Below are 111,164 nucleotides of genomic sequence, written 5' to 3' on the forward strand. Positions count from 1 at the left end.
TCTGACAGAGGCCGAAGAGGCAATGGTCGTCGCGTTTCGGCGCCATACGCTGCTGCCGCTGGATGACTGCCTCTATGCATTGCAACCGTCGATCCCGCACCTGACCCGTTCGGCGCTGCACCGGTGTCTGCAACGGCACGGCATCTCCCGCCTGCCTGATGTCGAGGGCGAGAAGCCGAAGCGCCAGAAGTTCAAGCGCTACCCGATCCATTGGCCGACAGGCGATGCTTGCATCGCCGAGAGGCGGGTTCTTTCACATCCGCTGCCCGGCAGTGGTTTGCCTGCAAACCACGAGAGCGGACATCGCTGAGATGCAGACCGCTGAAGGCAAGCTCTCGCTCTTCGTCGGCATCGACCGGACTGCCAAGTTCGCCGTCGCGCAACGCGTTGCAACGGCTGACAGACGCACCGTCTGGGAGTTCGTGCAACACATGCTCGAAGTCGTGCCCTATCAGGTTCATACCATTCTCCCCGATCGAGCCATTGGAAGCGCCACGGGTTCAAGCCCAATGGCGAGGGGCATCCCGTTCGCCGAGCAACCCCGGAACCGCAATACGATCTACTCCCGGCCAATGCGCTTCGACATGATCTGCGAGGCCAACGGGATTGAACACAGGCTGACGAAACCCAACCACCCATGGACGAACGGCCAAGACGAGCGAATGCTTCTCGGTGTTTGACGGCAAACAGCTGTCAGCCAACCGAACCGCACGATCAAGGACGCGACGATCAAGCGCTTCCACTACGACAGCTACGCACGCACCTTGCCGACTTCCTGGCCGCCCACAACTTCGCCCGACGGCACAAGACGCTGAACGGCCTCACGCCCTAGTCGGCCCAATCGGCTATGTTCTCGGGCGTAACGCGCTGGGCATCATCATGGCCGAGATAGGTTATCAGGGCCTCAATCTTCTGGCGAAAATCACCGACGGTCTTGATTGATTTGCCTTCGTCAAGATGGTCGCGCTCCCAAAGCTTGAACAAAGCCCGGATGGTCAGACCTTCATTGCCAGCCTTCGGGGCAACCCCACTGGACGCTTTCAAGGCAGGGAACCGGGCCGCATCGGGGTCCGGGCGATAGTCACCCTTGGCGCGTTTTTGTTGCTGTTCAGCGGCTTGCCTCAGGGCGCTATCAAGTTCCGCCAAAAGGCGCTGGCGGCTGTGATCATCGGTGACAAGCCCCTGTTCCAGAAGCAGTCTGTCGGCCTCTGAGCCATACCATTTCGCAAGGCCATCAGGCGCAGCGGCAACACGATCAAGCAAAGCCAACACCGCCCGCCAGATTGAGGGTTCGCCCGGTTCCAGTTCAAGCGAAGCCATCACGTCCCGATAGAGGATGCCCGACAGCGCAACAATCTGGGCATGGGGCAGGGGTTCAGGTTGCTTGCGGTGACGTTCCCAGACCATCGCCTGTTTCAGCATAGCTGCCGCATTTAGCACCTTGGCTTGCTCGGGGTCCTTGGTCCGAAGGGACCAACTGATAAACTTGTCGCCCAGCAAACGGCGCAAGTCTGTAGGGACGCGCTGGCCGTAATAATACACACCAGTCTTCGGATGTTTGAAGGGTCGAGCCATTTGCAAAGCCATAGTGTAGCACCTTGGTGTAGCACCGAAGGCAATCTAAACCCTTGTTAACGCCTATCTTCTTGCTTTGAAAGGAAGAATGATGGTGCTGCAAGAGAGGATTGAACTCTCGACCTCACCCTTACCAAGGGTGTGCTCTACCACTGAGCTACTGCAGCGCCGATCGTTTGCGGAACCGTTTGGAACCGCTTGCGTGGCGGCTGAATAGACGCGTTCGCCGCAGGGTGCAAGAGCAAACTGGCGGTTTTTTGCATGGCCTTGCTGGACGGTTGACGCGCGCTGTATTAGAAGGCCTGATGCGTGAAAAACCTGATGACATTGGCCCGGGCAAGCCCAAATCTCAACGCGAGACTGAGCGCGAGGTGCGCTTGAAGCTGGCGTTGAAGGCGAATATGGGCCGCAGGAAGGCGCAAGCGCGGGCTAGATCGGCAGCGGATTCGGACGGCCCAGGCGCGGGCTTGATCGACGATAACAATAAAAACGAGTGAGGCTGGCAGATGGATTCGATTTTGGTAAAGGGCAATGGGCCGCTGAACGGGGTGATCCCGATTGCGGGGGCGAAGAATGCCTGCCTGACGTTGATGCCCGCGACGTTGCTTTCCGAAGAACCGCTGACGCTGACCAACGCACCGCGGCTGTCGGATATCGCGACGATGACACAGCTTTTGCAGTCTTTGGGTGCGGAAGTGGCCTCAATGCAAAACGGGCTGGTGCTGGCGATGTCGAGCCATAAAGTTGACAACCACACCGCTGATTATGAGATTGTACGCAAATTCCGTGCCTCGATCCTTGTGCTGGGGCCGCTGCTGGCGCGGGATGGTCATGCGATTGTTTCGCTGCCGGGGGGCTGTGCGATTGGCGCGCGCCCGGTGGATTTGCACCTGAAGGCGTTTGAGGCGATGGGGGCGGAACTCGATCTGCGCGACGGTTATGTCCACGCCAAGGCGCCGGGCGGACGGTTGCGCGGGGCGGTGGTGGAGTTTCCGTTTGTCTCGGTGGGGGCCACGGAAAACGCTCTGCTGGCGGCGACTTTGGCGAAAGGCACCACGGTTTTGAAGAATGCGGCGCGCGAGCCGGAGATTGTCGATCTTGCGGTGTGTCTGCGCCGGATGGGGGCGCAGATCGACGGCGAAGGTACCAGCACGATCACCATTCAGGGCGTGGACCGTCTGGGCGGGGCGACGCATCCGGTGGTGACGGACCGGATTGAACTTGGCACCTACATGCTGCTGCCTGCGATTTGTGGCGGTGAGGTGGAGTGTTTGGGCGGCAAGATGAGCCTTGTCGGTGCGTTTGCCGAAAAGCTGGATGCAGCCGGGGTTTCGGTGGTGGAAACCGAGCGCGGGTTGAAGGTGACGCGGAAGAATGGCCGGGTGAATGCGGTCGATGTGGTCACAGAGCCGTTCCCCGGCTTTCCGACCGATTTGCAGGCGCAGATGATGGCGTTGCTTTGCACAGCCGACGGGGTTTCGGTGCTGGAGGAGAAAATCTTCGAGAACCGCTTCATGCACGCGCCGGAACTGGTGCGGATGGGCGCGAAGATTGATGTACATGGCGGCCATGCCACGGTCACCGGCGTTGAGAAATTGCGCGGCGCACGGGTGATGGCGACAGATCTGCGCGCCTCGGTGTCGTTGATCCTAGCGGGCCTGGCGGCCGAAGGCGAAACCGTCGTCAGCCGAGTTTACCACTTGGATCGGGGCTATGAGCGGGTTGAGGAAAAGCTGCGTGGCGTTGGCGCCCAGATCGAACGGATCAGCGGATGAGCGATGCGCGGTTTGAAGATGGCGGTGAAGTGCCGCTGCGGCTGGTAGCCAATGATGCTGAAGGTTTGGCGGTGATTGCGGCGCTGGTGCAGGACGCGGTGTTCCCGATCACCGAGATGTCGCTGGTGCGGCAAAAGCGGCGGTTTGCGCTGATGCTGAACCGGTTCCGCTGGGAATACCGTGAGGCCGCCGAGAAGGCGGGGCAACCGTTTGAGCGGGTGCAAAGCCTGCTGGTGTTTGAAGATGTGCTGGCAGTGCAAACACAAGGCATTGATCGTGCAGATAAAGACACCATCCTGTCGCTGCTCGATATCAGTTTCTCGCCGGGCGTGGATGGCACGGGTTTGGTGACGCTGATCTTGGCAGGGGATGGCGCGATTGGCTTGCAGATCGAGGCGCTGGACGCCACCCTGCGCGATGTCACAAGACCTTATCTGGCACCTTCGGGTAAGGTGCCAGAGCATGGAGCGTAAGGCTTAGGCCTCGGCTTGACCGCTGGGGCCTTAGTCTTTTGGCCCGTTGGTATTGATCACTACGGAATTCTTCGTGCTAGGCGTCGCCACGGCGGGCTTGGCCTTGTCTTTCTTTGGCTTTTTCACGTTCTTGCCGGGTTTGCTCATGCCCTTGGCCATCTGATTTTCCTTACAAGCAGCGGCCATCCGTTTGGCCTTGATCACCATGCGCCTTTACGGGCACAAACCCAAGCCCATTCGGCTGGGAGGGCTGCTTTGAACGCTTCATATGCCAGGCAGAAGATCGGCTTAGTTTTGGCCCAGATTTGGAGAAAATTCACATCGCTTTTAGCGGTCTGAGTGCAGTTTTGCAGTTCGGTCGCCGTAGTTTGACTATAGGGGCGCTGCAGCGTTAGTAGTGGGGTGTTTTTGGTAAATATATATAATTAACAATAAGTTGCGGAAATTTTTTGATATACTAAATGCTGCATTGCCGCAGGAAAATGCGGCGACGCAGCAACCGCAGGCTGAGAGGGTTGCAATAGATTTTCAATCCATCGAACGACCTGCATTTGAAAATTTGAAAGCGCTTTGAGCCGCGAATCGTTGACGAAATGGACAGTTTCGGGCTATTGCCGTGCAAACGCTTCGGGAGGCCGGGTCGCAAGAACCGGAAAAGGACGCGTTTTAGACAGGGCAGCGCCGATAGGGCGCGATCAAAATTATAGGGAGGAAATCCATGTCCTTTGGATTCAAGAGCCGCGCATTGCGGTCGGCTGGTGTTGTCGCGCTGATCAGCGCGCTGGGGACGCCGATGATGGCGGAAGAAATCTTCTACGTCTCCGGCTCGGTCGGTAAAGCGGTTGAGAATTTTAAAACGCTGGTGAAGCCGTGGGAAGATGCCACTGGCAACACCGTGACGATGGTGCCAATGCCGGCGTCAACCTCGGATCAGTTCGGCCAGTACCGGCTGTGGTTGGCCGCAGGTGCTACCGATATTGACGTCTACCAGACCGACGTGATCTGGGCACCGCAGCTGGCGGATCACTTTGTTGATCTGAGCGAAGCCGCCAAAGATCTGGCCCCGACGCATTTCCCCTCGATCATCGAATCGCAAACCGTTGCGGGCAAACTGGTGGCCTTGCCGATCTTCACCGATGCGCCCGCGCTGTATTACCGCAAGGATTTGCTTGAGAAATACGGCGTTGCGGTGCCGAAAACCTGGGACGAGCTGACAGCGGCTGCAACCAAAATCCAAGAGGGTGAGCGGGCAGCAGGCAAGGGTGATTTCTGGGGCTATGTCTGGCAGGGCAACGCCTATGAAGGCCTGACCTGCGATGCGCTGGAATGGGTGAAATCCTTCGGCGGCGGGCAGATCGTTGAGGCTGATGGCACGATCTCGATCAACAACGAGAAAGCCGTGAAGGCGCTGGAAACCGCAAAGGGCTGGGTTGGCACGATCTCGCCAGAGGGCGTTCTGGCTTACGGCGAGGAAGAATCGCGCGGCGTCTGGCAGACTGGCAACGCGGCGTTCATGCGCAACTGGCCCTATGCTTACACGCTGGGCAATGGCGACGACTCGGCAGTCAAGGGCCTGTTCGACGTCACCACGCTGCCGGTGGGCGCAGAGGGTGACACTTCGGCGGCGACTTTGGGCGGCTGGAACGTGGCTGTGTCGAAATACTCCAAACATCAGGATGTGGCGATCAGTCTGGCTTTGTATCTGGCGGGACCAGAGGCGCAAAAGGCACGCGCGATTTCGGAATCCGCGCTGCCGACCATCGTGGCTTTGTATGATGACGCTGACATCGCCGCCGCCCAGCCGATCATCCCGCAGTGGAAAGCCGTGTTCCTGAACGCCGTGCCACGGCCTTCGGCCCCGACGCTTGGCAAGTACAACGAGGTGTCCTCGAAGTTCTGGTCGGCAGTGCATGAAACCCTGTCGGGCAATGGCTCGGCTGCCGACAACCTTGCCGGGTTGGAAGCCGATTTGACCGACCTGAAGGGCGACGCCTGGTAATCCTCCCGTTATCGGGCACGCCTTGAGGATGGGCGGCGGCAGAGCATAACGCCAACCGCCGCCCATCTTTTACGCTCGGCCTCGGAGGGGGGCCGGTTTAAGGGGGGAAATTCATGACAGCTTCAAAGACTGCCATAGGGCGGGAAAGTGGCCTGAGCCTGCAAAAGCAGCGCCAGAAAGCCGCGTTCTGGTTCTTGGCCCCCATGCTGATCGCGCTGTTTTGCGTCGCAGCATGGCCCTTGCTGAGAACGGTTTGGTTCTCATTGACCGACACATCACTTAACAATCTGTATGGCGGCAAGTGGATCGGTTTTGACAATTACCTGCGGGTGCAAACCCTGTCGAACGGCACGGTGCGCTACAAAGGCACGCTGGTCGATCCGGCATGGTGGAACGCGGTGTGGAACACGGTGCGGTTCTCGGTGGCCTCTGTGGTCTGCGAAACCATTCTGGGGCTGATCGTGGCGCTGGTGCTGAACGCCGAGTTCAAGGGCCGCGGTTTTGTGCGCGCCGCGATCCTGATCCCATGGGCGATCCCGACGATTGTTTCGGCGAAAATGTGGGCCTGGATGCTGAACGACCAATACGGCATCCTGAACGATATGGCGCTGAATTTGGGGCTGATTTCCAGCAAGATCGCATGGACCGCCAATTCTGATACCGCGATGTATGCGGTGCTGATGGTGGATATCTGGAAAACCACGCCGTTCATGGCGTTGCTATGTCTGGCGGGGCTGCAAATGGTGCCGCGCGATATTTATGAGGCGGCGAAGATTGACGGCATCAACCCGGTGAAAGTGTTTTTCAAGATCACGTTGCCGCTGATCCGCCCGGCGCTGATGGTGGCGGTGATCTTCCGGATGCTGGATGCTTTGCGGATTTTCGATCTGATCTATGTGCTGACGCCCAATTCGGCATCGACCAAGACCATGTCGGTGATCAGCCGCGAGAACCTGATCGAGTTCGATAAATTCGCCTATGGCTCGGCGCAATCGACACTGTTGTTCGCGATTCTGGCGATCTTCGTGTCGCTGTATATCTGGCTCGGCAAGGTCGATCTGTCCGGGGAGGGCGGCAAATGACCGGTAATAAACTGTTGAAATCCGTGGCCTTCTACGCGCTGGTCGTGGTGATCGTGCTGTTCTCGATCTTCCCGTTCTACTACGCCATCGTCACCTCGTTCGCGACCGGGACGGCGCTGTTTGAGGCCAATTATTTCCCGAAAGCCTTCGACTGGGCGAACTACAAGGCGGTGCTGGGTGGGGCGACCTTCCCGCGCAATATCCTGAACTCGGTCTTTGTCGCCACCACCACAGTCGTGCTGGCGCTGTTCCTTGCGGTGACGGCCTCCTATGCCTTGGCGCGGGTGCGCTTCCGGGGCCGGGGCCTGCTGCTGATGACGATCCTTGCGGTGTCGATGTTCCCGCAGATCGCCGTCCTCGCCGGGTTGTTTGAGCTGATCACCTACTTAGGCCTGTTCAATTCGCCCTTCGCGCTGATCCTGTCTTACACGATCTTCACGCTGCCGTTCACGGTCTGGGTGCTGACCACCTTCATGCGCGACCTTCCGGTTGAGATTGAGGAAGCCGCAATCGTCGATGGCGCAACCCCCTGGATCATCATCACCAAGGTGTTCCTGCCACTCTTGTGGCCCGCCTTGGTCACCACCGGCCTGCTCGCCTTCATCGGCGCGTGGAACGAATTCCTGTTCGCGCTGACCTTCACTTCCTCCGAGGTGACGCGAACGGTTCCGGTGGCGATTGCTTTGCTTTCCGGTGCATCGCAGCAGGAAATTCCTTGGGGCCCGATCATGGCAGCAAGCGTCATCGTAACGGTGCCGCTGATCATCCTCGTTCTTATCTTCCAACGCAAAATCGTCGCGGGTTTGACCGCAGGCGGCGTGAAGGGCTGAAAAAATGGCAAAAATTGAACTGAAGAACGTCAAGAAGTCCTATGGCGCGGTGGATGTGATCAAGGGCATCGACCTGACGATTGAGAAGGGCGAATTCATGGTGTTTGTCGGGCCCTCTGGCTGCGGCAAATCCACCCTGTTGCGGCTGATCTCGGGGTTGGAGGAGATTTCCTCGGGCGACATGCTGTTTGACAATGACCGCGTCAACAACGTGCTGCCCAGCCAGCGCGGCATCGCGATGGTGTTCCAATCCTATGCGCTTTACCCGCATATGTCGGTTTATGACAACATGGCCTTCGGGATGAAGCTGGCCAAGGCCAGCCCCGAGGCGATGAAGAAGAGGGTGATGGAGGCGGCGAAGCTGCTGCAAATTGATCACCTGCTGGACCGTCTGCCGAAGCAGTTGTCCGGCGGCCAGCGCCAGCGCGTCGCCATCGGCCGCGCGATTGTGCGCGACCCACGGGTGTTCCTGTTTGACGAGCCTTTGTCGAACCTCGACGCGGCTTTGCGGGTGCAGACCCGGTTGGAAATCGCCAAGCTGCACCACTCGATGACGGACGTGACGATGATCTACGTCACGCACGATCAGGTCGAAGCGATGACCTTGGCCGACCGGATCGCCGTGCTGCGCGATGGCCGGTTGGAGCAGGTGGGCTCGCCCGCCGAGCTTTATGAACGCCCGAATTCGATCTTCGTCGCGGGCTTCATCGGCAGCCCAAAGATGAACTTCCTGACCGGCAAATTCGCTTCGGATCACGGTTGCGCCACTTTGGGCATCCGCTCGGAGCATATCGACGTGGTCGAGGGCGGCTTGTGGACGGGCGAGATCGTGCATGCCGAAGATTTGGGCAGCGACAACTATTTGTTCGTTGAAGTCGGCTCGGATGAACCAATGATCGTGCGTCGTGAAGGTAAATTGACCATGAAGGTCGGCGATACCGTCTCGCTGTCGCCGAAGGCTGGCCAATTGCACAAGTTCGATCAGAACGGCAAGCCGATCCGCTAACCATCCTAAAACCATTCGTCGCGCCCCTTGTTGGGGGCGCGGCAGCTATCAAAGGAACATGCCATGAGCATCCGCGTCACCGTTTGGGGCGAGAACGTCCACGAACAGAAAAACAAAGTTGTGTCAGAGATTTACCCGCTGACGATGCATGGCACGATTGCCGCTGCGCTGAATAAGGCCGAGGGCATTTCGGCCGCAACCGTGACCTTACAGGATCCGGAACACGGGATGACGGCAGAAAAGCTGGCCGCAACTGATGTGCTGATCTGGTGGGGGCACGCCGCACATGGCGATGTCGATGATGCGATTGTCGAGCGGGTCTGTAACGCGGTTTGGGGCGGGATGGGGATCATCTTCCTACACTCGGCCCACTTCGCCAAGCCGTTCAAACGCCTGATGGGTGCGCCGTGCAACCTGACTTGGCGGGAAGCGGGCGAACGCGAACGGCTGTGGGTGACCAGCCGCCAGCACCCGATTGCGGCAGGCTTGCCCGATCATTTTGAGTTGGAATACGAGGAAATGTATGGCGAGCCGTTTGGCGTGCCGGAACCCTTGGAAACCGTGTTCATCAGCTGGTTTGCCGGGGGCGAGGTGTTCCGCTCCGGCCTGACCTACAAGCGCGGCGCGGGGAATATTTTCTATTTCCGCCCCGGCCATGAAACCTATCCGACCTATCACGACGCCAATGTGCAGCGGGTGATCTCGAATGCGGTGAAATGGGCGCATAATCCGAATGTGCGGATCGCCAACCCGAATGACGCGCCGAATACGCCTGTCGATAAGGCACTGGAGCCGATCACGGAACGCGGCCCGCGCCTGCATCATGACGGCGAGGCGGGGTATCGGTGATGGCGAAACCAGTTCGTATTCTGATCCTCGGCACCGGGGGCATGGCGGCCAACCATGCCGACTGTTTCAAGGCGATTGAAGGCGTCACGCTGGTGGGCGGCATCGACACGCGCCCTGTGCAACTGGCGGAGTTCTGTGATCGCCACGGCATCGCCGGGCGGTTTGCCTCGATTGACGAGGCGATTGCGTGGGGGCAGTTTGACGCTGTCACCAACGTGACACCGGATGCGGCGCATTACGCCACCACCTTGCCATTTCTGGCGGCGGGCAAGCACGTACTCTGCGAAAAGCCCCTTGCTACGTCCGAAGCGCAGGCCGATGCGATGGCCGCAGCCGCCGCAAAAGCGGGTGTGGTGAACATGGTCAACCTCAGCTACCGCAACGTAGCGGCCTTACAAAAGGCGGCGGCGATGGTGCGCGAAGGTGCCATCGGTACGGTCCGGCATTTTGAGGCGAGCTATTTGCAAAGCTGGCTGACCCAACCGGCTTGGGGCCATTGGGATAAAGAAAGCCAATGGCTGTGGCGGCTGTCGACAAAGCATGGTTCCAAGGGTGTGCTGGGCGATGTCGGCATCCATATCCTTGATTTTGCAACCTTTATCGCCGGGCAACCGGCGGTCGAAGTCTCATGCCGTCTTGCCACCTTCCACAAAGCGCCGGGCGATCAGATTGGCGAATACCCGCTCGATGCCAATGACTCCGCCACCATGCAGATCGTGCTGGAGAATGGCGCACTGGGCACGGTGGCCGCGACGCGGTTTGCCTCGGGCCATCTGAACGACCTGCGCCTGCGGATTTATGGCGACAAGGGCGGGCTGGAAGTGCGCTGGGAGAAGAACGAAAGCTCTCTCCGCGCTTGCCTTGAGGCCGATCTGCAAACGGGGCAGTGGCATGACATTGACGCTCCGGTGCTGGCGACGATCTACCAGCGTTTCATCGCCGCGATCCGAGGCGAGGGCGTGGCAGAGCCGGATTTTGCGCGCGGCGCAGCATTGCAGCGGCTGCTAGACCGGGCAGAGCAATCGGCAGGTCAAGCCGGCGTCAGCCTAAAGGTCTGATCCCGGCCTGCCGGTGGAAAACCGAGGCGTCCCCAGCGCCTCGGTTTGAATTTTGCGCAAACTGATATGAATCATAGGTGACGACGGAAACCAGCTTATATAGCGTATCAAGTCAAATGTTTATGAAGGGACGTCGCATGCCTGATCTCAAAGGCTATTCCGCCAGCCAAATCTTTCTGCATTGGCTGGTGGCAGGGCTGATCTTGTTCCAACTGATCTTTGGCGAAGATATGGGCGGCGCTTGGGACGCCTTTGAGGAGGGACGAACCCCCAATATGACGCTCTGGGTTTGGGCGCATATCGTGGTGGGAATCGCAGTGTTGGTGTTTGCGCTGTGGCGGCTGGCTTTGCGGTTCAACCGTGGCGCGCCAGAGGCTCCGGCCGATTCAGCGCTGATGATGTTGGCGGCGAAATGGGGACATTGGGCGCTTTATGCCGTGATGTTGCTGGCGCCGATTACCGGACTGGTGGCTTGGTATGGTGGTGTGGCCACGGCGGCAGAGCTGCATGGATGGTTCAAGCCGGTGATTATCGTGCTGGTCGCCGGGCATGTGGTGGCAGCGCTGTATCACCATTTTATCGTGAAGGATGGCTTGCTGCTGCGGATGAAACGCCCGCTGGACTAAGGCGCGCGGCCTGCGCCGAACCGGAAAACGCGGTTTTCCGTACACGATTTTTGGGTCAAAAATCGGTTTGGCGCAAATATTTAGGAAGACTAGCCGTTCAGAAACACCTGCACGGCCTGTTCAAATTCGCGCGGGCGCTCGGCGTGCAGCCAGTGGCCCGCGCCGGGCAGCTTGGCGAAATGCGATTTCGGGAACAGGCTTCGGATGGTGTCGCGATACTCCGGCTTGACGTAATGCGACAGAGCCCCGGTGAGAAACAGCGTGTGGCCCGCAAACTGCCCCTCGGTGCCCGGCCAACCAACAATCAACGGCATCTGATCTTCCAGCACATCAAGGTTCAGCCGCCAGATCGGGGGCTGTGCCTTTAGGTCAAGCGATTGCAAGAAAAATGCCCGTAGGGCAGGGTCGGGGATGGTCGCGCTGAGCCTGCGATCAGCCTCACTGCGCGCGGTCAGGCCCGTCAAATCCAGCCCCCGCATCGCGTCAATATACTGGGTCTGGTCGTGGCTATAGGCCACCGGCGCAATATCGGCCACCACCAGCTTGCGCACCAGCGCAGGCTCGGTCAGCGCCAGTTGCATCGCAGCCTTGCCGCCCATCGAATGGCCCAGCACATCCATCGGCGTGCCCAATGCTTCAATCACTTCGGCCAGATCGCCCGCCATATCGGGATAACTTTGCGTGGCAGCCCTTGGGCTTTGGCCGTGGTTGCGCATATCGACCACATGTACCGCGCGGGTGTCGGCCAGATGCCGGGCGATCACGCTCCAGTTGCGGGCAGAGCCGAATAACCCATGCACGATCAGCAGATCGGGCAAGTTGGGGTCGGGTGCGGTGGCGGGATAGGTGGTGATCGCAAGCATGTGGCTTTGATAGCGCGGATTGAGAGTTTCGGCCAGAGCAGTTGAAGCCCTGCGGTGGCAGCGATAAGGTCCGGCGATGTCAAAAGGAAGTGCTACATGACCGGAGTGCCTATTCAGCAAATGGCCGACCGCGTGGCGGGTCTGATGGAGCAGCGCCTGCGGGTGCGGGGGCAGGGGCTTGGCGAAAAGCTGCGCAAGGGTGGACGGTTGTTGCCACGCCGGGTGCGCGCGTCGGCAGAGGTTTTGCACACCGGAGCCGTGATGGCGCAAAACCCCAAGCTCTGGGCGCAGGTCGATCAGCAGGCGGTGGCACAGGCCTATGACACCTGCGTGCGGCATCTGAACGGCGTCGATGGCGGTGATCGCCGCAAGGGCGCCGTGCTGGGGATTGCGGCCTCGGTCGCGTTCTCGGTTCTGGCTGTGGCCGCTTTGCTGTTTGCAGTGCTGCGTTGGCGCGGTTTTATTTAGCCGGACGCAGGCCAGAACAAACAGCAACCGCGCCCAATCGCCACGGCTGAGCCCCCTCGGCGCGAAGTGATGGGTGGCTGATCGGGCAGGTGAGGCACGCGGCGCATGTCGGGTGTCATAGTCTGATCACGAAATCGGATTGGCACCAAAACGGTTGCTGCCAATATCACCGGGCATAACATACAGTACAAATTCGAGAAATTGGCCGATAAACGGTAAAAACAGCGCCAGCCAGATCGCCTGCTGCACACTGATATCGTTGGCGCGCCGAATGGTTACAGCGATTTTTGAGCAGACCAACACCCCGACAATCACCGCCCCGGCTATGAGAATCAACGGCACGGGCAAAAGGCGGCAGATATGGAGGGCGAGCAAAACCGCCGTCCACTATGCCAGTTGGTACAGCAGGTAGCTTTTGCGATTGCGCCGGACCGAGAGACTAAAAAGATATTCAAAGACTGGTTGTGACATGGGCCAGGCGCAAAACTGCATTGCCGTATTAGGCCTGTGATCGCCCAAAATGACAAGAGGGTGGACAGATACCACCCTCTTGCCCGTTTTACAAAGAATCGCGTGACTTACAGTCCCGGATACATCGGGAATTTCTCGCACATGGCTTCAACGCGGGCTTTCACGGCGGCCTCAACCTTGGCGTTGCCATCCTCGCCATTGGCGGCCAGACCATCAACCACTTCGACGATCCATTTGCCGATCTGGCGGAATTCAGCCTCGCCAAACCCCCGCGTGGTGCCTGCCGGTGTGCCAAGACGCACACCCGAGGTCACGGTCGGCTTTTCCGGGTCAAACGGGATGCCGTTCTTGTTGCAGGTGATGTTGGCGCGGCCCAAGGCTTTCTCGGTGGCATTGCCTTTCACACCCTTAGGGCGCAGATCGACCAGCATGACATGGGTGTCGGTGCCGCCAGTGACGATGTCGATGCCACCTTTCATCAGCTCATCCGCCAAGGCTTGCGCGTTCTTGATCACTTGGCCGGCATAGGCTTTGAATTCGGGGCGCAGAGCCTCACCGAACGCCACGGCTTTCGCGGCGATGACGTGCATCAACGGGCCGCCTTGGATGCCGGGGAAAATCGCCGAGTTCACTTTCTTGGCGATATCTTCGTTGTTGGTCAGGATCATGCCGCCTCGCGGGCCGCGCAGGGTTTTGTGGGTCGTGGTGGTCGCAATGTCAGCATAGGGGAAGGGCGAGGGATGATGACCGCCGGCCACAAGGCCCGCAAAGTGAGCCATATCGACCATCAGGTAGGCACCCACTTTATCCGCCACTTCACGGAACTTGGCAAAGTCGATCTGGCGCGGCACGGCGGAACCGCCCGCGATGATCAGCTTCGGCTTATGCTCCAGCGCCAAGGCTTCCAGCTGGTCATAGTCGATGCGGCTGTCTTGCTGACGCACGCCGTACTGGATGGCGTTGAACCATTTGCCCGACTGGTTCGGGGCCGCGCCGTGGGTCAAATGACCACCGGACGCGAGGTTCATCCCCAGAATGGTGTCGCCGGGTTTCAGCAAAGCGTTGAACACGCCTTGGTTGGCTTGGCTTCCCGAGTTCGGCTGCACGTTGACAAAACCGCAGCCAAACAGCTGCTTGGCGCGGTCAATCGCCAGATTTTCAGCCACGTCAACGAATTCGCAGCCGCCATAATAGCGTTTGCCCGGATAACCCTCGGCATATTTGTTGGTCATCACCGAGCCCTGCGCTTCCATCACCGCGCGGCTGACGATGTTTTCCGAAGCGATCAACTCGATCTCATGGCGCTGACGCCCCAATTCGTTGGTGATCGAGCCGAAAAGTTCGGGATCGCGGCTGGACAGGCTTTCGGTGAAAAATCCGGTATCGCGGTGGGCGGTCATGGCGTCTCCTGCGGGTGATGGGCCGATTTGCAGCGGTTCTAGGCCAAGGGGGGGCTTTGGGGAAGGCAAGAAACGACGCGGAACGGGTCGGTTACGCCGTCTTGTTCACTATAGGAAACTTGTTACCGCTATCGAAAGCGCGGGCAGGGCTTGAGTTTGGCGGCAGGGCGGGCAAGGCTGCGCATCCAAGCACAAGGATTCTGCGGGTGGTGTTCAAGAAGATCGCGTTTGTGGCCAGCACGACCCCGGCGGCGCAAGAGGCGCTGGCGGAGCTGGTGGGCCTGCATGGGCAGGTGGCGGTAGAGCTTGCAGATGTTGTGGTGGCTTTGGGGGGGGACGGTTTCATGCTGCAAACCCTGCATGAGACGCAGCCGCTGGGGTTGCCGGTCTATGGGATGAACTGCGGCACAGTGGGGTTTCTGATGAACACCTTCTCGGCCGATCTGCTGCCGAAACGGCTGGCTGTGGCGGAGGAGGCGGTGATCCATCCGCTGGCGATGACGGCGGTTTCCTCGAACGGGGCGATCACGCAGGCTTTGGCGATCAATGAGGTGTCCCTGCTGCGGGCGGGGCCGCAGGCGGCGAAGGTGCGGATCTCGGTCGATGGCAAGGTTCGGCTGGAGGAGTTGGTTTGTGATGGCGTGCTGGTGGCGACGCCTGCGGGGTCCACCGCCTACAATTATTCGGCGCATGGGCCGGTGCTGCCGATCGGGTCGGAGGTGCTGGCTTTGACGCCGATGGCGGCGTTTCGGCCGCGACGCTGGCGGGGGGCTTTGCTTCCCAAGTCTGTGGTGGTGCGGTTTGATATTCTGGAGCCAGAGAAACGTCCAGTGCGGGCAGATGCGGACAGCCGGTCCGTGACGGATGTGGTTTCGTTGGAAATACGGTCGGAACCGTCCATTTGTCACCGGATTTTATTTGATCCGGGGCATGGGTTGGAGGAGCGGTTGATTGTGGAGCAGTTTGCTTGATTTTGGCTTTGTCCACGTGTGGACAGAATTTGATGTAAGGAAAATCAAGGGGTTGCAGGGGTCTGTTCAGGAAGTGTTAATACTTGCCCGCAGCGCAACCGATTTCTGGGGCAGAAATCGTTCCCGATTTTTTGCTTAAAAAATCGCCCTAGCGCTGCGTCCAAGTCTCAATCTTGCGATAGAGCGTGGAGGGCGACAGTTCCAGCACCCTTGCGGCTTTTGGCACCGAGCCGTTGTGTTGGGCCAGCGTGGCTTCGATCACCAGACGCTCGATCTCTGCCAAGGGGCGGCCCAGCAGCGTGTCAAGGCCGGTCGGTTCTGGTTGGCTCGGCGGCTCGCTTGGATGGGCGGGGCGCTGCGCGATCAGCAGATCTTGCGCCTGCTGCAGCAGGCTGGCGGGCAGCATGCCGGAAGTCAGCACACCGCCATCATGCAGCACGGCGACGTTGCGGATCACGTTCAACACTTGCCGCACATTGCCAGGCCATGGCAGGCGGCGGAACAGCGCGCGCACCTCGGGCGACAGGCCGTCAAACTGCTTGCCTTCCTCTTGCGCAAAGCGGGCAAGCGCGGTTTCGGCGATCTCGATCATATCATCGCCGCGCTCACGCAAAGGCGGCATGTGGATCGGCACCACGAACAGGCGGTAAAACAAATCCTCGCGGAACTGGCCGCGCCGCACCGCATCCATCGGATCGCGGTTGGTGGCGCAGACGATGCGGACATTGACCTTCCTTGGCCGGGTCGCCCCCACCGGCACCACGGTGGAGGTTTGCAAAAACCGCAGCAGCTTGGTTTGCAGCGCCGGGGCCATTTCGCAGACTTCATCCAAAAATAGCGTGCCGCCATCCGCAGCCGTCGCCGCCCCCGGTTTGTCGGAAATTGCCCCGGTGAAACTGCCCTTCATATGGCCGAACACTTCGGATTCCAGCAAATCCTGTGGGATCGCGCCGCAGTTCAGCGCGATGAACGGGCCGTTGGCGCGCGGGGAATTGCTATGCACAGCCAAAGCGCACAGCTCTTTGCCGGTGCCGCTTTCGCCGGTGATGAACACCGTGGCCATCGAGCGGGCGACTGAGACGATGGTGGCGTGGATGGCGGCCATCGCCTGCGACGAGCCGATGAAGCCGCTGCCGATCGGGGCTGGCACCGGACTGGCGGCGGCGGGCAACACAGTCAGCGGCGCTGCGGCTTTGGCGCGCGGCTTGGCGGACGCTGTTTTATGGGCATTGGCCACGACATTCAGCAGTCGCGCTTCGTCAAACGGTTTGACCAGAAACTCATGCGCGCCGGCCCGCATCGCTTCGACCGCCTTGTTGATCGAGCCATGCGCCGTCATCACCACGACATGCAGGCCGGGGTGCAGTTGCAGGATTTCGCGCATCAAATCAAGGCCATCGCGGTCGGGGAGCACCAGATCCAGCAAGATCACCTGCGGGGTGGCTTCGTGCAACAACTCTAGCCCTTCGGCGGCCGTGCCGGCCGTCACCACTGCGTAACCGGCTTTGGTCAGTGCTGCGCGGTACAGCAGTTGCAGCGAGGGCGTGTCCTCGATCAGCAGGATAGGGGGCAGAGATGCGGTCACTGCGGCTCCTGCGTGGTGACGGTGGGTGTCAAGTTGAGGGGGCTCACGATCTTCTGGTCGATGAAATGGATCAACATGTCTAATTGTTCAAGGGCTTGCGGCAGCAGAGTGTGGAAGGTGCCGCGATCAGGCACCGGCTGGTGCGCCAAAGTGTTGATCGCCTGCGCCAGCTGATACAGGAAAGTGGCGCCTGCCGTGCCTGCCAGCGCAATCATCACATGGGTTTGACGCCGCACCTCCAACCAGTCGGGACCATGCGCGGCAGCGAGCAGCCCGCGTTCGGCGGTGCGCAGATCTTTTTGCAGATGATCCAGCAGCTCGGCGGCCATTTTTGGCCCGGCCATTTGCAACAACTCCTGAAACTGCCCGGGTTCAACCTGCGGGCCGGCGTGATGGGGGGCTACGTTGCGGCGCAGCACTTGCCCCAGCACTTCGGCGAGGTTCTGGGCATCGAGCACCGGTTTGCACAGCAGGCTATCGGCCCCAGCGGCCAAAATTGCCGCCTTGTTGGCGCGGAGTTGATACGCGGTAATGGCAAGAATCGGTAGCCGGGCCAGCGCGCCGGATTGGCTGCGGATGTGGCGGATCACCTCTAGCCCGCTCATCTGCGGCATTTCGATATCGACCAGAAGGGCATCAAAACGGCCGCGCTTGAGGTGGTCAAGGGCTTGCAGGCCATCGCTTGCCGCCGTGACCTGCGCCCCTTGGCTGGTGAGCAGTTGGGTCAGCAGCAGCCGACCAGTTTCGCTGTCATCGGCGATCAGCAGGTGTCGGTTCAGCAAGAGTGCGGACGTGGCGATTGGAACAGCGGGCGGTACTGCCGCGGGCAGGAGGGGGTGCAGCGGCAACAGCACAACCACTTCGGCCCCGCCGCCTGCATGGTTGGCGGCGCTGATCTGGCCCCCGGCTTGGCCAACGATCTGCCAGATGATGTGCAGCCCCATGCCTGTGCCCGGTATACTGGCGCTCTCATCGCGGTTGTTGCAGGTGTAAAGCCGCGCCAGCGTGGCGGGGGCAAAGCCTTTGCCTTGGTCTTGCACGGTTATGTTCAACTGCTGCGCGGCGGTGATGTGCAATTTGCACGAGATGCAGCCTGTCTCGGCATATTTCAGCGCGTTGTTCAGCAGGTTTGACAGAATCCGCTCCAGAAAAGCCGGGTCCAGCGCCAGCTGTGCGGGCAGGTTCTTGGCCTCAAGCTGAAAGCTGAGACCTTGCTCTTGCGCCCGGGCCGTCCAGCGCAACTTCAGGCTGTGCAGCAGGTGTTCGGTGTGCAAGCGGATCGCGGCGGTTGTCTGATGCAGCGGGGCGTCCTGCAGCAGGACGAGGGCTTGCTCTAACAGCAGGGCGAGGGCTTCGCTGGCGGCACGGGTGCGAGCGATATGGCTGCGCGGTTCTGCAGGCAGCCGTTCAGGGTCGATCAGGCGCAGCCCGCCGATCACCTCGGACAAAGCCGCGCGCAGATCGTGGCCCAACAGGGCAACGGTCTGGGCATCTGGGGGGAGAGGGCTGTTGCGCATAACCCCAAGGTAAGCGCTGCGGCGGCTTTGTCTAGTGTTGGGCTTTGGGTTAGAGCTTTGGTTGGGCCTTGGCGTAGCCGATGGTTTGCAGTGCTGTGCGGATTTCATCCAAGACGGCCGGATCGTCGATTGTGGCGGGCATTTTCCACGGCGCGTTGTCGGCGATCTTGACCATAGTGCCGCGCAGGATCTTGCCGGAGCGGGTTTTCGGCAGGCGGTCGACCACCACCGCGCGTTTGAAATCGGCGACCGGGCCGATTTTGTCGCGCATCAGTTGCACACATTCCTTGACGATCTGCTGCGGGTCACGGGTGCAGCCTTTGTTCAGGCAGAGGAACCCTACCGGGCTTTGGCCTTTCAGATCATCCGCCACGCCGACCACAGCACATTCAGCAACGTCTTTGTGGTTGGCGAGAACCTCCTCCATCGCCCCTGTAGACAGCCGATGTCCTGCGACATTGATCACGTCATCGGTGCGGGCCATGATGTAGAGATAACCTTCGTCATCAACATACCCGGCATCGCCGGTCTCATAATAGCCGGGGAAATGGGTGAGGTAGCTTTTGATGAAGCGATCCTCGGCGTTCCACAGCGTCGGCAGCGTGCCGGGGGGCAGCGGCAGTTTCACCGTGATCGCGCCCAAAGTGCCTGGGGCCACCGGATGGCCACCTTCGTCAAGGATTTGCACGTCATAGCCGGGCATCGCCACGGTGGGCGAGCCGATTTTCACCGGCAAAGCCTCAATCCCCAACGGATTGGCGGCGATGGCATAGCCGGTTTCGGTCTGCCACCAGTGATCAATCACCGGAATGTTCAGATGGGTTTGCGCCCAGTGGATGGTATCAGGGTCGGCGCGTTCTCCGGCCAAGTATAATGCCTTTAGGGCGCTAAGATCATAGCCCGAGGGCAATTCGCCGTCCGGATCTTCGCGCTTGATGGCGCGCAGAGCGGTGGGGGCGGTGAAAAAGGTTTTCACCTTATGCTCGGCAATCACCCGCCAGAACGTGCCCGCATCCGGGGTGCCAACGGGCTTGCCTTCAAACACCACCGTGGTGCAGCCCGCGATCAAGGGCGCGTAGCAGATATAGCTGTGGCCGACGACCCAGCCGACATCGGAGGCCGCCCAGAACACATCGCCCACGCCGCAGTCGTAAATCGCCCGCATCGTCCAGTTCAACGCCACCAGATGGCCCGCCGTGGGGCGCACCACCCCTTTCGGTGCCCCCGTGGTGCCCGAGGTATACAGGATATAGGCCGGATGATCACCCGACACGGCCACACATTCGGCGGGTTCGGTGCCAAATTGAAAGCTGTGCCATGCTACATCGCGACCGGGGATCAGGGCCGCAACCTCTTGCTCGCGTTGCAGGATCACGCAGAAATCGGGTTTGTGGGCGGCCATGTCGATCGCGGCATCCAGCAAGGGTTTGTAGTGGATCACGCGGGACGGCTCGATACCGCAGCTTGCCGCGATGATGGCTTTCGGAGTGCAATCGTCGATCCTGACCGCCAGTTCCGTCGCCGCAAAGCCGCCGAACACCACGGAGTGTATCGCCCCCAGCCGCGCACAGGCCAGCATCGCCTCAAGGGCTTCGGGAACCATCGGCATGTAGATGATGACGCGGTCGCCTTTTTCCACCCCCTTGGCGCGCAACGCCCCGGCGAGCGAGGCGACGCGGCTTTGCAACTCGGCATAGGTGATCGCGTGTTTGGTGCGGGTGACCGGGCTGTCATGGATGATCGCCAGTTGATCGCCGCGCCCGGCCAGAACGTGACGGTCGACGGCGTTCCAGCAGGTGTTAACGGTGGCGTCGGTGAACCATTCATACAAGGGCGCGCGGCTGGCATCCAAGGCTTTGGACGGCGGTTTCACCCAATCAATCTTGGACGCGGCTTCCATCCAGAACGCTTCCGGGTTGGCCTGCCAGCCTGCATAGATTTCACGGTATACCATTGTATGCCTCCTCCAAAGCTGCGGCTGTCTTAGGCAAGCCCGCTTGAGTCGCGCAAGGATCGCGACAGGGGTGCGACACTAAGTTTGCATATATTGCGTAGAGATGGGCGCAAAGTTTTGCAAACTGCCTGCAAATATACGATGTTTGCGTGCAAACCTACGTGGTTTGCAAACCCGACGGGTCGGGTTTGCGAAGTTTGTCTGGGTGAGATATTTTACCCGTAATGCGCGACCGGCGTACCCGCGATGGCCGTCATGTTCAACAATCCCCGCGCGGTGATCGAGGGGGTGGCGATATGGGCGCGGTTTCCCATGCCCATCAGGATCGGGCCAACTTCAAGGCCCCCGGCCTTGAGTTTCAACATGTTACGCGCGGTGCTGGCAGCGTCGGAATAGGCGAAGACCAGCACGTTGGCAGGGCCTTGCATCCTTGATCCGGGGAAGATGCGGGCGCGGAGTTCGGGATCAAGCGCCGCATCGGCGTTCATCTCGCCTTCATAAATGAAGTCGACTTCGCGGGCGTCGAGGATTTCCAGGGCCGCGCGCGTCCGGCGACCGGAATCGCTGTCAAGGTTACCAAAGCTGGAATGACTGCACAGAGCCACCTTCGGCTGCACGCCAAAACGCTTGGCGTGGCGGACCGCACCGATCACGGTATCGGCGATTTGCTCAGGCGTCGGCACGGCGTTGACCTGCGTGTCGGCGATGAACAGCGGGCCGTCTTCAAGGATCATCAGCGACAACGCGCCGCGGGGGTGCAGGCCGTCACGCGCAAGGATCTGGCGGACATAGCCCAGATGCCACAGATATTGCCCGAAGGTGCCGCAGATCATGCTCTCGGCATCGCCGCGATGCACCGCGATGCCCGCGATGGCGGTGGTGTTGGTGCGCATCACGGCACGCGCAATATCTGGGGTGACGCCTTGGCGGGCCATCAACTCGTGGTAGGAACCCCAGTAGTCGCGATAGCGGTGGTCGCTTTCGGGGTTGATGATTTCAAAGTCTTTATCCGGCCGGATCGGTAACCCAGCACGTTCGCAGCGGGTGGCGATGACCTCTGGGCGGCCGATCAGAATCGGCTTGTCGGTCATTTCCTCCAGCATGGCGTTGGCGGCGCGCAGTACGCGTTCATCTTCGCCCTCGGCAAAAATGATGCGGCGGCTGACGGTGGCGGCGGCCTCAAACACCGGGCGCATGATCAGCGCCGATTTGAACACCGAGCCGTTCAGCTTCTCGCGATAGGCGTCCAGATCGTGGATCGGCCGTGTGGCGACGCCGGTTTCCATCGCGGCCTTGGCAACGGCGCTGGCGACAACGCCGATCAGGCGGGGATCGAACGGTTTCGGGATCAGGTAATCCGCACCAAAGGTCAGCTTTTCGCTGGAGTAAGCGGCGGCGGCTTCGGCAGAGGTTGTGGCGCGGGCGAGGGCTGCGATACCGTCGATACAGGCCAGTTGCATCTGGTCATTGATCACAGTGGCACCGACGTCTAATGCGCCGCGGAAGATGAAGGGAAAGCACAGTACATTATTGACTTGATTGGGGAAATCGCTGCGCCCGGTGGCCATGATCGCATCAGGCGCCACGGCGCGAACGGCATCGGGCATGATCTCGGGGTTCGGGTTGGCGAGAGCAAAGATGATCGGGCGCGGGGCCATTTTCGCCACCATTTCGGCAGTCAAAACGCCGGGACCGGAGAGACCGAGGAACAGATCGGCATCCTTAATCACATCGGCCAAAGTGGCGGCGGTGGTGCCCTGAGCGTAGGCGGCCTTCTGCTCGGTCATCTGCTCGTTGCGGTCTTTGTAGACGAGGCCCGCAAGGTCGCACAGCCAGACGTTTTCGCGTTTGACGCCGAGTTTCAGCAACATGTTCAGGCAAGCGATTCCCGCAGCGCCGCCGCCGGTGGAAACCACCTTGATATCGGCGAAAGATTTGCCCGCGACATGCAGCGCGTTGGTGGCAGCGGCCCCGACCACGATGGCGGTGCCGTGTTGATCATCGTGGAAGACCGGGATTTTCATCCGCTCGCGGCACAGTTGTTCAACGATGAAACAATCCGGGGCCTTGATGTCTTCCAGATTGATCGCACCAAAGGTCGGTTCCAGCGCACAGACGATATCGGCGAGTTTATAGGGGTCAGGCTCGTTCAACTCGATATCGAAACAGTCGATATTGGCGAATTTCTTGAACAGAACCGCCTTGCCTTCCATCACGGGCTTCGAGGCCAAAGCCCCAATGTTTCCAAGGCCCAAGACGGCGGTACCGTTGGTGACAACCGCCACCAGGTTGCCGCGCGCGGTGTAGCGGCTCGCGGTGGCGGGATCGGCTTTGATCTCAAGGCAAGCCTCTGCCACACCGGGGGAATAGGCGAGCGAGAGATCGCGGCCATTGGCCAGTGGCTTGGTCGCGCGGATTTCCAGCTTTCCCGGCTTGGGGAATTCGTGGTAATCCAGCGCCGCTTGCCGTGCGTTATCTTGCCGTGCTTCTTCCATCCGAACCTCCCGCAGATTTATAGTTTACCCTTAAACCAGTTTATATCGCGCGCCAACTGTGGCTTTTCCACACTGTGTTTTAGCGCCTTTTTGTGAACGGTGCGCATGCTTTTGGTTTGAGTATGCGCTGGTAGACTTAAAGCAAAGCAAGCCCGTCGCAAAGTCAAAGCGGTTTGGTGATAGCTCGCATCACAAGAAATCGCTTGAAATAGAAACTTTAAGTTTGAAATATAGCGCCAAATGTACGGCTAAATACGGGCCGAACAAGTTTGGGCCCAAAGGGAAAAGCTGATGTCTGATATTCGCGCCGAAATCGTGCTGCCGACCCGCGACTTGCGCAAGGATTTGCCGTTCTTTACCAAGACTTTGGGGATGCGGATGGATATGATCTATCCGGCGGACAACCCAGCCGTTGCGGTGATCTCGGGGCATGGGCTGCGGCTGCGGTTGGATGCCGAAAGCAAGTCCGCCCCCGGTTTGCTGCGGATTTTGACCGATGAGCCGATTGCCGATGGCGCGAAGGCTTTGACCTCGCCGGGCGGCACGCAGGTTGAGATTGACGAGTTGAACCCGCCGCTGGTGTTGCCGAAAACCGAACATGCGTTTGTGGTGCGCAGGCTTGCCGATCAAGCGCCTTGGGTGATCGGGCGGGCCGGGATGGAATACCGCGATCTGATCCCGACGCGGTTGGGCGGCGCGATGATCGCCAGCCACATCCGGGTGCCGGATGGGCCGGTGCCGGATATGGTGCATTTCCATAAGGTCGGGTTTCAGCTGATCTTCTGCGTCGCGGGTTGGGTCGATGTTCTCTATGAAGATCAAGGCGATATCATGCGGATCGAAGCGGGTGATTGCTTTATCCAGCCGCCGACCATCCGCCATAAAGTGCTGCATTCCGAAGGCGTTCAGGTGGTGGAAATCGGCGTTCCTGCCGAGCATGTTACCGAGATTGACCACGTTATGACCCTACCAAATGGCACCATTAACCGCGAACGGGAATGGGACGGCCAGCGCTTTGTGCATAACATCGGCAGCACTGGGGCCTTTGCGCCGTTCCGAATTCCGGGGTTTGAGGCGCGCGATACCACCATTCACGCCAACACCAAGCGGGTGGCGTCGGTGATGGTGGCGCGGCCAAATGGGGTGGCACCTTGGACCAAACATCAGGGCGATATTCTGTTCAGCTTCGTGATGACGGGCGAGATGGTGCTGGAGGGCGAGGGCAAAGACCCCTTCCGTCTGGCCCCCGGCGATGCCTTCGTGATCCCGCCGGGGATGGCGACGCGGTATTCCGAATGTTCATCGGATTTGCAGCTTTTGGAAGTCTCGCTGCCGGGAAATCCGCCGACGCAGGTTCTGTAGCGCACTTGCACTTTACCCTGAAGCGGCTCACACTTCTGGACCATATGGTCAGGAAGTGGAGCCGCTGATGTCGTTGTTGAGTGCTGCAACCGAGGTGCGGCTGCGCGCCTATGCGCCCTATTCGCGGTTCAAGGTGGGGGCGGCGATCCTGTCGGTTGAGGGCAATCTGCACGTCGGCTGCAACGTCGAAAACGTGGCCTACCCGGAAGGCACCTGCGCCGAAGCCGGGGCGATTGCGGCGATGATAGCGGGCGGTGACACAAGGATTGCCGAGATTGCAGTGATCGCCGATAGCCCCGAGCCGGTGCCCTGCTGTGGTGGCTGCCGTCAGAAAATCGCCGAGTTTGCGGGTCAAGACGTGCGGGTAACCCTTTATACCACCGATGGAAAATCGAAAGTGCTGACGGTGGCGGAACTGTTGCCGGGGGTGTTTACCTTAGCCCATATGGACGCCACACCTAAGGTTGGGGTGTGATGGACGCCCGCGCCATTATCGTCAGCCTGCGCGATGGTGTGGTGCCCTCGGCTGCCGAATTGCAATGGTTCGCGCAGGGGTTGGCGACGGGTGCCGTGACGGATGCACAGGCCGGGGCGTTTGCGATGGCGGTGCTGCTGAAAGGCCTCGGCGAGCAGGGGCGTGTGGCGCTGACACGCGCGATGCGGGACTCGGGCCATGTGCTGGAATGGGACATGCCGGGGCCGGTGTTGGACAAACACTCCACCGGCGGGATTGGCGATTGTGTGTCGCTGATGCTGGCACCTGCGCTGGCGGCCTGCGGCGCCTATGTGCCGATGATTTCGGGCAGAGGATTGGGGCATACTGGCGGCACTTTGGATAAGCTGGAGTCTATTCCGGGGTTCAAAACCGGGCTGACCGAAGACCAGTTGCGGCGGCAGTTGAAGGATATTCGCTGTGCCATCGTCTCGGCGAGCGCTGAAATTGCGCCTGCGGATCGGCGTTTGTATGCGGTGCGCGATGTGACGGGGACGGTGGAATCGGTGGACCTGATCACTGCCTCCATCTTGTCGAAAAAGCTGGCGGCGGGGCTGGAAGCGCTTGTTCTGGATGTGAAATGCGGCTCTGGCGCGTTTATGAAAACGCTGGAGGAGGCCGAGGCTTTGGCGCGGGCCTTGGTGCATACAGCACAAGGGGCGGGGTGTATGACTTCTGCGCTGATCACAGATATGAGCCAGCCTTTGGCCACCGCTGCGGGCAATGCGCTGGAGGTGATCGAGGTGATGGAGACGCTGACGGGCACCTCTGTCAATGCGGCTTTGTGGGATATCACCATGGCGCTGGGGGGGGAGGCTTTGGCTTTGGGCGGCTTGGCTGCGGACCCTGCGGATGGCGCGGGGCGGATAGAGCAGGCGTTGGAATCCGGGGCTGCGGCGGAATGGTTTGGCCGGATGGTCGCGGCGCAAGGCGGGCCTTTGGATTTTGTCGAACGCTGGCCGGACCGCCTGCCTGCGGCGACGGTGATCCGAGAGGTGCCCAGCCTGCGGCAAGGCTTTGTCACCGCGATTGACGGGCAGGGATTGGGCCTTGCGGTGGTCGGCCTTGGTGGTGGTCGGCAGCGCGAGGGTGACAAGTTGAACCTGTCGGTCGGGCTGTCGGATCTGGCCGGGATTGGCGAGGATATCGGCGCGGGCGATCCCTTGTGCATGGTGCATGCGGCGACCGAAGCGGCGGCGGAAGAAGCAATTCTGCGGGTGCAGGCGGCCTATGCGATGGGGGCGGTGGCCCCGCCAGACCCGGATTTGATCATCAAAAGGATCACTTAGATGACGCGCGCGTTTCTGATCGTGATGGATTCGGTGGGCTGCGGTGGTGCGCCGGATGCGGCGGATTTCGGCGATGCCGGGGCGAATACGCTGGGGCATATTGCGCAGGCCTGTGCTGCGGGGCGGGCAGATGTCGGGCATTTGGGGCCGTTGCGGATGCCGCATTTGGATCGGTTGGGGTTGGGGGCGGCGATTGAACTGGCTTCGGGGCTGAAGGCTCCGGGGTTAGGGTCCGCGCCTGTTGGGCGCTGGGGGGCTGCGACAGAAGTGTCGCGCGGCAAGGATACGCCCTCGGGGCATTGGGAATTGGCGGGGGTGCCGGTGCCCTGGGATTGGACGTATTTTCCCGATACGGTTCCGTCATTCCCTGCGGATTTGGTGGCGCTGGTATGTAAGTTGGCGGGAACGCAGGGGATTTTGGGCAATTGCCATGCCTCGGGCGTGCCGATCATCGAGCAGCATTGCGCCGAGCATCTGCGCACTGGTTGGCCGATTTGCTATACTTCGGCGGATTCGGTATTCCAGATCGCGGCGCATGAGGAGGCGTTTGGCTTGGAGCGGCTGTTGAAGCTGTGTCAGGATCTGGCACCGTATCTGCACGCGATGAAGGTGGGCCGGGTGATCGCGCGGCCGTTTACCGGGGTGCCGGGGGCGTTCAAACGGACTGCTAATCGGCACGATTACGCGATGGACCCGCCGGGGCCGACCCTGCTGGAATGGGTGCAAAGCGCGGGGCGGGCGACCCATGCGATTGGCAAGATTGGCGATATTTTCTCGATGAAAGGCATTGGCAAGCTGTGGAAGGGCAAGAGTGACCTTGACCTTTTTGGGTATTTGGATGGCTTGGTGGACGGTGCAGAGGACGGTTCCTTGACCTTTGCGAACTTTGTCGAATTTGACACGCTGTATGGCCATCCCCGCGATGTGGCGGGATATGCTCGCGCGCTCGAATGGTTTGACGGGCGGGTGGGGGCTTTGCTGACGCGGCTGCGCCCCGGTGATCTGGCGATATTCACCGCTGATCATGGCAATGATCCGACTTGGACGGGGACGGAACATACCCGGGAACGGGTGCCTGTGGTCTGTGCCGGGATAGGTTCGGGCAGCTTGGGGCTGCGAGCGTTTGCGGATGTGGGGGCCTCGGTGGCGGCGCATTTGGGGGTGACGGCGCAGCGGCCGGGGAGGAGTTTTCTTTGACGATCAACAGCTTGCCGAAGGTGGAATTGCATCTGCATCTGGAAGGCGCAGCGCCACCTGCGTTCATCAAGGGCCTTGCGAAAGAGAAGAACATCGACATCGCCGGGATTTTCAACGAGGACGGCAGCTATCGCTTTACCGATTTCTGGAACTTTCTGAAGGTCTATGAGGCGGCGTGTGAGCCGTTGAAGGGGCCGCAGGATTTTTATCGGTTGACCCTCGCGGTGCTTGAAGAAAGCGCAGCAAGTGGCGTAGTTTACAGCGAAACTTTTCTTTCGCCAGATTTTTGCGGCGGGCGCGATCTGGGTGCATGGAAGGAATATCTGCACGCGATCACGGAGGCTGCCGCCAAAGCCGAGAAGGATTTCGGCATTACGCTGCGCGGCATCGTCACGCCGATCAGGCATTTTGGACCGGAAAAGGCGCGGGAAACCGCCCGCTGTGCGGCGGAGACCGCGGGCCACTTCATCACCGGTTTTGGTATTGGTGGCGATGAAAAATCCGGTGAATTGAAGGATTTTCTGTGGTCGTTCGATGCGGCGCGCGAGGCGGGATTGCGGATCACCGCCCACGCCGGCGAGTGGAAAGGCCCCGATGAGGTGCGCGCGGCGATGAATGATCTGGGCGCGGAGCGCATTGGTCATGGAGTGCGCGCGATTGAGGATATGGCACTGGTTGAGGAAATCGCCGAGCGTGGCGTGGTGCTGGAGCTTTGTCCGGGCTCGAATGTTGCCCTCGCCATCTACCCCAGTTTCCGCAAGCATCCGATTGGTGAGATGTTTGATCGCGGCGTCAAGGTGACGATCAACACCGACGATCCGCCGTTTTTCCACACCACGATGGCGCGCGAATACGAGATGTTGAATCAAGCGTTTGATTGGGACGAGGGGGTTTTTGCCAAGATCGCCCGCACCGCGCTTGACGCGGCGTTTTGTGACGCCGATACCAAAACCCGCATTCTGAAAATTCTGGAGCAGGCCAATGGCTGAACATCTGACCGTCGTTTCTCACCCATTGGTGCAGCATAAGCTGACGCTTATGCGCGAAAAAGACACCTCGACCGCGTCTTTCCGCAAGCTTTTGCGCGAGATCAGCCTGCTGCTCGCCTACGAGGTGACGCGCGAATTGCCGATGACCACCAAGCACATCGAGACGCCGATTGAGCCGATGGACGCGCCGACGATTGACGGCAAGAAACTGGCGTTGATCTCGATCCTGCGGGCGGGCAATGGGCTGCTGGATGGCATCTTGGAATTGATCCCGGCGGCCCGGGTCGGGTTTATCGGATTGTACCGCGACCCGGAAACGCTGCAGCCGGTGCAATACTACTGCAAACTGCCCGATCATCTGGAGGAGCGGGTGTCGATCGTGGTTGATCCGATGCTGGCGACGGGGAATTCCTCGGTCGCGGCGATTACGCTTTTGAAACAATCGGGTGCGAAGAATATTCGGTTTTTGTGCCTGCTTGCCGCCCCCGAGGGCATTGCCCGGATGAAAGAAGCCCATCCCGATGTGCAGATCGTCACAGCAGCAGTAGACAGACAGCTGAATGACCACGGATATATTGTCCCAGGGCTAGGGGATGCGGGCGACCGGATGTTTGGCACTAAATAAAGCTTAGCCCCTTTACTCGGAAACAATCCTGACGCATTCTTTCCCCAAAACTACTTGGGGGTAGTCATGCTATTGAAGATTGTATCGGTCGCGGTGTTTGCGGCTGGGATGGGTCCGATTGTGGCCTCTGCGCAGACAGTGGCGCAGATTGGCCAACCTGCTGAACGCCCGCCGGCCAGTTTTAAGGGCGCGCAATACGTTGACAGCCGGGGCTGCGTTTTCATGAACGCAAGCTACGCGGGTGCTGCGCAATGGGTGGCGCGGGTGAACCGCAAGCACAAGGTTCTGTGTGGCTATCCGCCGACATTTGGCGCCCGCCCCGCGATTGAAGTCGCCGAAGATGTGGCCCCGGTTAAGGCGGCCCCAGTGGTGGTGGCTGCGGCCCCCGTGGTGGTGAAGCCCGCGAAAGCCAATGCGCCGATGGCGACGGTGGCCAGTGCGATGATGCCCGAAGCTGTGATGGTTGCACCCGTGCCGCAGGTGCGGGTCGAACATCCGACCGCAGGTCTGGTGGCGAGTTTGCCGACCCCGGCGCAGGCTTATGAGCGGGCGGCGAGTGTTGGCCCGGCTGCGGGCAAGATCGGCTGCTATACCTCGGCTCCGGTGGCGGAAGTGGTGCGGTTGCGCAATGGCGGCACGGCGGTGGTCTGCACGCGCGGCGACGGCACGCTGACCGGCTGGCGGTCGCCGATCTATCCACGTGGCGCGGGTGTCGGTGCGGCGCTGAGCGCGCCTGTGCAGGTGGCACGGGCGGACAATCCGGGCGTCGGACGGGTGGCGGCTGCCCCCGTATATGCCTCGGCTGCGGTGCCGAATGTGGTGGTGCCGAAGGGCTACAAAGTCGCATGGACCGATGGCCGCTTGAACCCGCTGCGCGGCGTTGGCACGGCAGAGGGGCAGGCGGCGCAGGATCAGTTGTGGACGCAGAAGGTTCCGGCGCAGCTGATCACTGATGTGCAGAAGGCCAAGACCCGCAAGCACAAGCCAGTGGCTTCGGTGACGGTGTCGTCCTCGGGTCAGGCCGAGGTTGCGCCGAAAGCCGTGCGTGGCGGGGCTTGGGTGCAGATCGGCACCTTTGGCGTGGCCGCCAATGCGGCGGGGGCTGCAGCGCAGTTGCAGGCTTTGGGTCTGCCGGTGGCAAAGTCGAAGCTGCAGCGTGGCGGCAAGGATTTGCAGATCGTAATGGCGGGGCCGTTTGGCTCGGGCGCTGATGCGCAAGCGGCGTTGCGGATTGCGCGTGGCGCCGGGTTTGGCGACGCCTATATCCGCTAATGGGATGTGTCGGCTGCTTCCCCCGTTGGGTTATCCTGAAAAGGGATCAACCGTGCAACGAGGAGAAGTGGCCGTGTGTGCAAAGAAGACAGAAAGCCTTGATGAGCTTGCCGTGGTCGGTGTCGACCTTGGGAAGGATACGTTTCACTTGGTCGGGTTTGATCGCGTCGGCCAATTGGTCATGCGTAAGCAGATCAAGCGGTTGGCATTGCAATCGACATTCGAGCAGCTCCCGCGGTGCATCGTGGGGATGGAGGCCTGCCTCAGCGCCCATTTCGTCAGCCGGACGCTGCGCGGCATGGGTTTCGAGCCGCGGATCATCCCGGCAATTTACGTGAAGCCCTTCAACAAGGGCTAGAAGAATGACTACAATGACGCCGAGGCAATCGCTGAGGCGGTGCTGCGACCTAGCCTGCGGACCGTTTCGGAGAAAGATCAGGATCAGCTCGATCTTCAGGCATTGCATCGGGTCCGGGCGCGGCTGGTTGCGCGGCGCACGGCGAGCATCAACCAAATCCGGACCTTTTTGATCGAACAGGGCATCACTGTGCGCTCGGGTCTGCGGGCGTTGAAGAATTCGTTTGAGGCGATCCTCGAACAGCGGCGGGGCGAGATCTCGCCCCGGATGCGCGGCATTCTGATCGGGCTTTACGGCGACTGGCTTTGGCTGGACAAACGGATTGAGGACGTCTCGGGCGAGATCGAGGAGATCAGCCGCACGGAAGAGAACTGCGCCAACATCATGACCATTCCCGAGATCGCTCCGATGATCTCGACGGCAATGGTCGCGGCAGTTGGCAAGGGGGAGGCTTTCGACCGAGGCCGGGACTTTGCGGCGTGGGTCGGTTTGGTGCCGACCCAATACAGCACGGGCGGGAGAACGATCCTCGGGCGGATCACCAAACGGGGCAGCCGCTATCTTCGCATGCTATTCGTCCAGGCGGCGAAGGTGATCTGTAAGCGGTGCGCCGATGACACCTTTGCGGCGTAATTCCACGGCAGCAGGTCTGCGATCTGGCTTTGTTTATGCGCATTGACGATAGCCTGAAGGGTTTGCGTGAGATACGCGTGCGGTTCGATTGCGTTGAGTTTGCAGGTCTCGACCAAGGACGCAATGGTGGCCCAGTTCTCGGCGCATAGGTGAAGGCCACACCGGGCGGGGCGGCCCCACCCCTGGGGCGATCATCGCGGGCCAATGCCCAAAAAAATCCGGTCTTGGTCTTGCCCGCCTTCGGATCGAGAACCGGAGCCCGGGTTTCATCTGTTACCCGGCAGGCGATTGTAAAACAATCAGCCGAGAGGGCATGAACAGCTTGGTGGATCGCTTCAGATCGGCGATCAATGCGGTAAACACCGGCTTCAGTTCATAGGCGGCCTTGCCGACCCATGCCGCGAGTGTGGAACGGTCCAGATCAATTCCCTGTCGGCTGTAAATCTGCGCCTGCCGGTAAAGTGGTAAATGGTCGGCGTATTTGGAGACCAGAACATCGGCAACGGTTGCCTCGGTCGGCATGCCGCGGGGGATCAGCCGCGCTGGTGCAGGTGCTTGCACCACACCGTTTGAGCAGGACCGGCAGCCATACTTCGGGCGGTGGGTGACAATGACGCGGAACTGGGCCGGGATCACGTCGCGGCGTTCCGAGACGTCTTCACCGATCTGATGCAGATCACCCCCACAGCCGCAGACCGATACCTTTGGCTCGATAAGCTCTTCGACGCGCAATAGATGCTTGGGCAAGGAACCACGATTGGCGTTCCGGGGCTTGGCTGAGCGTGTCTTGGCCGGATCAACCGCCTCATCTTCAGCATGGATAGCGGCAATCGCGGTCTCGATATCCTCCAAGGCAAGTTCGAACTGATCGGGATCGATCTTCTCGGATTTGCGCCCGAACATCGCCTGTTTGAAGGCTGCAACCAGCACTTCCAGCCGATCAATCCGTTCTTGCTTGCGCTGATCTCGGGCCTCGGCGGCGGCCAACATCGCCTTCAAGGTGTCCAGATCATTAGGGAAATCGGCGGCGTTCAACATGGCCATTCTCTCTCAAAACCCACCCCCGGCCGCCTGCCAAAACCACCCCCCGAGTCATCTTGCCGCAGCTATTCCACTGCCATCGGGGGTACGCACTTCTGCTGCCCGAACCCGTCGCCAATCCAACCCCGAGAACAGGGCCTCAAACTGCGCATGGCCAAGGCCTATCACCCCGTCCTTGATCGCTGGCCAGGTGAATGTGTGTTCCTCCAGCCGCTTGTAGGCCATCCATTGCCCAGCAGGCGACGCATGCATCGCCGAGAGGGACCAAACCCGGTGCCGTCCCAATAAAGCAGCTTCAATCGATCCGCCCTGCGGGACCGGAATACAAACCCGGTGCCCCTCTCGGTGAATGCGATGCATTCACCTGCCGGCAATGGCTGAACGGATCTTTGTGCAACGCGTTCTTCACCAAAGCTGCCAACCCGTCATGGCCTTTGCGGAAATCGATCCACTGCCCGGCAGTGCATGCGTGCATGCGCGAGAGGGGGCTTGGTCGCCACCATGATCCGCACCCGGTTCGATGGAAAGATCATCCTGCGGCATTCAATGCGCGAACAATCTCTGCGATCCGCGCCGCAGGGGTGGCGGCATCCAACCGAAGCGTCACCTCGCCCCGGATCACGTCCAAAACATCCGCAAAAGGTGCCGGTTCTGCAACGGGGTCTTGGTGCACAAAGATCGGCGCAAACCCAAAATCCTCAGCAACTGCAGGCAAGACCAATCTGCCGGTTCGTGCCATGCGCCGTCATTCCGACACATGGTTCGGCCGCATATCATACCGCCGGGCAACCGCATGGACCGTCGCACCCTCCACCAACGTCTCCGCCACAATCTGAGCCTTCAGAGCCTCCGGCCAATGCCGTTCCCTTTGGGTCCGACAATCAGATCAATCTGACTGAGAATCTCCACTGAGCGCCCCATGGAGAACCTCCAATCCAAATACACGGCACGGGCTGAATCTCAGATCACGAACAGATGCGGAAGCTGGGGTTGGAGCACCGCTTACCAAAGGTGATCATGATGCGTCAGAACAGGTGATCTGCCTTCAGCTTCGGCCCCTGGCTGGCCGAAGCGGTGAAGCGCATGCCGCGCAACAAGGCAGCCGTTGTGCTGGCCAACAAACTTGCCCGAACTGCGTGGAGCGTTCTGCGACACGGGACCCGGTTCGACGCCCCAAGAGATATGGCCATGGAAACCATCTGACGCTTTCCACGGTCAAAAGGAGTTCGCGACAGAGAGGACAGCATGGAACGGAGAAAATACGCCCCCAGAGTCTGACGGCGCTTATGGTCAGCAAAGACCTTGCCGCTAATGAGACCACGGCGCGTGCATAACCCCATCAAGGCCACGACCCGCGAGCCGATCAACAGGCCGGATACATATCAGCGATTTCCGAAGTCGTGCCAAATTCTCAATTGCGAACAGCAGCCGACACATACATATGGGCCGGGAGTGATTGCGAAGCCCCTCGGTTTGCGCCGGGGGGCTTTGCTATTTCCGGCTCAGCCGTTGCAGATCGCTTGCAGGTCTTGCCAGTGTTGGGTGGTCAGAACCTCGGGCTCGCTGCCGTTCTGGAACGGGTCGGCCTCGATCAGCGGCAGGGTGGTTTCGCCGGATTTATCCAAGGCATAGGCATAGGGTTGGGCTGTGACTTTCGCCGCAGTGAACGCGGCGAGCAGGGCCTCATCCGATAGTGTGATGGCGGGCGGGCTGAGCAGGCTTTGGCCGTAGCCAACAAGCGCATCGGACGCAATCGCGCCGCTGGCGAGCAGACGTATGGTGGCCATCAGTCCAGCCTTTTCCAGCAGTGGCTGCATTGGGTCTTTCAGCGCGGCTTGCCCGGTGGTGGCAAGGATATAGCCTGCGATGATATCCGGGCCCTCGGCGCTTTGCAGCAGCTTCAACGGCAGGATCAGCAGATCGCCGGGTAGTGCCAGCGGGGCTTGCAGCGCGTCGCGCACCACCAGCACATGCGGCGGATGGATGGGGTTCAGCCGCAGGCCCAAAGCCACTGAGGCCGCAGTGCCAGCCTTGCCGGTGCAGGGCGATCCGGTCAGTTTGGTCAGATCTTGCAGCGCCAGTTTGCCCAAATCGCTGCGGGTGGCGGGCGGCAGCATGGCGGCGGTGTAGTCAATCAGCTTGCCCGGCAGCCAGAACACCGCAAGCGATCCGATCACAGCACCAAAGCCGCCCAACAGCACACCGCGTAGGCGGCCCGGTTTGGGGCGGCGGCGCTCTAATGCAGTGCGGACGGTGTCCAGCGCTGCCATCATATCGCGGTCGTCGACCTCTAGGGTTTCGGGGTCATCCTGACCGGGGCTATACAAAGCGGGCAGTTTGCCGGGGTTCAACCGGGTCAGCGCGGGCAGAGACCACTGCGCCAAGGCCATCTCGGTCTTGGGATCTGACAGCACGATGGTAGCTTCGCGTAAACCTACGACAACCTCGCGCAGTTGCGCCGAGGGGGATTCGCGCCACAGCCCCGGGCTTTCCAGCCGCAGGTATTTGCGAAGTGCTGTCATTGCGCGGAAGTGTCTTTCCCTACTATCATTGGGTTACGATAGCCACTTGCTGCGCAGGCCACAATCACGCGTCCATCAGTTTCGCCACCGCGCGCAGCTCAAACTTCTGGATTTTTCCGGTCGAGGTCTTTGGAAGCTCGGTAAACACCACATGTTTCGGGGTTTTGAAGCCCGCCAGCCGGCCGCGGCAATGTGCGATCAACTCGGCCTCGGTGGCGCTCGCCCCCGGTTTGAGTTCGACAAAGGCGCAAGGCACCTCGCCCCATTTCGTATCCGGCTTGGCCACCACGGCGCAGAGCAACACGGCGGGGTGGTGCATCAACGCACCTTCGACCTCGACCGAGGAGACGTTTTCACCGCCCGAGATGATGATGTCCTTGGCGCGGTCGGTGATTTTCAGATAGCCATCGGGATGCTGGAAAGCGATGTCTCCGCTGCGAAACCAACCGCCCTTGAACGCCTCGGCGGTGGCCTCGGGGTTCTTGTAATAGCCCTTCATCACCATATTGCCGCGCAGGGCGATCTCGCCCAAGTGCTGGGTATCGCGGGGGACGGGATTGCCCTGGGTGTCGTGCAGTTCGGCCCCCTCCAGCATCGCCATGGCGACCCCGGTGCGGGCCTTCAGGGCAGATCGGTCATCGCCGGTGGCGGCATCCCATTCGGTCTGCCATAGGCATTCGGTGGCAGGGCCGTAGGTTTCGGTCAGCCCGTAAACCTGCGTCACATTGAAACCGAGCGGTTCAAACGCGGCGAGGGTGGCGGCGGGCGGCGGTGCGCCTGCGGTGAAGACCTCGACCGTGTGGGCAAAGCTGCGGCGGTCTTCGGGTTTGCAGTTGATCATGGTGTTCAAGACGATAGGTGCGCCGCCGAAATGCGTCACACCCTCATCCGCGATGGCGTCATAGATCGCCTTGGCGGTGACATCTCGGCAGCACACCACGGTGCCGCCCAGCATCGGGATCATCCAGGCATGGCACCAGCCGTTGCAGTGAAACAGCGGCACAATGGTCAGGTAAGTCGGAAACAACAGCATCCGCCATGCGATCGTATTGGCGGTGGTGGCAAGATACGCGCCGCGATGGTGGGTGACGACGCCCTTAGGCCGCCCGGTGGTGCCAGAGGTGTAGTTGATCGCAAGGCTTTCCCATTCATCGTCCGGCATCAGCCAGTCAAAGCCGGGATCGCCCGAGGCCAGCATATTCTCGTAGGTCTCATAGCGGCCCGAGGCGGTAAAGCCGTGGTCTACCACCTCGATGATCTGCGGCGCGGGGGTGGTCATCTGGGCGATGGCGGCCTCGGCCAAGGGCAGGAAGGCGGTGTCACACAGCAGCAGTTTCGCGCCCGCATGGCCGAAGATATAGGCGACGGTGTCAGCCTCTAGCCGCGTGTTGATGGTGTTCAGCACGGCCCCGCAGGCAGGCACGCCGAAATGGGCCTCGGCCTGCGCCGGGATGTTCGGCAGCAACGTTGCCACCACATCGCCGGGCAGGATGCCGCGCTGCGCCAGAGACGAAGCGAGTTGGCTGGTGCGGGTGGCATAGTCGGCATAGCTCAGCCGGGTGGATTTCCACACCAAAGCGGTGCGATGGGCGAAGACATTCGCCGCGCGGCGCAGGTGTGACAGCGGCGTCAGCGGCGCATAGTTGGCCCGCGTTTTGCCAAGCCCGGTTTCATCTGCCAGCCAGCCCATGTTGTTCCCTCCCCGAAACCCTGTGCGGTATGTCGCTTTCTGACGTGCAGAGTGGAAGCGTTCCGGGCAGTTGGAAAGCGGGAAACCGAAGGATCATGCCATGTCCGCGACGAAAGACCATACTTTAGCCGCAGCCGGGCTGATCCTTACCTATGCGATGATCATCGGCTTCACCGACAATTATGTGAAGGTGATCGCGTCCGAGGTCGGGCTGTGGCAGTTCCACTTCACCCGCAGTTGCATCGCGATGATCCTGCTGGGGCTGTTGGCGTTGGCGTTCGGGCTGCGCTTGCGCCCGGTGAATATGCGGGCGGTGTTGGCGCGCTCGACCCTGCATGGCTTGACGATGGTGATTTATTTTGGCGCTTTGGCGTTTCTACCGGTGGCCTTGGTGGCTGCAGGATTGTTCACTGCGCCGATTTTCGTGCTGCTGATCTCGCGCTTTGCCTATGGTCACGCCATTGGCCCGGTGCGGATTATCGGGGTGGCGTTGGGGTTTCTGGGCGTGATTCTGGTGCTAGGGCCGGAAGCGATGTCGGGTGCGTCCTTGGCGGCTTTGCTGCCGGTGATCGCCGGCGCGATGTATGCGATGGGCAATATAGCGACGCGGGAATGGTGCCCCAACGAGAGCGCTGAGACGCTGTTGGCAGGGTTTTTCCTGGCCCTGGGGGTGATTGGCGTCGTGGGATTGGCGGTACTGGCGCTGTGGCCGATTGCGGTGCCTTTGGGGACGGATGGGTTCTTGCAGCGCGGGGCAGTTTGGGCCTCGGGTGGTTTCTACTTCTGGACCGTTGTGCAGGCGGTGGGCTCACTGCTGGGGGTGGGCATGATGATCCGCGCCTATCAGCTTACCGAAGCCAGCCGGGCGTCGGTGCTGGAATATATCATCCTGCCCGCGTCGGCATTCTGGTCGTATATGCTTTGGGGCGAGACTTTGACCCCCTTGGCGGTGTTCGGCATGGTGCTGATTGTGGCGGCAGGGGCGATGATCGCGCTGCGGGCGAAGGTGCAGGAAGCTTAATCAGCGACGGCCTCGCGCCAATGGCGGCGGCAGAGCGAAACGTAGGTTTCATTGCCGCCGATCTGCACCTGCTCGCCGTCTTTCAGCGCCCGCCCATCCGGGCCGCGCCGGATCACCATCGTCGCCTTCTTGCCGCAGTGGCAAATCGTGCGGACCTCACGCATTTCATCGGCCCAAGCCAGCAGTGCTGCCGAGCCGGGGAATAAATTTCCTTGGAAATCAACGCGAAGCCCGTAACACATCACCGGCACGCCCAGATCATCCACCGCGCGGGCCAACTGCCAGACCTGTTCTTTGGTCAAAAACTGCGACTCGTCAATGAACACGCAGGCCACCCGACTTTGCGCAAAGCGGGTGGCAAGTTTTGCAAACAGATCATCCTCGGGCGCGAACGTATCCGCCGCCTCGCCAATGCCGATGCGGCTGGCAATCCGGCCCTCGCCTGCGCGATTGTCGAACTGCGCGGTGATCAGATAGGTCTGCATCCCGCCCTCGCGGTAGTTATGCGCGGCTTGCAGCAGCAGCGTCGATTTGCCTGCGTTCATGGTGGAGTAGTGGAAATAAAGCTTGGCCATGCGCCGATCTAGCGCATGGCCAAGGGCACTGGCAAGACCGTGCGAGGAAGTCACGGTGGCTTGCCGCAGCGAAACAACGGACACCAACTACAGACGGGCACACTGGCAACAGGCACATAAACAACACGGCACATACGCGGGTGGGGCCATAGCAGACCGGACTCAAATGGTTACGCGCGATCAGGCAAGCCCAAACGCAAACTCAAGTGGTAGGCTCGCCGCGCGACCGTGACACTTGCCCCAGATCACCCTGATGGGCCTATGCACGACGGAACCCCACCCACACCAACGCTGGGGGCGCTGGCCACTCACTACGCGTTCCGGTTGCCCGGAACACCTTTATGCATGACAAATCCTTAGGGCGGGATTAATGGGAAAAGATAGAATGAATTCCCCGGATTAGCCGAAATCGGAGGGTGGAGCGGATTATGAGCACCGAAAGCTATTTGAAAAAACACACCGAAGCGCTGGTGAAAGATGTCGGCATCGAGGCCGCTTGTGCGTTGACCGGCAAGTCAAAGGCGACGCTGGGGCGGTATTATTCGGATTCGGGTGAGCATGACGACCGCTTCATGCCGATTGACGTGGTGGCGCAGCTTGAATCGGCAGCGCGGTTTCCGCATGTCACCTCGGCTTTGGCCGATCTGCGCGGCATCACGCTCAGCTACGATCCCGAAAAGCGCAACGCCGACAGCAAGGGTGTGAATGCCGATGTGGTGGCGCTGGCGCAGCGCTTTGCCATGCTGATGGCTGAGTATAACACGGCGATTGGCGATGGGGTGATTTCGGTCAACGAGGCCAAGCGGATGCTGCGGGAAACCTTGGCGATTCAACAGGTTCTGCTGGATATGAAGCTGAACCTTGAGGATGAGGTCAGCTAGAGTTCACTGTCGTTAAGCTTAGAGTGATTTAGACATAGAAAAAGCGCCCGGATGATCTCCGGGCGCTTTTCATTTTAGGCTGTGTTTTAGCGCGGCGTGCGGGCGACAGCACTGCGCGGCTTGGCCGCACCATCAGCCCGACGCGGGGCAAAGCTGCCGCCAGCGGGCTTCGGTTTGCCCTGTGGCTTCGCACCGGGCTTGCCGGGGGCCGCACGTTGGATCGGTTGGCTGCCGGGCTTTTGACCACCACGACCCATGCCGGGGCGTTGGCCACGGTTCTGGCCGGGCTTCGGAGCCGCAGCCACCGCATCGGCCGCCCAAGGCGCGCCACCCAACACTGGGATCGGCTTTTTCAGCAGCTTTTCAACGGCTTGCAATTCGCCCATTTCCGCAGGTGCGCAGAAGGAAATCGAGGTGCCTTCCTTGCCCGCCCGCGCGGTGCGGCCAATACGGTGCACATAGTTTTCCGGCACGTTCGGCATGTCAAAGTTATAGACAAAGCGCACGCCGGGAATGTCGATGCCGCGCGAGGCCACATCGGTCGCCACCAGCACGTCCAACTCCGCCTTGCGGAATTCGGTCAGGGTGCGGTCGCGTTGGTTCTGGCTTTTGTTGCCGTGGATCGAGCCTGCCTTAAAGCCCCAAGCCACCAGCAGCTTCATCAGCTTTTCCGAACCGTGCTTGGTGCGGCCAAACACCAAGGCCTGCTCGCCCGGATGCTTCAGCAGATATTCTTTCAGCATCAAAGCCTTGTCGCCATTCGGCAGATAATGCACGCCTTGGTCGATCCGCTCTACCGGCTTGCCCGGAGGGGCAACTTGCACCTTGATCGGGTTTTGCAGATAGGTCGCGGCGAGTTCTTCAATATCCTTCGGCATGGTGGCCGAGAACAGCAGGGTCTGGCGTTTCAACGGGATATGCTTGGCGATTTTGCGCAACGAATGGATGAAACCCATGTCGAGCATATGGTCGGCCTCGTCCAGCACCAGGTAGCCGGTGGCGTGCAAGGACACATCGCCACGCTCCAACAAATCAATCAGACGGCCGGGGGTGGCGACAAGGATATCCGCGCCGCGTTTCAGCCGCTCAGCCTGCTTGAACAGGCTAGCGCCGCCAACAACCATGGCGACCTTCACCGAGGTGCCTTTGGTGAAAACCTCAAGGTTATCCGCGATTTGCGCGACAAGCTCGCGGGTGGGGGCCAGGATCAAAGCCCGCACGGTTTTCGGTGCAGGCGGATGGCCCAGATCAAGAATGCGGTGCAGCAGCGGCAGGCCAAACGCGGCAGTTTTGCCGGTGCCGGTCTGCGCCAGACCCATCAGATCTTTGCCCGCCATGATATGCGGGATCGCCTGCACCTGAATTGGCGACGGCATCTTGAGGGTGGTTTTTTCCAATGCTTTCAGGATGGTCTCTGAAAGCCCGAGGTCTGCGAAAGTCGTGGTCATAACAGTCTTTCCGGCAGCCAACAGCCGCCTTCCACCCCCGAAATCAGGGGCGGCAGTGGGAAGCGACACCCCCTCGCATCGGGCGCTTGCCCAATACCGTGGCCGTCGCGGAACCCCTGCGTGCGGTGGGAACCAGTCTCGGGGTCTTACACATGCTCACGCGGCACGGACGCTCCGATTGGGGGGAGATGGCGGATCGGCGGGGATTTGTCAAGGGGGGAGGGAGGCCGACTATGGCCGTTTGATTTCTATTGTTTTCGATTGTTTGTAAGAATGGGGATTGATCAGCAAGACTCGATCCCAAAATGGTGTGCCGCGAAGCTCATTCTCAATGAATTTTGCGTATGACTCAGATACGCCAACAGCGACACCCCCGCTGACCGCCAGCCACCACTCGCCAAACAGTTCCTTGGCCGACACGAGTTTCTCAGTTTTCCGTTTTATGGCATCTTGAGTTTGCTTGGAAAGCTGTTCAAGAACCCAACCTGCACTGTTGCGTGTGTTCATGCCTCCCAGAACAAAGGGCGTTTCGAAGCTATTTGACGACTTTAAGATTTCAATCTCAAGTTCGTTTGTTATCCGCTGCCGATGTGGGATAATTGCAGATGTTTGGCTGAGTTCGGACAAATAGGCTGTCAGTTTTCGTCTCGCAATGCGGAGTTCGATATCGATATCAAAGTCGAGACATACAAAATAGCTGTGCGTAAGGTTGCATCGAGGGAGATCTTTGAAGGCGGCCTCTAAGCTGCGAATAATGCTTGGTTCAATTTGATCGAGATTGTATTCCCGCCCATTTTTTTCAACGATATGAACAAGACGGGTGCATTCGACCCCGATGCGTTCACCGATAGAGAAATCGGGAAATGTATTGGGGCCGCTCGGTTCAAATATTACTTCACCGAGGCCAAGCGACTCGAGATACTCTTTGGTCGCTCGCTCAACGAAATCCATCTACTACCCTTGTAAAGTCCTTACCCCATAGCCCTCACCCCGAGCCTTCATCGCCTCGACCACTGCAATACTCGCCGCTGCGGTGGTGAAGTAGGGGATCTTGTCCATCAGCGCCACGCGGCGGATATCGCGGCTGTCGGTGACGGCTTGGGTGCCTTCGGTGGTATTCATCACCATGGCGATGTCGTTGTTTTTCAAGCGATCCACGATGTTCGGGCGGCCCTCATAAACCTTGTTCACCAGCGTGGTTTGGATGCCCTGAGCGGTCAACCAAGCAGCGGTGCCGCGGGTGGCGACGATCTCAAAACCCAAAGTCACCAGATCGCGCATCGCGGTGGCAAAGGCGGCGGTTTTGTCCATGTCTTTGATCGACACAAAGGCGCGGCCTGCGTCGGGAAGCGTCACGCCCGCGCCCATTTGCGCCTTGAGAAACGCCAGAGCGAAGGTGCGATCCCAGCCCATCACTTCGCCCGTCGAGCGCATTTCTGGCCCCAGAACCGGGTCAACACCGGGGAAGCGGGCGAAGGGCAGCACGGCTTCTTTCACGCTGAACCAAGGGGTTATCGGATCGGCGAGGGTGAAGGCATCGGCCAAGGGCAAGGGCGTATCGGGGCCAACGCCTGCGGGGTAGGGCGCGCGCATCGGGAAGTTCGACATCGGCTCGCCTGCCATGAGGCGGGCGGCGATGGCGGCAATTGCGCTGTCGGTGGCTTTGGCGACGAAAGGCACGGTGCGCGAGGCGCGCGGGTTGACTTCCAGCACGAAAATCACGCCGTCTTTGATCGCGAATTGCACGTTCATCAGGCCCACGACGTTCAGGGCAAGCGCCATCTGCACGGTTTGGTTTTTCAGTTCGGCAATGATCTCGGGCGACAGCGAATGCGGTGGCAGGCAGCAGGCCGAATCACCGGAATGCACGCCCGCTTCCTCAATATGTTCCATGATTCCAGCGACATGCACGTCTTTACCGTCGCTTAACGCATCTACGTCAACCTCGATAGCACCAGAGAGGTAGCTGTCGAGCAGAACCGGGCTGTCGCCGGACACCTGCACGGCGGTGCGGATATAGCGTTCAAGCTGGGCGTCGTCGCGGATGATTTCCATCGCGCGGCCGCCCAAAACGAAGGAGGGGCGGATGACCAAAGGATAGCCCACGTCTTTCGCCACGGCGAAAGCCTCGTCGCGCGAACGCGCGGTGCCATTGTGCGGCTGTTTCAGGTTCAGTTTGTGCAGAAGCTGTTGGAAACGCTCACGATCTTCGGCGAGGTCGATGGCGTCGGGGGTGGTGCCAAGGATCGGAATGCCTTCGGCGTGCAGCGCATTTGCCAGCTTGAGCGGGGTTTGGCCGCCGAATTGCACGATGACGCCATGCAGGGTGCCGTTTTCTTGCTCAACCCGCAGGATTTCGAGGACGTGTTCCAGCGTCAGCGGCTCAAAATACAGACGGTCCGAGGTGTCGTAGTCGGTGGAAACCGTTTCCGGGTTGCAGTTCACCATGATGGTTTCATAGCCCGCAGCGGTCAGCGCATAGCAAGCGTGGCAGCAGCAATAGTCAAACTCGATGCCTTGGCCGATGCGGTTCGGGCCGCCGCCTAGGATGACGACTTTTTTCGCGTTGCTGGGCCGGGCTTCACATTCCACATCGCCCATCGCGGGGGCTTCGTAGGTGGAATACATGTAGGGGGTCTGGGCTTCAAACTCGGCGGCGCAGGTGTCGATGCGTTTGAACACCGCGTTGACGCCAAGGTTGCGGCGGGCGCGGCGGATTTGTGCTTCGTCCCGGCCCGTCAGCATGGCAAGGCGGGCGTCGGTGAAGCCCATCATTTTCAATTTGCGGATGCCCGTAGCGTCCAACGGCAGGCCCTTGGCGCGAATGACGGCTTCGGCCTCGATGATTTCGCGGATGCGGGCGAGGAACCATGGATCGAAACTGGTGATTGCGTTGATTTCGTCGTCGGAAAGGCCATGCCGCATGGCTTGGGCGATGACGCGGAGACGGTCTGGAGTGGCTTTTGACAGCGCCAAGGTGATGGCGACTTTGTCGGGCGCACCGGGGATGTCGATTTCGTCGAAACCCGAAAGCCCGGTTTCCAAAGACGCCAGCGCCTTTTGCATCGACTCGTGGATGGTGCGGCCAATCGCCATCACTTCGCCCACGGATTTCATCGCGGTGGTGAGGTTGGGCTCGGAGCCGGGGAATTTCTCAAACGCGAAGCGCGGGATTTTGGTGACGACGTAGTCGATGGAGGGTTCAAACGAGGCGGGGGTGACTTTGGTGATGTCGTTGTCCAACTCGTCCAATGTATAGCCGACCGCCAGTTTTGCGGCGACCTTCGCAATCGGGAAGCCGGTGGCTTTCGACGCGAGCGCCGAGGACCGCGAGACACGCGGGTTCATCTCGATCACCACCATGCGGCCATCGGCGGGGTTGATCGCCCATTGCACGTTCGATCCGCCAGTTTCCACCCCGATCTCGCGCAGGACGGCGATCGAGCCGTTGCGCATGATCTGGTATTCTTTGTCGGTCAGGGTCAGCGCCGGGGCGACGGTGATGCTATCGCCGGTATGCACCCCCATCGGATCGATGTTTTCAATCGCGCAGATGATGATGGCGTTGTCGGCGGTGTCGCGCACCACCTCCATCTCAAATTCTTTCCAACCGAGCAGCGATTCGTCGATCAGGATTTGCGCCATTGGCGAGGCCTCAAGGCCCGAGCGGCAGATCGCTTCATAATCGTCGCGGTTATAGGCCACACCGCCGCCGGTGCCGCCAAGCGTGAAGGCAGGGCGGATGATGGCGGGAAGGCCTACGTATTCGATGGCGGCCATGCATTCGGCGACGCCTGCGGAAATGTCGTATTTACCTGAGGGCAGTTTTGGGGCAGCGATGATGGTGGCTTTGGGGTTTTCAAGCCCGATGCGGTCCATCGCTTCGCGGAACAATTTGCGATCTTCTGCCATTTCAATGGCCGGACGCTTGGCCCCGATCAGCTCAACATTGAACTTTTCCAACACGCCAAGATCAGCCAACGCCAAAGCGGTGTTCAGCCCGGTTTGGCCGCCCATGGTGGGCAGCAGGGCATCGGGGCGCTCTTTTTCGATGATTTTGGCGACGACTTCGGGGGTGATCGGCTCGATATATGTCGCATCCGCAAGGCCGGGGTCGGTCATGATGGTGGCGGGGTTCGAGTTGACCAAGATCACCCGGTAGCCTTCTTCGCGGAGCGCCTTGCAGGCCTGCGCGCCGGAATAATCGAACTCACACGCCTGACCGATGACGATGGGGCCTGCGCCGATGATCATGATGGATTTGATATCGGTTCTTTTCGGCATGCCCACTCTCCTGCTATTGCGCCCCCAATGCGCAAAACTTTGCGGGTTATAGCCATGCTCCGCCGGGGCGCAAGGGGCGTTGCGGGCGAAATTGGCTAAAGCTGGATGCCCGAGCGGTTGGCGACCCGCAGCATCAGCAGATAAAGCAGGAACGTCAGCCCGCAACCAAGCCCGAGCGCCAGCCAAAACCCTGTGCCGTTCCGCAAAAGAAATGGAATGAGCAGAAACATCGGCACCGAAGGCGCGATGTACCAGAGCGTAGCGCTGACATGCGAGGCCATCCGCGCAGGATCATGTGTATCACGCCACAGCCAGATCATCCCCAAGGCCGAGATCAGCGGCCGCGATGCGATCAGCGCCCCAAGCCCTGCATTGCGGCGCGCGACCTCAGAGGCAAGGGCGATCAAGACTCCGGAGATTGCGGCTTTCAGTAACAGATACATCATGGGGTTTCCGATGCAGAGGCACGGTAAGGAAAGGGCGGCCAGATGTTCCAGCCGCCCCCCAAATTCAAACTTGCAGCGTTAGGGGCTACTTCTGCCCGACTGCAGCCTCGGCTGCGGCAATCGCAGCCTTGCGTTTTGCAATAGCATCGCCAATCGGCGGACCCTGGAACCGGCGGTTTTCAAACCCAACCCAAATCAAAAGAGCCAGAACGATGAAGCCCAAAGTGATCTCTAGCGCCCAGTCGTTTGGCGGCTGGATGCCGATGTAGAACATGATGGCCATCGAGATAATCGACAGAACGGCCATCAGTTTGTAGGTGCCCACGCCGATATTCCATGGCCCCATGGCGGGCCATTTCGGACCGCCAATCGCAATCAGACCCAGCGTAATCGGCAGGGCGAAGGACAGGAACAGGAAGATGACAGTGCAGGACACCACGATCGAATAGGCCGGGGTGCCGGCAATGGTGATGGCCGACGTCAACCACACGAACAGCACCGACAGGACCGAGGCAGTCCAGATCGCATTCACCGGCACGCGGTGTTTCGGGCTGACGGTTGCCAGTGCTTTTGATGCACCGGGAATGCCGCCATCGCGCGAGAAGGCAAACAACATGCGGCTGGCCGAAGTAACCGTGGCTAGACCGCAAAGCCATTGCGACACGAAGATCGCGACATAGAGCACGGTCTTCAGGGTCGGATTGACGGCGCTGTCCATGCCCCAGAAGAACACGTTCCAGCCTTGCTTGGCAGCGTCATCCATATTCGGCAACATCAGCACGAACGAGCACAGCATGATCCAGCCGAACAGGCCTGACCAGATCACCGAGGAGACCATACCCTTGGGCACCGAAACCGAGGCTTTGACGGTTTCTTCGGCAGTATGGGCCGAGGCATCATAGCCAGTGATGGTATAGATCGGCAAAAGCAGCCCTAGAAGGAAAGCCATGCCGCCGCCGACGGCCACAGGCCAAACCGATGATGCGCCCTCGGTTCCGGTGTAGTTGCTGAAGGTCCAGAGCCGCGAGAAATCCCATGAGCTTGCCGAGAACAGGCAGGCGAAGGTCAGAGCCGCTGCCGTGGCAAGGATCAAAAAGCCCGAAAAATCGGTCAGTTTCGCAGTGAGTTTGATGCCGAAATGGTTCACCGCCGCCTGAGCCCCGGTGATCAACGCAACGAAAATTACCCGGTGCGACAGCGTGTCTTCCAAGCCGATCAAGGGCCCAAACGAGCCGAAGAAGAAGTAGAAGGTGCCGACGTTGATCGCCCCCAACACGGTGATCAGCCCCAGCAGGTTCAGCCATGCCGACAGCCAGCCGGTAAAGCGGTTCCCCAAGATCGAGCCCCAGTGGTAAAGCCCGCCCGCCGTCGGATAGGCCGACGAGATCTGCGCCAGAGCCAGCGCAAAGACACCCGACATCAGCACGCCCAGCGGCCAGCCAAGGCCAATCGCGGCACCGCCTGCACCCGAGGTGGCCTGCCCGAGCGAGTTGATCCCGCCCGAAAGAATACAAATAATAGAAAACGAGATCGCAAAGTTAGAGAAACGGCTCATTGAGCGTTCCAACTCTTGCGCGTAGCCCATGCCATGCAGAACTTTCACGTCTTCATGGTGGTCTTTATCGGTATAGTCTTCCGATGCCATTCAGTTACCCTCCGAACCGTTGATTGGTCGTTATTATCGTTGGCGGTGCGACGTTATGCCGTCCCTAGCCGTAGGGAAGCGCGGATTTTACAGTCTGGCAAGCACTGAATAGATATTTTCAGAAATCAGCGACGGGCGGGCCGGGTTGCGATCTGCGACGGACATTTTTGCGTCGCAAATGCGCAAAAGACGGGCGGCCCCAAATTCATAAAATGGCTGGCACTGGATTTGCAGGCAGGGCTGGCCTAGGTGATGCGGCTGGCTTAAATGTCAGGCAGGGCAACAAGGGGCGCGGGCGTGATCCTGATCGAAGACGGACCTCTGGGGAAGCCAGCGCTGTTTGACACTGCTGAAGCGCTGATCGTGGCGCGGGCTGCGGATGAGGTGGCCCCGGCTTTGGCGCAACTTGACGCCATGCGTGCGCAGGGCAAATGGCTCGCGGGCTATATCAGCTACGAGGCTGGCTATGCGTTAGAGCCAAAGCTGGCGGGGCTGATGCCAGCGGCGGACCCCACGCGGCCCTTGCTGGCGTTCGGGGTGTTCGCCGGGCCCAGCGATCCGGCGCAGGTGCTGGCTGAGGCGAAGGCCGAGGCGCGCGGCGTGGCGGTCGCGGCGCTGGAGCCTGCGATCAACCGCGCAGAATACGGCGCCGCTATGGACCGCGTGATGTCCTATATCGCGGCAGGCGATTGCTATCAGATCAACCTGACCTTTCCGCTGCGCACGCGGCTGCTGCAAGGCTCGGCCCTTGGGCTCTATGCTGCGCTGCGGGCGCGGCAGGCGGTGGGGCATGGTGCCTATCTGGATCTTGGCGTGGGGCCGGTGCTGGTCTCGCGCAGCCCGGAATTGTTTTTGCGCACGACGGCGGCGGGACGGATTGAAGCAAGGCCGATGAAGGGCACAGCCCCCCGCGACGCTGACCCCGTGCGCGATGCGGAACTCGCCGAGGCGTTGCGGGGCAGCCCGAAGGATCAGGCGGAAAACCTGATGATCGTCGATCTGTTGCGCAATGACATCAGCCGGGTGGCGCAGATCGGCTCGGTCAAGGTGCCGGAACTGTTCGCGGTGGAACATTACGCAACGGTGCATCAGATGGTCAGCCGGGTGGTCGGGCAACTGATCGAAGCCCCCAGCATGACCGCGCTGATGCCAGCCCTGTTTCCCTGTGGATCAATCACCGGCGCGCCGAAAATCCGCGCGATGCAGATCATCCACGAGGTCGAGCCGTTCCCGCGCGGCGTCTATTGTGGTGCGATGGGCTGGATGGCCCCGGATGGCGCGTCGTCGTTCAACGTCGCGATCCGCACGTTGTCGGTGTTTCCAGATGGCGCGATAGAATTGAATGTCGGCGGTGGTGTGGTGCAAGACAGCACGCCCGATGGCGAATGGGAGGAGGCGTTGTGGAAAGCGCGTTATCTGCAGGGGCTGGTGCGCCCGGCCTAAAGCTGATCGAGACGCTGTGTTGGGATGGCGCTGCATTGGTGCGCTTGCCCCTGCATCTGGCGCGGCTGTCCGCTTCGGCGCGCAGCTTGGGCTGGGGCTATGATCCGGCTGTGGCCGAGGCGGCGCTGCGGGCAGCCGTGCCAGCGGCGGCCGCGCGGATGCGGCTGACGTTGGATGCAAGCGGCGCAGTTGAGGTGCAGGCGGCGGCTTTGCCTGCGGGCAAGGCGGTGTGGCGGGTGAGCTTGGCAGCTGACCGGCTGACCTCAGACGATCCTTGGCTGTCGGTAAAATCGACAAAGCGCGCGGCCTATGACGCGGCACGTGCCAGTCTGCCGGATGGCTTCGATGAGGTGATTTTCCTCAACGAGTGCGGCGAGGTCTGTGACGGCTCGATCACCACGGTGTTTTTCGATCAGGGCGAGGGGCTCTGCACCCCGCCGCTCAGCTGTGGCCTGCTTCCGGGCGTGCTGCGCGCCGAAATGCTAGCGTCAAAAGCCGCGCGCGAGGCGGTTTTGCGCAGCGCCGATCTTGCAGATGTGCGGCTCTGGGTGGGCAATTCACTGCGCGGCCTGATCCCAGCGGTTTTTGTGCAAAAGGTCGGGGCGTGACGCCTCGGTGATGTAATCGCGCGTCAGCGGCACTGCATCCTGTCGGTTGGCAAGCTGCATCTGGAACACGCATTGCCGCCCTTCCCGGAAGGTCATCTCAGACGCGATCAGATAATACCGCCACATCCGGCAGAACCGATCATCATAAAGCGCACGAATTTTATCAATATTGGCCTCGAAGCGGTACAACCAGTGCGCCAAGGTCATGGCGTAGTGCAGCCGCCAAACCTCGATATCCGTCGGCCACAGCCCGGATTTCTCCATCGCCGCCGACATTTCGGACAGGACGGGCACATAGCCGCCGGGGAAGATGTATTTTGTGATCCACGGATTGGTCGCACTCGGCGGTGCGGCGCGACCAATGGTGTGGATCAGCGCGATACCATTTGGGGCAAGCAGGTTTTTCACTTGCGCAAAATATTCGGGATAATGCGGCACGCCGACATGCTCGAACATGCCAACCGAGACGATGCGGTCAAATGTGCCGGTCAACTGGCGATAATCCATCAGCTGAAACGACACGCGGTCGGACAGGCCAGCTTCGACTGCGCGCTCCACTGATCGTTTGTATTGCTCTTGCGAAAGCGTCACGCCCAGCACTGTCGTGCCATAATCTTTGGCCAGTGTCAGCGCCATGCCGCCCCAGCCCGAGCCGATATCCAACACCGTCATGCCCGGTTTCAGGCATAGCTTTGCGGCGATATGCGCCTTCTTTTGCTGTTGCGCCTGTTCCAGCGTGTCATCAGGATGGATGAAATAGCCGCAAGAATACTGCCTGTCGGCGTCCAGAAACAAATCATAGAGCGCGCCCGACAGATCATAGTGATGCTCGACGTTGGCGGCAGATCGCTGGGTGCTGTTGAACTGCGCCGCCCCGCGCAGCATCACCCGCACCGCATCCTGTATCCGCCGCCACCAGACCAGTGCGCCACCGCCTTTGGTGTTGGCAATCACCAGCGCCAGCAAACCGCGCAGATCATCCGCGTCGATGGTCAGGCTGCCATCCACATAGGCCTCGCCCAAAGCCAGATCGGGGTTGCGCGCCATGCGGCCGACAAGCGCGGGGTCGATCACCCGTACGGTCACGGAAGGTGCATCGCCGTTGCCATGGCGTTGCGTCGAGCCGTCTGGAAAATGAAGGATCAGCGTGCCTTGCCGGATCAACTGCGCCAACATTCTATTCAAAATGGTCGTCCACATGATCATACCCTTTTTGCGCCCTGTGAGCATGGCTTTGGCACATCAATGGTCTCAGCTTTGGAACCGACACGCGGGCGAAATGGCCCTTAGTTTCCATCGGCAAAGACAGAAATGTGGCTTTGCTCAACGAACCAAGCCCAATTCGGTTCCCAATATATCACATGACCTTGACTTCACTGCATCCAAAGCGACCCTCGACGGCAAGCCAGCGGAGCACGTTGCGCGCATTGTCTTTATCTCGGGTTTGCGGGACTTCGCCCGAAACCCTCGGGAGCGCCCGGTGCAGCGGTCGGCGCGATCCGGGTAGGGTGGCGTTTGACATATCGGGTTTGATGTTGGTTAATCAAACCTAAACGGACACCTGTTAAGTCCTTGATATTGCGTGGCAGGGGTCATGCGCCACGCGTGGACAGCCTAAACGCCGCGCAGCTTAGCGACCACAGCGGCGACCAAAGCCTTGCGCTGCCGATTGGCCGGATGGGTGCCCAGAAACTGATCGCCGGGATCGGGCAGCCGATCAAAAAAGCCCGTGCCCTTGACCGGATCATAGCCGGCGTGAAACGCAATCTCGGCCCCGATGGCGTCGGCCTGCAATTCATATTCCTTCGAGAACTGCCGCGTCGCCAGCCCCGCCCCCATTTTCTGCGCCTGCTGAACCTCATCCTGCCCGGCCCCGGAAGCGGCGGCCAATATCCCCGCCATCATCGCGCCGGATAGGGCCGTTTGTTCCTGCTTGGGTATGTGACCCAGAATGTGATGACCGGCCTCGTGGCCCAACACGAAAGCGATCTCATCGGCGTTGCGGGCATCGGCGATCAAAGCCAGCGAGAATGCAATGATCGGCCTGCCTGACTTGTCGACGGTTTGGAACGCGTTGGCGGGCTGGCCGGGGCGGTCGTCGATCACGATCTGAAAATCGCAGCGATGCGCCACATGCTGCGCGCGGCAGTAGGCCTCGGCGACAGGTTCCACCCGCTGCACCACGGTCAGAAAGTTCACCGCCGCCGCCCGCGATGCCAACGCACCGCCGGTTTGCGAGGGTTGGGTCAGCACCTGTGCGGCGCTGTCGCTTGGGGGCAAGGGTGGCATCCCTGGCTGTACGCAACCCGCCAGCAGTGCCGCCGCCAAAATCCATCCTGCCTGCCGCTTCATCACGCTCGCCTTCGCCGCTGTCCTGATACTGCCCATATCAAACCCGTTGCGGTTTCATAGCCCCATCTGGGCCCGATCTGGCTGCACTTTCGCTTGAACGTGGCGCGGATGCTTGACCCTGATCACAATGCGGGCTCATCTGGTTGTAATTTGATCCGGGACAGGAGCCTTGCGATGTTCACCATCGAGCATGAATTCGACGCCACCGTGATCACATTGGTGGATGAGGGTGAGCCGGACAGCCCGTTGCAAGAGGACATCACCATTGATGCCTTCGCCGAATGTGTGGTGCTGCGGCAGATGGATCAAATGACCGATGAAGTGGTCGTGATCACGTTTTCCATCGCGCAGTTGCGTGACCTTGCGGCGGCGTTGGATCTGCCGGAGGGCAGTTACCGGATCGAGCCGAAGCAGCCCTAATCCAGCCGGAACACCTTGTTGCGCGAGATTGCGCCGCGCAGCAGGGTCAGCCGGGATTTGGCGACACCAAGGGCATGGGCCAGCGCCTCGGTGACGGCAGCGGTCGCCTTTCCGTCTTCGGCCGCGGCGGTGACGCTGATTTTTATCATGCTGCCGTCGCGGGTGATACTGCTGCGGCGGGCGCGCGGCGTGACTTTGCAGGAAAACTCTGTCCCTGAAACCGCCAACTCTGCCCACGCGCCTTTTTGCATGGGGACAGAGTGCAGAAGCCAGTGTGCAAGGGCAAGCCCACTTGACGAAGGCCGCCCACACCGCCACCTCTGGCGCAAAGGAGTCCCTATATGATGCACGACGCTTCCGCTTTGACCCAAGATGCCTTCGATTTTCTGCAAACCCGGCAATCGCATCCGGCTAAGCTGTTCAAAGGCCCTGTGCCCGCGCGTGCCGAACTGCTGGAAATTCTGACCGCAGCCACCCGGGTGCCCGATCATGGCAAGCTGGAGCCCTGGCGGCTGGTGGTGCTGGACCGCGCGGCCATGCTGCGGCTGGGCGATCTGGCCGAGGCGCGGGCTCGGGAGATAGGGGCGGACGATGAAAAAATCGCCAAGGGGCGCGGGCAGTTTGATCTGGGGCAGTTGGCGGTGGCGGTGATTTCCTCGCCGAAAGCCTCGGATAAGATCCCGCTGTCAGAGCAGATATTGTCGGCCGGGGCGCTGTGCTTTGGCGTGCTCAACGCGGCTTTGGCGAAGGGCTGGGGGGCGAATTGGCTGTCGGGTTGGCCCTCGCATGATCCGGTGTTCGCGGCGCAGGCGTTTGGCTGTGTGGGCGATGAGACGGTTGCGGGCATCGTGCATATCGGCACAGTTGTGACGCCGATTTCTGACCGCCCGCGGCCTGATTTGTCGAAGCTGATCACATGGGCCTGATCGGCGGCGGCGTGAGCACCGGGAGTATCGGGACATGATCTTCAGTGATTTCGCCAAGGCGTTGAGTCAGCTTGGCGATGGCCGGTTTCTGCGGGTGATGCTGTTAGGGGTGGCGCTTGCGGCGGCGCTGCTGACCGGGGCCTATGCGGCGTTGTTGTGGCTGATTGAGACCTTCACGCCGGGCAGCATCGACATCCCTTTCGTTGGACCGGTTGGCGGCTTGGATACGCTGCTCAGCTGGGGCTCGATCCTGTTGATGGTGGTGCTTTCGGTGTTTCTGATGATCCCGGTCGCCTCGGCCTTCTCGGGGCTGTTTCTGGAGGATGTGGCGCAGGCGGTTGAGGATCGGCACTATCCCAGTTTGCCAGCGCCAGAGCGCCAAAACCTTGGTGATACGCTGATTGATACGGCCAATTTCATTGGCCTGCTGCTGGCGCTGAATACCGGGGCGCTGCTGCTTTATCCGTTTGCGGGGCCGTTCAGCCCGCTGCTGTTTTGGGGCATGAATGGTTATTTGCTGGGGCGAGAGTATTTCACGCTGGTTGCCACCCGCCGTTTGGGGCGGGATGGTGCGCGCGCGATGCGCCGCGCCTATAGTTTGCGGATTTGGGCGGCGGGGGTGCTGATGGCGGCCCCTTTGTCTATCCCGCTGATCAACCTTGCAATTCCTGTGTTAGGCGTCGCCACCTTCACCCATATGTTCCATCGGTTGAATCGTCAGTAACGGTTGGCCCACAGCCCGAACACATCCAGATCGGCGATGCCCCAGCGACCTGAAGTGATCAGCAGATAGAGAATGGCGAAGATTACAATCGTGATCAACGTGGTCAGTTGGGCTTTCGGTTTGATCATGGCTTCGGCGGGGGCAGAACGCGGCGTGCCGGGTTCGACCTCACCCATCTGCGCCTGGCTTTTGAAGCGCAGCGGCAGCACGCAGAAAAACACCATGAACCAAGTGACCGAAAACAGCACCAATGCGGCGGTGATTGTCATGTTTGCTCCAATTCCACCAAACAGCCGTTGAAGTCCTTGGGATGCAGGAACAACACTGGCTTGCCATGCGCGCCGATTTTTGGCTCTCCTGAACCCAGAACCCGTGCACCACTGGCTTGAAGATGGTCGCGCGCGGCCAGAATGTCATCCACCTCGTAGCAAATGTGATGGATGCCGCCTGCGGGGTTTTTCTCAAGGAAAGCCTTGATCGGGCTATTATCGCCCAAAGGATACAGGAGCTCGATCTTGGTGTTTGGCAGTTCGATGAAGATCACCGTGACGCCGTGGTTGGGCTCATCTTGGGGCGGCCCGACTTTCGCCCCCAAGGTATTGCGGTACTGATCCGCCGCCGCGGTCAAATCCGGCACGGCAATCGCGACATGGTTCAGGCGGCCAATCATGGGCAGGCTCCTTGCAAGCTGATGCTGGCCTTATGGATGCAGCGCGGGGTTCCGGCAAGGGGGCGCGCGGTCGCAGGGTGGGTTGAAAAATTTTACCAGCGGCGGTGGCGTTTACGATTTATGCACCAAAACCGTGGAAGACTGGCTGGGTCGATTTAGCCGCAGGTCCGCCATGCCCAGCCAAATGCCCCATGATCCGCCGCTGCCGCCCGGTTTTGCCTTGCCGAACCTTGTGGCGGGGGCAGAACTGCCGCTGCAGGGTGTCACCATTCTGGCGGTGGAGGATAGTCGCTATGCCTGTGAAGCATTGCGATTGATGAGTCAGCGCGCGGGCGCGCGGCTGCGCAGGGCGGATACGCTGGCGCTCGCGCGGGCGCATTTGCGGGTGTACCGGCCTGATGTGGTGATTATTGACCTTGGTTTGCCGGATGGCCGGGGCGAGGGTTTGATCCGCGAGTTGGCGATGGCGCGGCAGCGGCCGCTGGCGGTGCTTGGCACTTCTGGCAATCCAGACGGTCGGGGCGCGGCTTTGGCTGCGGGGGCAGAGGGGTTTCTCGATAAGCCTTTGGAAAGTTTTGCAGAGTTCTGCATGGTTTTGCGGCGGTTTTTGCCGGGGCTTGCGCCGTCGCTGGTCGAAGATGCGGTGATCTGTCCCGATCCATTGGCGTTGCAGGACGATCTTTCGCGCGCGGCAGCAGCGCTTTGGGCAGAGCCGGATGCGGCGGGGCGGCGGTATCTGGCCGGGTTTGTGCTGGGCGTGGCGCATCACGCGCATGACAGCGCCTTGGCGCGGGCGGCCAGTGCTGCGAGCGTGCCGAATAGCGGTGATCTTGATCAGTTGCGCGGCTTGATTGATAAGCGACTGACGGTCGCGAATATAACGACAGCTTTCGCCGCTAAGCCTGAGGCTGTGTGACGCGGCGCAGCCCCGCAATCACCACGGCTTTGGCCAATACGCAGCATGGTTTCGCCCCAATCACCGGGCAAAACCGCGCCACCAGACGTTATAGAAAGTGCCATTGATGTCCGCCAAACAATGCTTTCTGCGTGACGAATCGGGTGCGGTTTTTGCGGAATGGGTGGTGATCACCGCCTTTGTGGTGACCTTGTGTATGGTCGCGATCACGGCTTGGCGTGGCGATGCGGATTTAGCTGACAACCGCGCCGTGGCGGTGATGTCCGGTGTTTGATTATAGCAATATCCGGGGGTCTGTGCCCATTTTCAGACCCGGAAACACAGCGTTTTCCAGTACGGACTGGTCAATGCCATACAGCCCTTGGATCGCATGGGCCGCCCAAGCCCGCACGTCGGAAGTGGGCATCAGATCGCGACGCTCGTAAAGATTGGCCTCCGACAGCCCCGGCCAATCCCCATAGACCTTGCCGCCGTTCAGCGCGCCACCCGCCATCACCATCACCCCACCGGTGCCGTGATCGGTGCCTGTCGTGCCGTTTTCGCGCGCGGTGCGGCCAAATTCGGTCATCGCCAGCAGCAAGGTTTTGCCCCAGACTTTCTCTCCCAACCCGGTTTGCAGCCGCAGGATCGCGTATTGCAAGCGGGCGAGAGACTTGGAAAGTCCGCCCGCTTGACCCCGGTGGGTATCCCATCCCGTCATCGAAAACGCAGCAATCCGTGCGTCTTGCTTTAGCTTTCCAGCAGCGTAATCAACCAGTTGCTCGACGTCCTGCACCTTCAGGCCGGCCATTTGCGACGGGTCTGCCGCCATGGCCAAGTCGCCATTGCCGGCATCTGCCAACTCCATCGCCTCTTGCGAAGCGGCGTGGAACAACGGATCGGATTCGTAGACCTTGTCAAACAGCAGCCGCGCTTGCGGCGTCAGCAGCAGCGTGGTCTCGGGTGACCAGTTGCGCACCTCAGCGGGGCCTTCCAGCAGCGGCATCGCAACTTGGCCGATGGAATAGGCGGTTTCAGAGGTCAGGCCCTTTTGGGTCTGCAACAGCCGGTTCAGCCAGCCGTCCTTGACCTGATTGAGCGGCACATCCATGCCGGTGCCAGCCTCCAGCATGTCTTGGCCGACAAAATGGCTGCGCTTGTCGCGGTAAGGCGTCGACGTGGCGTGGACAAAGCCCAACTGGCCCGCGCCCCACAATGGCATCAAATCGCCAAAGGCCGGATGCAGGCGGAAAAATCCATCAAGGTCAGCGGCTTGCGGGTTCAAAAGCGTGGGGCGCAGGGCGGCGTAATCGGCATCGCCTTGCGGCTGCACCACATCCAGCCCGTCCATTGCGCCGCGCAGGATGATCACGATCAACCGATGATCGCCAAGGGCGCGCCCACCATTGGCACCCGCCATCGTCACTGTGGTCAGCATCGGATGCGCAGCAATCGAGCAGCCCAGCACGCCGCCGAGCCCGCGCAGAAAATTCCGTCTGTCCATCGAAGCTGTCATGGCGACCCTCATCTGCGGTTGAATTCGGCGGAGGCCAGCACGAGGCCGACGCCCTGTGTGATATCTTCGGCGCGGGCGGCCCCCCACAGCAGCGGTTCGCTGGCGCGGTCGGCAAGGCAGGATTGCGCCAAGGCCACAGGATCGGGTAGCGGTTCCGCCAACCGGGGCGGCACCCGCATCGCCCAAGTGATGCGGCGGGCGAGGCCCTGCGGCGTGATCCATTCCTCGGCGGCCTCTTCAAAGCCATTCGGGCCTGCGGGGCGTTTGAAGGGTTGGCCCATGCCCGCCATCGGGGCCAAGACCTGGCCGCGAAATTGTTTGTAGGGCATTTGCTGAAGCTGCTCGCCCGTGACGCCCAAAGCGCGCAACGAGGCGACCATGAAATCAAAGGGTTGTCGGGCCTTCTCGGTGGTCCCCACCCAAGCGGCGGGGTGACCCAGCAGGGCGGTATAGGTTACCATCAGATCGCCACCAGAGCCGTTGTAGGCCGCAGCAATGGCTTTGACGAGATCGGCATCGGGGGTATCCGAGACGAAATGCACCGCCAGTTTGCGCGCCAGATGCTGTCCGGTGGCGGGCTGCAGCGCGAGATCGCGCAGGGCGGCGTGGATATTGTCCATTCCCGGCGCATCATAGGTCTTGCCCAGTAATTCGCGCGGGCCCGGTTCGGCCCGGCGCGGTTGAAACTCCATCAGCAGATCGGCGTTCATTGTCAGCCCGGCGAGGATTTTGGCCATCTCGGTGACATCGGTCTGGCTGTAGTTCGCACCGACGCCCATGCTGTGCAACTCGATCACCTCGCGGGCGAGGTTTTCGTTCAAGCCTTTGTTCTGGTTCTTGCCGAAATGCGAATTCGGCCCGACCGAACTGGATTGATCGAGATAGCTGAGCATCGCCGGATGCAACGTCGCCGCCGTCAGCATATCGGCGAAATTGCCGGTCAGATGCGGGCGGATGGCATCGTCGACCAAGGCGTAGGGGAACAGCGCTTCAAGTTGCCGCTTGGCGATGACCGAGAAATGGTCGGCCCAAAACGTGGTCAGCCGTTCGCGAAAGCCATCGGCACTGTCCAAAGCACGGGCGAAGGTGATCACGCTGGCGGCTTCGGCGGCAGTGCTGAAATCTTGCAGCAGCGCATCGCGTTTGGGGTTTTTGGCGGCGGGTTTTTTGCCAGCTTTCTGGATTTGACGCAGCTGTTGGATGTTGGGGACCAAATCCGCAGAGTTGCGGATCGGCCATGTCTGCATCGCCTCGTCAGGCCCGGCGAGCATTTCCAGCACGGCTTCGGCTGACGCTGGCGCGCCTTTGGGTTGCGGCAGGCCATAGCCAAAACGTATCGCAGCAAGGGTACGTAGCTTCGACATCGTTTTCGAACTCCGGTTCACACGGCCACGGCCTGCCTTTGGGAAAACATAGGCCTGCGTGGACAGAATACCACCGTTTCGGGATCAAAAATGCGGCATGGGCATGGGGTGGCCGAAGTCTGCCCCACACAGAGCGGAAAGCCGCTTGTGGGATGGCCTGCGCGGGCAGGCCATCCGGATCACCGCTGAGGCGTTACTCTTTCGGGGCGACGCGCAGGGACAGTTCGCGCATCTGGGCGTTTGTGGGTTCTGACGGTGCTCCCATCAGCATATCTTCGGCGCGTTGGTTCATCGGGAACATGATGACCTCGCGGATGTTCGGCTCATCCGCCAGCAGCATGACGATGCGGTCGATGCCAGCGGCGCAACCCCCGTGCGGCGGGGCGCCGTATTTGAAGGCTTTGACCATACCGCCGAAGCGTTTCTCGACCTCGGAGTTCGGGTAGCCTGCGAGTTCAAAGGCTTTGAACATGATTTCGGGTTTGTGGTTGCGGATGCCGCCACTGATCAATTCGTAGCCGTTGCAGGCCAGATCATATTGATATGCATAGACTTCCAGCGGATCGCCGTTCAACGCATCCAGCCCGCCTTGCGGCATCGAGAACGGGTTGTGCGAGAAATCAATCTTGCCGTCGTCGGTTTTCTCATACATCGGGAAATCGACGATCCAGGCGAATTTGAAGCAATTTTGCTCGGTGAGGCCAAGCTCGCGGCCGATTTCATTGCGGGCACGGCCAGAAATGGCCTCGAAGGTTTCCGGTTTGCCGCCGAGGAAGAAGGCGGCGTCGCCGAGGCCGAGGCCGAGTTGTTGGCGGATGGCTTCGGTGCGTTCGGGGCCGATGTTCTTGGCAAGCGGCCCTGCGGCTTCAATGCCAGAGCCATCTTCGGCCTCGCGCCAGAAGATATAGCCCATGCCCGGCAGGCCTTCCTTCTGCGCAAACGCATTCATGCGGTCGCAGAACTTGCGGCTGCCACCGGTTGGGGCGGGAATAGCGCGGACCTCGTTACCGGGTTGTTCCAACAATTTGGCGAAGATCGCAAAGCCGGAGCCTGCGAAATGCTCGGACACGTCCTGCATCTTGATCGGGTTGCGCAGGTCGGGTTTATCCGAGCCATACCATTTCAGGCTGTCGCGGTAGGCGATCTTGGTCCAGTCGGAATAGACCTTTTTGCCCGGTGCGAATTCTTCAAAGATGCCCTGAACAACGGGCTGCACGGCGGCAAACACGTCTTCCTGCTCGACAAAAGACATTTCAATATCAAGCTGATAGAAGTCGGTGGGCGAGCGGTCTGCGCGCGGATCTTCGTCGCGGAAGCAGGGCGCGATCTGGAAGTAGCGGTCAAAGCCCGCCACCATGATCAGTTGTTTGAACTGCTGCGGTGCTTGCGGCAGGGCATAGAATTTGCCGGGGTGCAGGCGCGATGGCACCAGAAAGTCGCGCGCACCTTCGGGCGAGGATGCGGTGATGATCGGGGTTTGGAATTCGGTAAAGCCCTGATCCCACATCCGGTTGCGCATTGAGCGCACCACGTTCGAGCGCAGCATCATGTTGCGGTGCAGCTTTTCACGGCGCAGATCGAGGAAGCGGTAGGTCAGCCGGGTTTCTTCGGGGTAGTCGACATCGCCAAACACCGGCAATGGTAGTTCCTCGGCGGCACCCAGCACGGTGAGGGCGGTGGCGTAGACCTCAATCTCACCCGTTGGCAGTTTGGCGTTGACCAGCGACGCATCGCGGCCTTTCACCCGGCCATCAATCCGCACCACCCATTCGGCGCGCACTTTGTCCATATCGGCAAAGGCGGGGCTGTCGCTGTCGGCGATGACTTGGGTGATGCCGTAATGGTCGCGCAAGTCGATGAACAACACACCACCATGATCGCGCACCCGATGCACCCAGCCAGAAAGGCGGACCTCATTGCCCACATGAGATTTGTTCAGATCGGCGCAAGTGTGGCTGCGATAGGCGTGCATGGACTTCCCCTTCACGGAGGCTGGATCGGTTTTGCCCGATACACTCTGCCGACCGGGTGAAGTCAAGCCCATGGCATTGCGCTTTGCTATTTCATCTTGGCTCAAATATCCCCGCCGGAGGCTTCTACAGAGGATAAGAGGACGGCATGTTGCAGATCGTCGATGTTTTGCGGGATCGTGGCTCGCGTTATGCGGTGTCGGGCGGACCCGTGCAGGGGCGTGCCGGAATAGAGGCGTTTCTGGCCGAGTTGAAGCGGGCCAAGAAATTCGCCAAGGCGACACATAACACCTGGGCCAGCGTTTTGTCGGACGAGGGGGCTGTGAAGGGTGATGACGGTGAGGCGGGCGCGGGGGCGGTGATCCTGAAGATGTTGGAGCGGGCGGAGCTGCGCGATCATATTGTGGTGGTGACGCGCTGGTATGGTGGGGTGCATCTGGGCGGCGATCGCTTTGCGCATGTGGTGACTTCTGTGCGCGCTTATCTGGACGCGCTTGCCAAGGCGTGAGGCTTGCTAAAATCGGGGGCTTGCGCTTGGATGGTTGCCTGAATGGGGGGAGCCATGCGGGATATTTTGCGCGCCGAGGCGCGGCGGCTTGCCAATACGGTGATTTGGTCGTGGGACGGTTGGGTTGCTGCTTGGACGACGGAAAAGACGCTGCGGCAATGGACAGTGGTGAACCTGCTGTCGGCGGGGCTGGCATTTTCGTTGGATTTGTCGGCGGCCGAGCGCAGTTTGATCCTTGCGCTAGGCCTGTTGGTGCTGGCGGCGGAGTTGATGAACACCGGGTTGGAGGAAGCGGTGGATTACATCTCAAAGGTCGACGATCCGCGCGCCAAGAAGGCGAAGGATTGCGGCTCGGCGGCGGTGGCTTTGACAGCGATAGCGGGTGGCGTGGCTTGGGCGGTGATCCTGATCGGCTAGTGCGATCAGGATCGTGGTGGCTTTAGGGCGGGATTGTGATCGGGTTGTGCGATCAGAAATCGACTTTGGCGGGTTTTTCGTAGATGTCTTCCAACCGCTGCTTGAACTCCTTGAAGCAGGCTCCAGCATTTATCCGCCCGTTTAGCCGATCCCACACCACATCATTGGTCGCGGCGCCCTCAGCACATTGGTTTTCTGGCGTGCCGGTGTTCTGGCAGACCACCCGCAAAATGCTGAGTTGTACGGCCAGCGGGCAGTTCACAATCTCATCCAGTTTCGCCAGTTGTTCGGGTGTCATGCCTGAGATGTCTACGGCTTGGATCAAGTTGCTTTGGTCCTGCACCATTTGCAGCTTTGGCCGCGCGGCATCGGCAAATTCATCGGTGCCGTAGCGCGAGTAATAGATCGCGTTGTGGAAATACGGCTCGGCTTTGGCGATGCTGTCAAGGTCTTGCCAACGCAGAGTTATCTCGGCGAGGTCGATCCACAGTTGCGGTGCGGTGGGCACTGCTTTCAAGGCGGCATGTAGGCGTGTTGTTATCTCGGCCTTGTCTGCAAGTGTGACGGGACGATTGGCATATTCTGCGGCATCAAACAGCACGCCAATGTAACGGTGCAGCAGATATGGGTTCAGCGGGTCTTGGAGGAGGGCGTCGTGCAGGTAGGGGACTTCCCGGCTTAACGCGATGGCGAGTTCGGGGTATTTAGCCTCCATCGGTGAGACATTGTTGATTTGATTGCGCAAAGTGTCGAGCTTGCGTGCCTCACGAGAGGCCATTTCGCCATCGGCCTTGATCTTTTCCAGCAGCACGATGCTGTCTTCTGGGCTCGTCAACCCATCCATCATGTCATTGTAACGGGCATTGTCGAGGATGGGATGGTCGGTGAACATCAAAAGCTGATGGGCGGCCGCGCGTTGGTCTCCATACCAGAAACCGGCATAGTAAACCGCGTCGATGCGGCAGATTTCGGGGCTGTAGTCTTTGATATCGGTGATCTTGGGGGCGTAGCGATCACAGAGCAGGTTCACCTGTTCGGGCCGGCCGCCCCATTGTGGCGCAAGGGCTACCATCGCGCGCATCAAGCTGCCGCGATTGGGCTGGCTGTTCATAATGCGTTCCAACTCGCGCGGGATCACCGATTTATTCCCCAAGGTGGCGGTCAGGCGCAGCAGGCCATCCGAGGCAGGAATCAGGTCTGGCGCAAGCTTGGTCGCTTGTTTGAACAGCGGGAAGGCAGCGGTGTGGCGCTGCATCAGAGCGGACATTGCCTCGTCAGTGGTATTGTTGACGCTGGCCCTGCCACGCCAAAAATTGCCCCAAGCGTAAAGATTCCAGCCTTTTGCAGTCAGAGCGCGAGGATTGTCGGGCTGATCGCGCGCCCAGTCTTCGGTGAAACCCTGGATCGCGGGATCAGATAGGGCGAAGACGTTGTAGAGATCGCGCTCAGCATCCGGCGTATGAGCAGATGTATAGCTGGTATGGGCGGCTTCAAGGGCCGCGTCGGTCGCTGTGAAATCCCGCGCGAGGACGAGCCTGCGCAGCGCGTCAAAGCTGATCGGAGGTGCTGGGGGCTGACGGAGCAGTATCAGCGCTGGCGCCGAGAGCAGCAGCAAAGCGGCCAGTGCTATCAGGCGCTTACGCATCGCGTTGCGTGGCCATGAATTGCTGCGGCGCGGGCGCACAATGGGGGCGAACAGGTTGCAGCGGGCTGGGCGTGATCGCGGTGCCTTCGGCGCAGAGCACGGGTTCGGGTTGGGGGAGCGTATGGCCGGGCAGGGGCGGCGGCAGAAACACTAAGCGCAACATGGGGCCACCTCACCGGGGATTTCCGTGCAGGTTGTCAGGCTATTACGGCAGGTCTTTGGCGGCTTCGCGGCGTTTGTGGGCGCGGTAAAGGATGGGGGCCATCAGGTGATCGTAGAATGCGCAGGTCAGCGGATGGATCAGCGGTAGTGCGGTGATGCGCGCTATTAGTCGCCAGCATGGCAGTTGCGCCCAGAGGATTTGGAAGGCCGGGATACCGGAGAGCAGTTGGCCTTGGTGCAGCACATGCAGGCGTTTTGCTGCGGCCTCGGGGGTGACGCCCCAAGCGCTTGCTTGGGTCAGGTCGTCGAAGCGTAGCGGCAGATCCTCGGCGAGGGCGACCTTGCGGTGGTGACCGATTTCAAACCGGCAAACCGGGCAGGTTTCGTTGTAGAGGACTCGGGTTTCATCGGTCATGGCGTGAGTATAGTGGATTATGCGTTGATGGAGGTGTGGCGTTGCGTCTCAGGCGTGAAGCGGCTGCGGGCCGGATTCTGTCAGGATATAATCCATAGGGATATCATGAGGTTGTGGAAAGATAGTTGGCAGGTGGGCGGCATCTAACCCGATGCCGATGGCGATGGGTGAGGGAGTGAGCGTGGCAAGGGTGCGGTCAAAATAGCCGCCACCATAGCCTAAGCGAAAGCCGGCGTTGTCCCAGCCGACGAGGGGAGAGAGGGTGATATGGGGGATGATCTCGGGCCCCGTCGCGGGGGTGGGGATGTTCCAGAAACCGCGCTCCATCGGGGTTTGCGGCGTCCAGGCGCGAAAGGCGAGCGGAGCTTTCGGGGTGAGGATCAGCGGCAGGGCGGCGGTGGCACCGCGGGCCGCGAGGCTGGCAAGCCAGAAGCGCAGGTCAAGTTCGGCTTTGATCGGCCACCAAGCCGAGATGATCAGGCGACTCAGGCTGGGAAAGCGCTGGGCGAGCAGGCGGTCGAGATGGGTGGCGATGGATTGGGCTGCGGCCTGGCGCGTGGCGACGGAGAGGGCGGCGCGCTCGGCAAGCAGGCGGGTGCGTTCGGCTTTGCGCCAGCGGGCAACATCGGTGGCTTGTTGCGGGTCGATATGATTGGGGTCGATTTCCTGCGCAAGGCAGGCGGGGGAGGCGTAGGGGCGGGGGGCTTGGGTCATGGCGATGTGAGCCGGGCGAGGGCCGTTTGGGCTTCGCTGAGGATGGTAGCGATGCGCGCGGCGGCGGTGGGCAGGGTGGTGATCAGCGCGGCACTTTGGCCGGCGTAATTGGGCATGGCTTCAAGATCGCCCGTGGTGATGCGCAGGGGGCTGTCGGTGCTGTAGCGCAGCAGGGGGCGGCCATCCTCATGGGCGATGATCTCGTGCGGGAGGGTGTCGGGGTGGTGGCCAGTCAGAGTGTGGCCGATGGCGTCGGTGACGGAATTGCGGATGACGCGCACCGGCGAGTTCGCCGGCCAATTCAGCGCGAAGACGTCGGTGTAGACGGTATCCTCGGCTGAGGCGGCCAGCACGCGGGCCTTGTGGTCGTCATGCGCGAAAGATTCTTCGGTGGCGAGGAAGGCGGTGCCGCAGTGGATGGCTTGGGCGCCCAGGGCGCGGGCGGCGATCAGCGAGGCTCCGGTGGCGAAACCACCTGAGGCGACGATGGGCAGGTTGCTGGCACGGGCGACTTGCTCGACAAGGATCAGGGCGGCGGCGGTGCCGTGGACATGGCCGCCCGCCTCGACGCCCTGCACGATCAGGACGTCGGCTCCGGCGGCTTCGGCCTCTAGCGCGGCTTGCAGCGAGCCTACTTGGTGCAGCACAAGGCAACCTGCGGCTTTGGCGCGCTGGATGGCTTCGGGGACCGGGTGCCAGAAAAAGCACATCGCGGGGACTTTTTTGGCGAAACAGGCGTTGAGTTCGGCGTCGAGCAAAGCGGGGTCGGTGGCGGCGGGGATCAGGTTGACGGCGAAGGGTTTTGTGGTGCGGGCGCGGACGGCGTCGATTTCCTGTGCAATGAGGTCGGGGGATTCGCGGACCATACCGAGGATACCGTAGCCGCCCGCATTTGCCACGGCGGCGACAAGTTCTGATCGTGCAACGCCACCCATGCCGGCAAGCAGGATCGGGTTGTCGCAGCCGAGCAGGTCGCAGACGGGGGTGCGCAGGTTTTGATGCGCGGGCTGGGAGTTAGGCATGATGAGTCTCGTGCGTTAGGGTTTCGAGCAGCACATCGCGCAGGATCAGCGCGTGGCTGTGATCGGTATCGCGGGCGGCGTAGATCAGGGTGACGGGACCTTTGCGGCACCACTCCAGCGCTTCGGCCAAGGCTGCGGGCGTGGCGGTCAGTTCGGCACGGTAGCGGTTGGTGAATTCAGCCCATTTGGCGGGATCGTGGCAGAACCATTCCCGCAGATGCGGGCTGGGGGTGGCGGATTTGAGCCATGCATCCAGCTTCAAATCGGATTTGGCGATGCCGCGTGGCCAGAGGCGGTCGACCAGCAGGCGGGCTCCGAGGGTGGAGGCGCCAGCGCGGATGTCATGGGCGCGGCAGAGCTGGATTTTGGGCGGCTGGATATGGGGGGCGGAGTTGGGCGGCATCGCGGTCACTCTATGACAGGGCTTACGCTAGGCGCGCTGGGTGGGGAATGTAAATGCCGCGTTATCGACGCGGTTTCGTGAAATCCGACATTGGTTTTCGGGGGAGGGTCGGGGCCGGACGCGCTGCACTGCGGCGGAGGCTACGTCTTGCAGCGGTGATCTGGCGCTTGTAGGAAGCGATATGATCAAAAGAATGTCCTACATCTCACATGCCCGCGCGACGTTGGCTTTGGGGCTGCCGCTAGTAGGCTCGCATCTGGCGCAGATGGCGCTGCATGTCACCGATACCGTGCTTTTGGGCTGGTATGGGGTGAATGAACTGGCTGCTGTTGTGCTGGCGACTTCGACGTTTTTCGTGATTTTCATCTTGGGTGCGGGGTTTGCGCAGGCGGTTTTGCCGATGGTTGCAACGGCTGTCGGGCGCGGCGATGAGGCGCAGGTGCGGCGGGATACAAGGATGGGAATGTGGCTGTCGATTGGCTTTGGCGTGCTGACTTACCCGATTTTCTGGTGGTCTGAGGCATTGCTGCTGGGTTTGGGGCAGCGGCCTGAGGTTTCGATTTTGGGGCAGGATTTTCTGCGCATCGCGGGGCTCGGGATGATCCCGGCGCTGTTGGTAATGGTGTTGAAGAATTACCTCGCGGCGTTAGAGCGGACGCAGGTGGTGCTGTGGGTGACGCTGGCGGCGGTGGGGGTGAACCTTGTGCTGGCCTATGCGCTGATCTTTGGCCATTGGGGTGCGCAGGAATTGGGCGTGCGCGGGGCGGCGATTGCTTCGGTGCTGGTGCAGTCTTTGACGGCTCTGGCTCTGGCGATTTATGCCGGATGGCTGCCAGAGCTGCGGCACTTCCGGCTGTTTCAGCGGTTTTGGCGGCCGGATTGGCAGGCTTTGCATCAGGTGTTTCGGTTGGGCTGGCCGATTGGCATTACGTCACTCGCCGAGAGTGGATTGTTTCAGGCGACAGCCCTGATGATGGGCTGGATTGGCACCGTTGAACTGGCGGCGCATGGCATCACCATGGAGGTCGCCGCTTTGTCGTTTATGGTGCATTTGGGGTTGTCGAATGCCGCGACGGTGCGGGCCGGGCGGGCGGATGGCGCGGGCGACCGGCAAGGCTTGCGCGACGCGGCCAAGGTGGCGATTGCGTTGTCGGTTGGCTTTGGTGCGGTGATGGTTGTGCTGTTTCTCAGCTTTCCAGTGGCGATTATTTCGCTGTTTCTGGACGAGTCTAAGCCGCAAAGCGCTGAAATCATTGCCTTTGGTGTCACGCTATTGGCTATGGCGGCGCTGTTTCAGATGGCGGATGCGATGCAGGTGATGGCGCTGGGCTTGCTGCGGGCGATCAAGGACACAAGGGTGCCGATGATTGCGGCGGCGGTCAGCTATTGGGGGATCGGGATTCCCTGCGGCTATTTCCTCGCGTTCCATGCCGGGATGGGCGGGATTGGGCTGTGGGCGGGCTTGGTGATTGGCCTGGTGTTTGCCGCCGTCACGATGATGTGGCGGTTCTGGCATCGGGTGCGCTGAGGGCTATTCCGCTGCTTCGCCTTTCATCAAACGCTCGGCCTTTTTGCGCACCAGCACTGAACGCAGGTCGTGCATCGCCAGCAGCAGCAGGTCGGTGACTTCCTCTAGCTGCGTGTCCGAGGCTTTGGATTGCACCCATTGGGTGGTGAGGTTCATGTGGTCGACGGCGCGCAGGATGTCATCGACATCGCGCGCGGCCAGCATGGCTTGGCGCTTGGCAACCCACTGGCTAATCATCGTAACTTCGTCAGGCGTCAGCTTATGATCGCCATGCGGCTTGATGTTGCCGTTCTTGACGTTGACCAGTGCGATTTCTTCCATGTCGATGCGGCGCTGGCGGTTCTCGGTATCCACCCGGAACACGGCAGCGCCGTTATCACGGATGCGGAAGTAGAACTCGGGCAGATCGGCGGACATTCAGGCGGCCTCGCCAGCATCAATGTTGTCAATCACCCGCAGCAGCGAGCCGTCTTCATCGACCAGCGCAAACATGCGCGGGGCATTGCCCGGTTTGAAGATGCCCGTCAGACGCGGGATCGCCTTATGGTCGGTTGGCAGCCCGACTTGTTGCCATTCCGCGAGCAGGCTTGCCACGTCATCGACGCGGATACAGGCAGAGAACCAGCTGGACCATTTATCGACCTCGGGGTGTGGGAAGAACTCCAGCACCAAGCCGCCGCGTTGCAGGATCATCCAGCCATCATCGCGGAAACGGGTGGCAAAACCGAGACGGGTGTAAAACGCCTCGGTCGCTGCGAAATCGCGGCTTGGCAGATTGGCGGTGATCCGGTCGGCCATGACATCCTTCAGGTCAAAGAGGCGCAGAAGGTCTGGATGCGGGTGCAAGCCTCGCGCAGAACCTCGTCAGCGGTAGCGTAGCTGACGCGGAAGTTTGGCGAAAGCCCGAACGCCGCGCCGAACACCACGGCGACGCCGGTTTCTTCAAGAAGCGCGGTTGCGAAGATCTCATCATTGCTGATCTTGGTGCCTGCGGGGCTGGTTTTGCCGATGCAGCCCGAAATGTCGGGATAGACGTAGAACGCACCCTCGGGTTTCGGGCATTTAATACCCTTTGCATCGTTCAGCATCGACACCACAAGATCACGGCGGCGCTGGAAGATCTTGCGGTTGGGGGCAAGGAAATCTTGCGGGCCCGTCAGGGCCTCAAGGGCGGCATATTGGCTGACCGAGCAGGGGTTGGAGGTGCTCTGGCTTTGGATCGTGCCCATGGCTTTGATCAAGGCTGTGGGGCCTGCGGCGTAGCCGATGCGCCAGCCGGTCATTGCGTAGGATTTCGACACGCCGTTGCAGGTCAGGGTGCGGTCGTAGAGTTTCGGCTCAATCTGCGCGGGGCTGGTGAATTCGAAATCGTCAAACACCAGATGTTCATACATATCGTCGGACATGATCCAGACATGCGGGTGCTTCAGCAGCACATCGCAAAGCGCGCGGAGTTCGGCGCGGGTGTAGCCTGCGCCTGTCGGGTTAGAGGGCGAGTTGAAGATAAACCACTTGGTTTTCGGGGTGATCGCGGCGTCCAGCTGCGCGGGCGTGAGTTTGAAATCGGTGTCGATGGTGGCCACCACCGGAACCGGGGTGCCGCCCGCCAGCAGCACCATGTCGGGGTAGGACACCCAATACGGCGCGGGGATGATCACCTCATCGCCGGGATTACAGGTGGCCATCAGCGCGTTATACAGCGTCTGCTTGCCGCCCGTTCCGACGGTGATCTGATTGGGCGCATAGGTCAGGCCGTTTTCGCGGGCGAATTTCTCGCAGATCGCCTTCTTCAGCTCGGGGATGCCATCGACCGCCGTGTAACGGGTTTTGCCTGCATCAATCGCGCGTTTCGCGGCATTGCGGATGTTCTCCGGAGTGTCGAAATCCGGCTCGCCTGCGCCCAGGCCGATCACATCGCGGCCCGCGGCTTTGAGTTCTTGTGCCTTGGTTGTCACGGCGATGGTGGGTGAGGGTTTTACGCGGGCGAGGGTATCTGACAGGAAGGCCATAAGGCGGACTCCGTTGGGCTGGTTTGCAATTTTCGCCTCCCTGCCATAGGGTGGCCCCCTCAAGCAATCAAGCGATATCACCTTATGGAGAGGCAAGATGGCAGAAACCACCAACGAAACGTGGTATAGCGAAGCAACAGCAACCTTTGGCGACAGGCTGGAGGCCGCGCGCGAATCCTGCGCGATGAGCCAGATCGAACTGGCGCAAAGATTGGGTGTGCGTGACACCACGATCAAAAGCTGGGAGGCTGATGAGTGGGAGCCGCGTGGCAACCGTTTGCAGATGTTGGCCGGGATGCTGAATGTCTCGTTGATGTGGCTGCTCTCGGGCAAAGGCGAAGGCGTGGCGGCACCAGATGCGCGCGCTCCGCTGGCTTTGCCTGTACGCAGCATGTTGGCCGACATCACGCAGTTACGTCGGAAAATGCAGGTGCTGGGCGTGGAATTGATGCAGGCTGAGCAGAAACTGGCAACTGAATTGCGTGGGATGACATCATGAGCGAAACGCAGGATGCTAGGCTGAAACGCATGTCGATGCGCAGCTGGCGGCGCGGCATGAAAGAGATGGATCTGATTTTGGGGCCATTTGCCGATGTGCATTTGGCTGCAATGTCGGAAGATCGGCTGATTGCTTTCGATAAACTTTTAGAAGAAAACGACCAAGATCTACTGCCTTGGGTTTTGGGGCAGTTGCCTGCCCCAACTTATCTGACTGATTTAATAGTAGAAATTGGCGGCTTCGCGCGAAGGCGACTGACTGCGCGTTAATTTGCGCCAAAATCGTGGCGAGTTTACGATATGTTTTTGTTTTGTGACGATTCTATCCGCAGTTGCCATCGCTCGCGGAGTTAATAAATGAGTTTACATGACCCCCTGCTGGACGGCTCGCAAAAGCTGTTGATGGCGGGCTATCTCGACAATCTGGCGTTGTTGGAGCGGCTACATCGGCTGCTGTTGGACGTGATCAAGGATGAATTTGAACGAATGGCGGTGCTTGAGATCAACTCGGTTCAGGCGCTCTTGTTGTTCAACATCGGCGAGAATGAGGTGACCGCCGGAGAGTTGAAGTCGCGCGGTTATTATCAGGGCTCGAATGTGTCGTATAACCTGAAAAAGCTGGTGGAATTGGGCTATATGCACCATCAGCGCTCGGAAGTTGACCGCCGTTCGGTACGGGTGCGACTTAGTGAAAAGGGCCGCCGGGTGCGTGGGATGCTCACCGATTTGTTCCAGCGCCATGCCGAAGGGCTGGCGAAGCGGGGGCTGGTCGATGCCAATAACATGGAAAATATGAACCAATCGCTGAAGCGGATAGAGCGGTATTGGACCGAGCAAATCCGGTATATTTACTAACCAGCAGGCCAGAAGGCCTTGGTTAACGCCAGAACCGGGAATAGGTGGCAAACCGCCCCTGTAGCTTTGCCAGAAGGCGAAGTCCCAGCCCGGTTGGGGTATCGGTGCCTGTGGCCAAGCGGTGGATCACCACTTCGGGCGGGCAGGGTTTGCGGCTGACCGGATCGTAATAGCGCGGATAGGCGATCAGGGCGGCATGGGCGAGGGCCAAAAGGCTGGGGCGGGGCAGCGGATGGCCGTCTTTGGCTTGTTTGCGCCGCAGAGGAACCGGGCCGAGATCTTGGGTCAGGCCCCATCCGGCGTAGAACGGTGCGCCGAGGCAAGTAACACGCTTGCCGCGCAGCAGGGCCTCAAATCCAAGGAGCGAGGTCATGGTGACGACGGTGTCACAGGCCTCGATCAGGTGAATCGGGTCGGCGTGGTGGGCGATAATGTCGGCTAGGCCGCGCAAGGTTTGGTCGGGAATAGCGCCGGGGCGCAGGCCCGCTTCGACATCGGGGTGGGGTTTGTAGATGATTGTCGCGTTGGGATGCGCTGAACGGGCGGCTTGCAGTAGGGCAAGATTGGTGCGGATATCGCCCGCGCCAAGGCGGATCGAGGCGTCATCTTCGACCTGACCGGGGACAAGCACGCGCGGGCCATCGGGCAGATCGGGCAGGTTGCCGGAGAGGTTGTATTTTGATAGGCGCGCGGTGATCAGATCGGCGATGAGTTTCTCGGCGCGGCGGGCGGCATCTGGGGGCAGCGGGGTTTGGATCAGCTGTTCAAGGCGGCTTTCGCGGGTGGGATCGTAGTAAATGCCGAGATCGTCGGTGACGAGGGACAGCGGCGGCACGAGTTCGGCACCCAGGCCCCGCGAGCGTACAAAGCCATCTTCGACGCGGCGGTTGGTCAAGGCTTCGGGCAGATCTGCGGGTTCTTTGCCTGCCCAGACCAATAGGCCCCGGCCCGTCGCGCGGGCATTGGCGATGGCTTTCGCGGGATTATCCTGGAAAACCATCGACTTTTCGCGACCGAATACGGCTTGCAACCGAGCGCGTTTCCACACGCGCATCCCAAGGGCGACATGACCGAAACGGTCTTCGCGGTGGGCGCGGGCTTCGGCCTCGAGTTGATCGACAGCCTCTTCAAAGCTACACAACCGGTTCCGGCAGGGATCGACCCATGTGGGGGCAAGGATCATCGCGGCGGCGAAAAGCTGGGTTTTGGTCAGGCTGCGTCTGCGGCGATCCAGCGGAAAAGCGTCGGCGGTCAGGCCCCATCCGGTGTAGAACGGCTGGCCAAAGACGCTGGGGCGGTGGCCTGCGAGGATCGCCTCAAACCCCAGTTGCGATGATACGGTGTAGACCGCGATAGCGCCCTCCAGCAGGGCCCAAGGCGAGACGGGGGTGGCCAGCAGGCGGATGCGGTCGGTTTGATCGGCAGCGGTGAAATGGCCGCGACGCAGCCCGAGTTGCGTCTCGGGATGGGTCTTGATCACGATGCGGGCATTGGGGTGTTCGCTTTGCGCGGTGGCCAGCATCTCGGCAAAGCGGGTGGCATTGGCCCCGGAATGGCGGATCGAGGCATCGCCTGCGGTTTGATCCACCACCAGCACATAACCGGGAGCGGGCAAGGGGGCTTCTGAGAGGTGAAGATTGTATTTTGACAAGTCTAGGGCGCGGATTCTGGCAATGCCGTCCCTTGCGCGGGTCAAAAGGTTCGAATCGTCTAAGGGCTGTTTTGCGAGGATCGCCTCTAACGTGGATGGCGTGGCGCTGTCAAAATGCACGCCAAGGCCGTCGATCAGTAGGCCCAAGGGTGCGTCGCCCAAACGACCGGGGCGGATTGAACGCAGAAAAGCATCCTCGATGCGGACCAAGGGCAGGTTATAGCGGGCGGCAATTGCCTCACCGCGCCGCGCGTAAGGCGAACGGCCCCAGACCACCACGCCATCCTCGGGGCCGGGCAGGCCAAGGTGCAAGTCATGCCCGGCGCGCGCGAGTATTCGGCGCAGGTGGGGTTGGCGTAGGAAGCCTGCGTTGAAATAGAAAAGCCGCCGGGGAATGATCCCGGCGGCTTGGGTATTTGGTCCGACTAAGGTCAAGACCGCCTCACTGCCCCGTGGTGGCGATGTTGTTGGCGGCGGCGGTGGAGCCCGAAATCGCCGACAGGGTTTTGGTCCACTGTACAAACGGTGCTTCGGTGACATAGACAGTGTCGCCGTCGCGGATCAGGAAATCACGCGCCTCAAACATGCCCGTTGGTTGAGTAAGATCAAGCACATAGACCATGCGCTGATCGCCCTTCAGATCGCGACGGCCCAGCACGGAATTGGCAACCTCGGCAGGTTCATTGCGGAACACGAAGACGCCAGTCGGGTCTGCGGTGCCGGTGTTCAGGCCGCCAACGGTGGCCAAAGCCTCAATCGCGGAGAGGGTTTGGGTTTCAAACGGGATCTTGCTTTGCGACCCAGTGGCCCCCATCGCCACGAAAGAGCGGGTGTCTTTCTCGACGGTGATCTTGTCGCCGGGACGCAAGGCGATGTCGAGACCGGGGTTCGAGAACAGATCTTCCAGCCAGACCTTGCCGGATTGAGTGCCGCGCGTGACGCGCACGATGGCGACGGCAGGTTCAATCGTGACGCCACCAGCTTTCGACAGCATCGCCGACAAGGTGCGGGTGGGGCGTTCGATCGGGAACACCCCGTTGGCCCCGGCAAATCCGGAAACCGAGACGGTCGAACCATCGCCAGCCAAGCGTTGCACCGAGATTTGCGGATCAGGCGTCTGGGTGTCGAGCTTTTTGGTGATAATGTTGCGCAAACCGTCGGGCGATTGGCCCGCCGCTTTGATTTTCCCGGCATAGGGTACAAAGATGTAGCCCGCGCCATCAACCTGAATCTCGGTCAGCGCCGATACACGCTGGCCGGTGTTGCCGAGCAGGGGATCATCCTTGACGTTTTCATAGATCGTCAGGCCCAACACATCACCGGGCGAGATCACGTCTGATCCAACCACCCCGGCATTGCGGAAGGCCGAACTGAACCCCAGCGCCGGCGTCACCGCCGTGGCGCGGGTCACCCGCGCGTTGACCGTCACAATAAAGGCGTCGCCCTGTTTCAGGACTGAGCCTTTGTAAATTTCTGCCTTATTGGGGCCAGAGCGCGGCAGGCCACAGGCCCCGACCGCACTGACAAGCGCCACAAGGGCAAGGGCCTTCGCCCCCCTTGATCCGGTAATTTTCACTGCCCGGGCTCCTTTAACTGGATTTGCCTCAAGTTTTGCCTGTAAGGCTACAGAAAGACGAAACAAAATGCCAGTCTTGGTTTCTTTGTTCACTTGACGAGGTGCAACTGTTGCCGTGGTGCCGCTTTGCCCGAGGTGAGTGCATCATAGGGATCTTCAGCTTGCAGCATCATATCTACCACCTGTCGTAGCAATTCCCTGCGCCCGCGCGAACTGTAGAAGCCGCCCGGTACTTGACTGGTTTCCAAGAGATAATGGCGATAATCGCGATAAGCGCGGCTGTCGGGGCGGGTTGGCAGGGTGAAGAAGTCTTTCAGATTTTGGGTCGAGACGAATTCCGGCTTGGCATAGACCGCAGCGCCGAAGGTTTTCAGCGGCAATCCGCGCCACAGAACTTGCTGGGCGGCGGTAGAGTTCACCGTCACAGCGCTGCGGGCGTGGTTTAGCAGGGCGGCTAATTTTCCCCCGCGCACGAAATGCACGCGAGAGGTGACTCTGTGCAGCGCGGCCAAGCGCTTGATTTCATGAGCAACCGGGACACGGCCATCTTCCAGCGGATGCGCTTTGAAGACGATATGGTGATGCGGGGCGGCTCCCTTGGCGAAGCCTTCGATCACCAGCGCCAGAAACTCGGTCATGGTTTTGAACGGCGAATGCATCTGGAAACTGGCGTCATGTTCCAGTTGCAACAGCACAAGATGATAAGGGAAACCGCCGTGTTTGATGCGGAAGGTGGCGGCAATCCGCTCCCACCGATGCACGGGGAGGAGCGCAAGGCGCTTGACATAAAGCCAGAATTCTTGCCCGACGCTTAGCGCACGATGCGGTTTAAAATTGCGATAATCCCAGAATCCGGTCATCACGAACCAATGATAGAGCGCGCCCCAAAACATGTGCTGACGCATATCGCCCCAACGGGCGGGGGCGTCGGGGAGTTCCATGTCCAGAGCCTCCAGCGCCTTTTGCATCTGCGGCACCGTCATCTGCATCAGCCGCGAATTGCCGTTCGCCCCCCCCCTTTCGTAGCTGATCCAATAGGGGCGCAGGTAGCCTTCCTCGAACACATGTACGGTGATGCCAGCGGCGCGGGCGGCTTGCACAGCTATCGCGTGGATTGGTCGGGTGTCGCCGTAGAGCACGATATCGGTGATTTGCTTTTGTTCCAGCACGCTGCGGAAGGCCAAAGGCCAGTCTTGCAGCGTGCCTTTATAGGCGATGTAGCTGGCCTCGGACGGCCAAAACGCGCGGTCGCCGCGGTTAAACCCCACCCGCCAGACCTGCGCGCCAGCAAGCACCAGCATTTTGCCAAGGCGGTGGAAATAGGGGCCGTGCGGACCCTGAAGAAACAGAAAGCGGCGATCTTGACCTGAACCTGACATGTTACTCGCGTTTTTAGTCTGAATGCGCCGGAGGGTTCCAGAATAGAACGGGAAAACTGCGGCTTTGTGAACCCTAACACGAGAAGCGCGGCTAATTTGAGGCGATTGCGCAAGCCCGGCGCAGGCGGTAGCTTTGAGGCAAATCATGAGGGCCAAGCGATGTTTACCGGAATTGTCACCGATATGGGCGAAGTGCTGGAGCTGGAGCAGCGCGGCGATCTGCGAGCGCGGATCGGCACGGTCTATGATGTTGCCCGCGTGGATATTGGCGCGTCGATTGCCTGCGAGGGGGTTTGTTTGACGGTGGTGGCGCTGGGGACTTCTCCGCGCAACTGGTTTGATGTGCAGATTTCGGCGGAATCGGTCTCGAAAACCAATCTCGCGGGGTGGAAGATCGGCAAAAGGCTGAACCTAGAGCGGGCGTTGAAGGTGGGCGATGAATTGGGCGGGCATATCGTCTCGGGCCATATTGATGGCGTGGCCGAAGTGGTGCGGATTGTGCCCGAGGGCGACTCTGTGCGGGTGACATTTCGCGCGCCAGAGGCTTTGGCGAAGTTTATCGCGTCGAAAGGCTCGGTTGCGCTGAATGGCACGTCTTTGACGGTGAATGAGGTCGATGGCTGCGATTTTGGCATCAATTTCATCCCGCATACCCAGGCAGTGACGACGTGGGGCGAGGTCAAGCTGGGCGATAAGGTGAACCTAGAAGTCGATACGATGGCGCGCTATGTGGCGCGGCTGCGCGAGTGGGAATAGGCCGTGACGGGCTTAGGGCATAACGGCGGGCCTTCGATGCAGCCGGGGGTGGCGTGGCGGACGCATTGTTGGCGGGCGGCACGTGAGCAGTTGTTGCCGACCCTGCCGATTGAAGTGGTGCGGTTGCGGGTGAAGCGGGCGCGGGATTTGGGTTTAGAGTATAAGACCTACGCCTCGGTCCGGGCGGCGACGGGGCATGATCTGATCGCGTTTCTGTTTTCCTCGAACGCGTTGCGGCTGGTGCGGGGGCGCGAGAGCTTGCCGCTGGATCGGGCGGAGAAGCTGGATGCGATGACCTGCGCGCGGATTGCTTTGGCGGTGGCTCCGCTGTCAGTCCAAGCCGTGCTGGTGAATCCGCAGATTGATCAAGCGCATCCCGCACCCTTTGCATTGGCGAAATTTGCCGAGGCGCGGGCGGCGGTCCGGGCAGCTTTGGGCAAAGTGCCGGGGGATCGGGTGTTGCTGGTCGGCGATCTGGCTTTGGAGCGCGAGTGGTGTGCGGCGGGGCGGCTTGCGGGCTATCTTCCTGCAGAGCGGTTTTTCGCGGGCTTTTAGGCTTGGGCTTTTCGACTAAGCTTGGGCTTGTTGACGCCAAGCAGCCTCCGGCGGGAGTATTTTTGCCAAGATGAAGCCGCAAATTTTAGATAAGTTTTAGGCCGTCACTGGGCGGTTTGCACAAGCACTGTTCGGCAGCGCGCTCTGGCTTTTGGCGATCTTTGGCGCTATTGGCAAAGTGAGAGTTGCAGGAAGCCAGATCATGACCACACGCACGGAATACTCGGACGCTATCTCGTCCGTTGAGGAAATCATCGCAGACGCCCGCAATGGCCGGATGTTCATTCTGGTCGACCATGAAGATCGCGAAAACGAAGGCGATCTGGTGATCCCGGCGGAAATGGCCACGGCTGAGGCGGTGAATTTCATGGCGACGCATGGGCGCGGGCTGATTTGCCTGACGCTGACTGGGGCGCGGATTGATGCTTTGGGGTTGCCGCTGATGGCCTCGAAAAACTCCAGCCGTCATGAGACTGCGTTTACCGTCTCGATTGAGGCGCGCGAGGGGGTAGAAACCGGGATTTCCGCCCAAGATCGCGCGATCACGATTGCGGTGGCGATTGATCCGAAATCTGCACCGAGTGATCTGGCGACGCCGGGACATGTGTTCCCGTTGCGGGCGCGTGACGGTGGCGTGTTGGTGCGGGCGGGGCACACGGAAGCTGCGACTGATATTTCCCGGCTGGCCGGCTTGAACCCGTCGGGGGTGATCTGCGAGATTATGAAGGATGACGGCACGATGGCGCGGCTGCCGGATCTGGTGGCGTTTGCGCAAAAGCACAATCTGAAGATCGGCACGATTTCCGATCTGATCGCCTATCGTCGGCGGCATGACAATCTGATCAAAGAGCGCTCGGTCAAGCGGGTGCAATCCTTGCATGGTGGCGATTGGCTGATGCGGATCTTCGCCGATGAGACCCATGGCGATGAGCATGTCGTGCTGACCAAAGGCGATCTGTCCGGCGATGCTCCGGTGCTGGCGCGGGTGCATACGCTGAACGCGCTGGAGGATGTACTGGGGATTGGCGACGATCACGTTGGCGATTTGCAGGGCGCGATGCGGGTGATTGCTGCCGAGGGGCGTGGGGCGATTGTGCTGTTGCGCGACACCTCTATGAAGGTTGAGGCGGGCGAGGCTTCTCCCCACACCTTACGTCAGTATGGTTTAGGCGCGCAGATTTTGTCGGCGCTGGGTCTGAGCGCGATTACTTTGGTAACAAATTCCAAGGCTCCGAAAGTGGTGGGCCTGGACGCTTATGGGCTGTCGATTGTCGGCACCCGTGCGATTGCGGAGTAGATCATGGCTGCCAGTGAAACCCATTACACCCTGCCGCTGCCCGAGTTTTCGGCCCCGGTGAAGCTGCTGATCGTGGTGGCACCCTACTATAAGGACATCACAGATCAACTGGTGGCGGGCGCGCAGGCGGTGGCTGCGGCTTGCGGCGCGACAACTGAGGTGGTCGAAGTGCCGGGGGCGCTGGAAGTGCCGTCGGCGATTGCTCTGGCCGAGCGGATGGCGGAGTTTGACGGCTATGTGGCGCTGGGTTGCGTCATTCGTGGTGAGACGACGCATTACGATACGGTGTGCAATGACAGTTCCCGCGCGATCACCATGCTGGGGTTGCAGGGTGCCGCGATTGGCAATGGCATCCTGACGGTGGAAAATCGCACGCAGGCTGAGGTGCGTGCTGAGGCCGCTGGGCAAAACAAAGGTGGCGGCGCGGCCGCTGCGGCCTTGCACCTGATCGCCTTATCGCGCAAATGGGCGACCGACACCAAAGGGATCGGTTTTCGTCCATGACTTCCAACACCGCCAAGCCTGACAAGAAGCAGATGAAATCAGCCGCCCGGCTTTATGCCGTGCAGGCGTTGTTTCAGATGGAGGCCTCAGGGCAGACCGTCGAGTCGATCCGTCGCGAGTTTGAAACTCATCGCTTCGGGGCGATTTATGATGGCGACGAGATGGCCGAGGGCGATGTCACGCACTTCCGCGCCGTCGTTGATCATGCGGTGAACTTTCAGGCGATGATTGACCAGATGACCGACCGCGCGCTGGTGGCGAAATGGCCGATTGATCGGATTGACCCGGTGATCCGCGCGTTGTTCCGTGCCGCCGGGGCGGAATTGACCCAGATGATTACGCCGCCGAAAGTCACGATCAACGAATATGTCGATGTCGCCAAGGCATTTTTCCCCGAGGGGAAAGAGTCAAAATTCGTCAACGCGGTGCTGGACCATATGGCGCGCGAAGCGAAGCCCGAGGCATTTTAAGTTCCTAGGTCAATTAAGTTTCGGGGCCAAATTTTTTCCAAGGATATTGCTTTGGCGCGCGTCAAAGCTTTGTCGGTTGTGAAAGGACTATGCGATGAAACATCTCTGGATGGCGGCGCTGATGCTGGCGGCTTGTGTGGAGACCGGGCAGGCGGGCACCGATTGGGTGCTGGCAACGGTCGATGGCGCGGCGGTGGATTATACCGCAACGCTCAGCTTGGCCGAGCCGGGACGGGTTATAGGCCAAGCGCCCTGCAACCGCTATTTCGCCGATGTGGCGCGGGACAGCGGGGCCTTTGAGCTGGGCATGATTGGCACCACACGGATGGCCTGTTTGCAGATCAAGGGCGAGGCGGAGTTCTTCCAAACGCTTCAGGGCATCGAGATGGCTGACGAAACGCCGACCAAACTTACGCTGACCGGGGCGGGTCATCAGATGGTGTTCGTGCCAGCGACGCAGTGATCCGCCGATACAGAGATTTCGGCGCTGATCACGCGGCTCTTCGGGCTAATTATGCGGTTTTCGCGCAACACTGGCATGTTGCCGCTGCAGCGTAGCAGGCGAAAAACTCCCAAATTTGGCCTGTTTAACGAGGCCATCCAAGACCCTCGGGCTGGTTCCATCACGTTTCTGCAATAGTGGCTTTGTTACAGGATTTGGGCAGAACCTCGCCACAAATTTTAGGATTTCGGCGGAAAAATGATGTGAAATCATTTGCTTGGCATCTGCTCTTGAATGACCTTCCCTGATGAAACATCTGCACTGCAGCGCCGGAAAGCTTCGACGCAAGGGATAGATGTTGAAAGGACGGATCATGAAGAACGTAACTCGTATCGCGGCAGTATCCGCATTCGCTCTGGCTGTTGGGTCGCTGCCTGCGGTGGCACAGACAACGCTGCTGGGGTCGTCTGCGGTTGACGATCAGGTCGACGACTTGGCGATCAAAGCCAACCGTGACATGGCGCGTGGCAATGATGAGATGCGCTTTGGCAATCAGGACATGCGCCAAGGCATGTCGGGTTCGGCCTCGCTGGGCTACAGCGGCAAGACCGGCAACAATGAATCGCAAGAGTTTTCGGCTGGGGCGCGGTTGCGTTTCAACCAAGACCGCTTCGTGCAGACCCTCAGCTTTGTGGTTGACTATGCCGATGCCGATAACGTGAAATCGAAAGAAGATGTGTTGGCAGTCTATGACGCCAACTATTACTTCACCGACAAGATTTACGGCTTTGTCTTGGGCCGAGTTAACTCGGACGGTTTGGCGCAAGACGCGGTCGACCCGTCCACCTCGGTGTCGAAAGATGCGTTTTTGGGCTTTGGTCCGGGTTACCGCATCGTGAACAACGAGAACATCGCTTGGCGCGTGCAGGCGGGCGTGGGTATCAGCTATCTGGAATTCGGTGATGACCGCAGCACCACTGAGTCAGCGGGCATCGTGTCGTCGCGCTTCTTCTATAAGTTCAACGACAACGTTTTTGCCAGCATGGATACTGATGTCCTGAAATCGGACACCGCGCTGCGCATCGGCAACGACTTGGGCGTGAGCTTTAAGGTGACGGACGCGTTCTCGACCCGTGTCAGCTATCTGACCGACTATAACGACAGCCGCGCGATCCGTGCGGACAACAAACTGGGCGTGTCGCTGGTTTACGGCTTCTGATCTGATTCGAGCCTAAGATGCGGAAAAGGGGACAGCGTACTGTCCCCTTTTTCATGCGCTGGGCAGAAGTGGCGGGCCCGCAGCGGCCGTGACGGCGTGAATTTCCCGAGAGCCTGAGTGTTCAGGTTGGTCGCCAGGTAGCAAGACCAGGATCTTGCCAGAGCCAGCTCCCTCGGAGATGCTTATCGGCCACTGGAAAAGGGCCATACACGAGAAGAGCAGAACCCGCCAAGGCTGAATGTAGGCTTGGGGGGGGCTGATGGCAAGGGGCCTGACGGGCCTTGCGGGGTGTTCACGTTTGGTTCATATTTTGCCGATGGATATGGAAAACCTCTTACCACCGATGCCCGGCCAGCGTCTTGCGCGTGGGGTGTGTCGGGCCATGCGGCAGTTTGATTTCGTGACAGTGGAAGAACTGGTGCCGACCCCCGGTCTGCGGGTGGATGTGATGGCATTGGGCCCCAAGGGCGAAATCTGGATCATCGAATGCAAATCCAGCCGCGCCGATTATAGGGCGGATCAGAAATGGCAGGGCTATCTGGAATGGTGTGATCGGTTTTTCTGGGCGGTGGATGGCGATTTTCCAACCCAACTGCTGCCAGAGGCGTCAGGTTTGATCATCGCCGATGCCTATGACGCGGCGATTCTGCGAATGGGGCCGGACACGCCACTGCCCGCTGCCCGCCGCAAAGTGGTGCTGCAAAAATTCGCCCGCCACGCGGCGCTGCGGTTGCAAGCCTATCGCGACCCCGGCGTCAGCGTTTTTTCTTCGGTTTAGCGCCACCTGCAATCGCCCTTGCAGCCTCGGCGGCCGACATCAGTTCTTCAGCGATTTCCTCGGCCTCGTCGGCGTCAAAGTCCAACGGCAGTTCGATGCCGCCATCGGCTTCGATATAGATCCGCACCATACCCAACTCGGTTGGGCCGATCTGGATATTGGCGGCGATATCGCTTTGTTTGTCGATGCCCATCTTGCTGTTCCTTTATCTTTGCATTGGGGTAGCAACTGGGGCAAACTTTGGCAATCCTGCCCTTGCAATCCGGCGAGGGCGGCGTTAAATCCCCGCTTGCGTGCCGCGTTAGCTCAGTTGGTTAGAGCACTAGATTGTGGATCTAGGGGTCCCCCGTTCGAGCCGGGGACGTGGTACCATCCCTCCTTATGTCTTGGTCAAAGCCCGCTTTGCCCGTATTGCGGCTCTTGGCCCCAGCGCATTGCGGCTGTATGGTCGACCTTCCAAGTGAAGGACCAAGCTATGACCCCTGAAGCGACCCGCCGTATCCCCCTTGTTATTGCAGCAGAAATTGGCGCGACTGCGGCGCAGGTCGCTTCTGCCATCACACTGCTGGATGAAGGATCGACGGTGCCCTTCATCGCGCGTTATCGCAAAGAGGTGACGGGTGGCTTGGACGACACGCAACTGCGCAATTTGGCGGAACGGTTGGTGTACTTACGCGAGTTTGAAGCGCGGCGGGCGGCGATTCTGGGCTCGATTTCCGATCAAGGCAAGCTGACCGACGCGCTGTCCGGGGCTTTGGCAAAGGCCACGACCAAGGCTGAGTTGGAAGATATTTACCTGCCCTACAAGCCGAAGCGCCGCACGCGGGCGATGATCGCGCGGGAAAATGGGCTGGCACCGCTGGCCGAGGCGATTCTGGCGGATCGGGCGGCGGACCCTGCGGTTTTGGCGAAGGGGTTCGTGACCGAAGCAGTCCCGGATGTGAAAGCTGCCTTGGAGGGCGTGCGGGATATTATCGCCGAAGGTCTGTCCGAGGATGCAGCGCTTTTGGGTCGGTTGCGCGGTCATATGAAGCAGATCGGGCGGCTGAACGCCAAAGGCGTGGCGGGCAAAGAGACCGAGGGTGCGAAATTCTCGGATTACTTCGCACACAACGAGGCTTGGGCGGGCGCGCCAAGCCACCGCGTGCTGGCGATGCTGCGTGGACAGAACGAAGGTTTTCTGGCCGTAGATCTGGAGATTGACCCTGATGCGCCGAAGGGCGACAGCCCGGCAGAGCGGGCTTGTGCGGCAGCATTGAACGCCTCGGGTCGGGGCACGGGCGACGCTTGGCTGCGTGAGGCTGCGGCTTGGGGCTGGCGAGTTAAATTGAAAACCTCGCTGACGCTGGATTTAATGAGCGAGTTGCGGGAGCGGGCAGAAGCCGAGGCGATTGCGGTTTTTGCGCGCAATCTGAAAGACTTGCTACTGGCGGCACCGGCGGGCGGTAAGGCCACGATGGGGCTTGATCCGGGGATCAGGACCGGGGTGAAGGTTGCGGTGGTGGACGGCACCGGCAAGGTTCTCGCGACCGATACCGTCTATCCGTTTCAGCCGAAAAACGATCTGCGCGGCGCGCAGGCGGCGATTGCGCAGGCGATTGTCAAGCATGGGGTCAAGCTGATCTCAATCGGCAACGGCACGGCGAGCCGCGAGACCGAGAAAATGGTGGCTGACCTGTTGGCGCTGTTGCCGGGGGCGGAAAAGCCGGTGAAGGTCATCGTGTCCGAGGCCGGGGCTTCGGTCTATTCGGCGTCAGAGCTGGCGGCGAAAGAATTTCCGGGACTGGACGTATCTTTGCGGGGCGCGGTGTCGATTGCGCGCCGACTGCAAGACCCGCTTGCCGAACTGGTTAAGATCGAGCCGAAAGCCATCGGCGTCGGCCAGTACCAGCACGATGTCGATCAGCACCGCTTGGGCCGCAGCCTAGAGGCCGTGGTGGAAGACGCGGTGAACGCGGTTGGGGTTGATCTGAACACGGCATCTGCGCCGTTGCTGGCACGGGTGTCGGGTGTCGGGCCGGGACTGGCGGAGGCGATTGTCAGCCACCGCGACGCCAATGGACCGTTCGCAACCCGGCGCGAATTGCTGAAAGTGGCGCGGCTGGGGCCGAAAGCTTTTGAGCAGGCGGCGGGATTTTTGCGAATCTCGGGCGGCAAAGAGCCGCTGGACGCAAGTTCGGTTCACCCGGAAGCCTATGATGTGGCACGCAAAATCATCGCGGCTTGTGGCCGGGATATTCGCGCGTTGATGGCGGACCCGGCGGCGCTGAAGGGCCTAGATCCGCGCAGCTTTGTCGATGCGAAGTTCGGTTTGCCCACGGTAAAAGACATTCTCGCCGAGTTGGAAAAGCCCGGTCGTGACCCCCGGCCCAGCTTCAAGACCGCGACTTTTGCCGATGGGATTGAGGATATCAAAGACCTTAAACCCGGCATGATGCTGGAAGGCACCGTCACCAATGTCGCGGCTTTTGGCGCCTTTGTGGATATTGGTGTGCATCAGGATGGGCTGGTGCATGTCAGTCAACTGGCTGACAAATTCGTCAAAGACCCGCATGAAGTGGTTAAGGCGGGCGATGTGGTGAAGGTGCGGGTGGTCGAGGTTGACGTGCCGCGCAAGCGCATTGGCCTGACGATGAAATCCGACAGTGGCGAGGCGCGCGAGCAGGTGCGCGAGCGTCAGCAGGATCGCACACCGCAGCCGCAGCGCGGAAAGCCTCTGCCAACCTCCGCAGGGTCATCGGGCGGTAGCAGTGCTTTCGCCGATGCGTTGAAGGGCAAGTTCAACAGCCGTTAACGCAGGCCCAACCCGGCTTTCATCAGCGTTTTGCGCACCGGGGCGACGGAATAGAATGCATTCAATGCCCCTGCGCGCAGATCGCGCAGGAATTGGCCCTCGATCATCGAGGCGCGGTTCAGCGCGTCTATGCCGGTCACCCGCGCCTGTACGTCAAAATGGCGGCGGCGGTGGTAGGTATCGAGCATCTTGGCACTGCCGAGTTTGGCAGGATCGGCCTGCGCCAGTTCCAGCAGCACGGCCAGATCGGCGAGGCTCATGTTCAGCCCCTGCGCCCCTATGGGAGGGACGACATGTGCGGCTTCGGCCATCAGGGCAACCCGCTCACCCGCCATCCTAGCTGCGATTTGACTGATGATCGGCCAGGCCGAACGCCGCGAGGCGAGGGTTAGTGGGCCGAGAATTTGGCAGGACCGGGCATTGATCGCGGCCTCGAAGTCTGGAACAGGCAGGGCGGCGAGGCGCTGTGCTTCTGGCCCGGCTTCCATCCAGACCACGGCAGAGCAGGGCAAGCCAGCGCGATCGGGAAGCGGCACGAGGGTGAAGGGGCCGCCAGAGCGGTGAATTTCGGTTGAGACGTTATCATGCGGGATGGGGTGAGTGACCGCAAAAGCCAGCGCTTTTTGCCCATAGCGGGTGGTTTTAATGGGAATACCAAGGGCTGCGCGCATGGTAGAGGCTCGGCCATCGGCGGCGATCACCAGTTTTGCGCTGACTTTGCGGCTATCAGACAGCGTCACCAAAGCCTCGGATTCGCGGGTCAGCAGGGCAGTCGTGGCGATGCCGGGCAGGAACCTGACACTCTGCAGATCGGCCAACCGGGCGACCATCTCACGCCGCAGCAACCAGTTTGGCAGGTTCCAGCCGAACGGGGCATTGGAGAGGTCTGCGGCGTTGAAGTCTTTGATAACACGCGGCTCGATGGCCTCGCCGCCCGCGTCGATGATGCGCATGATTTGCAGGGCGGCGGCGAAGGGTTCCAGCCGTGTCCACAGACCAGCGGCTTGCAGTACGGGAATCGACGGCTGCAAAAACGCCGTGGTGCGCAGGTCTGCGCCATCGGCTTCGGCATCTGTGACGGGGGGGCTGGGGTCGGCGCAAATGACCGAAAAACCAGCGCTGCCAAAAGCTGCGGCGGCGGCGAGGCCAGCGACGCCACCGCCAGAGATCAGGATATCGGTGGAAATGCGTGACATGGCGATCCCTTTGCCGATAATTTTAGCGAGATGTTGGCGGAAAGCGAGGCGACAAAGCGTCTCGGGTCTGCCTACACCAGCGTGGCGAGAAAACCTGCAAGATCATCGGTGTGATGCTGAATATGCAGCGCTTTCAGTGCCTTGGGCGCGACATGCACGGTTTTCATCCCTATCTGATGCGGGGCCATCAGGTTGCGCGGATCATCTTCAAACATCGCGGCTGTTGTGGGATCAAGACCGTCTTGCGTAAAGATCGTCTCAAAGGCGGCGCGTTCAGGTTTGGGGCGAAAACCCGCGTGTTCCACACCGTAAACCGCGTCGAACAGGCCCGACAACCCGCGCGCTTCCAGCACGCGATGGGCATAAGGCGCGCAGGCATTGGTGTAGACGATGCGACGACCGGGCAGGGCGCGGATGCGGGCGGCAAGATCTGGATCGGCAGGAAGCACGGTGAAATCGATATCATGCACGTCTTGCAGGTATGGCGCGGGGTCGATGTCATGCTCTCGCATTAAGCCCGCAAGCGTCGTGCCATAACTGTCCCAATAGTGCTGACGCAAGCGGTCCGCCTCGGTCTTGCCGACGCCAAGCGCGTTCATCACCCAAGCCGTCATCCGCAGCTCAATCTGATCGAACAGCCGGAACTGCGGCGGATACAGCGTGTTGTCCAGATCAAAGACCCAAGACGTGACATGTTGAAACTGTTTTTTCATCCTGCAGGGATAGCCTGAAGCTTTCTGCGCAGCAATCGCTTGATCCTGCCGCGTGGGCGTTTAGTGTCGCCCGACAAGGAGGAGCCCACGCCGTGCAGAAGGATGCTTACACATTAATCCTCGAGTCGATCGAGGCCGGGATTCACAAACCGGGGGATCGGTTGGTCGAATCGGAGCTGGCCGAGCGGCTCGGGGTGTCGCGCACTCCGGTGCGCGAGGCGCTGCAACGGCTGGAAACCCAAGGCATGCTGACGCGGGACGGTCGCAGTTTAATCGTGGCCTCGCTGGATCACAACCAGTTGGCGGAACTTTACGTCGTGCGTACCGAATTGGAGGGTCTGGCGGCGCGGTTGGCGGCCCGTCATGCCTCGGATGAGGAAATCCGGGTGCTGCGTGGCATGGTCGAGGAGGATCGCGCGCTGCTGGGCGGTGATCCCCGTGCCCTCAGCCGGGCCAACAAGCGGTTTCATCGGTTGATTCACCTCGCCAGCCACAATCGCTTTCTGGTGCAGCAGTTGGATTTGGTACACCGCTCGATGGCGTTGATGGCGACGACAACTTTTGCGGCTGCCGGTCGTGATGAAGTGGCTTTGGCCGAGCATGATCAGATCGTGCTTGCGATCGAAGCCCATGATGGTGAGGCAGCCTATTTGGCGCTGAAATCGCATATCTCGAAGGCGTTTGAGACCCGGCTGCGGGTGGATTCGGGCGAGTTGAAGACGCGATAATTTTTCAAGACCAATGTGTTATAGGCCAAAATGGCCATGGCTGGTTTTGTCCCAGTAGAACGGTTTTGTCATCAATTCCCACAGCGCCTTATAGGCGGCGAGCGTTGCCAAAGGGTGATAAAGCGTCAGTGTCAGCGCCCACAGCGGATTAAGTCCATGTTTGGTGCGGCGCATCCCTGCGATGTCAAAGAAGATGGTCAGAACAGCAGTCGCCATCATAGCAAGATAAATCGCCTCAAAAGCCGTGCCGCCGATAGCGTTCGGCAGTGGGTGCTGAAACCCGAATGGGATCAGCCACAGCGACCATAGCAAAGGCGCCAGAAGGGCTTGCAGGATCGAGCCTAGGAATTGCACCTGAAAACCGATGAAGCACCGCGGCCCGAGTTGCTGCCACAACAGGCGTGGGTCGCGCATATGGGTGATCCAAGTCATCATATAGCCCTTGATCCAGCGTGAGCGTTGCTTGACCCATGGGAACGAGCGGCAGTTGGCTTCTTCAAACGTCGTGGTGTCGATCAACTCGGTGCGGTAGCCATGGCGGAACAGCCGCAGGCCCAAATCGGCGTCTTCGGTGACATTTTGCGCATCCCAACCGCCGAGGTCTTCCAAGGCTTTGCGCCGAAAGAACAGAGTGGTGCCGCCAAGTGGGATCGCCATCCCCATCCGTTCAATCCCCGGCAGGAACATGCGGAACCACGAGGCGTATTCGATGGTGAAACAGCGGGAAAGCCAATTGCTGCGCGGGTTGTAGTAGTCAAGCTGGCCTTGAAGGCAGACCACCTCTGGGCCGCGCTGATGAAAACGGTCAACGATTTTGCGGATCTGGTCAGGTTCGGGCGCGTCTTCGGCATCGTAAATTCCGACGATCGCGCCCCTGCAATGATCCAACGCATAGTTCAGCGCCCTTGGTTTGGTTTTAACGGTGCCATCCGGCACCACGATCACCCGCATCCACCCCGGCAAATCACTGGTATTCAGCGCGTTGCGGGTCATCTTGTCTTCTTGTTCGACCACCAGCAGAATATCCAGCAATTCCCGCGGATACTCCAGCCGGTCAAGCCTTGCCGTCAGTTTTGCTGCGATGTTGCTTTCGCGGTATAGAGCCACCATCACCGAAACTACAGGCAGATGGGCGATCATGGTGGCGTTGCGCGGCTCTGGCGCGGGCCTGTGCATCAGCACAAGGGCGAATAGCTTCATGATATTGGTGGAAAACATGCCAGTCAGCGCTATGGAAAATACCGCAACCAGTGCCGCAACAGGTTGAAACAGCGCGAAAATTCCGATGATGGCGGCAAGAACTGCGGCCGGTTTCTGCAAGGTTGTGCTGTGATAGGCACGACAGCTTTCCAATGCGGGAACGCGGGTTTCCGAGGCATGAGCAAGGCGCGCGCCATGCGCCGCCAGTAGAGCTGTTTCGATCTGAATCATGGGGGCAACAGCCATCGCCACGGAGCCAAAGCTATCTTCCAACCAAGCGCGGTGGCGGATGAACAGATCAGGATAGGCGGTGACGATCACCGTGGCTTGCCCGACTTTGCGCCAAGGCAGCAGGCCTTCCCGCAGCGCCGTGACATGGTTAAGCTGCGCCGTCAGACGTGGGTCGGGGGGCAGCGCCATCAAATCGACGCGGCCAACGCCCCAGTGCTGGGCGATGCAGTCATAAAGTGCATCCGGCGGCACGGCACAACGTGCCAGCAGCATATCCGCCAGATGCCTACGATGGTGCGTATGCTGGGCGAGCACTTGCAGCATGACATGCGGCTGCACCACTCTGTCTTGCATCAACTTTGCCACCAGCGTCTGCACCGTTGGCCGCGGCAACACCACCGGGTTCGGCGCAGCCATGCCGGGTAGAAAACGATGGATCGGGCGAAGCGGGGTGACGGACATCATTCCTCCGGGCAGCCCGCAAAGACTGCACCGGAAGAATTAATGCTTGGTTAACAGCGCCTGAAAACTTCGGGCTTTAAGCCGTGCGGCGGGCGCGAATGGCTTCGGCGAACCGCTCAAACAGATAGTAGCTGTCTTGCGGGCCCGGCGAGGCCTCGGGGTGGTATTGCACCGAAAAGATCGGCTTGCCATCGACCGCGATGCCGCAATTCGAGCCATCAAACAGCGAGACATGGGTTTCTGACACGCCTTTCGGCAGGGTTTGGCTGTCCACCGTGAAGCCGTGGTTCATCGAAGTGATCTCTACCTTGCCGGTGGTCAGGTCTTTCACCGGATGGTTGGCACCGTGATGGCCGTGGTTCATCTTGACGGTGATCGCGCCCAAAGCCAGCGCAAGCATCTGATGTCCCAAGCAAATCCCGAACAGCGGCAGATCTTTGGCCAACACACCTTGAATCATCGGTACCGCATATTTGCCCGTCGCCGCCGGATCGCCGGGGCCGTTGGACAGAAACACACCTTCAGGGTTCAGCGCCAGCACGTCTTCAGCCGTCGCGGTGGCAGGCAGCACGGTCACTTCACAGCCAGCCGAGGCGAGACAGCGCAGGATATTGCGCTTGGCACCGTAATCAATGGCGACGACGCGCAAGCCCGCGCCCTCACGCTTGGTATAGCCGTCCGGCCAAGCCCACAGCTGCTCGTCCCAACGGTAAGATTGCGTGCAGGACACGTCTTTCGCCAGATCAAGGCCAACAAGACCCTTCCAGGCCCGGGCTTTCGCGACCAGCGCACCGATGTCAAACTTGCCCTCGGGATCATGCGCCAAAGCCACATGCGGTGCGCCTTGTTGGCGAATCGCACGGGTCAGGCGGCGGGTGTCGATGCCGCCGATGCCGATGCGGCCCTTTTGCAGCAGCCACGCTTGCAGATCGGCGGTGGAGCGCCAGTTCGACGGCTCAGTCGGGTCCCATTTCACCACCATGCCAGCCGCAACCGGGGTGGCCGTCTCGTCATCCTCAATATTGACGCCGGTGTTGCCGATATGCGGGAAGGTGAAGGTGACCACCTGACCCGCATAAGACGGGTCGGTCATGATTTCCTGATAGCCGGTCATCGCGGTGTTGAATACCAGCTCTGCCACCGTCTCACCCACCGCGCCAAAGCCGTGACCATAGAACACCGAGCCATCGGACAGCGCGATACAGGCGGTCGGGCGCGATGCTTGGTGAGATTCGGAGGCGGTGGACATGGCGGAGGCTCCTGTCGGCAAAATCTGGCGGACACTAGTGGCAGGGGCTTGCAGGGTCAAGGGTTTGCCGCAAAAGGATTCTGTCGCAAGATCAATGGCTTGTGGTTTTGACCTGCGGTTGCGCCAAATCGGGTGGGGGTGTATGGTCGCCCAAAGTTTTAAGGAGTGCGGAAGATGGAGTTGCGTGAGCGTCTGCAAGCGGCAGTCAAAGAGGCGATGAAGGCGAAAGAAACCGAGCGGCTTTCGACGCTGCGCATGGTGTCTTCAGCGATCAAAGACCGCGAGATTGCGGCGCGTGGTGAGGGTACGGAGGTCGGCGAAAACGATATTCTGACGCTACTGGGCAAGATGGTGAAGCAGCGCCAAGAATCCGCCAAGGCCTATGCGGCTGGCGGCAGGCCCGAGTTGGAAACCAAAGAGCTGAACGAAATCAAAGTCCTGAATGAGTTCCTGCCGAAACAAGTGACGGGTGCTGATCTGGAGGCCGCGATTGCTGCAGCTGTGGCCGAAGCGGGAGCTACCAGCATCAAGGATATGGGCCGGGTGATGGCTGTGCTGAAGGCCAAGTATACCGGCATGATGGATTTTGGTGCGGTCGGCGCGTTGATCAAGGCGCAGTTGGGCTGAGTTCGGACTCAGCCGACCGGTGTGCAAATCTCAATCAGCGTGCCTTCCGGCGCGCGGACATAGGCCAGCGTCTGCCCCCACGGCATCTCGGTGATCGGTTTGACCAGCACAGCCCCGGCAGCGGTGGCGCGGGCAAGCGCGGTGCTCACATCATCGGTCTCAAACGCCAGTTCGTAAGACGGTTTGGCGGGCGGCTCGGTGGCGACATCCTTGCCGATCGTGGCCATCTGCGCGTGCGACGAGAAGGCGAGTTTGGTGGCCCCGGTGATCAACTCGCCATAATCGCCGCCTTCGTGCAGGAAACCGATGTCAAAGCCAAAGGCGGCTTGGTAAAATTTCAGCGTTTCCGGCACCGAAGCGACATAGAGGATGGTGTAACGGTAGTTCATGGCAGCGCCTTTCTGTGCGTGGCCGCGAGTGTGTCGCGCTTAGCGCAGGGCGGCAAGGCGTTTGCGCAGATCGGCTTCCAGCGCCACGCGGTCTTCAGGCGGTAGGAAGGCTCCGAGTTCAACCTCGCGCCCATTGCCGGTTAGGGTCAGGTAATCCGGCACTGGGCCTTTGGTTTTGTGCAAGGTGATGCGGACCCAATGCGGGTTGGCCTGCCACGCCTTCCGCAGCCCGCGCGGGCCGTGGCGGATCAGGGTGATCTCGGTTGCGGTAAGGGTCAGGTCTTCAAGAATTTCCCCGTCCTTGTAGCTGCGATTAAGCGCCCACCAGATGCCCGCGATGGCCGCGATCAGGAAGGGCAGCAGACCCCACAGCACGGGTGAGCCGATCAACACCAGCAGCGGCAAAGCGATCAGCGCCGCCGTGCCGCCAATAAACCAAACCATGCCGCGCCGGGGGAGCGAGCGGTAGGGCCAGAGATGCAGGCGCTGGGTGTCGTCGCCAGAGGGGGGAAACCATTCGTACGGCATAAGGCACAAGATAATATGCAGGGCGGGAAAGGGAAGTCGGGACATAGCGGCACATTTACTTTTACTTTCCGCCGGTGGTGCGGCAAAAATTTATCTCGCGAAGGCGTACAACGTAATGCGGGACGTAGGCGAAGGTGTGCGGATGAAAGCGGCTTCGGGGATTATGGAAACAGCGATCTACGCCCGCGATCTTGATGCGGCAGAGGCGTTTTATCGTGATGTCTTCGGGCTGGAGCTGGTCAGTAAAGTACCAGATCGACTGGTGTTCTTCAAATGCGGCCAGCAGATGCTGTTGCTGTTCAACCCCGACAAATCGCGCGAAAACGACCCAGAGATTGTCATCCCCCGGCATGGCACCGAAGGCGCGGGGCATTTCTGCTTTCATGCCAAGGACCGGGCGGAGGTGGAGGCATGGCGTGATCACTTCGTGGCGTTGGGTGTTCCGGTCGAGCGTCACCATATTTGGCCGAATGGCGCGCATTCGGTCTATGTGCGCGATCCGACAGGGAACTCGGTTGAGGTTGGCGAGGCTGCACTTTGGGGGTTTGCGTCGATCTAGTAAAGCCGCCGATTGGCATTGGTGTTAGATTGGTGACAACACATAAAAAAAAGCCCCGCATCGCTGCGGGGCTTTTTTAGTTTCAAACCGAACCTCAATGGCCGCGGTTGTGGTCCCAATCGCTCTGCTTGGGAAGCTGCTCGAACGTGTGTTCGGGCGGCGGGCAGGGCAGGGTCCATTCCAGCGTATCGGCGTATTCGTTCCAGTAGTTGTTCTCGGTGATCTTCTTGCCCCAGAACAGGGTGTAGAAGACGATGCCGATGAACAGCAGGAACGAAGCGAAGGACAAGAACGCCCCCATCGACGAGACATAGTTCCAGTAGGCGTAAGCCTCGGGATAGTCGATGTAGCGGCGTGGCATGCCTTGGCGACCGAGGAAGTGCTGCGGGAAGAAGGTGACGTTCGCGCCGATGAACATCATGTAGAAGTGCAGCTTGCCCGCCCATTCCGGATACTGACGGCCCGACATTTTGCCCAGCCAGAAGTAAATCCCGGCGAAGATGCCGAACACAGCGCCCAAAGACATCACATAGTGGAAGTGCGCGATGACATAATAGGTGTCGTGATAGGCGCGGTCCACCGGAGCCTGTGACAGAACGATGCCGGTCACGCCGCCAACGGTGAACAGGAACAAGAAGCCAAACGCCCAGAGCATCGGGGTTTTCAGCTCAATCGAGCCGCCCCACATCGTGGCGATCCATGAGAAGATCTTGATGCCGGTCGGCACCGCGATCACCATGGTTGCCAGCATGAAGTAGCTTTGCTGGTTCAGCGACATGCCCACGGTATACATGTGGTGCGCCCAGACCACGAAGCCCAGCACGCCAATCGCCACCATCGCGTAAACCATCGGCAGGTAGCCAAAGATCGGTTTGCGCGAGAAGGTCGAGATCACTTGGCTGACGATACCGAAGGCCGGGATCACGATGATATAGACTTCCGGGTGCCCGAAGAACCACAGGATGTGCTGATACAGGATCGGGTCACCGCCACCTGACGGATCAAAGAAGGTAGTCCCGAAGTTGCGGTCGGTCAACAGCATGGTGATCGCACCGGCCAGAACTGGCAGCGCCAGCAAGATCAGCCAGGCGGTGACGAAGATCGACCAGCCGAACAGCGGCACTTTGTGCAGGGTCATCCCCGGCGTACGCATGTTCAGGAAGGTGGTGATCATGTTGATCGCGCCCAGGATCGACGACGCCCCCGACAAGTGGACTGCAAAAATCGCAAGGTCCATCGAATAGCCGCTCTCCCGGGTCGACAGCGGCGGATAGAGAACCCAACCCACGCCTGCGCCGAGTTGGTCTTCACCACCCGGAGCGAACAAAGATGCCACCGCCAGCGAGGTGCCCGCCACATACATCCAGTAGGACAGGTTGTTCATCCGCGGGAACGCCATATCTGGCGCACCGATCTGCAGCGGCATGAAGTAGTTGCCAAAGCCGCCGAACAAAGCCGGGATCACCACGAAGAACATCATCAAGATGCCGTGCGCGGTGACGGTGGCGTTCCAGACATGGCCGTTCGGCGTACATTCACGGGCGGCATCCGCGACAAAGCGCATCCCCTCCATGCACATATACTGCACACCCGGCTCCATCAGTTCGAGCCGCATATAAACTGTGAAGATCACCGAGATCAGGCCGACAAGGCCCGAGGTGAACAGATAGAGGATCCCGATATCCTTATGGTTCGTCGACATGAACCAGCGCGTGAAAAAGCTGCGTTGCTCATGGTCGTGGCCATGGATGGCTGCGTCGGCCATTGGCGTCTCCCGTTGTCGTTGCATTCTTGCCCGCGCATGGAAAGTCCATGCCGGATTACAAGACGTATCTAGATTGAGGGCGGGGGCAGGGCAATGTCAGAGTTTGATCTGTGTCAATTTTTCCTGCTGTGCCGCGAGGATGCGACAGAGATTACGCATAGAAAGCGTTGGAAATGACTGACTGTTTTGCAAGGTTATCGCCGTTGTGCCGGAGCCCATAACCTGATGACGTCACGGGAAGAATCGCGGAAATGTTTTCAGCAGGGCTGCGTCCAGATCGGCCATGCTCACCGGTAAGCCCAGATCGACAAGGCTGGTCACACCATGCGCGCGGATGCCGCAGGGCACGATACCCGAGAAATGCGACAGATCCGGCTCGACATTGATCGAGATGCCGTGAAACGACACCCAGCGCCGCAGTTTCACCCCGATGGCCGCGATCTTATCTTCGCGCGGGCTGCCGTCCGGGTTTGCGGGAAGATCGGGGCGCACCACCCAGACGCCGACCCGGCCCGTGCGGCGCTCGCCTTTGACGTTGAACTCGGCCAGCGTCGCGATCACCCAACCTTCCAACGCGCAAACGAATTGCCGCACATCGCGGCCACGCTGGTTCAGATCCAGCATGATATAGGCCACGCGCTGACCGGGGCCGTGATAAGTGTATTGCCCGCCGCGCCCGGCCTGAAACACCGGAAAGCGGTCGGAATCGGTCAGATCGTCCGGCTTTGCCGAGGTGCCTGCGGTGTAAAGCGGCGGATGCTCCAGCAGCCAGACGGCCTCGGGGGCGGTCCCTTCGGCAATCGCCGCCGCACGGGCTTCCATCGCGGCCAAGGTTTCAAGGTAGGGCGCAAGCCCCGGAAGATGCTGCCATTGCACGGGATTCATCGGCGCGCTCCTTATCCTTCACGTCACAGATGGCGCGGGCAGAGCCGAAATGCAACCGCTCTCGCCCACAGGGATCAAACCATGCAGAATCCCCCTTTTCATCGCGCCAGAGTGCGGCTACATAACCGCCACCTTGCCGGATCAAGTGCGGATGTGGCGGAATTGGTAGACGCGCAGCGTTGAGGTCGCTGTTCTTTAATCGGAGTGAAAGTTCGAGTCTTTTCATCCGCACCAATCCGGCAAGGTGGTTTGAGCCAGAGGCTCGCCAAATACTTCAGAGAAATCCCTTTGATTTTTGCTAAAATCAGCGTCTTAACTCAAAGTTATGACCTGAACGTTAGGCTGAAGCTTTGCAGCCGATACGCCGCGCAAGCCAAGGCCGATCATGCCAGATTTATCGGCATTTCTCATTACCCGACTTGGCCTTGCACAAGCCCCAGTTGCAGGGTCGAATTAACATGCCCATCGCAACATCCGGCAATGACTCGCTGACGGGCACCGCTTGGGCCGACACCCTCTCTGGCCTTGCGGGCAACGACGCCATCCACGGCAACGACGGCAATGACGCACTGTATGGCGGCGCGGGCGCAGATTCGCTTTACGGCGACAATGCACTGATCCGGTTTCGGGCGGCACCGGCAATGACATGCTGCTGGGCGATGGCCAGTGGCTGACCCAAGCCAGCTATGCCAGTGGCATTCTGGGATTGGGCACCACGCTGACGGTGACCAACTCTGCCGACGAACCGATCTATCTGGAATGGGCCGACTCGTTAGGCAATGTGCAGCAGGTGGCAACCATCGCGGCGGGGCAGTGCTATGCCTTCTCGACCCTCAGCAGCAGCAACTACATCCTGAAAGACGAGGATGGTTATTTCCTAGAGCCGATCACTGGGGCGTTCAGCCAAACCGTCGCCTACGGCCCGAACTTGGGCGATGCACTTTATGGCGGCGCCAACGACGATTCCATGCTGGGCCAATATGGCGATGATACGCTGTACGGTGACGATGGCAATGACTCGGTCGAGGGCGGCACGAACACCTTGAACTGCAACGGTTTCGTTCCAGTCAGGTGCTCATGTTAGGCAGCCTTTCGTTCGAAGGCCACAGGGCTTTTCCAGCCCAAGGCTGAGTGTTTGCGGCGTGGGTTATAGAAGCCGTTGATGTATTCGAAGAGGGCCTCTTCGACCTCACGCCGGGTTTGCCAGCTGCGGCGCCAGACCAGTGCCGCTTCCAGCGATTTGAAGAAGCTTTCGACGGCGGAATTATCGTAATAATTGCCTTTCCCGCTCATTGAGGGTGTCCGTGCGTGCTGGTGCAGAAGCTTCTGGTCGTCGTGAGCGCAGTATTTGGGATCCACGATCCGTGTGGTGAATGCAGCCTTGTGGTGGCCTTCGGATGGTGATCGCCATGTTCAGCGCCCTCAGAGCCAGATCCTGCTTCATACGGTTTCTGATCGCCCAGCTGTTACCTGAAAGGGATTTGCGTGCAAATCACGCAGGGCAACCACACGCCTTGAGAAAGGATCAAGGATGACAGCGAGATAGACCCAGCCCTCGCGGGTCCATATGCAAGTGATATCCCCCGCCCACTTCTGGTTTGGCCCGCCCGCCGCGAAGTCTTGTTGCAGGAGATTCGGCGCAATGTTGAAGACATGATCGCTGTCGGTCGTTCGCTTGAACCTGCGGCTGCGAACAACCTGAATGCCATTTTGGCGCATCAGACGACCGACACGACGCCCGCCAACCTGTAGGCCCAACTCGTTCAACTCCTCCGTCATGCGAGGCTTGCCAGACGGTGTTCGGTGGCGCGGGCAATGATGTCATCGACGATGTCGCTGGCTCCAGCCAACTTGGCAATGATCTGATCTATAGTGGCAATGACGTTGTTTGGTCGGGCTTGCGCAACCATACGCTTTATGGCGATGCGGGCGATGATTCCCTGTTGGGGGAAGCCAATGACGATCAGTTTTATGGCGGCGCTGGCAATGACACTTTGGACAGTGGTGCCGACAATGATCGGCTATTTGGCGGCATTGGTGCGGATCGGCTCGACGGCGGCAGTGGCAATGATACGCTGAGCGGAGGTGCAGGCGATAACTCCTTAACTGGCGGCACAGGCAATGATCATTTTGCCTTTGATACCAGCTGTGACCACGATCTTGTCAGCGATTCCGATATGTCGTTGGGCGGCGGTCACACCGCAGGTCAACTCGATGAGTCTGATTTGCACAACGCTGATGGCAGCCCGGTGCGGCCATTGGACATCAGCGTCAGTGACGATGGCCACCGTCAAGCGCTGCTAAGCTTTCCGGGCGGCGAAAGCGTGGTGCTGGTCGGCGTCAGCCCTGCTCAAGTGGCGCAAGACGGGGTGCTCCATTCCATGGGGGTGCCCTGCTTTGCTGCCGGCACGCGGATCATGACGCCGCAGGGCGGGCGGCTTGTCGAAGATATAGCGGTGGGTGATCTGGTCTCCACCGGCTCTGGCCACGCGCTGCCAGTGCTCTGTTACGGTCAGCGCCTGGTTCAGGATCTGGCGATCCAGCCGCAGAATCAACCGATCCGACTGGCGGCTTCGGCAATCACCGCGGTCTGCTGTTGTCGCCGCAGCATGGGGTCTATCTGCTAAAGGCGGCGGGTCTGATCCGGGCGCGCCATTTGGTCGGGATCAGCCCACGCGTGGGGATCGCAAAGGGCCTCCAAAGCATCAGCTATCACTACCTCTTGCTGCCGCAACACGACTTGCTGCTGGCAGAAGGCGCGCGGGTGGAAAGCTTCTACCCCGGTGCGATGGCGCTTGCCGCTCTGCCTGTGGTCGACCGTGCTGCGGTCGCGCCGCGATTTTGCGGCTCTGCCCGCTTGGTGTTGCCGACGCATCCGTTGAACTGTCTGCTCCAACTCTGCTTGCAAACCTGACGGGCCGCGCTGGGTGCCGCTGCTTTCCGGGGCCTCCGCGCGGTCCTCTGCGCGCTCAAAACCTGTGCATTTGACGTTACAGCCCCGTCTGCGGGCCGGTTTTGGGAATCAGTTAGCGCTAAGCCTTTCGGCTGAAGCTTGCCTTAACCGGGCCGCGTTCACCGCCTTGCAGCCGATACGACTGCCACATGGTTCATCAACTGCCGTTCTAAGCGGCAAACAGGGCGCAAAATGCCCGATTGAACCAGTTTGCCCGTGCAACCTTCCCGCTGCGTAATCGGGAATTGCCATCCAGTAGGCCATTGCCGTAAGCGTATACGACAAGCGCAGGCAAACTGCCGGACACATGGGGAGATTGGCGTGGTTGCAACCAGCCCGAACGACGCTTTCGTCGCTTTTGAACACGTTCAGAAAAGCTATGACGGCGTGTCATTGGTCGTCAAAGACCTGAACCTTTCGATTGGCAAAGGTGAGTTTCTGACGATGTTGGGGCCATCCGGCTCGGGCAAGACCACTTGCCTGATGATGCTGGCGGGTTTTGAAACCGCGACGCATGGCCGGATCATGCTGGACGGCACCAATATCAACGAGGTGCCACCGCACAAGCGCGGCATCGGCATGGTGTTCCAGAACTATGCGCTGTTCCCGCATATGACGGTGGGCGAAAACCTGTCGTTTCCGTTGGAAGTGCGTGGCATGGGCAAGTCCGAGCGCGAGGCCAAGGTCAAACGTGCCCTCGACATGGTGCAGATGTACAGCTTCATCAATCGCCGTCCGGCACAGCTTTCCGGTGGCCAGCAGCAGCGTATCGCCTTGGCGCGGGCCTTGGTGTTTGATCCCTCTCTGGTGCTGATGGACGAACCTTTGGGCGCTTTGGATAAACAGCTTCGCGAGCATATGCAGTTTGAAATCAAGCATTTGCACGAAAGCCTTGGCATCACGGTGGTCTATGTGACCCATGATCAGGGCGAAGCCTTGACGATGTCAGACCGTGTCGCCGTGTTCAACGATGGCCGCATCCAGCAGCTTGCGACGCCGTCAGATCTCTATGAACGCCCCGACAACAGCTTCGTCGCGCAGTTCATCGGCGAGAACAACAAGCTGCCCGGCGTGATCGAATCCATCGGCGACGGCAAATGCACCGTGCGGCTGGAAACTGGCGAAGTGATTGATGCGACGCCAGTGAACGTCTCGGAAAAGGGCGCGAAAACCCTTGTCTCGATCCGCCCCGAGCGGGTGGAATATAAGCCCGAGGCAATGCCCGCCAATGCCCACACCATCGACGCCGAGGTGATGGAGTTCATCTATATGGGCGACATGTTCCGCACGCGTTTGCGTGTTGCCGGATCGGACGAATTCGTGATCAAATCGCGCAATACCTTGGGGCAGCGCATGCTGGCCGCAGGTGAGAAGATCAAGATCGGTTGGGCACCGCAAGATGCCCGCGCGCTTGATCCAATGTGATCCTCCGCAAAGGGGGCGGCCGCAGGGACGCGGCCTCTTAACAAACGTCCTTATCCAACCTGGGAGACCTCGATGAAGAAACTTCTCGTTCTGTCCACCGCCCTGACCACCATCGCATTTGCCGCGCAGGCCGATGTGACGGTGATGTCTTGGGGTGGGGCTTACGGCGCTGCGCAAACCGAAGCACATGTTAAGCCGTTTACCGCGAAAACCGGCATCGCTGCCACAATGACCGACAGCGACAACCCGGCGACCCCGATCAAAGCCATGGTCGAGGCCGGCAACGTCACCGTTGACGTGGCTTCTGTGGAATATGCCGATGCGATCCGTCTGTGTGACGAAGGCGTACTGGAGCCGATCGACCCGGCGTCTTTGCCCGCTGGTGCGGATGGCACCCCGGTTGCTGACGATTTCCTGCCCGGCGCTTTGACCGATTGCGGCGTGTCGACCGATATCTGGGCGACCGTTTTCGCCTATGACACCACCAAGTTCCCCGAAGGCCCGAAAACCGCCGCCGACTTCTTCGACCTGACCAAGTTCCCCGGCAAGCGCGGTCTGCACAAAGGCGCGAAAGCCGTTCTGGAATTTGCTCTGATGGCAGACGGTGTTGCACCTGCTGACGTTTACGCCACCTTGGGCACCCCCGAAGGCGTCGATAAGGCGTTTGCGAAACTTGACACCATCAAAAAAGACGTGGTGTGGTGGGAAGCGGGCGCACAGCCGCCGCAACTGCTCGCAGACGGCGAAGTCGCGATGACCTCGGCCTATAACGGTCGGATTTTCAACGCCGCCATCGGTGAAAGCAAGCCGTTCCAGATCGTTTGGGATGCGCAAATCTTCGAAAACGAAATGTATGTGATCCCGAAGGGCGCACCGCACAAGGACGAGGCTTTGCAGTTCATCGCCTACGCCACCTCGACCGAAGGCATGCAGGCGCAAGCAACGCAAATCTCTTATGGTCCGGCCCGTCATTCGGCCAACGCCACGCCGATCATGTACAAAGACGGCAAGACCCTGATGGGTCCGAACGTGCCGACTGCCCCGGAAAACATGAAAAACGCGCTGCCGTCGTCGTTTGAATTCTGGGTCGACCACGACGCAGAACTGAACGACCGCTTCAACGCATGGCTTGCGGCAAACTGATCTGAATTCCGGGCGCGGTCTATATGCCGCGCCCGGTCTTCTCCCCCCTCGCGCGCCCGGTTTCACCTCGGGCTTGCGCACAAGCTGTTTATCCAGACCGCTAGCCTTCAAGGATGACCAATGGTTGATCTGACCGCTGCCCCCGAAATTTTGCGCACCGCAGACGGGCGCCCGCTGAAGTCCGCTCTGGCACTGGCACAACGCAAGGCCAAATGGCGCGCGTTCTTTCTGGTGCTGCCGCTCTTGGCCTTCGTGGTGCTGACCTTCATCGTGCCGATCCTGAAAATGCTGGAACGCTCGGTCAATCACGACGGCTTTTCCTCAAACGCGCCGACCATGGTGGCGTGGTTCAACGACCATCCCGCAGGCGCAGATATTCCCGAAGACGCCTATGCCGCTTTGGTCACTGACCTGAAGCAGATGCAAAAGGACAGAACTGCAGGCGCTGCGGGCACCCGAATCAACTACACGGTGCCTGGCACGATTTCTGTGTTCAAATCCGCCGCGCGTGAGGCTGAAAAGCTGCAACCGCCCTATAAGGATGCGTTGATCGCCAGCAACAAGATGTGGGGCGATCCGCTGGTCTGGGTGGCGATGCGCAACGCGTCTTCGGCCTACACCTCGGATTTCTACATGGTCTCCGCCGATCTGAAGCGCGACGCCAATAACAGCTTGGTGCGGGTTGAAGACAACCAGCGCATCTATGTTTATCTGTTCTTGAAAACCTTCGTCCTGTCGATCGTGATCACTGTCGCCTGCCTGCTGCTGGCCTTCCCGATTGCGCATCTGCTGGCGGTTTTGCCGATGGCAAAGTCGAACCTGCTGATGATTCTGGTACTGCTGCCATTCTGGACCTCACTGCTGGTGCGCACCAGTTCATGGATCGCCATTCTGCAAGAACAGGGCATTATCAATGACTTGATGGTGTGGATCGGTGCATTCAGCGAGGATGGCCGGATCCGGATGATCTACAACCAAACTGGCACCATCATCGTGATGACGCATATCCTGCTGCCGTTCATGGTGCTGCCTTTGTATTCGGTGATGCGGGTGATCCCGCCCAGCTATGCCCGCGCCGCCCGGTCTTTGGGTGCGACCAGCTGGACCACCTTCCGCCGCATCTATCTGCCGCAAACCCTGCCGGGCATCGCCGCTGGCTCGCTGTTGGTGTTCATTCTTGCGGTCGGCTACTACATCACCCCGGCCTTGGTCGGTGGCGCCGATGGCCAGTTGATCTCCAACCTGATCAGCTTCCACATGAACAAAGCCAACTGGTCGATGGCCGCAGCGCTGGCCGCGATCCTGCTGGCCGCCGTGCTGCTGCTGTATTGGCTCTATGATCGCCTGATCGGCATCGACCGTTTGAAACTCGGCTGAGGAGAAACACATGGCCCTTCCCGTCTATGCCTCGCCGCTGGAGCGCGTCTGGTACTACACCTTCCGCATCCTGTGCGCGCTGATTTTCCTGTTTCTGGTCGCCCCGATCCTGATCGTCATCCCACTGTCGTTCAACATCGAGCCGTATTTTTCGTTTACCCACAAGATGTTGACGCTCGATCCGTCAGGCTACAGCTTGCGCTGGTATGATACCCTGCTGACTTTGGGCGTCAACGCGCCCGACGATGCCGTGCGGGACAGCACATGGTGGGCCATGGTGTGGGAGCAGGCGACTTGGGTGAAAGCCGCGAAAAACTCGCTGTGGATCGGCATGTGGGCGACAATCCTCGCCACCGTACTGGGCACAACCGCAGCCCTCGGCCTGTCACGGCCCGAGATGCCGTATCGCCGCCTGATCATGGCACTGCTGATCTCGCCGATGATCGTGCCGATCATCATCATCGGCACCGGGCTGTTCTTCTTCTACTCCAGTGCCTGCATCTCGCCCGACAACTGGCTGGGCTGGCTGCTCTCTCCTTTCCTGTCGGCCAAAGGCTGCCTCGCCAACTCGCATCTCGGCATCATTCTGGCACACGCCACACTCGGCATCCCCTTCGTGATCATCACCGTCACCGCCACTTTGTCAGGCTTTGATCAATCGCTGATCCGCGCCAGCGCCAGCCTCGGTGCCAACCCGCGCACCACCTTCTTCAAGGTGATCATGCCGCTTATCCTGCCCGGTGTAATCTCCGGCGCGCTGTTCGCCTTCGTGACCTCGTTTGACGAAGTCGTCGCCGTGCTGTTCATCGCGGGCCCCGAGCAGCAAACCATCCCGCGCCAAATGTGGAACGGCATCCGTGAGGCGATCAGCCCAGCCATCTTGGCGGTGGCTACCATCCTCGTGATCGTTTCCATCGCCATGCTGGTCACCGTCGAACTCCTGCGCCGCCGCTCTGAACGCCTGCGCGGCGTCACCCCACACTAGGACCCATCATGGCCAACACCTATGACACCGGGCGGTTGAACCTGCCATTCGTCGGGATTTCAACCTTCGGCAAGCGCCCCTACGTTGAAGACTGGTCCAAGATCGAAGCCGATGTCGCCGTGATGGGTGCGCCGTTCGACTTCGGCACCCAGTTCCGAGCAGGCGCGCGCTTTGGCCCCCGCTCGGTGCGCGAGGCCTCCACCCTGTTCAGCTTTGGCCATGCCGGGGCCTATGACCACGAAGACGACTGCACCTATCTGCCCGCCGCTGTCCGCATCGTCGACATTGGCGACGCCGATATCATCCACACCGACACCACCCGCAGCCATGACAATATCCGCACGGGCGTGCAAGCTATGCTGGCCGCAGGCGCGCTGCCGGTGGTGATCGGCGGTGATCATTCGGTGAATATCCCCTGTATTGAGGCGTTTGAAGGGCAGGGCGATATCCACATCCTGCAAATCGACGCGCATCTGGATTTTGTCGATGAACGCCATGGCGTGCGGGTCGGCCACGGCTCGCCGATGCGGCGTGCAGCCGAAAAGCCCTGGGTCAAGGGGCTGACGCAAGTGGGCATCCGCAACGTGTCCTCCACTGCGCGCGAGGGTTATGAAGCGGCACGGGCGATGGGATCGGATATCCTCTCAGTCCGCCAAGCCCGCGCCTTGGGGGCCGCAGCGGTGATCGCCCGCATCCCAAAAGGCGCGCGGGTCTATGTGACGCTGGATATCGACGGCTTTTGTCCCTCGATCGCCCCCGGCACGGGAACCCCTAGCCACGGCGGTTTCCTGTATTATGAAGTGCTGGAAATGCTGCAAGCGGTGGCGAAAAATCACGAGGTTGTCGGTATGGATCTGGTCGAGGTCGCCCCCGATTACGATCCGACTCAGTCGACGAGCATCCTTGCGGCTCAGATATTGCTGAACTTCCTCGGCTTCATCTTCCACGCGCGGGGCGTCCGCTAGGCCGAATTCCGCCACGGAATTCGTGCACGATTTCCGTCTCCGGAAATCGGCGTCACGGCAGAATGTGCAGCCAGGCCCAAGAAGTGAAAATCGACAGCCCCGTCGCCACCAGCACCGCCGTCGCGCTGATCCGCTTGCCGACGCCATACATACTGGCGAACATATAGGCATTGACCCCCGGTGCCATCGCCGAGGTCACAGTGACCGACCGCAAGCCATTGACATCCAAGCCAAAGCCAAAGCGCCCCAAGCTATAGGCAATCGCCGGATGCAGCAGCAATGAGGCAAAGCACACCGTCGCAATCAACCCCTTATCGCCCTCGGGATGATAGCGCAGCAGCACGCCGCCTAATCCAAACAGTGCCGCCGGCAGGCCCGATTTCGCCATCATATCCACCGCCGCCATGAAGAATCCCGGCTGCGGCACCCCACTCAGGTTCACCGCGAAGCCGATCATCAGCCCCACCACCAGCGGCTGGGTAAACACCCCCCGCAGCACCTGCTGCGCCAGATCGCGGTGACTCCGGCCCCCCAGTTCACGCGAGCGCGCCCATTCCATGAACACGATGCCAAAGGTGTAAATCAGCGGGGCGTGGATCGAGATGATTGCAAAATTCCCGGCCAGGGCCTCGGTGCCATAGGCACGTTCGGTGATTGGCACCCCCAGCAGCAGCGAGTTGGAAAACGTGCAGGCGAACCCGATCGCCACCGAATCCGTCAAGGGGCGGCCAAAGCCAAAGCGTGCCACACAAAACCCGAAAGCATAGCAGACCGCCGCCCCGGTATAGAAGGATATGAGCAGACCCGGCGCGAAGGCGGTGGCCAAATCCAGCGTCGCCACATTCTTGAACAACAGCACTGGCAGCGCGAAACTTTGCGCATAGCGCATCACACCATCGATAGCACTGTCGCTGAACAGCTTGGCGCGCGCCGCTGCATACCCAAAGCCAATCAGCAAAAACACCGGCAGAATAACGTCAAGCAACGCGCTCATACGACATTCTCAAACACCAGCTCCATGCCATCAAACGCGGGGATCACGCCTTTTGGCAGCTCCGCCAACAGCGTGTCGTAATCCATATCCAGATGCATATTGGTGATCACCGAACGCGCCGGACGCGCCCGATTGATCCACTCCAATGTCAGCGCCAGATGTGCATGAGTTGGATGTGGCTTGCGGCGCAAAGCGTCGATGATCCAGCACTCAAGTCCTTGAAGTTGCGGCCAAACTGCCGCGGGGATAGTCACCACGTCGGGGATATAGGCCAGACCACCAATCCGAAACCCCAAAGCTTCCATCGAGCCGTGATCCACCACCATCGGTTCAAACCGTATCGCCCCGGCAGGTCCCGGCACCTCAAAAGTCCCATGTCCAATGGTGTGCAGATCAAGGATTGGCGGGTAGGGCGAGTCTTCGGGTTGCACAAACGCATAGGCGAACCGTGCCAGCAGCGCCTCTTGCGTCGGATGATCGGCCCAGACCGCCAGCCGCTGCCGCATGTTGAAGACAATTTGGCGCAGGTCATCAATGCCATGGGTGTGGTCGGCGTGCGAATGGGTGAAGACCACGCCGTCCAGCGTGCCAATCCCGGCATCCAGCAGTTGCTCGCGCATATCCGGCGAGGTGTCGATCAGCACCCGCGTGATCGCATCGCCCGCAAACCGCTCCACCAAAAGCGAGCAGCGGCGGCGACGGTTCTTGCGGTTCAGCGGGTCACAATCGCCCCAATCACCGCCCAGCCGAGGCACGCCGCCCGACGAGCCGCAACCGAGAATGGTAAACCGCAGCGTCGCCATTATGCCGCCTGTGCTTTGCGGGCCGCGCGGGGGAACAGGCGGTCAAAATTCGCGGTGGTGGCGGCGGCGAAGGCTTCTTCCGAAACCCCAAACACCCCTGCTCCGACCCGTGCCGTGAAAGCGGTATAGGCTGGCTCATTGCGGCGCCCGCGATAGGGCGGCGGCGCCAGATACGGGCTGTCTGTCTCCAACAAAATCCGATCCAACGGGGCGCGGGCGAAAATATCGCGCAACTCCTGCGACTTTGGGAAGGTCGCAACGCCGGACATCGACAGATAAAACCCCATCTCCAGCGCGGCTTGGCCCAAAGCCTCCCCCGAGGAAAAGCAGTGCATCACGCAAGAGTAGGGTTTCGCCGCCATGCCCTCAGCCAAAATCCGCGCCATATCCTCGTCCGCGGCACGCGAATGAATAATCAGCGGCAATCCAGTTTCCTGCGCCGCTTCGATATGGATGCGCAGCGAGTGCTGCTGAATTTCCGCCGTCTCAGCCGTGTAGTGATAGTCCAGTCCCGTCTCACCAATGCCGACAAACTTCGGATCGTCAGCCAGCGCCACCAGATCCTCGACGCTCACCGGGGGATGTTCCGCCGCGCTCATCGGATGGATACCTGCGGCATAAAACACCGAGGGATAAGCCGCCACAATCGCCCGCACATTTGGCAAATTGTGCAGCTTCGTGCAGATCGTCACCATCCGACTGACCCCGGCCTCATGCGCACGCGCAATGATCTGCGGCAACTCGCCCTGAAAGTCGGGGAAATCAAGATGGCAATGGCTGTCAACGATCTCAAAAGCCATGCAGCACCTCTAGGCGAGCTCTGCCGCCGTCTCATTGATATGCAGAACCATATCCATCAGAAGCGCGGCAGGGTCAAGGTTCACCGCCTTGCCGCGTCGTGCCCGCAGGCCCAAATGTTGCGCCACATCGGCCCAAGTCCGGGCATGATCGGGCGAGGGCGAGAGCCGGGCGATCAGATCACCTTCCCCCCGCGCAGCCTCGGGGGGCAAAAGTTGCAACGTGCCCGCCCGTGCCAGACGTGCGAGAAACAAATCCAACAGTGTGACGATCAACTCGAACTGAGCTTCTGCACCTTTGCCAGCCCCCGCCTCGGCCAAGGCCTGCGCACGCGGGCGGTCCAGCCGGGGCAGGGTGCCGAACAGCCGGATCAGGTTTTCATACAGCTTTAAGCCGTCCAGATTGGTCATCCGAAACGCTTCACCGACCGAGCCGCCCGCCAGCTCCGCCAAAGCCACACGATCCGCAGGCTCCACCTCGCCGCCCGCCTGCGTCAGCGCATCAGACAGGTCTTCCGCCGACAACGGCCCCAGCCGCAATTCGCGACAACGTGAGCGGATGGTCGGCAACAGTTTGGCGGGCTGGTGCGAGATCATCAGGAGCGTCACCCGCTCAGGCGGCTCCTCCAGCAGTTTCAGCAAAGCATTGGCGGCAGAGACGTTCATTTCATCAATAGAATCAATGATCGCCACCCGCCGCCCGCCATCCGCCGCCGAAAGCGCGAAGAACGACTTCATCTTGCGCACCTCGTCCACCGAGATCACGCTTTGCAGCCGATCCCCTTTGTCATTCGGCGCGCGGCGCAGCAAAAACATCCGCGATTCCGTCAACGCCGCCATGCGATGCGATACCGGATGGCTTTCGGGAATGTCCAAACTGTCGGGCGGTGGGGCTGCAAACATGCCGCCATCATCCTCCGGCACTGCCAGCAAAAACCGCGCGATCCGCCAGGCCAAAGTCGCTTTGCCCACCCCGCGCGGCCCGGTGATCAGCCAGCCGTGATGCAGCCTTGTGCCGTTAAACGCTTGCAAAAACGTGGCTTCCGCCTGCGCCTGCCCGATCAACCGCGCGGTATGACGCGGATGCGGCGCGCCCTCAATCCGGTCAGGTTCGAGCAGATCGTCACTCATAGCCGTGCCAGAACGGCAGCCAAAACATCTGCGGCCACCGCCTCAGCCGGACGCGCCCCCGCGATCACCCGGAACCGCGACGGCTGTGTCGCAGCCAGCGCCAGAAACCCATCGCGCGCCTTTTCCTGCACACCAAGCCCCATGCCCTCAAAGCGCATTTCGCGGCCCGCCCGCGCCACCGCCCGCGCCAAACCTTCGGCGGGATCAATGTCGATCAACACGGTCAAATCCGGCTCCATCCCGATCATCAGCGCGTGCAATCGGTCGACCGTGTCGCGCAGATCGCCGCGAGTCAGGCCCTGATAAATCCGCGATGAATCCGCAAACCGGTCCGAGATCACCACCTCACCGCGCGCCAAAGCCGGACGGATGGTCTTCTCCAGATGATCACGCCGTGCAGCTGTAAACAGCAACAACTCGGTCTCGGTTGACCAGCGATCCGCCGCGCCCTCCAACACCAGACGCCGGATTTCCTCGGCCCCAGCGCTGCCACCCGGCTCGCGGGTCAGGCAAACCACCAACCCGCGCGCGCGCAGGGCCTCGGCCAACAACCGGGCTTGGGTAGACTTACCAGAACCGTCAATACCTTCAAACGAAAGGAAAACGCTCACGTCGCCGGAGCCTTTTCGCCCGCCGTGTCTGCTCCCGTCTTGTCGCCAAGATAATCGGCCTGCAGCTTCTGCGCAGCAGCCTTCAGCCGGGTCATGAACCCGCCCGCGCCAACATCGGCCCCGGCCACCAGATCAATCCGGCGATCCGGCATATCTGGCAGATGCACCAGCAATTCGGCCAGTTTGGTGCCCTTCAGCACCGGCGCCTTGATCGGGCTAGTGTAGCTGACTTCGGCCTGCACCGCCTCGGCAGCCCCCGCCGGGATCAGCAGGCGCAAATCTTCGGCTGGCACCAAGGCCACGCTGGGCGCCTCCCCCAGGAACACCTCGGCTTGCGCCACCTCGCTGCCGGCTTTCGCCACAGTTTTCAGCGCAAACTGCCGGAATGCCCAGTTGGCGATATTCTCGGCCTCTTTCGACCGCTCTTCCGCCGAGGCCATGCCCGAGATCGCAAACACGATCCGGCGCTCGCCTTGTTTGACGGACCCCACCATGCCAAACCCAGCCTCTTCAGTGTGGCCGGTTTTCAAGCCATCTGCGCCAATCCCCAAGGCCAGCAAGGGGTTACGATTATTGGCATTGGCGGGCGCGCGGTTTTTGTAGTTGAATTCGGTCTGCGAAAACACCGGATAGAGATCGGGATAGGTGGTGATCAGATGCACCGACAGCAGGCCAAGATCCTTCATGCTCATCCGCTGGCCGGGGTCCGGCCAACCCGATGAATTGGCGAAGGTCGAGTTTTCGAGGCCCAAAACCTTTGCGCGTTCGTTCATCTTCTTGGCAAATTCAGCCTCGCTGCCCTCCAACCCTTCGGCGACCACGGTGCAGGCGTCGTTCCCCGAGTTCACGACCATGCCTTGGATCAGATCGCTGACCGTGGGGCGGTCGTTGCGCTGCAAGAACATGGTCGAGCCGTTCAAATCGGTGAACTTCATCGCTTCAGCCGAGACGCCAAAACTGGTGTCCATCTGCACCCGGCCATCTTTTAGCGCCTGAAACAGCATCTCAACCGTCATCAGCTTAGACATCGAGGCTGGCGGCAATGCCTCTTCCCCGTTTTTATCCATCAGCACGGTATGGGTGGTCACATCATAAACCCATGCCGCCGTCGCGCTGGTTTCAAACGCCTGACCCGGCAGGCTGGCGGTCAAAAACAAAGCGGCTGCGAAAAATAAACGGAAGATCATTGGCTTAGCCTTTCAGGAAATAGGCGTCCTTGAATCCCGCCTGCTTGATTTTACCCATCAGGGCCTTGTCGCCGCGCGCCGTTACGGACCAGAAGCTTTTGCCCTGCGCGGTCTCGGCACGAGTATCCGCCGCGATCCCTGCGGCTTTCAGCTGGTCGCTTGCGCGCTTGGCATTGGCCTCGACCGAAAAGATGCCGACCTGGATCAGCCCAGCTTTGCCGCTGGCAACCGGAGCTTTCGGTGTCGCCGGGGCAGGGGCCGCCGCCGCAGGTTTTCCGCTGGCGGGCACGGTTGCAATCGGCGGCGCGGTTGGCTTGCCACCCTTCGGTGCTGCGCGGTCAATCGCCGCCGCCGCACCGGGGATCGGGTCGAGCGTTTCGGTCGCCACGGTTTCCGCCGCGTCGAGAATGGGCTTGTTGGCATCGGGTGCTGTCTTCGCCGCTTCCTCACGCCGCAAAGCCGTCACCGAAACCTTGCCCGGTTCGCCCGCGAGCAAGCCCAAAGCCGCCGCCGCATCCGATGAGATTTGCAGCTTCGGTCCCGGATTGTCCAACTCGCGCCGGAACAGCGCGCCGATGACGAATTTGCCGTTGGCGGTGTTGCGCAGGATCACCCGCTCGGGGTCTTTTGCGTCGGGCGAGGCCACCCAGACACCGCCCAGCGAGGGGCGGCCGTCCCACAAAGCCTGATCGGTGGCCTGAAAAATCGACGGGTCTTCCACATCGCGGTCCACCAGCTTGACAGATTTTGACGTGGCCGGAACCGCGCCCTGCGCCGCGCCATCTGGCGGAGCCTTGGCAGCCAGCGGGCCCTTGCCCTCTTGGCAGCCGGTCAAAAGCGCCGTCACCGCAACAGCCACCATCAATCGCCGCATTGCCATCCCCGTCATGCTCTGCTCCTCTGCGCGTATTATTGCTCGCGCTTTCCCACCTTTTGGTGGCGTTTCCATTGCCCTTTTGGCCCTTTTTGGGCCGTTATGGCGGCATGATACAGTCTGGCGCAAGCGCAGGGAAGGGTGTGCTTTGCCTTGGGCGGAAAACCTTCGTGATCAGCCGAAAATCCGCCAAGCCTGCGCTTCCAGCCTTGCCCGCTGAAACGTGATCAGATCGGCGGGCGGCTGTTGCAGATCAGACATTTCCAGCAGCGGGTCGATCACCGGGCTGCGCGTGCCCAGCAGTTCCTCGACCACCGCGAGCCCGCAAAACGGCACATAAATGTCGGAATAGCCGCCCTCATGTGCCACCACAATCTTGCCACCACAAAGCTCCTCCGCCAACCCAAACACCTGCCGCGCCATCGCCCGAAACGTCTCAGATGTCGCCTGCATCCGCGCCAAAGGATCGACGCAAGAGGCGTCATAGCCCGAGGCCACCACGATCAGATCAGGTTTGAACTCCCGCAGCGCTGGCGTCACCAACAGCTCAAAGGCATCAAGATAAGCCTGATGGCCGCAGCCTGCGAGCAGCGGAATGTTGAGATTTGTGCCATGCCCCGCACCGATACCACGATCTTCCGCCCCGCCATAGCCCGGCGGAAAGCAGTTTTCCTGATGCAAGGATATCGTCAGCGTATCGGCACGGTCATAGAAAATCGTCTGGGTGCCATTGCCATGATGCACATCCCAATCCACCACCGCCACCCGCAACGGCCCATGCTTGGCCCGCACAGCCTCCAGTGCCACCGGGATATTCGCCAGCAGGCAAAACCCCATTGAGGCATCCGGCAAACAATGGTGCCCCGGTGGCCGTGACAAAGCATAGGCCCGCGCGACCGCCCCCGTCACCACATCCTCCACCGCCTGTTTCACCAGCCCCGAGGACAAACAGGCGATCTCGTAACTGCCCTGCCCAAACGGCGCGAAATGCGGTGGGATATTGCCGCCACCTGCGTCCGACATCGCCTTGAGCCGATCAAGATAGTCCGCTGTATGCACCCGCAACAGATCGTCGCTGCTGGACGGTTCAGCCGAGCGCACGGTCAGTTGCGGCCAAATCCCCGCCACTTCCAGCAGGTTCTTGAATCGCCGTTTCGTTTCCGGGTTCTCGGCAAATCCGGTGGCCGAGGGCGGCTGCACATAGCCGCCTGCGGGGATGAAAAGCACCTGTTCGCCGCCCGTGTGCCACAAACACCGCTCATCATGGTAAAATGCTGTGGCCATCGCACATCCTTTCGCGCCGAAAATTCTTTCGCATTAAGAAAGTGTTTTCCATCTTCTTGCCATAGTGCAAATGCAACAACAGCAGATGCACTGCTCAGGTGGCAGTTAAACTATAACGATAAAAAGCGCGGTTTGTGGCAGATTAGGCCAAAAGACGGCGGAGTTGGGGATCGAGATGTTGGACTTTGTAAAAACCCTGGTGATTGCGGCAGCATTTGTCACCGCCGTGCCCGCCCATGCCGAAGATCGGGTGACGCTCGGCTGGGGTCGGATGTTCAGCAATGACGCTTTAGGCGACCAAAAAGACCGCTGGCGCACCGGTGGCTATCAGGTCAGCCGCATCAGGGGCTATTCTTGGGATGGCGCATTGCCGACCACGCCGGGCGAGATCCTCGAATTCCGCGGCTCGGCACAGATCGTAGCACCCGAAGATCTGGTCTCGCCGCCGCCAACAGACCGCCGCTACGCCGCCACTTTGTCGTTCGGGCTGCACACCCAATTCGACTGGCGCGGCAATGATGTCAGCGTCGGCACCGAGCTGGTGCTGCTTGGGCCGCAGACCGGGATCAGCAATTTCCAGAAATGGATTCACAACATGGTCGGGCTGGAGAAGCCCACGGTGATCGACAACCAGATCGGCAACGGCATCTATCCGACGCTGGAGGCTGAACTGGGCCACAAATTTTCACTCGGGGATCGGGCCGAGCTGCGCCCCTTCGTGCAGGCCCAAGCCGGGGTCGAAAGCTTTGTGCGCGTTGGCGGCGATCTGGTGATCGGCACGCTGGGCCGCGATGATCTGATGGTGCGCGAAGGCGTCACCGGCCAACGCTACCGCGCCGTGGAAGGCACG

General features: G+C 60.4%; 112 protein-coding genes, 3 tRNA genes and 7 pseudogenes (1 of these 122 running past the window's edge). 60 read left to right on the plus strand and 62 right to left on the minus strand.

The features are described 5' to 3' along the window. Positions 1-832: pseudogene (locus AKV04_RS13100) on the plus strand (integrase core domain-containing protein); the annotation flags it as partial. Here AKV04_RS13100 and AKV04_RS13105 read toward each other — a convergent pair. Together AKV04_RS13105 and AKV04_RS13110 are read right to left on the minus strand one after the other, a co-directional pair. Continuing rightward, positions 829-1,587: a DUF6538 domain-containing protein gene (locus tag AKV04_RS13105; protein WP_328287149.1), complete on the minus strand. Its 759-nt coding sequence runs from the start codon at positions 1,585-1,587 to the stop codon at positions 829-831. The pseudogene AKV04_RS13100 and the gene AKV04_RS13105 sit on opposite strands and share 4 nt — an antisense overlap. A gap of 80 nt (positions 1,588-1,667) precedes the next feature. Continuing rightward, positions 1,668-1,742 (minus strand) — tRNA-Thr (locus AKV04_RS13110). Between the two features lie 138 nt (positions 1,743-1,880). On the opposite strand from AKV04_RS13110, the gene AKV04_RS25600 reads away from it, so the two are divergent. Genes AKV04_RS25600 through AKV04_RS13120 form a run of 3 tightly spaced genes read left to right on the plus strand, consistent with a single transcriptional unit; the run spans position 1,881 to position 3,823 of the window. After that, positions 1,881-2,072, plus strand: coding sequence for a hypothetical protein (locus tag AKV04_RS25600; RefSeq protein ID WP_156317555.1), 192 nt, complete (start codon positions 1,881-1,883; stop codon positions 2,070-2,072). A 9-nt stretch (positions 2,073-2,081) separates the two neighbouring features. Continuing rightward, on the plus strand, positions 2,082-3,350 hold the full coding sequence (murA, locus tag AKV04_RS13115; protein WP_054006872.1) for a UDP-N-acetylglucosamine 1-carboxyvinyltransferase: 1,269 nt from the start codon (positions 2,082-2,084) through the stop codon (positions 3,348-3,350). After that, positions 3,347-3,823 carry a DUF2948 family protein gene (locus tag AKV04_RS13120; RefSeq protein ID WP_054006873.1) on the plus strand — a complete coding sequence of 159 codons (477 nt, stop codon included), beginning with the start codon at positions 3,347-3,349 and terminating at the stop codon, positions 3,821-3,823. The genes murA and AKV04_RS13120 overlap by 4 nt, the downstream gene beginning before the upstream one ends. A gap of 30 nt (positions 3,824-3,853) precedes the next feature. On the opposite strand, the gene AKV04_RS26200 is transcribed toward AKV04_RS13120, so the two are convergent. Further along, complete coding sequence (locus AKV04_RS26200; RefSeq protein WP_156317527.1) at positions 3,854-4,030, minus strand: hypothetical protein; 177 nt, start codon at positions 4,028-4,030, stop codon at positions 3,854-3,856. 511 nt (positions 4,031-4,541) lie between these two features. Here AKV04_RS26200 and AKV04_RS13125 point away from each other — a divergent pair. The 7 genes from AKV04_RS13125 (at position 4,542) to AKV04_RS13155 (ending at position 11,273) form a co-directional block, all read left to right on the plus strand. Then, positions 4,542-5,822 carry an ABC transporter substrate-binding protein gene (locus AKV04_RS13125; protein WP_082351641.1) on the plus strand — a complete coding sequence of 427 codons (1,281 nt, stop codon included), beginning with the start codon at positions 4,542-4,544 and terminating at the stop codon, positions 5,820-5,822. 113 nt (positions 5,823-5,935) lie between these two features. Next, entirely contained in the window at positions 5,936-6,904 is a 969-nt protein-coding gene (locus AKV04_RS13130; protein WP_054006874.1) for a carbohydrate ABC transporter permease, read from the plus strand. Then, positions 6,901-7,734 (plus strand): carbohydrate ABC transporter permease, encoded by an 834-nt coding sequence (locus AKV04_RS13135; RefSeq protein ID WP_054006875.1) that lies wholly within the window; start codon positions 6,901-6,903, stop codon positions 7,732-7,734. The genes AKV04_RS13130 and AKV04_RS13135 overlap by 4 nt, the downstream gene beginning before the upstream one ends. Before the next feature lie 4 nt (positions 7,735-7,738). After that, positions 7,739-8,740, plus strand: coding sequence for an ABC transporter ATP-binding protein (locus AKV04_RS13140; protein WP_054006876.1), 1,002 nt, complete (start codon positions 7,739-7,741; stop codon positions 8,738-8,740). Between the two features lie 63 nt (positions 8,741-8,803). Continuing rightward, on the plus strand, positions 8,804-9,589 hold the full coding sequence (locus tag AKV04_RS13145; protein ID WP_054006877.1) for a ThuA domain-containing protein: 786 nt from the start codon (positions 8,804-8,806) through the stop codon (positions 9,587-9,589). Further along, positions 9,589-10,647: a Gfo/Idh/MocA family protein gene (locus tag AKV04_RS13150; protein ID WP_054006878.1), complete on the plus strand. Its 1,059-nt coding sequence runs from the start codon at positions 9,589-9,591 to the stop codon at positions 10,645-10,647. The genes AKV04_RS13145 and AKV04_RS13150 overlap by 1 nt, the downstream gene beginning before the upstream one ends. 137 nt (positions 10,648-10,784) lie before the next feature. Further along, positions 10,785-11,273: a cytochrome b gene (locus AKV04_RS13155; RefSeq protein ID WP_054006879.1), complete on the plus strand. Its 489-nt coding sequence runs from the start codon at positions 10,785-10,787 to the stop codon at positions 11,271-11,273. Between the two features lie 89 nt (positions 11,274-11,362). Here AKV04_RS13155 and AKV04_RS13160 read toward each other — a convergent pair whose 3' ends face one another. After that, positions 11,363-12,136, minus strand: a complete 774-nt coding sequence (locus AKV04_RS13160; protein WP_054006880.1) for an alpha/beta fold hydrolase — start codon at positions 12,134-12,136, stop codon at positions 11,363-11,365. Positions 12,137-12,232: 96 nt separating this feature from the next. Between AKV04_RS13160 and AKV04_RS13165 the strand changes: the two genes are divergently transcribed. Further along, positions 12,233-12,604 (plus strand): hypothetical protein, encoded by a 372-nt coding sequence (locus AKV04_RS13165; protein ID WP_054006881.1) that lies wholly within the window; start codon positions 12,233-12,235, stop codon positions 12,602-12,604. A 126-nt stretch (positions 12,605-12,730) separates the two neighbouring features. On the opposite strand, the gene AKV04_RS13170 is transcribed toward AKV04_RS13165, so the two are convergent. Together AKV04_RS13170 and glyA are read right to left on the minus strand one after the other, a co-directional pair. Further along, positions 12,731-12,946: a DUF805 domain-containing protein gene (locus AKV04_RS13170; RefSeq protein WP_235815649.1), complete on the minus strand. Its 216-nt coding sequence runs from the start codon at positions 12,944-12,946 to the stop codon at positions 12,731-12,733. Between the two features lie 236 nt (positions 12,947-13,182). Next, a complete protein-coding gene (gene glyA, locus AKV04_RS13175) occupies positions 13,183-14,475 on the minus strand; it encodes a serine hydroxymethyltransferase (protein ID WP_054006883.1) in 1,293 nt (430 codons plus the stop codon). Positions 14,476-14,684: 209 nt separating this feature from the next. Here glyA and AKV04_RS13180 point away from each other — a divergent pair, with 209 nt between their 5' ends. Beyond that, positions 14,685-15,446 (plus strand): NAD kinase, encoded by a 762-nt coding sequence (locus AKV04_RS13180; protein WP_054007167.1) that lies wholly within the window; start codon positions 14,685-14,687, stop codon positions 15,444-15,446. A 148-nt stretch (positions 15,447-15,594) separates the two neighbouring features. On the opposite strand, the gene AKV04_RS13185 is transcribed toward AKV04_RS13180, so the two are convergent. From AKV04_RS13185 to AKV04_RS13200, 4 genes are all read right to left on the minus strand, one after another. Continuing rightward, positions 15,595-17,031 carry a sigma-54-dependent transcriptional regulator gene (locus tag AKV04_RS13185; protein WP_054006884.1) on the minus strand — a complete coding sequence of 479 codons (1,437 nt, stop codon included), beginning with the start codon at positions 17,029-17,031 and terminating at the stop codon, positions 15,595-15,597. Beyond that, positions 17,028-18,548: a response regulator gene (locus AKV04_RS13190; RefSeq protein ID WP_054006885.1), complete on the minus strand. Its 1,521-nt coding sequence runs from the start codon at positions 18,546-18,548 to the stop codon at positions 17,028-17,030. The genes AKV04_RS13185 and AKV04_RS13190 overlap by 4 nt, the downstream gene beginning before the upstream one ends. A gap of 49 nt (positions 18,549-18,597) precedes the next feature. Beyond that, positions 18,598-20,502 carry a propionyl-CoA synthetase gene (locus tag AKV04_RS13195; protein WP_054006886.1) on the minus strand — a complete coding sequence of 635 codons (1,905 nt, stop codon included), beginning with the start codon at positions 20,500-20,502 and terminating at the stop codon, positions 18,598-18,600. A 215-nt stretch (positions 20,503-20,717) separates the two neighbouring features. After that, the gene (locus AKV04_RS13200) at positions 20,718-22,997 is read right to left on the minus strand and encodes an NADP-dependent malic enzyme (protein ID WP_054006887.1); all 2,280 of its coding nucleotides are present in this window, start codon (positions 22,995-22,997) and stop codon (positions 20,718-20,720) included. A 291-nt stretch (positions 22,998-23,288) separates the two neighbouring features. On the opposite strand from AKV04_RS13200, the gene AKV04_RS13205 reads away from it, so the two are divergent. The 8 genes and pseudogenes from AKV04_RS13205 to AKV04_RS13240 all read left to right on the plus strand — a co-directional run. Next, entirely contained in the window at positions 23,289-24,359 is a 1,071-nt protein-coding gene (locus AKV04_RS13205) for a cupin domain-containing protein (RefSeq protein WP_054006888.1), read from the plus strand. Positions 24,360-24,426: 67 nt separating this feature from the next. After that, on the plus strand, positions 24,427-24,834 hold the full coding sequence (locus tag AKV04_RS13210; RefSeq protein WP_054006889.1) for a cytidine deaminase: 408 nt from the start codon (positions 24,427-24,429) through the stop codon (positions 24,832-24,834). After that, complete coding sequence (locus tag AKV04_RS13215) at positions 24,834-26,141, plus strand: thymidine phosphorylase (RefSeq protein ID WP_054006890.1); 1,308 nt, start codon at positions 24,834-24,836, stop codon at positions 26,139-26,141. Before AKV04_RS13210 ends, AKV04_RS13215 begins: the two co-directional genes overlap by 1 nt. Then, positions 26,142-27,338, plus strand: coding sequence for a phosphopentomutase (locus AKV04_RS13220; protein ID WP_054006891.1), 1,197 nt, complete (start codon positions 26,142-26,144; stop codon positions 27,336-27,338). It abuts the gene before it with no gap. After that, on the plus strand, positions 27,335-28,327 hold the full coding sequence (locus tag AKV04_RS13225; protein ID WP_054006892.1) for an adenosine deaminase: 993 nt from the start codon (positions 27,335-27,337) through the stop codon (positions 28,325-28,327). The genes AKV04_RS13220 and AKV04_RS13225 overlap by 4 nt, the downstream gene beginning before the upstream one ends. Then, positions 28,320-28,952, plus strand: coding sequence for a uracil phosphoribosyltransferase (gene upp / locus AKV04_RS13230; protein WP_054006893.1), 633 nt, complete (start codon positions 28,320-28,322; stop codon positions 28,950-28,952). Before AKV04_RS13225 ends, upp begins: the two co-directional genes overlap by 8 nt. Before the next feature lie 66 nt (positions 28,953-29,018). Further along, positions 29,019-30,224, plus strand: coding sequence for an SPOR domain-containing protein (locus AKV04_RS13235; RefSeq protein ID WP_054006894.1), 1,206 nt, complete (start codon positions 29,019-29,021; stop codon positions 30,222-30,224). Positions 30,225-30,297: 73 nt separating this feature from the next. Next, positions 30,298-31,188 (plus strand): annotated as a pseudogene (locus tag AKV04_RS13240) (IS110 family RNA-guided transposase); the annotation flags it as partial. On the opposite strand, the gene AKV04_RS27850 reads toward AKV04_RS13240, so the two are convergent. The 6 genes and pseudogenes from AKV04_RS27850 to AKV04_RS27865 all read right to left on the minus strand — a co-directional run. Continuing rightward, positions 31,140-31,331 carry a transposase domain-containing protein gene (locus AKV04_RS27850; RefSeq protein ID WP_407638444.1) on the minus strand — a complete coding sequence of 64 codons (192 nt, stop codon included), beginning with the start codon at positions 31,329-31,331 and terminating at the stop codon, positions 31,140-31,142. The pseudogene AKV04_RS13240 and the gene AKV04_RS27850 sit on opposite strands and share 49 nt — an antisense overlap. Positions 31,332-31,354: 23 nt before the next feature. Then, positions 31,355-32,253: pseudogene (locus AKV04_RS13245) on the minus strand (transposase); the annotation flags it as partial. A 54-nt stretch (positions 32,254-32,307) separates the two neighbouring features. Beyond that, on the minus strand, positions 32,308-32,508 hold the full coding sequence (gene tnpB, locus AKV04_RS27855; protein ID WP_407638445.1) for an IS66 family insertion sequence element accessory protein TnpB: 201 nt from the start codon (positions 32,506-32,508) through the stop codon (positions 32,308-32,310). Beyond that, complete coding sequence (tnpB, locus tag AKV04_RS27860; protein WP_407638434.1) at positions 32,421-32,630, minus strand: IS66 family insertion sequence element accessory protein TnpB; 210 nt, start codon at positions 32,628-32,630, stop codon at positions 32,421-32,423. The genes tnpB (AKV04_RS27855) and tnpB (AKV04_RS27860) overlap by 88 nt, the downstream gene beginning before the upstream one ends. A 155-nt stretch (positions 32,631-32,785) precedes the next feature. Then, entirely contained in the window at positions 32,786-32,995 is a 210-nt protein-coding gene (locus tag AKV04_RS13250; protein ID WP_156317529.1) for a hypothetical protein, read from the minus strand. Between the two features lie 6 nt (positions 32,996-33,001). Beyond that, positions 33,002-33,115 (minus strand): annotated as a pseudogene (locus tag AKV04_RS27865) (transposase); the annotation flags it as partial. A 152-nt stretch (positions 33,116-33,267) separates the two neighbouring features. Here AKV04_RS27865 and AKV04_RS27180 point away from each other — a divergent pair. Next, positions 33,268-33,459 (plus strand): annotated as a pseudogene (locus tag AKV04_RS27180) (IS110 family transposase); the annotation flags it as partial. A gap of 299 nt (positions 33,460-33,758) precedes the next feature. On the opposite strand, the gene AKV04_RS13255 reads toward AKV04_RS27180, so the two are convergent. Then, positions 33,759-34,778, minus strand: a complete 1,020-nt coding sequence (locus tag AKV04_RS13255; protein WP_054006895.1) for a hypothetical protein — start codon at positions 34,776-34,778, stop codon at positions 33,759-33,761. Between the two features lie 64 nt (positions 34,779-34,842). After that, entirely contained in the window at positions 34,843-36,468 is a 1,626-nt protein-coding gene (locus AKV04_RS13260; protein WP_054006896.1) for an AMP-binding protein, read from the minus strand. Between the two features lie 100 nt (positions 36,469-36,568). Here AKV04_RS13260 and AKV04_RS13265 point away from each other — a divergent pair, with 100 nt between their 5' ends. Next, positions 36,569-37,489 carry a DMT family transporter gene (locus AKV04_RS13265; RefSeq protein ID WP_054006897.1) on the plus strand — a complete coding sequence of 307 codons (921 nt, stop codon included), beginning with the start codon at positions 36,569-36,571 and terminating at the stop codon, positions 37,487-37,489. Here AKV04_RS13265 and AKV04_RS13270 read toward each other — a convergent pair. Next, positions 37,486-38,064, minus strand: coding sequence for a thymidine kinase (locus AKV04_RS13270; protein ID WP_054007168.1), 579 nt, complete (start codon positions 38,062-38,064; stop codon positions 37,486-37,488). The two genes, AKV04_RS13265 and AKV04_RS13270, sit on opposite strands and share 4 nt — an antisense overlap. Positions 38,065-38,492: 428 nt before the next feature. On the opposite strand from AKV04_RS13270, the gene AKV04_RS13275 reads away from it, so the two are divergent. After that, positions 38,493-38,945: a hypothetical protein gene (locus AKV04_RS13275; protein ID WP_054006898.1), complete on the plus strand. Its 453-nt coding sequence runs from the start codon at positions 38,493-38,495 to the stop codon at positions 38,943-38,945. 86 nt (positions 38,946-39,031) lie between these two features. Here AKV04_RS13275 and AKV04_RS13280 read toward each other — a convergent pair whose 3' ends face one another. The 5 genes from AKV04_RS13280 to AKV04_RS13300 all read right to left on the minus strand — a co-directional run bounded on the left by AKV04_RS13280 (position 39,032) and on the right by AKV04_RS13300 (position 46,768). Beyond that, the gene (locus AKV04_RS13280; RefSeq protein ID WP_054006899.1) at positions 39,032-40,393 is read right to left on the minus strand and encodes a DEAD/DEAH box helicase; all 1,362 of its coding nucleotides are present in this window, start codon (positions 40,391-40,393) and stop codon (positions 39,032-39,034) included. Between the two features lie 231 nt (positions 40,394-40,624). Continuing rightward, positions 40,625-41,344: a hypothetical protein gene (locus AKV04_RS13285; protein WP_054006900.1), complete on the minus strand. Its 720-nt coding sequence runs from the start codon at positions 41,342-41,344 to the stop codon at positions 40,625-40,627. A gap of 3 nt (positions 41,345-41,347) precedes the next feature. Continuing rightward, entirely contained in the window at positions 41,348-44,677 is a 3,330-nt protein-coding gene (gene carB, locus AKV04_RS13290) for a carbamoyl-phosphate synthase large subunit (RefSeq protein ID WP_054006901.1), read from the minus strand. A 95-nt stretch (positions 44,678-44,772) separates the two neighbouring features. After that, entirely contained in the window at positions 44,773-45,123 is a 351-nt protein-coding gene (locus AKV04_RS13295; protein WP_054006902.1) for a DUF3147 family protein, read from the minus strand. A gap of 85 nt (positions 45,124-45,208) precedes the next feature. After that, the gene (locus tag AKV04_RS13300) at positions 45,209-46,768 is read right to left on the minus strand and encodes an amino acid permease (protein ID WP_054006903.1); all 1,560 of its coding nucleotides are present in this window, start codon (positions 46,766-46,768) and stop codon (positions 45,209-45,211) included. A gap of 297 nt (positions 46,769-47,065) precedes the next feature. Here AKV04_RS13300 and AKV04_RS13305 point away from each other — a divergent pair, with 297 nt between their 5' ends. Together AKV04_RS13305 and AKV04_RS13310 are read left to right on the plus strand one after the other, a co-directional pair. Beyond that, the gene (locus AKV04_RS13305) at positions 47,066-48,211 is read left to right on the plus strand and encodes an aminodeoxychorismate synthase component I (RefSeq protein WP_082351646.1); all 1,146 of its coding nucleotides are present in this window, start codon (positions 47,066-47,068) and stop codon (positions 48,209-48,211) included. Further along, entirely contained in the window at positions 48,169-48,819 is a 651-nt protein-coding gene (locus AKV04_RS13310) for an aminotransferase class IV family protein (RefSeq protein WP_407638436.1), read from the plus strand. Before AKV04_RS13305 ends, AKV04_RS13310 begins: the two co-directional genes overlap by 43 nt. Here AKV04_RS13310 and AKV04_RS13315 read toward each other — a convergent pair. Together AKV04_RS13315 and AKV04_RS13320 are read right to left on the minus strand one after the other, a co-directional pair. Next, positions 48,769-50,019, minus strand: coding sequence for an SAM-dependent methyltransferase (locus tag AKV04_RS13315; protein ID WP_054007169.1), 1,251 nt, complete (start codon positions 50,017-50,019; stop codon positions 48,769-48,771). The genes AKV04_RS13310 and AKV04_RS13315 overlap by 51 nt on opposite strands. Positions 50,020-50,433: 414 nt before the next feature. Continuing rightward, positions 50,434-51,171 carry a M48 family metalloprotease gene (locus tag AKV04_RS13320; protein ID WP_054007170.1) on the minus strand — a complete coding sequence of 246 codons (738 nt, stop codon included), beginning with the start codon at positions 51,169-51,171 and terminating at the stop codon, positions 50,434-50,436. Positions 51,172-51,345: 174 nt separating this feature from the next. On the opposite strand from AKV04_RS13320, the gene AKV04_RS13325 reads away from it, so the two are divergent. Beyond that, positions 51,346-51,591 carry a hypothetical protein gene (locus tag AKV04_RS13325; protein ID WP_054006906.1) on the plus strand — a complete coding sequence of 82 codons (246 nt, stop codon included), beginning with the start codon at positions 51,346-51,348 and terminating at the stop codon, positions 51,589-51,591. Here the strand turns inward: AKV04_RS13325 and AKV04_RS13330 are convergent. Next, positions 51,588-51,842 carry a DUF167 domain-containing protein gene (locus AKV04_RS13330; RefSeq protein ID WP_054006907.1) on the minus strand — a complete coding sequence of 85 codons (255 nt, stop codon included), beginning with the start codon at positions 51,840-51,842 and terminating at the stop codon, positions 51,588-51,590. The two genes, AKV04_RS13325 and AKV04_RS13330, sit on opposite strands and share 4 nt — an antisense overlap. 93 nt (positions 51,843-51,935) lie before the next feature. On the opposite strand from AKV04_RS13330, the gene AKV04_RS13335 reads away from it, so the two are divergent. Both AKV04_RS13335 and AKV04_RS13340 read left to right on the plus strand, forming a co-directional pair. After that, entirely contained in the window at positions 51,936-52,517 is a 582-nt protein-coding gene (locus tag AKV04_RS13335; protein ID WP_054007171.1) for a nitroreductase family protein, read from the plus strand. 37 nt (positions 52,518-52,554) lie between these two features. Next, complete coding sequence (locus AKV04_RS13340) at positions 52,555-53,241, plus strand: EI24 domain-containing protein (protein ID WP_162232880.1); 687 nt, start codon at positions 52,555-52,557, stop codon at positions 53,239-53,241. On the opposite strand, the gene AKV04_RS13345 is transcribed toward AKV04_RS13340, so the two are convergent. Further along, positions 53,235-53,510 carry a DUF1467 family protein gene (locus AKV04_RS13345; protein WP_054006909.1) on the minus strand — a complete coding sequence of 92 codons (276 nt, stop codon included), beginning with the start codon at positions 53,508-53,510 and terminating at the stop codon, positions 53,235-53,237. The two genes, AKV04_RS13340 and AKV04_RS13345, sit on opposite strands and share 7 nt — an antisense overlap. Further along, a complete protein-coding gene (mce, locus tag AKV04_RS13350) occupies positions 53,507-53,911 on the minus strand; it encodes a methylmalonyl-CoA epimerase (RefSeq protein ID WP_054006910.1) in 405 nt (134 codons plus the stop codon). Before mce ends, AKV04_RS13345 begins: the two co-directional genes overlap by 4 nt. Positions 53,912-54,083: 172 nt before the next feature. Here mce and AKV04_RS13355 point away from each other — a divergent pair, with 172 nt between their 5' ends. Both AKV04_RS13355 and AKV04_RS26215 read left to right on the plus strand, forming a co-directional pair. Then, on the plus strand, positions 54,084-54,827 hold the full coding sequence (locus AKV04_RS13355) for a response regulator (protein WP_235815641.1): 744 nt from the start codon (positions 54,084-54,086) through the stop codon (positions 54,825-54,827). 106 nt (positions 54,828-54,933) lie between these two features. Continuing rightward, a complete protein-coding gene (locus AKV04_RS26215) occupies positions 54,934-55,101 on the plus strand; it encodes a hypothetical protein (protein WP_156317530.1) in 168 nt (55 codons plus the stop codon). Here the strand turns inward: AKV04_RS26215 and AKV04_RS13360 are convergent, their stop codons facing one another. The 3 genes from AKV04_RS13360 to aspS form a co-directional block, all read right to left on the minus strand. After that, complete coding sequence (locus AKV04_RS13360) at positions 55,102-56,322, minus strand: DUF1501 domain-containing protein (protein WP_202905621.1); 1,221 nt, start codon at positions 56,320-56,322, stop codon at positions 55,102-55,104. It lies immediately after the preceding gene. Positions 56,323-56,330: 8 nt separating this feature from the next. Beyond that, positions 56,331-57,686 carry a DUF1800 domain-containing protein gene (locus AKV04_RS13365; RefSeq protein ID WP_054006912.1) on the minus strand — a complete coding sequence of 452 codons (1,356 nt, stop codon included), beginning with the start codon at positions 57,684-57,686 and terminating at the stop codon, positions 56,331-56,333. Positions 57,687-57,879: 193 nt separating this feature from the next. After that, positions 57,880-59,658 (minus strand): aspartate--tRNA ligase, encoded by a 1,779-nt coding sequence (gene aspS / locus AKV04_RS13370; protein ID WP_054006913.1) that lies wholly within the window; start codon positions 59,656-59,658, stop codon positions 57,880-57,882. A 146-nt stretch (positions 59,659-59,804) separates the two neighbouring features. Between aspS and AKV04_RS13375 the strand changes: the two genes are divergently transcribed. Together AKV04_RS13375 and AKV04_RS13380 are read left to right on the plus strand one after the other, a co-directional pair. Beyond that, positions 59,805-60,164 carry a YigZ family protein gene (locus AKV04_RS13375; protein WP_054006914.1) on the plus strand — a complete coding sequence of 120 codons (360 nt, stop codon included), beginning with the start codon at positions 59,805-59,807 and terminating at the stop codon, positions 60,162-60,164. A 54-nt stretch (positions 60,165-60,218) separates the two neighbouring features. Further along, entirely contained in the window at positions 60,219-60,581 is a 363-nt protein-coding gene (locus AKV04_RS13380) for a diacylglycerol kinase (protein ID WP_054007173.1), read from the plus strand. Between the two features lie 52 nt (positions 60,582-60,633). On the opposite strand, the gene AKV04_RS13385 is transcribed toward AKV04_RS13380, so the two are convergent. Genes AKV04_RS13385 through AKV04_RS13405 form a run of 6 tightly spaced genes read right to left on the minus strand, consistent with a single transcriptional unit; the run spans position 60,634 to position 64,942 of the window. Continuing rightward, positions 60,634-62,226, minus strand: a complete 1,593-nt coding sequence (locus AKV04_RS13385) for a hypothetical protein (RefSeq protein WP_054006915.1) — start codon at positions 62,224-62,226, stop codon at positions 60,634-60,636. Beyond that, a complete protein-coding gene (locus tag AKV04_RS26220; protein ID WP_156317531.1) occupies positions 62,219-62,389 on the minus strand; it encodes a hypothetical protein in 171 nt (56 codons plus the stop codon). The genes AKV04_RS13385 and AKV04_RS26220 overlap by 8 nt, the downstream gene beginning before the upstream one ends. Positions 62,390-62,431: 42 nt before the next feature. After that, entirely contained in the window at positions 62,432-62,803 is a 372-nt protein-coding gene (locus AKV04_RS13390) for a thiol-disulfide oxidoreductase DCC family protein (protein WP_054006916.1), read from the minus strand. Between the two features lie 48 nt (positions 62,804-62,851). Beyond that, positions 62,852-63,517: a 5-formyltetrahydrofolate cyclo-ligase gene (locus AKV04_RS13395; RefSeq protein WP_054006917.1), complete on the minus strand. Its 666-nt coding sequence runs from the start codon at positions 63,515-63,517 to the stop codon at positions 62,852-62,854. Further along, on the minus strand, positions 63,514-64,539 hold the full coding sequence (locus AKV04_RS13400; protein WP_054006918.1) for an NAD(P)H-dependent flavin oxidoreductase: 1,026 nt from the start codon (positions 64,537-64,539) through the stop codon (positions 63,514-63,516). The genes AKV04_RS13395 and AKV04_RS13400 overlap by 4 nt, the downstream gene beginning before the upstream one ends. Continuing rightward, the gene (locus AKV04_RS13405; RefSeq protein ID WP_054006919.1) at positions 64,532-64,942 is read right to left on the minus strand and encodes a DUF488 domain-containing protein; all 411 of its coding nucleotides are present in this window, start codon (positions 64,940-64,942) and stop codon (positions 64,532-64,534) included. Before AKV04_RS13405 ends, AKV04_RS13400 begins: the two co-directional genes overlap by 8 nt. 193 nt (positions 64,943-65,135) lie before the next feature. On the opposite strand from AKV04_RS13405, the gene AKV04_RS13410 reads away from it, so the two are divergent. Continuing rightward, positions 65,136-66,470, plus strand: coding sequence for an MATE family efflux transporter (locus tag AKV04_RS13410; protein WP_407638437.1), 1,335 nt, complete (start codon positions 65,136-65,138; stop codon positions 66,468-66,470). A 3-nt stretch (positions 66,471-66,473) separates the two neighbouring features. On the opposite strand, the gene AKV04_RS13415 is transcribed toward AKV04_RS13410, so the two are convergent. The 3 genes from AKV04_RS13415 to AKV04_RS13425 are packed head-to-tail and all read right to left on the minus strand — an operon-like array spanning position 66,474 to position 68,479. After that, entirely contained in the window at positions 66,474-66,887 is a 414-nt protein-coding gene (locus AKV04_RS13415) for a hypothetical protein (protein ID WP_054006921.1), read from the minus strand. Beyond that, a complete protein-coding gene (locus AKV04_RS13420; protein WP_054006922.1) occupies positions 66,888-67,268 on the minus strand; it encodes a bleomycin resistance protein in 381 nt (126 codons plus the stop codon). A gap of 8 nt (positions 67,269-67,276) precedes the next feature. Further along, positions 67,277-68,479 (minus strand): pyridoxal phosphate-dependent aminotransferase, encoded by a 1,203-nt coding sequence (locus AKV04_RS13425; RefSeq protein WP_054006923.1) that lies wholly within the window; start codon positions 68,477-68,479, stop codon positions 67,277-67,279. Positions 68,480-68,576: 97 nt separating this feature from the next. Here AKV04_RS13425 and AKV04_RS13430 point away from each other — a divergent pair, with 97 nt between their 5' ends. The 3 genes from AKV04_RS13430 to AKV04_RS13440 all read left to right on the plus strand — a co-directional run bounded on the left by AKV04_RS13430 (position 68,577) and on the right by AKV04_RS13440 (position 69,832). Then, positions 68,577-68,978, plus strand: a complete 402-nt coding sequence (locus AKV04_RS13430) for a helix-turn-helix domain-containing protein (protein ID WP_054006924.1) — start codon at positions 68,577-68,579, stop codon at positions 68,976-68,978. Then, on the plus strand, positions 68,975-69,247 hold the full coding sequence (locus AKV04_RS13435; protein ID WP_054006925.1) for an FAD assembly factor SdhE: 273 nt from the start codon (positions 68,975-68,977) through the stop codon (positions 69,245-69,247). The genes AKV04_RS13430 and AKV04_RS13435 overlap by 4 nt, the downstream gene beginning before the upstream one ends. 87 nt (positions 69,248-69,334) lie before the next feature. Next, on the plus strand, positions 69,335-69,832 hold the full coding sequence (locus AKV04_RS13440) for a MarR family winged helix-turn-helix transcriptional regulator (protein WP_054006926.1): 498 nt from the start codon (positions 69,335-69,337) through the stop codon (positions 69,830-69,832). 22 nt (positions 69,833-69,854) lie between these two features. Here AKV04_RS13440 and AKV04_RS13445 read toward each other — a convergent pair whose 3' ends face one another. The 3 genes from AKV04_RS13445 to AKV04_RS13455 all read right to left on the minus strand — a co-directional run bounded on the left by AKV04_RS13445 (position 69,855) and on the right by AKV04_RS13455 (position 74,438). Further along, complete coding sequence (locus tag AKV04_RS13445; RefSeq protein WP_082351647.1) at positions 69,855-71,918, minus strand: capsular polysaccharide biosynthesis protein; 2,064 nt, start codon at positions 71,916-71,918, stop codon at positions 69,855-69,857. A gap of 7 nt (positions 71,919-71,925) precedes the next feature. Beyond that, entirely contained in the window at positions 71,926-73,059 is a 1,134-nt protein-coding gene (locus AKV04_RS13450) for a polysaccharide biosynthesis/export family protein (protein WP_156317533.1), read from the minus strand. Positions 73,060-73,148: 89 nt separating this feature from the next. Beyond that, positions 73,149-74,438, minus strand: coding sequence for a capsule biosynthesis protein (locus AKV04_RS13455; RefSeq protein ID WP_054006927.1), 1,290 nt, complete (start codon positions 74,436-74,438; stop codon positions 73,149-73,151). A 159-nt stretch (positions 74,439-74,597) separates the two neighbouring features. Here AKV04_RS13455 and AKV04_RS13460 point away from each other — a divergent pair, with 159 nt between their 5' ends. The 8 genes from AKV04_RS13460 to AKV04_RS13495 all read left to right on the plus strand — a co-directional run bounded on the left by AKV04_RS13460 (position 74,598) and on the right by AKV04_RS13495 (position 80,459). Continuing rightward, positions 74,598-75,194, plus strand: coding sequence for a riboflavin synthase (locus tag AKV04_RS13460; RefSeq protein ID WP_054006928.1), 597 nt, complete (start codon positions 74,598-74,600; stop codon positions 75,192-75,194). A gap of 3 nt (positions 75,195-75,197) precedes the next feature. Then, positions 75,198-75,749, plus strand: a complete 552-nt coding sequence (locus AKV04_RS13465) for a hypothetical protein (protein ID WP_054006929.1) — start codon at positions 75,198-75,200, stop codon at positions 75,747-75,749. A 202-nt stretch (positions 75,750-75,951) separates the two neighbouring features. After that, positions 75,952-77,046 (plus strand): 3,4-dihydroxy-2-butanone-4-phosphate synthase, encoded by a 1,095-nt coding sequence (ribB, locus tag AKV04_RS13470; RefSeq protein ID WP_054006930.1) that lies wholly within the window; start codon positions 75,952-75,954, stop codon positions 77,044-77,046. A gap of 3 nt (positions 77,047-77,049) precedes the next feature. Next, positions 77,050-77,550 carry a 6,7-dimethyl-8-ribityllumazine synthase gene (locus AKV04_RS13475; RefSeq protein ID WP_054006931.1) on the plus strand — a complete coding sequence of 167 codons (501 nt, stop codon included), beginning with the start codon at positions 77,050-77,052 and terminating at the stop codon, positions 77,548-77,550. Next, complete coding sequence (nusB, locus tag AKV04_RS13480) at positions 77,547-78,020, plus strand: transcription antitermination factor NusB (RefSeq protein ID WP_054006932.1); 474 nt, start codon at positions 77,547-77,549, stop codon at positions 78,018-78,020. The genes AKV04_RS13475 and nusB overlap by 4 nt, the downstream gene beginning before the upstream one ends. A gap of 94 nt (positions 78,021-78,114) precedes the next feature. Further along, on the plus strand, positions 78,115-78,483 hold the full coding sequence (locus AKV04_RS13485; RefSeq protein ID WP_054006933.1) for an META domain-containing protein: 369 nt from the start codon (positions 78,115-78,117) through the stop codon (positions 78,481-78,483). 352 nt (positions 78,484-78,835) lie between these two features. Beyond that, positions 78,836-79,681, plus strand: coding sequence for a DUF481 domain-containing protein (locus tag AKV04_RS13490; RefSeq protein WP_054007176.1), 846 nt, complete (start codon positions 78,836-78,838; stop codon positions 79,679-79,681). 316 nt (positions 79,682-79,997) lie between these two features. Continuing rightward, a complete protein-coding gene (locus AKV04_RS13495) occupies positions 79,998-80,459 on the plus strand; it encodes an MmcB family DNA repair protein (protein WP_054007177.1) in 462 nt (153 codons plus the stop codon). Here the strand turns inward: AKV04_RS13495 and AKV04_RS13500 are convergent. Beyond that, a complete protein-coding gene (locus AKV04_RS13500) occupies positions 80,437-80,652 on the minus strand; it encodes a DUF6324 family protein (protein ID WP_054006934.1) in 216 nt (71 codons plus the stop codon). The genes AKV04_RS13495 and AKV04_RS13500 overlap by 23 nt on opposite strands. A 102-nt stretch (positions 80,653-80,754) precedes the next feature. Between AKV04_RS13500 and AKV04_RS13505 the strand changes: the two genes are divergently transcribed. Both AKV04_RS13505 and AKV04_RS13510 read left to right on the plus strand, forming a co-directional pair. Beyond that, a tRNA-His gene (locus AKV04_RS13505) sits at positions 80,755-80,831 on the plus strand. A gap of 103 nt (positions 80,832-80,934) precedes the next feature. Beyond that, on the plus strand, positions 80,935-83,253 hold the full coding sequence (locus tag AKV04_RS13510; RefSeq protein ID WP_054006935.1) for a Tex family protein: 2,319 nt from the start codon (positions 80,935-80,937) through the stop codon (positions 83,251-83,253). On the opposite strand, the gene AKV04_RS13515 is transcribed toward AKV04_RS13510, so the two are convergent. Together AKV04_RS13515 and AKV04_RS13520 are read right to left on the minus strand one after the other, a co-directional pair. Next, positions 83,250-84,449: a UbiH/UbiF family hydroxylase gene (locus tag AKV04_RS13515; protein WP_054006936.1), complete on the minus strand. Its 1,200-nt coding sequence runs from the start codon at positions 84,447-84,449 to the stop codon at positions 83,250-83,252. The two genes, AKV04_RS13510 and AKV04_RS13515, sit on opposite strands and share 4 nt — an antisense overlap. A gap of 71 nt (positions 84,450-84,520) precedes the next feature. After that, positions 84,521-85,162: a pyrimidine 5'-nucleotidase gene (locus AKV04_RS13520; RefSeq protein ID WP_054006937.1), complete on the minus strand. Its 642-nt coding sequence runs from the start codon at positions 85,160-85,162 to the stop codon at positions 84,521-84,523. Positions 85,163-85,254: 92 nt separating this feature from the next. On the opposite strand from AKV04_RS13520, the gene AKV04_RS13525 reads away from it, so the two are divergent. Then, a complete protein-coding gene (locus tag AKV04_RS13525; protein ID WP_054006938.1) occupies positions 85,255-85,890 on the plus strand; it encodes a GntR family transcriptional regulator in 636 nt (211 codons plus the stop codon). 18 nt (positions 85,891-85,908) lie between these two features. Here AKV04_RS13525 and AKV04_RS13530 read toward each other — a convergent pair whose 3' ends face one another. Both AKV04_RS13530 and carA read right to left on the minus strand, forming a co-directional pair. Then, positions 85,909-87,783 (minus strand): glycosyltransferase family 2 protein, encoded by a 1,875-nt coding sequence (locus tag AKV04_RS13530; protein WP_162232877.1) that lies wholly within the window; start codon positions 87,781-87,783, stop codon positions 85,909-85,911. Positions 87,784-87,859: 76 nt separating this feature from the next. After that, the gene (carA, locus tag AKV04_RS13535; RefSeq protein ID WP_054006940.1) at positions 87,860-89,032 is read right to left on the minus strand and encodes a glutamine-hydrolyzing carbamoyl-phosphate synthase small subunit; all 1,173 of its coding nucleotides are present in this window, start codon (positions 89,030-89,032) and stop codon (positions 87,860-87,862) included. A 174-nt stretch (positions 89,033-89,206) separates the two neighbouring features. Between carA and AKV04_RS13540 the strand changes: the two genes are divergently transcribed. Beyond that, positions 89,207-89,659, plus strand: coding sequence for a GatB/YqeY domain-containing protein (locus tag AKV04_RS13540; RefSeq protein ID WP_054006941.1), 453 nt, complete (start codon positions 89,207-89,209; stop codon positions 89,657-89,659). Between the two features lie 8 nt (positions 89,660-89,667). Here AKV04_RS13540 and AKV04_RS13545 read toward each other — a convergent pair whose 3' ends face one another. Then, positions 89,668-90,048, minus strand: coding sequence for a VOC family protein (locus AKV04_RS13545; protein WP_054006942.1), 381 nt, complete (start codon positions 90,046-90,048; stop codon positions 89,668-89,670). Positions 90,049-90,087: 39 nt separating this feature from the next. Then, positions 90,088-90,576 carry a DUF2244 domain-containing protein gene (locus tag AKV04_RS13550; protein ID WP_054006943.1) on the minus strand — a complete coding sequence of 163 codons (489 nt, stop codon included), beginning with the start codon at positions 90,574-90,576 and terminating at the stop codon, positions 90,088-90,090. A gap of 115 nt (positions 90,577-90,691) precedes the next feature. Here AKV04_RS13550 and AKV04_RS13555 point away from each other — a divergent pair, with 115 nt between their 5' ends. Further along, positions 90,692-91,135 carry a VOC family protein gene (locus tag AKV04_RS13555; RefSeq protein WP_235815642.1) on the plus strand — a complete coding sequence of 148 codons (444 nt, stop codon included), beginning with the start codon at positions 90,692-90,694 and terminating at the stop codon, positions 91,133-91,135. 94 nt (positions 91,136-91,229) lie between these two features. Here AKV04_RS13555 and ctaD read toward each other — a convergent pair whose 3' ends face one another. Both ctaD and lipB read right to left on the minus strand, forming a co-directional pair. Next, positions 91,230-92,900 (minus strand): cytochrome c oxidase subunit I, encoded by a 1,671-nt coding sequence (gene ctaD / locus AKV04_RS13560; protein WP_054006944.1) that lies wholly within the window; start codon positions 92,898-92,900, stop codon positions 91,230-91,232. Between the two features lie 231 nt (positions 92,901-93,131). Then, the gene (gene lipB / locus AKV04_RS13565; protein WP_054006945.1) at positions 93,132-93,785 is read right to left on the minus strand and encodes a lipoyl(octanoyl) transferase LipB; all 654 of its coding nucleotides are present in this window, start codon (positions 93,783-93,785) and stop codon (positions 93,132-93,134) included. 147 nt (positions 93,786-93,932) lie between these two features. Here lipB and AKV04_RS13570 point away from each other — a divergent pair. From AKV04_RS13570 to AKV04_RS13580, 3 genes are all read left to right on the plus strand, one after another. Further along, a tRNA-Leu gene (locus AKV04_RS13570) sits at positions 93,933-94,019 on the plus strand. A 224-nt stretch (positions 94,020-94,243) separates the two neighbouring features. Next, the gene (locus AKV04_RS13575) at positions 94,244-94,459 is read left to right on the plus strand and encodes a hypothetical protein (RefSeq protein ID WP_054006946.1); all 216 of its coding nucleotides are present in this window, start codon (positions 94,244-94,246) and stop codon (positions 94,457-94,459) included. Beyond that, complete coding sequence (locus tag AKV04_RS13580) at positions 94,432-94,869, plus strand: hypothetical protein (protein WP_054006947.1); 438 nt, start codon at positions 94,432-94,434, stop codon at positions 94,867-94,869. The genes AKV04_RS13575 and AKV04_RS13580 overlap by 28 nt, the downstream gene beginning before the upstream one ends. Here the strand turns inward: AKV04_RS13580 and AKV04_RS13585 are convergent. Next, positions 94,866-95,576: pseudogene (locus AKV04_RS13585) on the minus strand (IS3 family transposase); the annotation flags it as partial. The gene AKV04_RS13580 and the pseudogene AKV04_RS13585 overlap by 4 nt on opposite strands. A 5-nt stretch (positions 95,577-95,581) precedes the next feature. Here AKV04_RS13585 and AKV04_RS13590 point away from each other — a divergent pair. The 6 genes and pseudogenes from AKV04_RS13590 to speB all read left to right on the plus strand — a co-directional run bounded on the left by AKV04_RS13590 (position 95,582) and on the right by speB (position 102,633). Next, positions 95,582-96,699, plus strand: a pseudogene (locus tag AKV04_RS13590) (Hint domain-containing protein). Positions 96,700-97,059: 360 nt separating this feature from the next. Then, positions 97,060-98,163, plus strand: coding sequence for an ABC transporter ATP-binding protein (locus tag AKV04_RS13600; protein ID WP_054006950.1), 1,104 nt, complete (start codon positions 97,060-97,062; stop codon positions 98,161-98,163). 72 nt (positions 98,164-98,235) lie between these two features. Then, positions 98,236-99,306: an ABC transporter substrate-binding protein gene (locus AKV04_RS13605; RefSeq protein ID WP_054006951.1), complete on the plus strand. Its 1,071-nt coding sequence runs from the start codon at positions 98,236-98,238 to the stop codon at positions 99,304-99,306. Positions 99,307-99,426: 120 nt separating this feature from the next. Next, complete coding sequence (locus tag AKV04_RS13610) at positions 99,427-100,683, plus strand: ABC transporter permease (RefSeq protein ID WP_054006952.1); 1,257 nt, start codon at positions 99,427-99,429, stop codon at positions 100,681-100,683. A 10-nt stretch (positions 100,684-100,693) separates the two neighbouring features. After that, entirely contained in the window at positions 100,694-101,668 is a 975-nt protein-coding gene (locus AKV04_RS13615) for an ABC transporter permease (RefSeq protein ID WP_054006953.1), read from the plus strand. Between the two features lie 8 nt (positions 101,669-101,676). Next, positions 101,677-102,633 (plus strand): agmatinase, encoded by a 957-nt coding sequence (speB, locus tag AKV04_RS13620; RefSeq protein WP_054006954.1) that lies wholly within the window; start codon positions 101,677-101,679, stop codon positions 102,631-102,633. Positions 102,634-102,685: 52 nt separating this feature from the next. Here the strand turns inward: speB and AKV04_RS13625 are convergent, their stop codons facing one another. The 8 genes from AKV04_RS13625 to AKV04_RS13660 all read right to left on the minus strand — a co-directional run bounded on the left by AKV04_RS13625 (position 102,686) and on the right by AKV04_RS13660 (position 110,314). Then, positions 102,686-103,627: an AEC family transporter gene (locus AKV04_RS13625; RefSeq protein ID WP_054006955.1), complete on the minus strand. Its 942-nt coding sequence runs from the start codon at positions 103,625-103,627 to the stop codon at positions 102,686-102,688. Beyond that, entirely contained in the window at positions 103,624-104,430 is an 807-nt protein-coding gene (locus AKV04_RS13630; protein ID WP_054006956.1) for an MBL fold metallo-hydrolase, read from the minus strand. The genes AKV04_RS13625 and AKV04_RS13630 overlap by 4 nt, the downstream gene beginning before the upstream one ends. Next, the gene (locus AKV04_RS13635) at positions 104,430-105,230 is read right to left on the minus strand and encodes a TatD family hydrolase (RefSeq protein ID WP_054006957.1); all 801 of its coding nucleotides are present in this window, start codon (positions 105,228-105,230) and stop codon (positions 104,430-104,432) included. The genes AKV04_RS13630 and AKV04_RS13635 overlap by 1 nt, the downstream gene beginning before the upstream one ends. Before the next feature lie 9 nt (positions 105,231-105,239). Next, positions 105,240-106,358 carry a DNA polymerase III subunit delta' gene (locus AKV04_RS13640; protein ID WP_054006958.1) on the minus strand — a complete coding sequence of 373 codons (1,119 nt, stop codon included), beginning with the start codon at positions 106,356-106,358 and terminating at the stop codon, positions 105,240-105,242. Further along, entirely contained in the window at positions 106,355-106,969 is a 615-nt protein-coding gene (gene tmk, locus AKV04_RS13645) for a dTMP kinase (protein ID WP_054006959.1), read from the minus strand. The genes AKV04_RS13640 and tmk overlap by 4 nt, the downstream gene beginning before the upstream one ends. Beyond that, positions 106,966-108,156, minus strand: a complete 1,191-nt coding sequence (locus AKV04_RS13650) for a D-alanyl-D-alanine carboxypeptidase family protein (RefSeq protein ID WP_054006960.1) — start codon at positions 108,154-108,156, stop codon at positions 106,966-106,968. Before AKV04_RS13650 ends, tmk begins: the two co-directional genes overlap by 4 nt. A gap of 4 nt (positions 108,157-108,160) precedes the next feature. Continuing rightward, the gene (locus AKV04_RS13655) at positions 108,161-109,045 is read right to left on the minus strand and encodes an SPOR domain-containing protein (protein ID WP_054006961.1); all 885 of its coding nucleotides are present in this window, start codon (positions 109,043-109,045) and stop codon (positions 108,161-108,163) included. Positions 109,046-109,204: 159 nt separating this feature from the next. Then, positions 109,205-110,314, minus strand: a complete 1,110-nt coding sequence (locus AKV04_RS13660) for a class II histone deacetylase (protein ID WP_054006962.1) — start codon at positions 110,312-110,314, stop codon at positions 109,205-109,207. 175 nt (positions 110,315-110,489) lie between these two features. Here AKV04_RS13660 and AKV04_RS13665 point away from each other — a divergent pair, with 175 nt between their 5' ends. Next, positions 110,490-111,164 carry the 5' portion of a lipid A-modifier LpxR family protein gene (locus AKV04_RS13665; RefSeq protein WP_054006963.1) on the plus strand. 240 nt of this gene lie beyond the right edge of the window, so 675 of the gene's 915 nt are visible here — the first part of the coding sequence; its start codon is at positions 110,490-110,492; its stop codon lies off the right edge, out of view.

Origin of the sequence: Cypionkella psychrotolerans, assembly GCF_001294535.1 — a bacterium.
GTDB lineage: Bacteria > Pseudomonadota > Alphaproteobacteria > Rhodobacterales > Rhodobacteraceae > Cypionkella > Cypionkella psychrotolerans.

Coding starts and splice junctions, on each gene's coding strand:
- AKV04_RS13485 (WP_054006933.1), top strand. CDS start 78,115: ATGAAACATCTCTGGATGGCGGCGCTGATGCTGGCGGCTTGTGTGGAG.
- lipB (WP_054006945.1), bottom strand. CDS start 93,785: ATGAATCCCGTGCAATGGCAGCATCTTCCGGGGCTTGCGCCCTACCTT.
- AKV04_RS13125 (WP_082351641.1), top strand. CDS start 4,542: ATGTCCTTTGGATTCAAGAGCCGCGCATTGCGGTCGGCTGGTGTTGTC.
- AKV04_RS13285 (WP_054006900.1), bottom strand. CDS start 41,344: ATGGATTTCGTTGAGCGAGCGACCAAAGAGTATCTCGAGTCGCTTGGC.
- AKV04_RS25600 (WP_156317555.1), top strand. CDS start 1,881: ATGCGTGAAAAACCTGATGACATTGGCCCGGGCAAGCCCAAATCTCAA.
- AKV04_RS13425 (WP_054006923.1), bottom strand. CDS start 68,479: ATGGCCTTCCTGTCAGATACCCTCGCCCGCGTAAAACCCTCACCCACC.
- AKV04_RS13200 (WP_054006887.1), bottom strand. CDS start 22,997: ATGGAAGAAGCACGGCAAGATAACGCACGGCAAGCGGCGCTGGATTAC.
- AKV04_RS13660 (WP_054006962.1), bottom strand. CDS start 110,314: ATGGCCACAGCATTTTACCATGATGAGCGGTGTTTGTGGCACACGGGC.
- AKV04_RS13300 (WP_054006903.1), bottom strand. CDS start 46,768: ATGGCATCGGAAGACTATACCGATAAAGACCACCATGAAGACGTGAAA.
- AKV04_RS13410 (WP_407638437.1), top strand. CDS start 65,136: ATGTCCTACATCTCACATGCCCGCGCGACGTTGGCTTTGGGGCTGCCG.
- AKV04_RS13390 (WP_054006916.1), bottom strand. CDS start 62,803: ATGACCGATGAAACCCGAGTCCTCTACAACGAAACCTGCCCGGTTTGC.
- AKV04_RS26200 (WP_156317527.1), bottom strand. CDS start 4,030: ATGGTGATCAAGGCCAAACGGATGGCCGCTGCTTGTAAGGAAAATCAG.
- speB (WP_054006954.1), top strand. CDS start 101,677: ATGGCCAACACCTATGACACCGGGCGGTTGAACCTGCCATTCGTCGGG.
- AKV04_RS13575 (WP_054006946.1), top strand. CDS start 94,244: ATGCCCATCGCAACATCCGGCAATGACTCGCTGACGGGCACCGCTTGG.
- AKV04_RS13220 (WP_054006891.1), top strand. CDS start 26,142: ATGACGCGCGCGTTTCTGATCGTGATGGATTCGGTGGGCTGCGGTGGT.
- AKV04_RS13540 (WP_054006941.1), top strand. CDS start 89,207: ATGGAGTTGCGTGAGCGTCTGCAAGCGGCAGTCAAAGAGGCGATGAAG.
- AKV04_RS13215 (WP_054006890.1), top strand. CDS start 24,834: ATGGACGCCCGCGCCATTATCGTCAGCCTGCGCGATGGTGTGGTGCCC.
- AKV04_RS13270 (WP_054007168.1), bottom strand. CDS start 38,064: ATGGCCAAGCTTTATTTCCACTACTCCACCATGAACGCAGGCAAATCG.
- AKV04_RS13545 (WP_054006942.1), bottom strand. CDS start 90,048: ATGAACTACCGTTACACCATCCTCTATGTCGCTTCGGTGCCGGAAACG.
- AKV04_RS13255 (WP_054006895.1), bottom strand. CDS start 34,778: ATGACAGCACTTCGCAAATACCTGCGGCTGGAAAGCCCGGGGCTGTGG.
- AKV04_RS13330 (WP_054006907.1), bottom strand. CDS start 51,842: ATGCAAAAAGGCGCGTGGGCAGAGTTGGCGGTTTCAGGGACAGAGTTT.
- AKV04_RS13655 (WP_054006961.1), bottom strand. CDS start 109,045: ATGACGGGGATGGCAATGCGGCGATTGATGGTGGCTGTTGCGGTGACG.
- AKV04_RS13160 (WP_054006880.1), bottom strand. CDS start 12,136: ATGCTTGCGATCACCACCTATCCCGCCACCGCACCCGACCCCAACTTG.
- AKV04_RS13460 (WP_054006928.1), top strand. CDS start 74,598: ATGTTTACCGGAATTGTCACCGATATGGGCGAAGTGCTGGAGCTGGAG.
- AKV04_RS13190 (WP_054006885.1), bottom strand. CDS start 18,548: ATGCGCAACAGCCCTCTCCCCCCAGATGCCCAGACCGTTGCCCTGTTG.
- AKV04_RS13275 (WP_054006898.1), top strand. CDS start 38,493: ATGAGCACCGAAAGCTATTTGAAAAAACACACCGAAGCGCTGGTGAAA.
- AKV04_RS13500 (WP_054006934.1), bottom strand. CDS start 80,652: ATGGGCATCGACAAACAAAGCGATATCGCCGCCAATATCCAGATCGGC.
- AKV04_RS13580 (WP_054006947.1), top strand. CDS start 94,432: ATGCTGCTGGGCGATGGCCAGTGGCTGACCCAAGCCAGCTATGCCAGT.
- AKV04_RS13315 (WP_054007169.1), bottom strand. CDS start 50,019: ATGTGGACGACCATTTTGAATAGAATGTTGGCGCAGTTGATCCGGCAA.
- AKV04_RS13455 (WP_054006927.1), bottom strand. CDS start 74,438: ATGTCAGGTTCAGGTCAAGATCGCCGCTTTCTGTTTCTTCAGGGTCCG.
- AKV04_RS13420 (WP_054006922.1), bottom strand. CDS start 67,268: ATGGCCGACCGGATCACCGCCAATCTGCCAAGCCGCGATTTCGCAGCG.
- AKV04_RS13530 (WP_162232877.1), bottom strand. CDS start 87,783: ATGTCCGTCACCCCGCTTCGCCCGATCCATCGTTTTCTACCCGGCATG.
- AKV04_RS13120 (WP_054006873.1), top strand. CDS start 3,347: ATGAGCGATGCGCGGTTTGAAGATGGCGGTGAAGTGCCGCTGCGGCTG.
- AKV04_RS13490 (WP_054007176.1), top strand. CDS start 78,836: ATGAAGAACGTAACTCGTATCGCGGCAGTATCCGCATTCGCTCTGGCT.
- murA (WP_054006872.1), top strand. CDS start 2,082: ATGGATTCGATTTTGGTAAAGGGCAATGGGCCGCTGAACGGGGTGATC.
- AKV04_RS13105 (WP_328287149.1), bottom strand. CDS start 1,587: ATGGCTTTGCAAATGGCTCGACCCTTCAAACATCCGAAGACTGGTGTG.
- AKV04_RS13365 (WP_054006912.1), bottom strand. CDS start 57,686: ATGTCGAAGCTACGTACCCTTGCTGCGATACGTTTTGGCTATGGCCTG.
- AKV04_RS13510 (WP_054006935.1), top strand. CDS start 80,935: ATGACCCCTGAAGCGACCCGCCGTATCCCCCTTGTTATTGCAGCAGAA.
- AKV04_RS13345 (WP_054006909.1), bottom strand. CDS start 53,510: ATGACAATCACCGCCGCATTGGTGCTGTTTTCGGTCACTTGGTTCATG.
- AKV04_RS13640 (WP_054006958.1), bottom strand. CDS start 106,358: ATGAGTGACGATCTGCTCGAACCTGACCGGATTGAGGGCGCGCCGCAT.
- AKV04_RS13130 (WP_054006874.1), top strand. CDS start 5,936: ATGACAGCTTCAAAGACTGCCATAGGGCGGGAAAGTGGCCTGAGCCTG.
- AKV04_RS13145 (WP_054006877.1), top strand. CDS start 8,804: ATGAGCATCCGCGTCACCGTTTGGGGCGAGAACGTCCACGAACAGAAA.
- AKV04_RS13295 (WP_054006902.1), bottom strand. CDS start 45,123: ATGATGTATCTGTTACTGAAAGCCGCAATCTCCGGAGTCTTGATCGCC.
- AKV04_RS26220 (WP_156317531.1), bottom strand. CDS start 62,389: ATGTTGCGCTTAGTGTTTCTGCCGCCGCCCCTGCCCGGCCATACGCTC.
- AKV04_RS13150 (WP_054006878.1), top strand. CDS start 9,589: ATGGCGAAACCAGTTCGTATTCTGATCCTCGGCACCGGGGGCATGGCG.
- AKV04_RS13550 (WP_054006943.1), bottom strand. CDS start 90,576: ATGCCGTACGAATGGTTTCCCCCCTCTGGCGACGACACCCAGCGCCTG.
- mce (WP_054006910.1), bottom strand. CDS start 53,911: ATGATTGGCCGCCTGAACCATGTCGCGATTGCCGTGCCGGATTTGACC.
- ribB (WP_054006930.1), top strand. CDS start 75,952: ATGACCACACGCACGGAATACTCGGACGCTATCTCGTCCGTTGAGGAA.
- AKV04_RS13325 (WP_054006906.1), top strand. CDS start 51,346: ATGTTCACCATCGAGCATGAATTCGACGCCACCGTGATCACATTGGTG.
- AKV04_RS13135 (WP_054006875.1), top strand. CDS start 6,901: ATGACCGGTAATAAACTGTTGAAATCCGTGGCCTTCTACGCGCTGGTC.
- AKV04_RS13625 (WP_054006955.1), bottom strand. CDS start 103,627: ATGAGCGCGTTGCTTGACGTTATTCTGCCGGTGTTTTTGCTGATTGGC.
- AKV04_RS13555 (WP_235815642.1), top strand. CDS start 90,692: ATGCGGGACGTAGGCGAAGGTGTGCGGATGAAAGCGGCTTCGGGGATT.
- AKV04_RS13495 (WP_054007177.1), top strand. CDS start 79,998: ATGGATATGGAAAACCTCTTACCACCGATGCCCGGCCAGCGTCTTGCG.
- AKV04_RS13385 (WP_054006915.1), bottom strand. CDS start 62,226: ATGCGTAAGCGCCTGATAGCACTGGCCGCTTTGCTGCTGCTCTCGGCG.
- AKV04_RS13205 (WP_054006888.1), top strand. CDS start 23,289: ATGTCTGATATTCGCGCCGAAATCGTGCTGCCGACCCGCGACTTGCGC.
- AKV04_RS26215 (WP_156317530.1), top strand. CDS start 54,934: ATGTCCGCCAAACAATGCTTTCTGCGTGACGAATCGGGTGCGGTTTTT.
- AKV04_RS13610 (WP_054006952.1), top strand. CDS start 99,427: ATGGTTGATCTGACCGCTGCCCCCGAAATTTTGCGCACCGCAGACGGG.
- AKV04_RS13635 (WP_054006957.1), bottom strand. CDS start 105,230: ATGGCTTTTGAGATCGTTGACAGCCATTGCCATCTTGATTTCCCCGAC.
- AKV04_RS13435 (WP_054006925.1), top strand. CDS start 68,975: ATGAGCGAAACGCAGGATGCTAGGCTGAAACGCATGTCGATGCGCAGC.
- AKV04_RS13155 (WP_054006879.1), top strand. CDS start 10,785: ATGCCTGATCTCAAAGGCTATTCCGCCAGCCAAATCTTTCTGCATTGG.
- AKV04_RS13630 (WP_054006956.1), bottom strand. CDS start 104,430: ATGGCGACGCTGCGGTTTACCATTCTCGGTTGCGGCTCGTCGGGCGGC.
- carA (WP_054006940.1), bottom strand. CDS start 89,032: ATGTCCACCGCCTCCGAATCTCACCAAGCATCGCGCCCGACCGCCTGT.
- AKV04_RS13400 (WP_054006918.1), bottom strand. CDS start 64,539: ATGCCTAACTCCCAGCCCGCGCATCAAAACCTGCGCACCCCCGTCTGC.
- AKV04_RS13605 (WP_054006951.1), top strand. CDS start 98,236: ATGAAGAAACTTCTCGTTCTGTCCACCGCCCTGACCACCATCGCATTT.
- AKV04_RS13260 (WP_054006896.1), bottom strand. CDS start 36,468: ATGGGCTGGCTGGCAGATGAAACCGGGCTTGGCAAAACGCGGGCCAAC.
- AKV04_RS13395 (WP_054006917.1), bottom strand. CDS start 63,517: ATGACCCAAGCCCCCCGCCCCTACGCCTCCCCCGCCTGCCTTGCGCAG.
- AKV04_RS13380 (WP_054007173.1), top strand. CDS start 60,219: ATGCGGGATATTTTGCGCGCCGAGGCGCGGCGGCTTGCCAATACGGTG.
- AKV04_RS13405 (WP_054006919.1), bottom strand. CDS start 64,942: ATGCCGCCCAACTCCGCCCCCCATATCCAGCCGCCCAAAATCCAGCTC.
- AKV04_RS13355 (WP_235815641.1), top strand. CDS start 54,084: ATGCCCAGCCAAATGCCCCATGATCCGCCGCTGCCGCCCGGTTTTGCC.
- upp (WP_054006893.1), top strand. CDS start 28,320: ATGGCTGAACATCTGACCGTCGTTTCTCACCCATTGGTGCAGCATAAG.
- nusB (WP_054006932.1), top strand. CDS start 77,547: ATGACTTCCAACACCGCCAAGCCTGACAAGAAGCAGATGAAATCAGCC.
- AKV04_RS13440 (WP_054006926.1), top strand. CDS start 69,335: ATGAGTTTACATGACCCCCTGCTGGACGGCTCGCAAAAGCTGTTGATG.
- AKV04_RS13280 (WP_054006899.1), bottom strand. CDS start 40,393: ATGACCACGACTTTCGCAGACCTCGGGCTTTCAGAGACCATCCTGAAA.
- AKV04_RS13415 (WP_054006921.1), bottom strand. CDS start 66,887: ATGTCCGCCGATCTGCCCGAGTTCTACTTCCGCATCCGTGATAACGGC.
- AKV04_RS13615 (WP_054006953.1), top strand. CDS start 100,694: ATGGCCCTTCCCGTCTATGCCTCGCCGCTGGAGCGCGTCTGGTACTAC.
- AKV04_RS13430 (WP_054006924.1), top strand. CDS start 68,577: ATGGCAGAAACCACCAACGAAACGTGGTATAGCGAAGCAACAGCAACC.
- AKV04_RS13475 (WP_054006931.1), top strand. CDS start 77,050: ATGGCTGCCAGTGAAACCCATTACACCCTGCCGCTGCCCGAGTTTTCG.
- AKV04_RS13515 (WP_054006936.1), bottom strand. CDS start 84,449: ATGTCACGCATTTCCACCGATATCCTGATCTCTGGCGGTGGCGTCGCT.
- carB (WP_054006901.1), bottom strand. CDS start 44,677: ATGCCGAAAAGAACCGATATCAAATCCATCATGATCATCGGCGCAGGC.
- AKV04_RS13210 (WP_054006889.1), top strand. CDS start 24,427: ATGTCGTTGTTGAGTGCTGCAACCGAGGTGCGGCTGCGCGCCTATGCG.
- aspS (WP_054006913.1), bottom strand. CDS start 59,658: ATGCACGCCTATCGCAGCCACACTTGCGCCGATCTGAACAAATCTCAT.
- AKV04_RS13165 (WP_054006881.1), top strand. CDS start 12,233: ATGACCGGAGTGCCTATTCAGCAAATGGCCGACCGCGTGGCGGGTCTG.
- AKV04_RS13320 (WP_054007170.1), bottom strand. CDS start 51,171: ATGAAGCGGCAGGCAGGATGGATTTTGGCGGCGGCACTGCTGGCGGGT.
- AKV04_RS13250 (WP_156317529.1), bottom strand. CDS start 32,995: ATGGCACGAACCGGCAGATTGGTCTTGCCTGCAGTTGCTGAGGATTTT.
- ctaD (WP_054006944.1), bottom strand. CDS start 92,900: ATGGCCGACGCAGCCATCCATGGCCACGACCATGAGCAACGCAGCTTT.
- glyA (WP_054006883.1), bottom strand. CDS start 14,475: ATGACCGCCCACCGCGATACCGGATTTTTCACCGAAAGCCTGTCCAGC.
- AKV04_RS13265 (WP_054006897.1), top strand. CDS start 36,569: ATGTCCGCGACGAAAGACCATACTTTAGCCGCAGCCGGGCTGATCCTT.
- AKV04_RS13335 (WP_054007171.1), top strand. CDS start 51,936: ATGCACGACGCTTCCGCTTTGACCCAAGATGCCTTCGATTTTCTGCAA.
- tnpB (WP_407638445.1), bottom strand. CDS start 32,508: ATGCATGCGTCGCCTGCTGGGCAATGGATGGCCTACAAGCGGCTGGAG.
- AKV04_RS13520 (WP_054006937.1), bottom strand. CDS start 85,162: ATGAAAAAACAGTTTCAACATGTCACGTCTTGGGTCTTTGATCTGGAC.
- AKV04_RS13195 (WP_054006886.1), bottom strand. CDS start 20,502: ATGGTATACCGTGAAATCTATGCAGGCTGGCAGGCCAACCCGGAAGCG.
- AKV04_RS13140 (WP_054006876.1), top strand. CDS start 7,739: ATGGCAAAAATTGAACTGAAGAACGTCAAGAAGTCCTATGGCGCGGTG.
- AKV04_RS13235 (WP_054006894.1), top strand. CDS start 29,019: ATGCTATTGAAGATTGTATCGGTCGCGGTGTTTGCGGCTGGGATGGGT.
- AKV04_RS13375 (WP_054006914.1), top strand. CDS start 59,805: ATGTTGCAGATCGTCGATGTTTTGCGGGATCGTGGCTCGCGTTATGCG.
- AKV04_RS13360 (WP_202905621.1), bottom strand. CDS start 56,322: ATGACAGCTTCGATGGACAGACGGAATTTTCTGCGCGGGCTCGGCGGC.
- AKV04_RS13650 (WP_054006960.1), bottom strand. CDS start 108,156: ATGATCTTCCGTTTATTTTTCGCAGCCGCTTTGTTTTTGACCGCCAGC.